Annotated in this window: 98 protein-coding genes and 1 pseudogene (1 of these 99 running past the window's edge); 81 read left to right on the forward strand and 18 right to left on the reverse strand. The window is 30.2% G+C overall.

The window, feature by feature from the left end; all coding sequences use genetic code 11:
• Positions 1-123 precede the first annotated feature (123 nt).
• Entirely contained in the window at positions 124-4650 is a 4527-nt protein-coding gene (locus tag OC535_RS10725) for a GH92 family glycosyl hydrolase (RefSeq protein WP_498823812.1), read from the forward strand.
• Between the two features lie 632 nt (positions 4651-5282).
• Here the strand turns inward: OC535_RS10725 and OC535_RS10730 are convergent.
• From OC535_RS10730 to OC535_RS10745, 4 genes are all read right to left on the reverse strand, one after another.
• The gene (locus tag OC535_RS10730; protein WP_498823813.1) at positions 5283-5975 is read right to left on the reverse strand and encodes an LrgB family protein; all 693 of its coding nucleotides are present in this window, start codon (positions 5973-5975) and stop codon (positions 5283-5285) included.
• Complete coding sequence (locus tag OC535_RS10735) at positions 5968-6330, reverse strand: CidA/LrgA family protein (protein WP_024722051.1); 363 nt, start codon at positions 6328-6330, stop codon at positions 5968-5970. The genes OC535_RS10730 and OC535_RS10735 overlap by 8 nt, the downstream gene beginning before the upstream one ends.
• 87 nt (positions 6331-6417) lie before the next feature.
• Positions 6418-7746: a coiled-coil domain-containing protein gene (locus OC535_RS10740; protein WP_227052508.1), complete on the reverse strand. Its 1329-nt coding sequence runs from the start codon at positions 7744-7746 to the stop codon at positions 6418-6420.
• 121 nt (positions 7747-7867) lie between these two features.
• Positions 7868-9070 carry a C40 family peptidase gene (locus tag OC535_RS10745; protein WP_227052507.1) on the reverse strand — a complete coding sequence of 401 codons (1203 nt, stop codon included), beginning with the start codon at positions 9068-9070 and terminating at the stop codon, positions 7868-7870.
• Between the two features lie 186 nt (positions 9071-9256).
• Here OC535_RS10745 and OC535_RS10750 point away from each other — a divergent pair, with 186 nt between their 5' ends.
• On the forward strand, positions 9257-10285 hold the full coding sequence (locus tag OC535_RS10750) for a glycoside hydrolase family 25 protein (RefSeq protein WP_227052506.1): 1029 nt from the start codon (positions 9257-9259) through the stop codon (positions 10283-10285).
• A gap of 1 nt (position 10286) precedes the next feature.
• Here the strand turns inward: OC535_RS10750 and OC535_RS10755 are convergent, their stop codons facing one another.
• Positions 10287-10787: a ferritin-like domain-containing protein gene (locus OC535_RS10755; protein ID WP_227052505.1), complete on the reverse strand. Its 501-nt coding sequence runs from the start codon at positions 10785-10787 to the stop codon at positions 10287-10289.
• Positions 10788-10887: 100 nt separating this feature from the next.
• Complete coding sequence (locus OC535_RS10760) at positions 10888-11382, reverse strand: GNAT family N-acetyltransferase (RefSeq protein WP_498823814.1); 495 nt, start codon at positions 11380-11382, stop codon at positions 10888-10890.
• A gap of 143 nt (positions 11383-11525) precedes the next feature.
• Here OC535_RS10760 and OC535_RS10765 point away from each other — a divergent pair, with 143 nt between their 5' ends.
• From OC535_RS10765 to OC535_RS10895, 27 genes are all read left to right on the forward strand, one after another.
• Positions 11526-12299 carry an HD domain-containing protein gene (locus tag OC535_RS10765; protein ID WP_227052503.1) on the forward strand — a complete coding sequence of 258 codons (774 nt, stop codon included), beginning with the start codon at positions 11526-11528 and terminating at the stop codon, positions 12297-12299.
• Positions 12300-12907: 608 nt separating this feature from the next.
• Positions 12908-21805, forward strand: a complete 8898-nt coding sequence (locus OC535_RS10770) for a ZmpA/ZmpB/ZmpC family metallo-endopeptidase (protein ID WP_498823815.1) — start codon at positions 12908-12910, stop codon at positions 21803-21805.
• 261 nt (positions 21806-22066) lie between these two features.
• Positions 22067-22294: an acyl carrier protein gene (acpP, locus tag OC535_RS10775; protein ID WP_024722045.1), complete on the forward strand. Its 228-nt coding sequence runs from the start codon at positions 22067-22069 to the stop codon at positions 22292-22294.
• A gap of 118 nt (positions 22295-22412) precedes the next feature.
• On the forward strand, positions 22413-22868 hold the full coding sequence (gene accB, locus OC535_RS10780; RefSeq protein ID WP_024722044.1) for an acetyl-CoA carboxylase biotin carboxyl carrier protein: 456 nt from the start codon (positions 22413-22415) through the stop codon (positions 22866-22868).
• Between the two features lie 5 nt (positions 22869-22873).
• Complete coding sequence (locus OC535_RS10785) at positions 22874-24226, forward strand: acetyl-CoA carboxylase biotin carboxylase subunit (RefSeq protein WP_024722043.1); 1353 nt, start codon at positions 22874-22876, stop codon at positions 24224-24226.
• A gap of 3 nt (positions 24227-24229) precedes the next feature.
• A complete protein-coding gene (accD, locus tag OC535_RS10790; protein ID WP_024722042.1) occupies positions 24230-25102 on the forward strand; it encodes an acetyl-CoA carboxylase, carboxyltransferase subunit beta in 873 nt (290 codons plus the stop codon).
• A complete protein-coding gene (locus tag OC535_RS10795) occupies positions 25102-26052 on the forward strand; it encodes an acetyl-CoA carboxylase carboxyltransferase subunit alpha (protein ID WP_498823816.1) in 951 nt (316 codons plus the stop codon). Before accD ends, OC535_RS10795 begins: the two co-directional genes overlap by 1 nt.
• Positions 26045-26506, forward strand: coding sequence for a MarR family winged helix-turn-helix transcriptional regulator (locus tag OC535_RS10800; protein WP_024722041.1), 462 nt, complete (start codon positions 26045-26047; stop codon positions 26504-26506). The genes OC535_RS10795 and OC535_RS10800 overlap by 8 nt, the downstream gene beginning before the upstream one ends.
• 8 nt (positions 26507-26514) lie before the next feature.
• Positions 26515-27456: a beta-ketoacyl-ACP synthase III gene (locus OC535_RS10805; protein ID WP_227052498.1), complete on the forward strand. Its 942-nt coding sequence runs from the start codon at positions 26515-26517 to the stop codon at positions 27454-27456.
• A 3-nt stretch (positions 27457-27459) separates the two neighbouring features.
• Complete coding sequence (locus tag OC535_RS10810; RefSeq protein ID WP_498823817.1) at positions 27460-28392, forward strand: DUF561 domain-containing protein; 933 nt, start codon at positions 27460-27462, stop codon at positions 28390-28392.
• A 2-nt stretch (positions 28393-28394) separates the two neighbouring features.
• Entirely contained in the window at positions 28395-29459 is a 1065-nt protein-coding gene (locus OC535_RS10815; RefSeq protein ID WP_227052496.1) for an NAD(P)H-dependent flavin oxidoreductase, read from the forward strand.
• A complete protein-coding gene (fabD, locus tag OC535_RS10820; protein WP_498823818.1) occupies positions 29459-30391 on the forward strand; it encodes an ACP S-malonyltransferase in 933 nt (310 codons plus the stop codon). Before OC535_RS10815 ends, fabD begins: the two co-directional genes overlap by 1 nt.
• Before the next feature lies 1 nt (position 30392).
• Positions 30393-31145, forward strand: coding sequence for a 3-oxoacyl-[acyl-carrier-protein] reductase (gene fabG / locus OC535_RS10825; protein ID WP_227052494.1), 753 nt, complete (start codon positions 30393-30395; stop codon positions 31143-31145).
• A gap of 11 nt (positions 31146-31156) precedes the next feature.
• Complete coding sequence (gene fabF, locus OC535_RS10830; protein WP_498823819.1) at positions 31157-32398, forward strand: beta-ketoacyl-ACP synthase II; 1242 nt, start codon at positions 31157-31159, stop codon at positions 32396-32398.
• 4 nt (positions 32399-32402) lie between these two features.
• Positions 32403-32828, forward strand: a complete 426-nt coding sequence (gene fabZ, locus OC535_RS10835) for a 3-hydroxyacyl-ACP dehydratase FabZ (RefSeq protein WP_027090190.1) — start codon at positions 32403-32405, stop codon at positions 32826-32828.
• A 204-nt stretch (positions 32829-33032) separates the two neighbouring features.
• Complete coding sequence (locus OC535_RS10840) at positions 33033-33425, forward strand: MerR family transcriptional regulator (protein ID WP_498823820.1); 393 nt, start codon at positions 33033-33035, stop codon at positions 33423-33425.
• The gene (locus tag OC535_RS10845; RefSeq protein WP_024722032.1) at positions 33422-33934 is read left to right on the forward strand and encodes a flavodoxin; all 513 of its coding nucleotides are present in this window, start codon (positions 33422-33424) and stop codon (positions 33932-33934) included. The genes OC535_RS10840 and OC535_RS10845 overlap by 4 nt, the downstream gene beginning before the upstream one ends.
• A complete protein-coding gene (locus OC535_RS10850) occupies positions 33924-34508 on the forward strand; it encodes a DapH/DapD/GlmU-related protein (RefSeq protein ID WP_498823821.1) in 585 nt (194 codons plus the stop codon). Before OC535_RS10845 ends, OC535_RS10850 begins: the two co-directional genes overlap by 11 nt.
• Before the next feature lie 655 nt (positions 34509-35163).
• Positions 35164-36333 (forward strand): PucR family transcriptional regulator, encoded by a 1170-nt coding sequence (locus OC535_RS10855; RefSeq protein WP_498823822.1) that lies wholly within the window; start codon positions 35164-35166, stop codon positions 36331-36333.
• Between the two features lie 19 nt (positions 36334-36352).
• The gene (locus OC535_RS10860) at positions 36353-39004 is read left to right on the forward strand and encodes a DEAD/DEAH box helicase family protein (RefSeq protein ID WP_498823823.1); all 2652 of its coding nucleotides are present in this window, start codon (positions 36353-36355) and stop codon (positions 39002-39004) included.
• Positions 39005-39038: 34 nt separating this feature from the next.
• On the forward strand, positions 39039-40181 hold the full coding sequence (gene rlmD / locus OC535_RS10865; RefSeq protein WP_498823824.1) for a 23S rRNA (uracil(1939)-C(5))-methyltransferase RlmD: 1143 nt from the start codon (positions 39039-39041) through the stop codon (positions 40179-40181).
• Between the two features lie 256 nt (positions 40182-40437).
• Positions 40438-42084, forward strand: a complete 1647-nt coding sequence (locus OC535_RS10870; RefSeq protein ID WP_227052487.1) for an ATP-dependent nuclease — start codon at positions 40438-40440, stop codon at positions 42082-42084.
• Positions 42081-43190: a UvrD-helicase domain-containing protein gene (locus tag OC535_RS10875; RefSeq protein WP_227052486.1), complete on the forward strand. Its 1110-nt coding sequence runs from the start codon at positions 42081-42083 to the stop codon at positions 43188-43190. Before OC535_RS10870 ends, OC535_RS10875 begins: the two co-directional genes overlap by 4 nt.
• 209 nt (positions 43191-43399) lie before the next feature.
• Positions 43400-43711 (forward strand): class I SAM-dependent methyltransferase, encoded by a 312-nt coding sequence (locus tag OC535_RS10880; RefSeq protein WP_498823825.1) that lies wholly within the window; start codon positions 43400-43402, stop codon positions 43709-43711.
• 39 nt (positions 43712-43750) lie between these two features.
• A complete protein-coding gene (locus OC535_RS10885; RefSeq protein WP_498823826.1) occupies positions 43751-44062 on the forward strand; it encodes a hypothetical protein in 312 nt (103 codons plus the stop codon).
• A gap of 340 nt (positions 44063-44402) precedes the next feature.
• Positions 44403-44945: a dihydrofolate reductase family protein gene (locus OC535_RS10890; protein ID WP_498823827.1), complete on the forward strand. Its 543-nt coding sequence runs from the start codon at positions 44403-44405 to the stop codon at positions 44943-44945.
• 146 nt (positions 44946-45091) lie between these two features.
• A complete protein-coding gene (locus tag OC535_RS10895) occupies positions 45092-46333 on the forward strand; it encodes an IS256 family transposase (RefSeq protein ID WP_498822983.1) in 1242 nt (413 codons plus the stop codon).
• 91 nt (positions 46334-46424) lie between these two features.
• Here OC535_RS10895 and OC535_RS10900 read toward each other — a convergent pair whose 3' ends face one another.
• Entirely contained in the window at positions 46425-48137 is a 1713-nt protein-coding gene (locus tag OC535_RS10900) for an IS1634 family transposase (protein ID WP_498823828.1), read from the reverse strand.
• Positions 48138-48289: 152 nt separating this feature from the next.
• Between OC535_RS10900 and OC535_RS10905 the strand changes: the two are divergent.
• From OC535_RS10905 to OC535_RS10920, 4 genes and pseudogenes are all read left to right on the forward strand, one after another.
• Positions 48290-48508 (forward strand): annotated as a pseudogene (locus tag OC535_RS10905) (dihydrofolate reductase family protein); the annotation flags it as partial.
• Positions 48509-49069: 561 nt separating this feature from the next.
• Positions 49070-49210 (forward strand): hypothetical protein, encoded by a 141-nt coding sequence (locus OC535_RS10910; RefSeq protein ID WP_498823829.1) that lies wholly within the window; start codon positions 49070-49072, stop codon positions 49208-49210.
• Positions 49211-49563: 353 nt separating this feature from the next.
• Positions 49564-50124 carry an RNA polymerase sigma factor gene (locus OC535_RS10915; protein WP_498823830.1) on the forward strand — a complete coding sequence of 187 codons (561 nt, stop codon included), beginning with the start codon at positions 49564-49566 and terminating at the stop codon, positions 50122-50124.
• Complete coding sequence (locus OC535_RS10920) at positions 50121-51140, forward strand: hypothetical protein (RefSeq protein WP_498823831.1); 1020 nt, start codon at positions 50121-50123, stop codon at positions 51138-51140. The genes OC535_RS10915 and OC535_RS10920 overlap by 4 nt, the downstream gene beginning before the upstream one ends.
• A 51-nt stretch (positions 51141-51191) precedes the next feature.
• Here OC535_RS10920 and OC535_RS10925 read toward each other — a convergent pair whose 3' ends face one another.
• The 3 genes from OC535_RS10925 to OC535_RS10935 form a co-directional block, all read right to left on the reverse strand.
• Positions 51192-51974, reverse strand: a complete 783-nt coding sequence (locus OC535_RS10925; protein WP_498823832.1) for an HAD family hydrolase — start codon at positions 51972-51974, stop codon at positions 51192-51194.
• A 127-nt stretch (positions 51975-52101) separates the two neighbouring features.
• Positions 52102-53043, reverse strand: coding sequence for a TIGR03943 family putative permease subunit (locus tag OC535_RS10930; protein ID WP_498823833.1), 942 nt, complete (start codon positions 53041-53043; stop codon positions 52102-52104).
• Complete coding sequence (locus tag OC535_RS10935) at positions 53043-54080, reverse strand: CobW family GTP-binding protein (protein WP_498823834.1); 1038 nt, start codon at positions 54078-54080, stop codon at positions 53043-53045. The genes OC535_RS10930 and OC535_RS10935 overlap by 1 nt, the downstream gene beginning before the upstream one ends.
• Before the next feature lie 213 nt (positions 54081-54293).
• On the opposite strand from OC535_RS10935, the gene OC535_RS10940 reads away from it, so the two are divergent.
• From OC535_RS10940 to OC535_RS10995, 12 genes are all read left to right on the forward strand, one after another.
• Positions 54294-54887, forward strand: a complete 594-nt coding sequence (locus OC535_RS10940) for a cytidylate kinase-like family protein (RefSeq protein WP_024722016.1) — start codon at positions 54294-54296, stop codon at positions 54885-54887.
• A 67-nt stretch (positions 54888-54954) separates the two neighbouring features.
• The gene (locus OC535_RS10945; RefSeq protein ID WP_498823836.1) at positions 54955-56337 is read left to right on the forward strand and encodes an MATE family efflux transporter; all 1383 of its coding nucleotides are present in this window, start codon (positions 54955-54957) and stop codon (positions 56335-56337) included.
• A 127-nt stretch (positions 56338-56464) separates the two neighbouring features.
• The gene (locus OC535_RS10950) at positions 56465-57052 is read left to right on the forward strand and encodes a cytidylate kinase-like family protein (RefSeq protein ID WP_024722015.1); all 588 of its coding nucleotides are present in this window, start codon (positions 56465-56467) and stop codon (positions 57050-57052) included.
• Positions 57052-58392 (forward strand): MATE family efflux transporter, encoded by a 1341-nt coding sequence (locus tag OC535_RS10955; RefSeq protein ID WP_024722014.1) that lies wholly within the window; start codon positions 57052-57054, stop codon positions 58390-58392. The genes OC535_RS10950 and OC535_RS10955 overlap by 1 nt, the downstream gene beginning before the upstream one ends.
• A gap of 103 nt (positions 58393-58495) precedes the next feature.
• Positions 58496-59191 carry a biotin--[acetyl-CoA-carboxylase] ligase gene (locus tag OC535_RS10960; protein ID WP_024722013.1) on the forward strand — a complete coding sequence of 232 codons (696 nt, stop codon included), beginning with the start codon at positions 58496-58498 and terminating at the stop codon, positions 59189-59191.
• A gap of 103 nt (positions 59192-59294) precedes the next feature.
• Positions 59295-59498 (forward strand): hypothetical protein, encoded by a 204-nt coding sequence (locus tag OC535_RS10965; protein ID WP_024722012.1) that lies wholly within the window; start codon positions 59295-59297, stop codon positions 59496-59498.
• On the forward strand, positions 59491-59799 hold the full coding sequence (locus tag OC535_RS10970) for a spore coat protein (RefSeq protein ID WP_227052474.1): 309 nt from the start codon (positions 59491-59493) through the stop codon (positions 59797-59799). The genes OC535_RS10965 and OC535_RS10970 overlap by 8 nt, the downstream gene beginning before the upstream one ends.
• 246 nt (positions 59800-60045) lie before the next feature.
• Complete coding sequence (locus OC535_RS10975) at positions 60046-60264, forward strand: hypothetical protein (RefSeq protein ID WP_024722010.1); 219 nt, start codon at positions 60046-60048, stop codon at positions 60262-60264.
• Between the two features lie 136 nt (positions 60265-60400).
• Positions 60401-60553 (forward strand): LPXTG cell wall anchor domain-containing protein, encoded by a 153-nt coding sequence (locus OC535_RS10980; RefSeq protein ID WP_081721157.1) that lies wholly within the window; start codon positions 60401-60403, stop codon positions 60551-60553.
• A gap of 132 nt (positions 60554-60685) precedes the next feature.
• Positions 60686-61522 (forward strand): S66 family peptidase, encoded by an 837-nt coding sequence (locus OC535_RS10985; protein ID WP_498823837.1) that lies wholly within the window; start codon positions 60686-60688, stop codon positions 61520-61522.
• Positions 61523-61628: 106 nt separating this feature from the next.
• Positions 61629-63398 (forward strand): DUF885 domain-containing protein, encoded by a 1770-nt coding sequence (locus OC535_RS10990; protein ID WP_498823838.1) that lies wholly within the window; start codon positions 61629-61631, stop codon positions 63396-63398.
• Between the two features lie 504 nt (positions 63399-63902).
• Positions 63903-65507, forward strand: coding sequence for a discoidin domain-containing protein (locus OC535_RS10995; RefSeq protein WP_498823839.1), 1605 nt, complete (start codon positions 63903-63905; stop codon positions 65505-65507).
• Here OC535_RS10995 and OC535_RS11000 read toward each other — a convergent pair.
• Both OC535_RS11000 and OC535_RS11005 read right to left on the reverse strand, forming a co-directional pair.
• Entirely contained in the window at positions 65452-66291 is an 840-nt protein-coding gene (locus OC535_RS11000; protein WP_498823495.1) for a transposase, read from the reverse strand. The genes OC535_RS10995 and OC535_RS11000 overlap by 56 nt on opposite strands.
• Positions 66288-67271: an ISL3 family transposase gene (locus OC535_RS11005; protein ID WP_498823494.1), complete on the reverse strand. Its 984-nt coding sequence runs from the start codon at positions 67269-67271 to the stop codon at positions 66288-66290. Before OC535_RS11005 ends, OC535_RS11000 begins: the two co-directional genes overlap by 4 nt.
• 80 nt (positions 67272-67351) lie before the next feature.
• Between OC535_RS11005 and OC535_RS11010 the strand changes: the two genes are divergently transcribed.
• From OC535_RS11010 to OC535_RS11145, 28 genes are all read left to right on the forward strand, one after another.
• Positions 67352-70960: a family 20 glycosylhydrolase gene (locus tag OC535_RS11010; RefSeq protein WP_498823840.1), complete on the forward strand. Its 3609-nt coding sequence runs from the start codon at positions 67352-67354 to the stop codon at positions 70958-70960.
• Between the two features lie 185 nt (positions 70961-71145).
• Entirely contained in the window at positions 71146-72474 is a 1329-nt protein-coding gene (locus OC535_RS11015) for an MATE family efflux transporter (RefSeq protein WP_498823841.1), read from the forward strand.
• 147 nt (positions 72475-72621) lie between these two features.
• Positions 72622-73071 carry a LytTR family DNA-binding domain-containing protein gene (locus OC535_RS11020; protein WP_024722818.1) on the forward strand — a complete coding sequence of 150 codons (450 nt, stop codon included), beginning with the start codon at positions 72622-72624 and terminating at the stop codon, positions 73069-73071.
• Positions 73064-73486: a hypothetical protein gene (locus tag OC535_RS11025; RefSeq protein ID WP_498823842.1), complete on the forward strand. Its 423-nt coding sequence runs from the start codon at positions 73064-73066 to the stop codon at positions 73484-73486. Before OC535_RS11020 ends, OC535_RS11025 begins: the two co-directional genes overlap by 8 nt.
• Positions 73476-74075 (forward strand): methyltransferase family protein, encoded by a 600-nt coding sequence (locus OC535_RS11030; protein ID WP_498823843.1) that lies wholly within the window; start codon positions 73476-73478, stop codon positions 74073-74075. The genes OC535_RS11025 and OC535_RS11030 overlap by 11 nt, the downstream gene beginning before the upstream one ends.
• Before the next feature lie 92 nt (positions 74076-74167).
• A complete protein-coding gene (locus OC535_RS11035; protein ID WP_498823844.1) occupies positions 74168-75178 on the forward strand; it encodes a PD-(D/E)XK nuclease family transposase in 1011 nt (336 codons plus the stop codon).
• 144 nt (positions 75179-75322) lie between these two features.
• Positions 75323-76378 carry a D-alanine--D-serine ligase VanG gene (gene vanG / locus OC535_RS11040; protein WP_498823845.1) on the forward strand — a complete coding sequence of 352 codons (1056 nt, stop codon included), beginning with the start codon at positions 75323-75325 and terminating at the stop codon, positions 76376-76378.
• Positions 76356-76976: a hypothetical protein gene (locus OC535_RS11045; protein WP_498823846.1), complete on the forward strand. Its 621-nt coding sequence runs from the start codon at positions 76356-76358 to the stop codon at positions 76974-76976. Before vanG ends, OC535_RS11045 begins: the two co-directional genes overlap by 23 nt.
• Before the next feature lie 47 nt (positions 76977-77023).
• A complete protein-coding gene (gene vanT, locus OC535_RS11050; protein ID WP_498823847.1) occupies positions 77024-78163 on the forward strand; it encodes a serine racemase VanT catalytic subunit in 1140 nt (379 codons plus the stop codon).
• Entirely contained in the window at positions 78160-79362 is a 1203-nt protein-coding gene (locus tag OC535_RS11055; protein ID WP_498823848.1) for a M15 family metallopeptidase, read from the forward strand. Before vanT ends, OC535_RS11055 begins: the two co-directional genes overlap by 4 nt.
• Positions 79363-79543: 181 nt before the next feature.
• Complete coding sequence (locus OC535_RS11060; protein WP_024721227.1) at positions 79544-79957, forward strand: peptide deformylase; 414 nt, start codon at positions 79544-79546, stop codon at positions 79955-79957.
• Positions 79958-80060: 103 nt separating this feature from the next.
• Positions 80061-80732, forward strand: a complete 672-nt coding sequence (locus OC535_RS11065; protein WP_024721226.1) for a CatB-related O-acetyltransferase — start codon at positions 80061-80063, stop codon at positions 80730-80732.
• Between the two features lie 121 nt (positions 80733-80853).
• Positions 80854-81528, forward strand: coding sequence for a PAQR family membrane homeostasis protein TrhA (gene trhA / locus OC535_RS11070; protein ID WP_024721225.1), 675 nt, complete (start codon positions 80854-80856; stop codon positions 81526-81528).
• Between the two features lie 93 nt (positions 81529-81621).
• Positions 81622-82467: a DMT family transporter gene (locus OC535_RS11075; RefSeq protein ID WP_024721224.1), complete on the forward strand. Its 846-nt coding sequence runs from the start codon at positions 81622-81624 to the stop codon at positions 82465-82467.
• 80 nt (positions 82468-82547) lie between these two features.
• The gene (locus OC535_RS11080) at positions 82548-83378 is read left to right on the forward strand and encodes a YwqG family protein (protein WP_024721223.1); all 831 of its coding nucleotides are present in this window, start codon (positions 82548-82550) and stop codon (positions 83376-83378) included.
• Positions 83379-83400: 22 nt separating this feature from the next.
• The gene (locus OC535_RS11085) at positions 83401-84954 is read left to right on the forward strand and encodes an ABC-F family ATP-binding cassette domain-containing protein (RefSeq protein ID WP_024721222.1); all 1554 of its coding nucleotides are present in this window, start codon (positions 83401-83403) and stop codon (positions 84952-84954) included.
• A gap of 110 nt (positions 84955-85064) precedes the next feature.
• Entirely contained in the window at positions 85065-86240 is a 1176-nt protein-coding gene (locus OC535_RS11090) for a hypothetical protein (protein ID WP_498823849.1), read from the forward strand.
• A 21-nt stretch (positions 86241-86261) separates the two neighbouring features.
• Positions 86262-86813 (forward strand): DNA-3-methyladenine glycosylase I, encoded by a 552-nt coding sequence (locus OC535_RS11095; RefSeq protein ID WP_227053251.1) that lies wholly within the window; start codon positions 86262-86264, stop codon positions 86811-86813.
• A 26-nt stretch (positions 86814-86839) separates the two neighbouring features.
• Positions 86840-87412, forward strand: coding sequence for an SOS response-associated peptidase family protein (locus OC535_RS11100; protein WP_498823850.1), 573 nt, complete (start codon positions 86840-86842; stop codon positions 87410-87412).
• Positions 87413-87569: 157 nt separating this feature from the next.
• On the forward strand, positions 87570-88046 hold the full coding sequence (locus OC535_RS11105) for a PTS sugar transporter subunit IIB (RefSeq protein WP_024721218.1): 477 nt from the start codon (positions 87570-87572) through the stop codon (positions 88044-88046).
• Positions 88047-88064: 18 nt separating this feature from the next.
• Positions 88065-88856, forward strand: a complete 792-nt coding sequence (locus OC535_RS11110) for a PTS mannose/fructose/sorbose/N-acetylgalactosamine transporter subunit IIC (RefSeq protein ID WP_498823851.1) — start codon at positions 88065-88067, stop codon at positions 88854-88856.
• On the forward strand, positions 88849-89649 hold the full coding sequence (locus OC535_RS11115) for a PTS system mannose/fructose/sorbose family transporter subunit IID (RefSeq protein ID WP_498823852.1): 801 nt from the start codon (positions 88849-88851) through the stop codon (positions 89647-89649). Before OC535_RS11110 ends, OC535_RS11115 begins: the two co-directional genes overlap by 8 nt.
• Positions 89650-89663: 14 nt before the next feature.
• On the forward strand, positions 89664-90086 hold the full coding sequence (locus tag OC535_RS11120; RefSeq protein WP_227053248.1) for a PTS sugar transporter subunit IIA: 423 nt from the start codon (positions 89664-89666) through the stop codon (positions 90084-90086).
• Positions 90079-91755 (forward strand): glycoside hydrolase family 13 protein, encoded by a 1677-nt coding sequence (locus tag OC535_RS11125; protein WP_227053247.1) that lies wholly within the window; start codon positions 90079-90081, stop codon positions 91753-91755. The genes OC535_RS11120 and OC535_RS11125 overlap by 8 nt, the downstream gene beginning before the upstream one ends.
• A gap of 5 nt (positions 91756-91760) precedes the next feature.
• Positions 91761-91934 (forward strand): hypothetical protein, encoded by a 174-nt coding sequence (locus OC535_RS11130; protein ID WP_498823853.1) that lies wholly within the window; start codon positions 91761-91763, stop codon positions 91932-91934.
• 155 nt (positions 91935-92089) lie between these two features.
• The gene (locus OC535_RS11135) at positions 92090-92512 is read left to right on the forward strand and encodes an SIS domain-containing protein (protein WP_498823893.1); all 423 of its coding nucleotides are present in this window, start codon (positions 92090-92092) and stop codon (positions 92510-92512) included.
• Positions 92513-92617: 105 nt separating this feature from the next.
• Positions 92618-93265, forward strand: coding sequence for an HAD family hydrolase (locus OC535_RS11140; protein WP_498823854.1), 648 nt, complete (start codon positions 92618-92620; stop codon positions 93263-93265).
• Positions 93266-93267: 2 nt separating this feature from the next.
• Complete coding sequence (locus OC535_RS11145; RefSeq protein ID WP_227053244.1) at positions 93268-93825, forward strand: GNAT family N-acetyltransferase; 558 nt, start codon at positions 93268-93270, stop codon at positions 93823-93825.
• A 381-nt stretch (positions 93826-94206) separates the two neighbouring features.
• Here the strand turns inward: OC535_RS11145 and queF are convergent, their stop codons facing one another.
• The 5 genes from queF to queD are packed head-to-tail and all read right to left on the reverse strand — an operon-like array spanning position 94207 to position 97033.
• A complete protein-coding gene (gene queF, locus OC535_RS11150; RefSeq protein WP_024721210.1) occupies positions 94207-94683 on the reverse strand; it encodes a preQ(1) synthase in 477 nt (158 codons plus the stop codon).
• Positions 94684-94687: 4 nt separating this feature from the next.
• The gene (gene queC, locus OC535_RS11155; protein ID WP_264467777.1) at positions 94688-95371 is read right to left on the reverse strand and encodes a 7-cyano-7-deazaguanine synthase QueC; all 684 of its coding nucleotides are present in this window, start codon (positions 95369-95371) and stop codon (positions 94688-94690) included.
• Positions 95372-95381: 10 nt separating this feature from the next.
• Positions 95382-95948 carry a GTP cyclohydrolase I FolE gene (gene folE / locus OC535_RS11160; protein WP_227053242.1) on the reverse strand — a complete coding sequence of 189 codons (567 nt, stop codon included), beginning with the start codon at positions 95946-95948 and terminating at the stop codon, positions 95382-95384.
• A 1-nt stretch (position 95949) separates the two neighbouring features.
• Positions 95950-96615, reverse strand: coding sequence for a putative 7-carboxy-7-deazaguanine synthase QueE (gene queE, locus OC535_RS11165; protein WP_227053241.1), 666 nt, complete (start codon positions 96613-96615; stop codon positions 95950-95952).
• Entirely contained in the window at positions 96608-97033 is a 426-nt protein-coding gene (gene queD / locus OC535_RS11170; RefSeq protein ID WP_227053240.1) for a 6-carboxytetrahydropterin synthase QueD, read from the reverse strand. Before queD ends, queE begins: the two co-directional genes overlap by 8 nt.
• 304 nt (positions 97034-97337) lie before the next feature.
• Here queD and OC535_RS11175 point away from each other — a divergent pair, with 304 nt between their 5' ends.
• From OC535_RS11175 to OC535_RS11185, 3 genes are all read left to right on the forward strand, one after another.
• The gene (locus OC535_RS11175; RefSeq protein ID WP_498823855.1) at positions 97338-98990 is read left to right on the forward strand and encodes a Na/Pi cotransporter family protein; all 1653 of its coding nucleotides are present in this window, start codon (positions 97338-97340) and stop codon (positions 98988-98990) included.
• Between the two features lie 127 nt (positions 98991-99117).
• Entirely contained in the window at positions 99118-99882 is a 765-nt protein-coding gene (locus OC535_RS11180) for a 4Fe-4S binding protein (RefSeq protein WP_227053238.1), read from the forward strand.
• Between the two features lie 280 nt (positions 99883-100162).
• Positions 100163-100507, forward strand: a complete 345-nt coding sequence (locus OC535_RS11185; protein WP_227053265.1) for an FIVAR domain-containing protein — start codon at positions 100163-100165, stop codon at positions 100505-100507.
• Positions 100508-100750: 243 nt separating this feature from the next.
• Here OC535_RS11185 and OC535_RS11190 read toward each other — a convergent pair whose 3' ends face one another.
• A complete protein-coding gene (locus OC535_RS11190) occupies positions 100751-102013 on the reverse strand; it encodes an ISNCY family transposase (RefSeq protein WP_498823036.1) in 1263 nt (420 codons plus the stop codon).
• 326 nt (positions 102014-102339) lie between these two features.
• Between OC535_RS11190 and OC535_RS11195 the strand changes: the two genes are divergently transcribed.
• From OC535_RS11195 to OC535_RS11215, 5 genes are all read left to right on the forward strand, one after another.
• On the forward strand, positions 102340-106434 hold the full coding sequence (locus OC535_RS11195) for a beta-N-acetylglucosaminidase domain-containing protein (protein ID WP_227053025.1): 4095 nt from the start codon (positions 102340-102342) through the stop codon (positions 106432-106434).
• A 92-nt stretch (positions 106435-106526) separates the two neighbouring features.
• Positions 106527-110459 carry a family 20 glycosylhydrolase gene (locus tag OC535_RS11200; protein ID WP_498823856.1) on the forward strand — a complete coding sequence of 1311 codons (3933 nt, stop codon included), beginning with the start codon at positions 106527-106529 and terminating at the stop codon, positions 110457-110459.
• A gap of 89 nt (positions 110460-110548) precedes the next feature.
• Positions 110549-114124: a beta-N-acetylglucosaminidase domain-containing protein gene (locus OC535_RS11205; protein ID WP_498823857.1), complete on the forward strand. Its 3576-nt coding sequence runs from the start codon at positions 110549-110551 to the stop codon at positions 114122-114124.
• A gap of 211 nt (positions 114125-114335) precedes the next feature.
• On the forward strand, positions 114336-114722 hold the full coding sequence (locus tag OC535_RS11210; RefSeq protein ID WP_024721201.1) for a hypothetical protein: 387 nt from the start codon (positions 114336-114338) through the stop codon (positions 114720-114722).
• A 238-nt stretch (positions 114723-114960) separates the two neighbouring features.
• Positions 114961-115343, forward strand: partial view of an amidophosphoribosyltransferase gene (locus OC535_RS11215; protein ID WP_498823858.1) — the 5' portion only. 1027 nt of this gene lie beyond the right edge of the window; only the first 383 of its 1410 coding nucleotides appear in the window; it begins with the start codon at positions 114961-114963; its stop codon lies off the right edge, out of view.

Genomic DNA, 115343 nt, shown 5'->3' on the forward strand with positions numbered 1-115343 from the left:
AATTTATAATTAAAATGTAAATAAGTCTTTTTAATGATCTAAGGAGGTGAAATTAATAGAATTTTAGATTATGTATAATATTTTAATTAATGATTTTAATTTTGAGAAAGGAAAAATGAGATTATGAATATTCGTGGAAAAAAAGTTGTTGCTGTTTTATTATCAGCGTTTATGATTATGTCGATTTTTTCGATAAATAGTATAAATGTTGATGCAGCACGTGAAACTGATGAAAGTTATGTTGAATATACGAATACATTATTTGGAACTAATGTCGATGAAGGATCAACATCAGCCGGTCCATCACTACCTAATGGATCTATTCATCCAAGCCCTGAAACAACACCACCTGATAATGGAGGGTATCATCGTGGGAATCCTGTAGTTGGTTTTGGTCAGTTATATACACAGGGTTCTGGAGGAACAAAATCATATGGTAATTTTTTATTATCACCTCAAACTGGTGAAATAAAAACAAGTGATCGGGATCATGCCTCAAGTATAAGTGAAGAAAAAGGGCAAGCAAATTATTATACAGTTAAGCTTGATAAATATGGTATTAAAGCTGAAGTAACACCTAATTATCATTCAGCAATTTATCGTTTCACTTATCCAGAAAATGCTGATTCATCATCATTATTAATTGATGTAAGTAGAAAAATTGGCGGAGAAGTAGCTTTAAAATCTGGATCAGTTAATATTGATAAAGAAAATAAAATGATCACTGGTGGGGGTACATTTAGTAAAAACTGGAACCCTAGTGATTGGAATATGTATTTTGCTTTAAAATTTGATCAAGATATTGAAGAAATTGGAACATGGGATAATGGTGGATTAAAAAATGATATTTTAAGTTTAGAAAAAACATCTAATAATGAACATTTTGGAGCCTATGTAAAATTTGATACTTCAAGTAATCAAGAAGTTAATGTTAAAATTGCAATTTCTTTTGTAAGTGTAGATAAAGCAAAAGAATTTTTAAATAATGAAATTAGTGAATTTGATTTTGAAAAAGAAAAAGAAGAAGCTCAAGATATATGGAATGAAATTCTTGGGGAAGTAGAATTAGGTAGTCAAGTTGACGAAGAAACAAAAGGTAAATTCTATACTGCTTTATATCATACTAATGTTCAACCAAGAGATCGTACAGAAGATCATGGTACTTGGGATGATTATTATACATTGTGGGATTCTTGGCGAACAGTATTTCCATTTTTACAATTAACTCGTCCAGAAATGGTTGTAGCAAATATTAATTCATTTATTAAACGTTATAAAGAGACTGGAAAAATATCAGATGCCTATATTCAAGGAAAAGAATATGTTTGTGGACAAGGTGGAAATGATATTGAAAATATCATTGCTGATGCATATTTAAAAGGAATTGAAGGTGTAGATTGGCAAGAAGCTTATCAGGTTGTTAAAAGTGAAGCAGAAAATTATCGTTCAAAAAATTATGCAACACTAGGATGGAATACTGGTGAAACCGAAGCGATTAATGGTGATAAGTATTCGTGGCGTTTGAAACCAAGTTCAGCAACAGTAGGTTTTGCTTATAATGATTATGCTGTAGCTATGATGGCAAATGGGTTAGGTTATCAAGAAGATTATGAAAAATATCTTCAATCTTCTAAAAAATGGTTAAATAACTGGGATGAAAATCTTGTGTCATCAGATGGTTATAAAGGATTTATTCATAAAAGAGCGGCAAATGGAAGTTATGCAACTGTGGATCCAAGTCATTTTGTAGGAAATGATGGAACTGAAAAATTATGGCAAGGTTATAATGATGACTTTTATGAAGCAGGAATTTGGGAAGGAAGTTATGCTCCTACGTTTGATTTACCAACATTAGTAGAAAAAATGGGTGGTAAATATGAATATGCTGATCGTTTAGATTATGCTTTAGGACAAGGTTATATCAATTTTGCAAATGAACCTGCATTCCAAACAATTTGGACTTTAGCAAGTGATGAAGTTCAACGTCCTGATCTAGCAAGTAAATGGGTTGATGTGTATTTAAGTGAATATACTGATGTTGGTTATCCAGGTGATGAAGATAATGGTGCAATGAGTTCAATGTATTTGTTTATGATGAGTGGATTCTTCCCAATGTCAGGAACTAATAATTATTATTTACATGGAACCCGTTTACCAGAAGTTACTTATCATTTAGGAACAGGAAATGATTTTGTTATTAAAGGAATCAATGTTAGTGATGAAAATATCTATGTTCAATCAGCAACATGGAATGGACAACCATTAACATCTTCTAAATTAACTTGGAATCAAATCAAAGAAGGTGGAATTTTAGAATATGTAATGGGTAGTCAACCAAGTGATTGGGTAAGAGAAGTAGATAATGAAAATCCAAGTGATGTAACAGGATTAATATTAGATGATTCAAAATTAAATGAAGGTACATTAGCATTAAATTGGGATGAAGCTACAGATAATACACAAATCAAACAATATAATATTTATAGCTCAACTCAAGAAGATTTTGAATTAAATGATGAAACATTAGTTACATCAACTAAAAATACAACTTATACATTTGATGTATCAAATGTAGTTAAATATTTTAAAGTAGAAGCAGAGGATTATTTTGGGAATAGATCATTAAATTTATCTGTTATAAAAGTAGATGTTTCTGATTTCGAAAAACCTATACTTAATGGTGAAATTAAGTTAGATGAAAGATATCTTGATGTTGGTCTAGTTAAATTTAGTTGGCCTGAAGCAACCGATAATATAAAGATTAAAGAGTATCGAGTATATAGTGGTGATGAAGAAAATTATGATTTAGATGAAGTAAGTCTTTTAACATCTACAAATGATTTAAGTTATAGTGAAACAAAACAAGCAGGAACTTTCTATTATACTGTAGTAGCAGTTGATCTTTTTGGAAATGTTTCAGATTCATTAAAATTAAAAGTAGAAAATAGTAGTGGTTTAACAGGTAAAAAATTAAATTCTACAGAAAATATAGCTAAAAATAAAAATGTAACAGCTAGTGGTAGACATAGTGAAGCCGAAGATGGAAAATATGCTGTTGATGGCAATATTAAAACTAAATGGTGTAGTAAAGATAATGAGTCATCAGCAAATCCAGATTTCTGGTTAGAAATAGATTTAGGAGATGTTTATCAATTAAATAAATGGGTTGTAAAACATGCTCAAGCTGGTGGAGAACAAGCATCATATAATACAAGAGATTTCAAACTTCAAGTAAAATCAGGTGAGGAATGGTTAGATGTTGATAGTGTTGTAGGAAACACTGATTCAACAACTTCAAGAACTTTACCTATGTTTGAAGGACGTTATATTCGTTTGTATGTAACAAACCCAACTCAAGCAAATCAAGCTAGAACAACGAGAATTTATGAAGTTGAGCTTTATGGTGATAAGGACTATTCAACATTTACTGGAAGTATTATGAAAACGCCTGGTATTGAAGTATCAGTAAATCATGCTGTTAATGAAAATGAAGAAGCTATTAAAGCAATTGATTTTGATACAAATACAAAATGGAGTTGTCGTAATAGCAATGATGATAATGGCTATTACTGGCTAGAAGTAAAATTACCACAAAAATACCGTGTATATGCTTTAGAATTATTGAGTGCAGAAAAAGAAAATTCAAGTTATATTACAAGAGATTTCCAATTACAAGTTAAAGAAAATGATGAATGGAAAGATGTTCATAATGTAACTGGTAACCAAGAAAATCTTTATTATGCAAAATTAAATACACCAGTTATAGGTGATGATTTTAGATTATTAATTAAAAAATTAGGTAGCGCTAATGAAGATAACGCTAGAGTATATGAATTCCATTTATATGGAGATAAAATAGTTGATAGTGATAAAACTGCATTAAAGATTGCAATTGATTTAGCTAATGCAATTACTGATAAAGATTTAGAAAAAGTAATTCCAGTAGTAGCTGATGAATTCAAAACAGCGAGAGATGAAGCTAATGCAGTTTACAATGATATAGGTGCCATTCAAGAAGAAGTGAATAATGCTTTTACTCGACTAGCAAGTGTAATGCAGATGTTGGAATTCTTTAAAGGAGATAAAACAGCATTACAAAAACAAGTAGATCAAATCAATGGCTTAGATGAAAGTAAATACATTGAATCATCATGGTCTAATATGTTAGCTGTATTGGAAAAAGCTAAAGATGTATTAGCTAATGAAAATGCAATGCAGGATGAAGTAGATGAAGCCTATACAGAATTAGTAAAAGCCTTCTTGAACTTGAGACTAAAACCAAATAAAGATTTATTAAATGACCTAATTAATAAGGTCCAAGGTTTAAATGCGGCAAGTTACAGTGCAGAATCATGGAATGTATTGCAAGAAACATTAAATGGTGTCCAAGCAGTATTAGATGATCCAGAAGCTACAGAAGCAGAAGTAGAAGCAGCTGTAGCAGCATTGAACAGTGCAATTGAAGGATTAGCAGTTAATTCAGAAATACCTGTAGTAAATGAAAATGTAACAAGCAAGACAGTAAAATCAGGGGATACAACTGTAAGTATCAGAACTGGAGATAGTGCAAGTTTAAAATACTCAGTAGTAGGATTAGCATTAGTTTCAATGGTATTAGCAGTAAATAAAAAAAGAAGAGCTCATAAATAGTATGTGGTAAAGTCTTTCTTGAAATTGTAACAAAATAAGATTCTCTCTTAAATTTAAAACAGTTTTCAGTTATAAAACGTAATTGAAGACTGTTTTTTATAGTTTTTGGATCCAGTATATGGAAATTTAATGAAATATTATGGATAAATGGTATTATGCTAAAATGTTGAATAATTATATAAAAATTTAATTTATTGTTGTTAACATTTTATTATATTTATTCTTAAATTGCGTTAATAATAGATAACTTTATGCTGGTTATGAAATGCCTTTTATAAGACAGTAAATCTTAATAATGGAGAAAATTTATTAAGAAAGCTTTATTTACGAATAAAAAATCATCAATAAAGAAGATAGGAATCAGAAATTAATTATTTTATAAGTTGGTATGAATTTAATGAGGAATAGGATTTTACAAGTTTATATTAAGTTATACTATAAATTATTTTATTGTAATATATTTGATAAAATAAATAATTTGTGTTTAATAATAAACTTGTTGATATCAGCAAAGGAAAATATATGGTGAATAATGAAAAATCAATCGTGAACGATTATTTATATGCTAACTTAAAAACCGTTAAAAAAATATTTTAACGGTTTGAAATTTATACTTTATTTGTGTAATAAGATCAAAGTAATGTAGCCATTAATGGAGCAATGATTACCATCAGTAATCCAGCTATTACAATAGATAAACTACTCATGGCACCTTCAATTTCACCAAATTCAAGAGCTTTTGCTGTACCGATTGCATGAGCGCTGTTTCCAAGTGCTAAACCAATTGCAACAGGATGCTTAATATTACATAGTTTACAGATACTTTTAGCGATAATAGCACCTAAGATACCTGTAACAATAACAACTCCTACAGTAATAGTAGAATTACCGCCTATTTTATCAGAAACACCGATAGCAATCGCAGTAGTAATTGATTTTGGTAAAAGTGAATAATAAATAATAGGTTCAACTTTCATAAAAAAACATAAGATAAATATTGATGCAATACCAGCTACACACCCACTTAAAAGACTGATTATAATAGCATCAAAATGTTTAATTAAAATTTTTATCTGTTTATATAAAGGAATAGCGAGACATACAGTTGATGGTGTTAACAACATAGTAATAAATTGTGCACCTTTATTATAGGTATCAAAATCAATATCAAAAATAACTAAGATACTAATAATAAAAATAGCACTAATTAAAAGTGGATTAAAGATTGGATAGGGTAACTTTTTTCTAATTTGCATCGCTACCCAATAACATAAAAAACTCATAACCAGTCCAAAATAAACAGTATCAACTAAAATATCATTCACTTTCATGATGCTCCTTTCTTTCAATTATAGATTGAGCAACTTTTCCTGTAACAACCATAACAACTATAGTACTAATCAAAGTAATGACACTAATAATTAAAATATCTTTCATTATTGTTTCTCCTACATTGATCAGACTAACTGCAGAAGGTACAAATAATACTGGCATGATTAATATTAACCAATCGGCAACATCTTCAATTTGTTTAATCTTAATAATACCTGTAAATAAACATATTAACATAATTCCTAAACCATATACACTTGCAGGAATAGGCAATGGTAAAATTAGTCCGAGCAGTTCCCCAATAAAAGAAATTGTTAAAATAATTAAAAATTGATGTATGTATTTCATAATAACCCCCATTCTTTGAATGATTATAGCACATGTTGAAGATATTTAAATATATAAATAAAAAAAACACTGATTAGTTTATCAGTGTTAATTAACATGTCGTATTGTTGAAATTCTAGAATAATAATATGAACCTGGTTCTATTGAAGAAATCTTAACATATGCATTAGGATCATCACCATGCGTAGAGCTGTCGCCCCCTCCTGCATGAATCATTGATCTTGAACCATCAGAGTTAACGATTACAATTCCAATATGGTAAGCAGGACTTCCAAAACATACTAGATCACCAGTTTGAGAATTGTTAAAGCTGACACCTGTCCATTTTTGTGAATATGATGATGCAGTACCACGTCCTCCAGAAACACCAGCTTGTTTTAAACTCCAATATACTAAACCAGAGCAATCATAGTAATCAGGACCAGAAGCTCCCCACCAATAACGTTTTCCAAGCTGACTATATGCAGCAGCATAAATCTTTTCTCCCAAATTACTGATATTTGAAGAATTGTTGCCACTGTTATTATTACTATTGCTATTATTATTGTTATTATTACTTGAATTGTTATTTGAATTATTGTTGTTATTGCTTGAATTGTTACTTGAGTTATTGTTTGAATTATTTGGTTTTGGTGGTGTAGGAGCAGGAGTTTCATATGCATTTTTGTTGAATTCTTCAATTGCTGCATTTAAACTTTCTGTCATTTCACCATAATCATAGATAGCGTTTTGAGTAGAAGCAATATTTTTATTTTGTTCTTCTAATAATGCTGTATATTTATTTTGTAAAGTTTTTTGAGCTTCCTGTTGACTTAATAATGCTGTTTTAGCATCTTCAAGTGTTTTTTGCTGTTCTTCAACTTGAATTTTTTGATTGCTTAATTCAGCGATCAATTCTTTATCACTTCTAGTTAATTCATTAAAACCTTCGATTCTAGCAAACATATCAGAAAAATTAGAAGCACCAAAAATAAAGTTGATGAATGTATTATCATTACTATAAGATTGCATTGAATACATTCGATCTTTTAATAATTGAGTATTTTTTTCGATACTTGCTTGAAGATTAGAAATCGTTGTTGTTAAATAATTAATCTCAGCTTCTTTATCACTAATTTGTTTATTAATTTCATCTAATTGCTTTTGAACACTTTCAAGTGTTGCTTTAGTATCATTAGCAGCCTCTTTTTGAGAAGCTAACTGAGCAGTTAAATCTTTATTTTTTTCCTTTAAATATTTATTAAATTGTTCACATGTCGATTTATTACTGTTAGATATATTAGAAGATGAACATAAATTCATATATTTACTTTCATTACCTTCAAAATCCACAGCTTTTACTGGTGAGACATTAGAATATGTAGTTGTTAAGAGTGACAATACAACTATTGCCGGTATAATTTTTTTAATTTTCATTTAATCACCTCGATACAGGGTAATTATCCTACAAAATTCGCCATAAGTAAATAGATGTTTATAAATTTTCTAAGTTAAAAGCCTATTTTTAATAAATAAAAAGATAAGCAATTTGCTTATCTTAATATAATCTTCTAACATCATACCAGTGAGCCTGATAATAAGAACTGCTTAAAGAAGCAATTTTTACTACATCACCAGTTTGTGGAGCGTGAACCATATTTCCGCCACCAATATAAATCCCAACATGATGAATACCACTAGCACTGCCGTTACTACTAAATAAAATAATATCTCCAGCCTGCATACTACTACGTGATACTGATACACCCTTATTTGCTAATGTTTTAGTACTATTGCTGCCAATGTTGACACCGGCTTGATAGAAGGCCCAGCTAACTAAACCAGAACAATCAAAAGTTGATTGATTAGGATTAGCGATTTCGGACATACTATGACAGGCCCCATATACATAAACACTTCCTTGTTTACTTAATGCTTTGTTTGCAATAGCATTACCAATTTCTGAATTACCAGAAACTACACTGCCACTTGGAACCTCAGATTCTTTTACAGCAGCGGCAAAGGCAGCTAAATTATCGTCGATTGTTTGACTGCTGTTTTGAGCTTGTAAAGCTGCTTTTTCTTGAGCAATCACCTCAGCATTTTGCTTAATATACAATGCTTCAAATTGCTCTTGTAGTGTTTTTTTAGCTTCACGTTGAGCTTCAATATTAGCTTTTGCACTAACTACTGTAGCTTTTTGTGATTCAACTTGTTTTTTCTCATCAGCTAATTCAGATACTAATTCTTTATCGTAAGATGTTAATTCATTAATGCTTTGGATCCTAGAAAACATATCAGAAAAATCTGATGCACCAAAGATAAAATCAATATATGAATTATCATTCATATAGGTTTGCATTGAATACATGCGATCTTTAAGTTCTGTTTCTTTTTTTTCAATACTTGCTTCTAAATTAGAAATAGATGTTTGTAAATAATTGATTTCAGCTTCTTTTTGAGCAATATCATCATTTAATGAAGTGATTTCTGCTGTGATACTATCAATATTAGCTTTAGTATTAGAAGCTTCATTTTTAGTATCATTAACTTGATTTTTTAATTTTTGATTTTTGTTTTTAAGATATGTATTAAATTCTTTGCACGTATTTAAATTGCTATTTGACAGATTGGAAGAAGAACAAATTTTCATATACTTATCTTCTTGCCCTTCAAAATCAGTCGCCTTAATGGTTGTAGGAAAGACAAATAATGATAGTGCCGTACATACACCTAAGGTTGAAATGAATAGCTTTTTCATTTAATTACCTCCTATTTTTTTAATATATTATAAAATTTTATATTCAATTTAAGTCATATGGATAGTGACTCCATATCAATGTGATTATATCACATTATTTTTATTTTAACACCAAAATGATGAAAATGTTGTCAAAGTCACACATTTTCATAAAATCTTCATATATTAAAATTGGGAGGAAAAATAATGGAATTGAGAACAGATGTATTGACACATGGAATTGATGTTTCACAATATCAAGGCTTGATTGATTGGGAAACAGCAAAAAAACATATTGATTTTGCAATTATTAGATGTGGTTATGGACAGGATCTTCCTGGTCAGGATGATAAATTATTTAAACGAAATGCTGATGAGTGTACAAGATTAGGTATTCCTTTTGGCGTATACTTATATTCTTATGCGAAAAACAGCAGTGATGCTAAAGGTGAAGCGCAGCATGTAATGCGTTTAGTCAAAGATTATAAAATGGCTTATCCTGTATATTATGATTTAGAAGATGAAAATACTACAGGGAAACAATCAAATGCGGTAATTGCAAATATTGCAAAGACTTTTGCTGATGAATTAGAAGCAAATGGTTATTTTGTTGGAATGTATGCCTCTTTATACTGGTGGAAAACAAAATTAACGAGCAATGTTTTTGATAATTATACGCGCTGGGTTGCTAACTACGCTTCAGAATTGAATTTTGATAAGCCATATGATATGTGGCAGTATTCGTCAACTGGCTGGGTAGAGGGTGTACCAACGATAGTAGACTTAAATTACTGCTACAAAGACTTTCCGACAATAATTAAACAAGCAGGAAAAAATAATTTTGATAAGAATACGCCTGTAGAACAATATAAAATAGGTGATACAGTTAGATTTAATTATGTGTTTTTGACAAGTGAATCTACTAATCCATTGCGACCATATCGTAATGTAGGAAGAATAAGCAGAATCGTGCGAAATGCTCGAAATCCATACTTGATAGGTGAAGATCAGGGTTGGGTAAATGACCAGGTAATTGAAGGGAAAGTAAATTATTTATCTAATCCTAATTATGTTGGTGATAGTTTCGTAAATGCTTTAAATGAGATTGGTGAAGATATCAGTTTTGAAAACAGAAGGCGGCTAGCTAATCTAAATGGAATAAATAATTATGTAGGCAGCGCAGCACAAAATTTAGAAATGTTGCAGCTATTAAAAGAAGGCAAGCTAATTAGTTAGTTTATCTAACTAATTTAGCCTGCCATTCTTTTAAAATCTTAATGTGTAATTCTTCATCTTCAATGATCCGCTTTAAAATTGCAACAATAAAAGGATCTTTAATGATTTTAATTTGATACATATACTTATTGATTGCCTGATACTCGTTATCGATGGCGGTTTGTAACATTTCATCAATTTGTTGAGGATAGTTTAAATATGAAGGTGACCAATAACAGCACTGGTCATTTAAACAGGTCCACCAGCGGGGATCCATTTCTAATTTTAGTGCTAATTCCATAAATATATTTAAATGATGTATTTCAACCATTGAAATATCTAAAAATATTTGTTTTAATTCAAGAAATTCTTTATTAGTAATAGCATGATCATAAATATATTGACTAATGGCAGAAATTTTAGAATTCATACCGCCAACATTATCTAAGATCATTAGTCCATATGTTTCATTTGGTGCCTCAATCGCTACTTTAGGATAAGGTCTATCTATCTTACAGTTCATTTTTTCACCTCATTTTAAGATATGTAAAATGACTATAAATATGAATAATTATTTTGCTTTTAATAATCAGAATAAAATAAAACCTGCAAAATGTTGCAGGTTAAAGAAGTTTTTCATAAGCTCGGCGTTTCTCTTTGTTTTCTAAATAAATAGTACCACAATAATTAAAGCCATATTTAGTTAAAAAACGCTGCATAGAAAGATTATCATCATGCGTATCCATTCGAATACTTGATATGTTAGGAAATAATTTTAAAGTTTCATCTAGAATTATTTTTGCTAGTCCCTGTCCTTTATAATTATCGCGGATAGCAATTCTATGTATTACAAGATATTTACCGTCTTGTAACCATTTCCCTTCGATATAGTTATAATTAGGTTCTATAGCTTTGGAAATCATTGCTGTGGCAATAATTTTACCATCATCTTCTAAAACATAAGCCTCACGTTGTCCAATATCATTAATAATCGAAATTTCGTTTGGATAACCATCTTGCCATTGATTGATGCCTTGGGCTTTAAAATAAGATTTAGCTTGATTAATAATTTCCATAACTGCATTTAAATCACTAGTCTTTGTTAGTCTTAATTTCATCTGATCACATCCTATTTATAAATATAACATAACTATAGAAAAATTGGTATTTATTAGAATAAATAGTTTTTAAAATTATTTCTTTTATAGAAAAAAATAGGTTAAACAAGAAATTCATTGTATACTAATAATGAGGTGATAGGATGTTTAAAATAGAAGAAGCGTATAAAGTATTTAATGATTATGTTAAGGATTACGATACAAAAAATCCTAAAGTTGAACTAAAAATAAAACATACTTATAGCGTTGTAAATAAAGCTAGAGCGATTGCTGAGAGTTTAAATATCGAACAATCAGAAATTGATTTAGCGTGTTTAATTGCGTTATTGCATGATATTGGACGTTTTGAGCAATTACGGATATATAATAGTTTTTATGATAATCTAACTGTAGATCATGCTGATTTTGGTGTGAAGTTATTATTTGAAGATAAATTGATTGAAAAATTTAGTGATGATCGAGATAATGATACTATTATCTATAAAGCAATAAAAAATCATAATAAGTTTGTTATAGAATCAGGTTTGAATGAGCGAGAGTTAATGCATGCTAAGATTATTCGTGATGCTGATAAAATTGATAATTTAGAAATTAAATGTACTCTTCCACTAGAACCAATTTTTGATAAAACTAAAGAAGAGATTGAAAATCAGACAATTACAGATGAAGTTTACCAATCTTTTTTAAAGCATCAAACGGTCTTAAGTACGATGCGTAAGACGGATCTGGATGTTTGGTTATCGCATTTTGCTTTTGTATTTGATTTGAATTTTAAATATTGTTTTTTAGAGATTTTGAATAATAAATATATTGATATTTTATATAATCGTTTAGATTATCGAAATGATGAGACAAAAAATAGAATGCAGGTCATTTATCGTGAGGTAATGAATTATATAAATGAGCAGGTAAAATAATAGAATCTATTTTTAGAAATTGATATATAAGCAAATGAGTTGTTTAGAGGATTCATATCCTATATAATTGAATCGTTATCATTTTTTATCAAAATTATATTTATTATGGCAAAATGATTTGATAAAATCATTTGCAAATGGCTAAATAAATGTATTAATGATAATTAGCCTAGTGTTAAAGGACACTATAATAATTTATAAAGGCTAGAGATTTTTATCTCTAACCTTTTTGTGGTGTGCTTATATGACATTTATATAAGCAATGCGTACTAAAAGATTTTTTGGAAGAGTATCTTTGGTTAAGATCAACGATTTTGAAAAAAGGTACGTATATGTAGTTTCGCTGATTCTGATTTAAATAGCTACAAAAATAAAATTGAATAATGACTTGAAATATAATTGATGTTTAATAAAATCTTTTAACCACTTTTCCAGACAGAATCACAAAATATGATAAAGATGATATCATTATTTATCATATCACAATTAAATAAATGGACTTAGTAAAAGGTTCAGAAAAAAAATAAAAACGGGAGTAAAGGGAGGTAAATTAAATAAAACGATTGTTTACAAGAAAAATAGGGATGATTTAGAGAGGAAAATATAATATGAAAAAAGTTGTAATATCATGTGTTTTGATAATGCTGATGTTTTTTACATTTTGCGGAAATGTAGAGGCGCAATCAAATTACCAAACTGATTTAACAGCGAATATTCAAGAAGTAAAAACTAGTCAAGAAGTGATAGTAACTATTGGTTTAAAAAATATACCAGTCATGCAAAAGGGATTAAATGCTTATCATACTAAAATTGACTATGATACAAATGTTTTTGAAGAAATTAAAATAAGTGATTTTGAGAGTTTGAATAACTGGACTAATTTACAATATAATAAAGCAAATCATGAATTAGTTGCGATCAATAAACACGGGGTCTATACTGATGGAGCAATTACCAAACTTAGATTGCGAGTAAAAAGTAATGCTATGGTTGGGGAAACTAAAATCAAAATACGTCAATTTATTTCTTCACAGGGAATAGAAGATATTTATGTTGAAGATGATGAAATATCTTTAACGATTATAAAAAGCATGGATGATAATACTATGTCAAACAATCAGCCTTTGATCGATGATCAAAAAAATCAAATCGATTCAATCCAATCTGGAACAGTACCTAAAACTGGAGATGAATTTAATTTTTTATTAATTCTTTTTTTAGTTGAAGGAAGCATTATTTTTATCATTTATAAAAAAAGAAAAAATATAATATCTAAATTAATTAAAAGAAAGAATTTATTTATCATATTTGCGATAAGTGCTTTATTTGTTTTACAAATTGGAAGAATAGTTTATGCCGCTTCAGTTACGTTTTTTAATAAAGGTGATGTTAATAACGATGGAAGTGTAGATGAGATAGATATTGTTTTATTAGAAAAACATCTTATTGGCTTAGAACTTTTACCTGAAGAAAACTGGTTAGCTGGAGATATCAATGCAGATGGGAAGATTACTGTAACCGACTTATCTTGTTTAGTATGGAATATAGAAGATAAAGAAGATTTAACTTGTGAAATCAAAGCTATTACACCAGAAAACTATTATCCAAAACAAGGTGAAGATGTTGACTTACATTTTGAAGCGATTTGTAATAAAGATGTTAAAATAAAGGAAGTACAAATTAATGGGACAAATTATCCAGTTGAAACAAGTGATAATATAGATCATGTAGTAAAAGTTCCTGCGGGAAATTCAGCTGGTATTAAAACGTTGACATTTGAAAAAGTGATTTTTACAAATGGGATAGGATTAAATGTTAGTAAAGAAATAAAAGTAGATGTATTAAAAACGATGCCTTTAATAACTGACTATGTAGTAGAAGAAGATATTGATAATGCTAAGGTTTTTGTGAAAATAAATATAGAAGATGTAGATAAGGCACTTACAACAGGAAGTTTTGTAGTAGAAGAATTGAATATTTCAAAGACGTTATCTATTGGTGAAAATAATATTGAAATGTCTATTGAAGAAGGAAAAAAATATTTAGCCAGAATCAATTTAGAATATGATCTAGATTCTAATGAGCTAAATGATATAACAGGACAACAAAATACGGGTAATCAAACTATTTCAAAAGAGATACAATTGAATGTTGATTATCAATTGAATATTTCACATCTAAAAGCTTATAAAGAAGATGTAGAAAGTATGGTTTTTAGTAAACAGGATAATATTATTTTGAAATTTATAAGTACTAATAGTACGATTCATATTCCTGAAAAAGTAAAGGTCAATGGGACGTTTTATGAAGTAGAAAAAGAATTGGAAAATAGTTATTTAGTTAATCTAAAGACGATAACTAAGTTTGGGAAAAAGATACTGAAATTAGAAGAAGTTATTTTAAGTAATGGAAAAGTGTTATCAGTCGATAATTTGCAGATAGAAATAGAAATAGAAAAAAACGCTCCAGGAATTACAAATTTTAAAGCTCAGGAAAAAGAAAATACGCTCGATTTTACATTTCAAGTATTAGATGAAGATCAAGCTCTAGAAAATGCTTATCTTGTTTTACTGGACGGTAAGGGCAAAGAAATTGAAAGACAAGATATAACAAGGGATACTACTAAAGTAACAATGAATACAATTTCAACAGATAAATACACTGTAAAAATAATTGCAGATTATAACTTATCTGAAGCAAATCAAAAATTAAAACAAACTATTTATACTGAAGAAATAACGGCAAATTTAAAAATAACCGTCACAGATGTTAATATCAGTCAATATTATGTTATAAAAAACGGGAAAATAGAACTTACATATATATTTGATAGTAATAGAGCAGTTGATATTAAAGGATTACAAATTAATTATATTGAGTATCCTGTAGTTAAAGTTAATGATCATACATATAAAGTAACGATTTTAGCCGCAAACGAAGCTGGAATACAGGATATTATGTTAAGAAAAGTTATTACTGATGATCAAACAGAAGAAACGGCAGTAGAAAAAAATGTTCAAATAGAAGTATTAAAAGATAAGCCATATATTACAAATTATAGTGTGATAGATGACTTTTCAAATAATACAATTACAGTAGAATTTGAATTGATCGACCAAGATAATGCTTTTATTAATGGTTATACGATTTTAGATGATTACGATGGGATTAAACAAAGTATCCAGAAAGGGAAAAATACATTTATCTATACAGTAACGCCAAATCAAATTTATTCAATAAATCATTATATAAGTTATGATTTAGATACTAATGTTTTAAATGAAATTACTGGAGAGCAAAATAAAATTGAAAACGAATTATTAGAGACTAGACAAATCCAGTTAGTAGGGAATTATCAAGTAGTAATCAATAATTTAAAAACTGTAACTATGAGTAATAAAGATTCTATTTATTTTACAAAGAATGAAAATTTGAAATTATATTTTATTGCAATAAGTAATACGATCTATCAACCAGAGAAAGTAAAAATTAATGAAAAAGAATATGCAGTAAAGAAAGAAAATGATACTTGTGTTGTAGAATTGGAAGGTTTTACTAATAGTGGCATAAAAGAAATTGTTATTAATAGTGTTATTTTAGATAATGGATATGAAGTAGAACAGGAAGATTGTAAAGTACAAGTCGAGATTTTAAAAGAGGTACCAGAAGTAACAAGTTTAACTCATGAAATTAATGATGTTGAAAATAAAATGAAGGTACATTTACAAATCAAGGATAATGATCAAACAATCACAGCTTTAAAAGGCGTTGTAATTAATGGAAATAGTGTGTTAGAAAATGATTTATTAGAAAAATATCTTAATAGTGAGGAATTAACTTTTGAGATACCGATTGATAACACACATAATGAAGTTTATCAAGTACAGATCATTGCTGCTTATGATTTAGATAGCAATGGATTAGAGACAGGGAAAAATGAATTTATTAATCAAATATTATTTGAACAAACTCTAGAAACAGGTTACCGATTTTATGAATTGAAAGATATTCAAGATATCATATTGTATGAGAAAAAAGGTGATTCAGTAGCAGCTGTAAGTGAATTGGATGTTCAAAATTTAGTTTTGGATCATTATTTAATCAAAGTGATAATGCAAGAACAAACAGATTATTATGCTAAGATAAAGGATTATGAAATAAAAGATGACAAGTTATATTTTAAACTTGATACTTTGAATATGATCCAATATCAAGATAATATTAAAAGTTCAAATGTCATTGTTGAATATGGGACAGTAGATGAAAACAAGATAGCTAGACATATGACATTAGAAACCCTGATAGAGAAAATAAAAGCAGACCCATCAGGTACTTATGAATTAACTGGTAATTTAGATGCTGGAACGTTGCTTTCTTTAGAGTCCTCATTATTCCCAATCGATTTTACAGGAACCTTAAATGGTAATGGTTATACGATCAAGAATTTGAAAACGCCATTATTTAATACTTTAAATGGCGCAACAATTCAAAATTTAGTTATTCAAGCTGCACAAGTAAATGGAAAAGGCGGGATTTTAGCGACTAGTGCTGAAGCTACGACCCTTAAAAATGTTCATTTAACAGATAGTACTTTAAGTGGGAATATATCTCCAGCAGGCGGGATGATTGGTCGAACAATAGGAACGCTGAAGATAGAAAATAGTTCTGTTACTAATTCAACGATTACAGGCGGAAAAAGAACAGGAGGCTTTATTGGCTGGGCAAATACATCTGCCAATGTCACTATTTCTAATTCATATATCCAAGGGGATGTAACCGGATCTAGTGATGCTGTGGGTGGCATTATTGGAGAAGTTAGTGGTAACATAACAATTGAAAACTGTTATTCTGCCACGATAATAAAATCAAATGGTAGAGCAACTGGTGGGATCATTGGATATTATGCCAGTGGAATAATGCGTTTAAATAATAATTTAAGCTTGGCAGATGGAACAACTGGCGGAAATAGAGTGCATGGTAATGGAAATTCCAATTCTTCAAATAATAACTATGAATTAAAAGAATCTCAATTAGCTTCAAATGTTTCTGGTGATAAAATAAAGGTTTTAGAAAAAGCAAATATAAATAAAGTTTTTTTTGAAACGACTCTTGGCTGGGATCCAGATATTTGGAATCTTGAAACAGTTATGGAATCTGATTATCCAACGTTAAAAAATGCTGATCCTAAAGATTTTAATAATCAAAATATATTAAAACCACAAAATAGTAATATTTATATTCCTGAATATCAAAGGTTACGGAATCTAGTTAATTATGATATGCGTAAAGAAATATTATACGCTAATTTATATAAGTTGATGCCATTTTACGATGCTGCGTATTTAGTATCGGATGGAAGTAAAATAAATGTTGATAGTAGTTTGAATCAAAAGCTTATTGATAAGATTATTCCTTATGATAAAGATGGAAATATGGTAACAGTTTTAACTGATAAAGAGTATGATATTATTGATCATCTTAAAATTGTTTTTAAAGATGATACAACTGAAATTTATCAACTTATTGATGGAACTAAAAATGGTATAGTAATGAATTATGTCATTGCTGAATTAAAGATCGGATATAATTTTCCAGCTTATATAGTTGATAGTACCAATCCAATTATTGTTGAATTAGTGGAGCAGATGGAATCATATGATTACATGATGGATCTAGATCCATTAACATCAGAGATAGACAGCCGATTATATAAGGATTTTTATAGTGAAACAACAAAAGAACAACTAACAGATTTTATATTAAAGTTAATTGCTAATACAAAGAATTATTATTTATGTATCAATGATGATGTTATGAATACTAAAGTAAAAAATGATATATTAGTTAATTTGAAACAATTGTTGTATGCCTATAATTATTATAATAAGTGGTATAGCATTGATGTAGAAGGTGTTAATTTAAAAGATATTGTCTATTATGGGATGTTATATGATAATATTGATGCAATAATAATGACCAATGAAGTATTAGCAACAAATGCTAATCGTAATACTAATGCAGCGCATACTTTTTATAGTAGTAAAATAGCTAATTATACGAATAAAACAAATATTGGCAGCTTTATTGATTACTTTATAAAAACTGTTGGTGGTTATGAAGATGTAAATGACTGGTTTTCACAAAATTATCAAGGACTTGTATTAGAGGTACAGGCAAAAGGATATGAAAATTCCAATATCGAATATCGGGCATGGAAACATTTAAAACAAAGGGAAAACTATTTATTGCCATTACTGACTTTACCTGATAACGCTGCATATGTTATCGCTTGTCCGTCACAAATCATGGTAGGAGCACAGCGAGTTTATATTTCTGATCCAGATGATGAAAGTCAAAGAGCAAGTTTATATGAAAGAATGGTATCAATGGGAAATTTGATTATCGAATTTTATGGAACAGCAGCAGGCTTAGTACCGCATGAAAGATTTAACATGTATTCTGATATTCAGATAGATACATATAACACACTTGAGGGTTCTCAAGTTACTGGAGAAACTGAAGAACCATTCCATAAATATTTTAATGATGCTGGAAACTGGTGGGGGACTGCACTTAAAGGTGTTGGCGCTTATGCTTATGGCGATCGTATTTATTGGGTTGTTTATAAAGCTCTGGGTGATACATCTTTTAATACTTGGAGTCATGAAACCGGACATGATCAAGATAGTAAAATTTTTCTATATGGAAACGGGAGACGCCCAGGTTCAGGTGCAGAGGATTATGCTGATGGAAATACTTCACAAAGTGTAGCTGATGGTGCATATAATTTTAATTTAGCCTACAATAATGATAATGCAGCAGATAAGGCAAATAATCTTACGACAGATAGAATCAATTCAATTGATAAAATTGAAAGTTATTATAAAAATATGATCGATACTTTAGATTTTTTAGATTATATAGAAGCTTTGGCCTTTTTAGATTTATCACCTGAAAAACAATCTAAAATTGGTGTACAAGTATTTTATCCTCAAAAAGATGATACTGAGCAGGAAGCCGGAGATTCGACAACGGGATATAAAGTGATAACGGCTGATGAATTTGCAACTATGAATTTAAAGACAGTAGAAGATCTATGGGATAATCGAATCATTATTTATCCTGGGATAACGAAAACAACAACTATTGGGACTAATAGATATGGTTACAAAACGACAGATGCTAGACGCTGGTATCAGCCACATAATGATAATGGGGTACCAGATTCTTATTCGCTTAAACAGTTAGCGTGGGAAATGTTAGGTATTGGTGGATATGAAGGTGGATATATTACTTATTATAGTGGAATCAGTCAAAATGATTTAGAAGCAATCAGAAAAGTAACTGGTGATGCTACTATGACTTGGAAAAAATATAAAATGATTCGTTATGAAATGATGAAAGAAAATTGGAGTAAATTAGATGCTTTTATAAATGCTGATAAACTATTAGAAGAATATAAAGAAGCTTTATTAATAGATAGTCAAAATGATGATAGAAATGTATCTTATACTACCAATATAAGAAAGATTACATATCACTATATCAAAAGGGCGACAGATGATTTTAGAAGTGATGTATTTGCAAAAGGTGCTACGAAAATAACTCACGTAACTACAGCAGCTGAATTAAAACAGGCATTAGAAATTAATTCTTGTGGCATGATCGTGTTAGATAATGATATAGATGTATCTAGTATTGAAATAGAAAATGAGGCAGCGGCAATTTTTGATAATGTGACTTTTACAGGAAGTCTTAATGGAAATGGGCATACTATTACTGGCTTAAAACAGCCGTTATTTAAAGCAATTAAATTTTCTTATATATATGATTTAAAAATAGTCGGAGCACAAATAAATCTTTCAAACGTTGATAATGTTGGAGCATTGGCACAAACGATTGAAAAAAGTAGAGTCGAAAATGTACATGTTACTAATAGTACTATTGAAGGGAAAAGTTATGTTGGTGGATTAACAGGAAGATTAATATCTACTAATGTTAAAAATTGTTCTATAAATGCTGATGTATCAGCTGTATCTGCTTATGCTGGTGGCTTAGCGGCTTATGGTTATTCAAACGGAATTATTGCAAACTGTTATACATCAGGAAGTTTAACAGCAAATGGAAATAGAACAGGGGGGTTAATTGGGTATCTTGATACTTATACTGTAAAGAATTGTTTTAGTAATAGTTATGTAAGTTCTTCAACGACAACATTAGCTGGTGGGATGTTTGGTTTTACTAATAATGCAAGAGTTGAAAATAATTTATCATCCTCAGTGGGAATGAAAGCTTATTTATTTGATTCGCAAACAGCCAATAATGGTTATAGTAAATATAAAAATAACTATGAAAACGCTGATTCTAATTTAATAAGTACAACAACTAAAAGTGATCTTGATTTTGCGGGAAAAATTATAAATATTGATTCAAAAGAAATGAATAATAAAGAATTTTATACTTCGACATTAGGCTGGAGTGAAGAAATTTGGGATTTCAAAAATGTTTTGGCTGGCGGCTTACCAAAATTAAAAAGTTCTTTAGATACAAATGATATAACAAGTATGATTGATAAAATTGAAATCAGCACGATCGAAGATTTACAAAAATTAAACGCAGATCCTGACAAGATTTATGTCTTAACTAATGATCTGGATGCTCGAGAGATTACAAGCAGCTCAGCTCTTATAACAACGAATTTTTATGGAAAATTAGATGGAAATGGTCATAAGATTACAAATTTAAACACAGCGATATTTGAGACGTTATATGGACAGCTTACTAATTTGAAAATTGAAAATGTTAATATTGATAAAGGACGTAGCGATTATGCTAATGTAGTTGCAAAATATGCATATGGAGCATACGTTTCTAATATTAAGATCAATCAAGTAAGTTTGTCAGGAAATAACTATATCGCATTATTATTTGGATATGATAGAAATAATTCGATAATTGAAAAAGTACAGATTACTGATGCTGTTGTAAATGGAGCCAGGGGAAGTAGTGGTTGTTATAATTCTATGCTGATTGGACGTAAAAATGGTGGAAGGATTTCAAATGTTTTAGTACAAGGGGAGATGACGGTTCAATATACTGATAATGGTCCGGTGGCTGGAGAAGCGGTCAATGTAACAATTGATAATGTTATATCAAAAGTAGATGTTATTAGAACAGGCGAAGTAAGATCAAATCAAAATGCAGGTTTTGTTGGTTCGAGTCGTGGAACAACTAAATTTGTAAATTGTCTTGTTTTAGGAAATGTAGCGGATGACTGCTATAAATTTTCCACAAAATTAGAAACGAATGTAACTCTAGTAAATTGTTATGAAGCAAGAGAGACAACAGGACTAACTAATGTAGTAGAAAATAGTAATAAAACAACAATGGCGATTTCATTAGAACAAGTGAAGTTGGCAGATTTTTATGAACTAACATTACAATTGAGTCAGGATGTTTGGGATTTTAATGATGTTGAAACAACCGGATTACCGAAGTTAAAATAAAAAATATTACTTTTTGGTTATTGATAAAGATTAAAAATAGGAAGCTTAAAATTATTGAATACAACAATAATTTTAACTTCCTTTTAAATTATTATTTGAAATTAAAAAAAGAAATTATAAAAAATATGGTTGAAAAGTGTTGATATTAGTGGGTTTTGAGTAAATAAACAAAATTTGATAAAAATTTTGAACATCAAACTATTTACAAATAATTTCTTTTTGTTATAATGTACGCGTAATATACACGAGGAGGAATAAAACGTGGAATTTGAAAAAGTAAAAGAAATAATCGTTGATTCATTAAGTTGCGATGAAGATGCAGTAACTTTAGAAGCTAATTTAAAAGAAGATTTAGATGCAGATTCATTAGATGCAGTTGAATTAATCATGGCTGTAGAAGAAGAATTTGATATTGAAATTCCTGATGAAAAAGCAGCTGAAATCAAAACAGTACAAGATATCGTAGATTATATCAAAGCAAACGCTTAATTTTATTACCCAGTTTGACTGGGTAATAATTTTGCAAAAAAAATATTTTGATGTTCAAAGTATGAGCATTATTTTTTTAAGAAAATTTACTTTGATATTCAAAACAAAGGAGAAGATTATGAAAATTGATTTAGTAAAACAACTTATCAATGAATTTGAAAACTCAGAAGTTTTCAAAATGAAAGTAGAAATAGATGATATTAAATTAGAATTAGAAAAAGCACCAGCAGCACCTGTAAATGTAGTTAATAGTGAAGCAGCTGTACTTCCTGTTTCTTCAACACCGGTTTCTTCGACATCAGCCCCTTTAGAAGCGGTTAAAGAACCGGCAATAACAGGGACTCCAATCAAATCACCGATCGTAGGTGTATACTATGCTGCAAGCTCACCAACTGCTAAGCCATATGTTGAAGTTGGTAGTAAAGTAAAAGCGGGTCAGGTACTATGTATTGTTGAGGCGATGAAAGTAATGAATGAAATCAAATCACCAATTGATGGAACAGTTAGTGCAATCATGGCTGAAACAGAAGACCTGGTAGAATATGATCAAGTATTGATGGTAATTGAAGGGTAATAGATATGTTTAAACGAATTTTAATTGCTAACCGTGGCGAAATAGCGGTAAGAATTATAAGAACATGTCAAGAGTTAGGAATTGAAGCGGTAGCTGTTTATTCTGATGTTGATAGTACTTCATTACATGTGCAGTTAGCAGATCATGCAGTATGCATTGGACCGGCAAAGGCGGCAGATAGTTATTTAAATATGAAAAATATTTTAAGTGCTGCAACAGCTCTAGGTTGTGATGCAATTCATCCAGGCTTTGGCTTTTTATCTGAAAACTCGACTTTTGCGCGTTTAGTTGAAGAATGTGGAATGACATTTATTGGACCAAGTGGTGATGTTATTGACATGATGGGAAATAAAAGTATGGCTCGTCAAAAGATGATCGAAGCTGGAGTTCCGGTTGTACCTGGAAGTGATGGCAGCGTCAATGATCTTGAAGATGCTAAAAAGATAGCTACTCAAATCGGTTATCCAGTTTTGATTAAAGCTTCAGCTGGAGGCGGAGGTCGTGGAATGCGAAAAGCTTTTAGCGAAGAAGAATTTGATGATGCATATTTAACAGCTAAAGCAGAAGCTAAAGCATGCTTTGGTGATGATGATATGTATCTGGAAAAATTGATTTTAAACCCTAAGCATATCGAGTTCCAGATCTTGGCTGATAATTATGGTAATGTTATTCATTTAGGGGAACGTGATTGCTCGATTCAGCGACGTAATCAAAAAATGATCGAAGAAGCACCTAGCAAAGCTTTAACACCTTTATTACGACAAAAGATGGGAGAAGATGCTGTTAAAGCAGCTGTTGGAGCTGGTTATCGTAATGCGGGGACAATTGAATATGTTCTTGATCAAGATGGAAATTATTATTTTATTGAGATGAATACACGAATTCAAGTAGAACATCCAATTACCGAAATGATTACCGGAATAGACTTGATCAGAGAACAAATTAGAATCGCAGCTAATCAAAAATTAACATATAAGCAAAGTGATATTCATTTGAATGGTCATGCAATTGAGTGTCGAATCAATGCAGAAAATCCCCGTGAAGGTTTTAGACCTTGTCCTGGAACTGTCAAAAGTGTGCACTTACCAGGCGGACTAGGAGTCAGAATCGACACAACTTTGTATCAAGGTTATAAAGTATCATCACACTATGATTCAATGATTGCGAAAGTTATTGTTCATGGTTCTAATCGTTTAGAGGCAATTAGAAGGATGCGAAGGGTTTTAGCTGAGCTGGTTATTGATGGTATTGATACTAATCAAGAATTACAGTATTTGATTTTGCATACAGGGGAATATGTAAAAGGAAATTTTGATACAAGTTTTATTGAAAATAACTTAGATAAGTTGGTGAGATAGTAAATGGAAGAATTATTTAGAGCGCGAAAAGAAAAATTAAATTTATTCAAATCAATTCGTCATAAGTTACAAGATAAAAAAAGAATTGATATACCAGATGGTTTATACACTAAGTGTGAAAATTGTGGGGAATCGATTTTAAGTGAAGACTTAAAAGAAAATTATTATGTTTGTCCTAAATGTAAAGCTCATTTAAAAATGCGTGCTTATACACGATTAAATCTTTTATATGATGGAGCTAGATATAAAGAGTTATATAAAAATATTAAATCTAATGATCCATTAATGTTTCCTGGTTATAAAGAAAAATTAAAAAAATTAGAAGAAGCGACTAATCTTGACGAAGCGGTTGTCTGTGCTACAGGAAAAATTGGTGGAAAAAAAGTTGTTGTTTGTGTAATGGATTCACGCTTTTTGATGGGGAGTATGTCAGGTGCTGTTGGAGAGAAAATAACAAGAGCAATTGAACATGCTACAAAGCGTAAGTGTCCAATTATTATCTTTACAACTTCAGGGGGAGCCAGAATGCAGGAAGGGATTATTTCTTTGATGCAGATGGCTAAGACAAGTGCAGCTTTAGCTAAACATCATGAAGCGGGATTGTTGTATATTTCTTATATTACGCATCCAACTACGGGTGGAGTAACGGCTTCGTTTGCAATGTTAGGTGATATTATTATTGGAGAGCCAAAAGCTTTAATTGGTTTTGCTGGTCCTCGAGTAATTGAATCAACGATCAAACAAAAATTACCAGAGGGATTCCAAAGAACGGAATTTATGCAAGATCAAGGATTTATTGATTTGATAGTGGAACGTTCAAAAATGCGAGAAACAATTATTAAATTATTAAAAATGCATAGCAGGGGGGCGCAATAATGTCACTGCAGGAAAAAGAAATAAAAATTAAAGAAATTGAATTAGAATTATTAAAATTAAAAGATGATCAGGAAATTGATCATACTTTACAAATTCAAGATTTAGAAAATACGAAAGCTCGTTTGGAAAATGAAGCTTATCAAAATATTAGTGCTTATGATCGTGTTTATCTAGCAAGAAAATCTGATCGACCAAACGTGTATGAATATATTGAAAATCTTTTTGATGATTTTATTGAATTACATGGCGATCGTTTTTATAAAGATGATGGTTCTATTGTCGGGGGATTGGCAATGTTTGAAAATATTCCTTGTACAGTAGTTGGGCATTTAAAAGGGCGAACTTTAGATGAAAATCTAAAATGCAATTTTGGAATGTCTTCACCAGAAGGATATCGAAAAGCAATGCGTTTGATGAAACAGGCTGAAAAGTTTAATCGACCTATTATCACTTTTGTTGATACACCTGGTGCTTATCCAGGACTTAAAGCTGAAAAACATGGCATTGGTGAAGCCATTGCTCGTAATTTGATGGAAATGTCACAATTAACAGTACCAATTATTGTTGTTGTAATTGGTGAAGGCGGAAGTGGTGGAGCTCTTGCACTAAGTATCGGAGATCGCATGGTGATGTTGGAAAATAGTGTTTATTCAGTTTTATCACCGGAAGGATTTGCATCAATATTGTGGAAAGATAAGGATGGTACACGTGTTCATGAAGCGGCAGAGTTAATGAAATTAACAGCTGATGATTTATATGAAATGAAAATAATTGATAAAATTATCAAAGAACCTCGCGGAGGAATTACAAAAAATCGTGAATATGTGTATAAGCGTTTAAGAATATATCTTCGTAATAATTTAGAAGAATTAATGAAATTATCAAAAACAGCATTGATAACTAAACGCTATAATAAATTTAGAGAAATGGGCCGAGTGACGAATGACTAATCGCGATATTTTAAATCGAGAATTGATCAACCATTTGTTTGTTAGATTATTTAACCAGATAATGGATATTGAAACGCAATATATGGTAGGACATGGAGTTGAAGATTTAAGTTTGTCAGAATTGCATATTATTGATGCAATCAGTTCTTTATCAAATCCGACGATGTCGACGATTGCTTCAAAAGCGACTTTAACGAATGGAACGATTACGACAGCAATAAAAAAGCTGGAAGCTAAAGGATATGTAAAACGTCATAAAGATGAAAATGATCGTCGTGTTATTCGAGTAGAATTAACAATTAAAGGTAATCGTGTTTGTAAGGTTCATCGTGATTTCCATGAAGAAATGGTTAGTCGAGTATGTGAAGATAGTCATGTTCTTGATGATGAATTATTGATTAAATCATTACAGCAGCTGGTTTATTTCTTTGAAGATATCAAAGAAAAATATTAGGAGATTATATGAATGGATTAAAAATACTGTCAACTGGTTACTATGCACCACAACAAGTTCTTGATAATTTCGATCTTGAAAAAATGGTTGAAACTTCAGATGAGTGGATTGTCTCTAGAACTGGAATAAAAAGAAGACATATTGCAAAGGAAGAAAGTTGTGTTGATTTGGGATATCAAGCAGCTTTAAAAGCAATAAAAAATATAGATAAAAGTAAAATTGGTTTAATAATTTGTGCAACTATGACACCAGACTATTTCACACCTAGTAATGCTTGTTTAATTCAAGAAAAATTAGGATTAAACGATCAAGAAGTAATGTGTTTTGATTTAAATGCAGCTTGTAGTGGTTTTGTTTATGCTTTAACAGTAGCTCAGGCGTTATTACAAAATTTAGGTGATAAATATGCTTTAGTAATTGGAAGTGAAAAAATATCCAAAATGATCGACTTCAACGATCGTAATACTTGTGTGTTATTTGGTGATGGCGCGGGAGCACTAGTTATTAGTAATGGGGAAGGAATTTTTGCTAGCTACAGCAATTCTGCTGGTAATTTAGATGCTTTGAATGCACCAGCAATTAATGAAGTAAGTGAAAATCATTTCCTTACGATGGCAGGACAGGAAGTATTTAAATTTGCTGTTAAAGTAATTCCTGAAAGCATAAATGCGGTTTTAAAGAAAAGCAATCTGACTCTTGATGATGTTGCATATGTTGTATGTCATCAAGCTAATTATCGAATTATTAAAAATGTATATAAGAAGTTAAAATCTTCTGAAGATAAGTTTTATATGAATTTACAAGAATATGGAAATACCTCTGCTGCTAGTATTCCTTTAGCATTAGCAGAGATGGATGAAAAACAGATGTTAAAACCAGGCGATAAAATTATTTGTGTTGGTTTTGGCGGGGGCCTTACTTGGGGCGCTACATTAATAGAATGGAGTTAAAAAATGAAATTAAATGAATTATTAAACATAAAGTATCCTTTAATTCAAGGAGGAATGGCCAATATTGCAACTGGTGAGTTTGCGGCAAGTGTATCTAATGCCGGAGCGCTTGGATTAATCGGAGCTGGTGGTATGGATACAGAAACTTTAAAAAAGAATATTGAAATTTGTCGCAGCTTAACTGACAAACCATTTGGAGTCAATATCATGTTAATGAATCCATGTGCTGATGAAATGGCACAATTAGTAATTGATGAAAAAGTTCCCGTTGTAACAACAGGAGCAGGAAATCCTGGTAAATATGTTGAATCATGGAAAGCAGCAGGAATTAAAGTGTTACCAGTTGTACCAAGTGTTGCCTTAGCAAAACGTTTAGAAAAATATGATGTTGATGCGATTATTGTTGAGGGTACTGAAGCTGGTGGTCATATCGGCGAATTAACGACAATGGCTTTAGTTCCTCAAGTTGTTGAAGCAGTCAAAGTACCTGTAATTGCAGCTGGTGGGATCGCTAGTGGAAAACAAGTTTTAGCAGCTTATGCTCTAGGTGCTAGTGGAGTACAAGTAGGAACTTGTTTATTAGCTAGTGAAGAATGTCCAATTCATGAAAATTATAAACAAGCAATCATCAGTGCTAAAGATACAAGTACAACAGTAACCGGAAGAATCGCCGGAACGCCAGTAAGAATTATAAAAAACAAAATGGCTAAAGAATATATCAAGCGTGAAAAAGAAGGTGCTGATATGATGGAACTTGAAAAGTATACATTAGGTTCATTAAAAAGAGCAGTATTAGAAGGGGATGTAGAAACAGGTTCTTTAATGGCTGGACAAGTAGCCGGAATGGTAAATGAAATAAAACCAGTAGCAGCAATTATTGAAGAATTGTTCGATGAGTGTAAACAAGAGTTTAAAAAGTTAGAAAGCGAGTTTTAAAGATGAAAAAAGTACACATAGGTGAGATCTGCCTTGAGGTTCCAATTATTCAAGGAGGAATGGGCGTAGGAATTTCATTAGGAAACTTAGCTGGAAATGTTGCTTTAAATGGCGGGATGGGAGTTATTTCAACTGCTCATCCTGGTTATCGAGCAGCAGACTTTGAGAAAAATCCGCTTGAAGCTAATAAACGTGAATTAGCTAATGAAATAAAAAAAGCTAAAGAGATTGCAAAAGGTAAAGGAATGGTTGCAATCAACGCTATGGTTGCGATTACTGATTATGCAGCTTTGGTTGAAGTAGCTGTAAAAAATAAAATTGATGCCATCATTTCTGGAGCTGGCTTACCAATGAATTTACCTAGTTTTGTAAAAGATACAAAGGTCAAGATCGCACCAATCGTATCAAGTGGTAAAGCGATAAAATTGATTTGTAAGACATGGGATCGTAAATTTAAAGTAGCACCGGATTTTGTAGTTATCGAAGGTAGCGAAGCTGGGGGCCATTTAGGTTTTCATAAAGAAGATGTATTAAATAAGACAACGGCTAAGTTGGCAGATATCTTTAAAGAAGTAAAAGAAGCAATTCAACCATTTGTAGAGAAGTATAAAAAAGAAATTCCGATTTTTGTAGCCGGAGGAATTTATGATAGTAAAGATATCCAAGAGTTTTTAGACTTAGGAGCAGATGGTGTTCAAATGGCAACCCGTTTTATTTGTACTGATGAATGCGATGCCGATATTAAATATAAGCAGGCTTTTATCAATGCTAAAAAAGAAGATATTGAAATCGTAAAATCACCGGTAGGAATGCCAGGTAGAGCAATCATGACAAAACTTACGGAAAAGTTGAAAAATGATGAAAGAATACCTGTAAAAAGATGTTATAATTGTTTGATTCCCTGCGACGTAAAGACGACACCTTATTGTATAAGTGGAGCCTTGATCAATGCTGCTAAAGGGAATCTTGATGAAGGGTTAGTATTTAGTGGCAGCAATGGATATCGTAATGATAAGATAATTTCAGTCAAAGAATTGATGGATGAATTGAAGGAAGGACTAAAGTAATGGGGAAGATAGGATTTGTATATGCTGGTCAAGGCAGTCAAGTTGTTGGAATGGGTAAATCATTCTATGATAATTATCAAATCGCAAAAGATATTTTTGATAATATTGATTTAGATATTGATGTAAAAAAATTGTGTTTTGAAGGACCGATAGAAGAACTTTCAAAGACAAGCAATACACAACCATGTATGGTAACTGTTGCTGTAATTGCAACTAAGTTATTAAAAGAAAACGGAATTGATCCTGATTTTGTAGCAGGACTTAGTTTAGGTGAATATTCAGCATTAAATGCTGCTGGAGTATTAGATGATCAAACAGCAATCAGCCTAGTTCGTTTTAGAGGACAAGCAATGGAACGAGCAGTAATGGAAATGGAAAGTAAAATGGTTGCAATTATTGGTTTGAATCGTGAATTGTTGGATGAAGCTGTTGCAGAAGCAAGTGATTTAGGGGTAGTATCAATAGCTAATTATAATTGTCCGGGACAATTAGTTATTGGTGGTGAGGCTAATGCGGTTACTAAAGCAAGTGAATTAGCTTTACAAAAAGGTGCTCGTCGAGCAATTCCGTTGAATACAAGTGGTCCATTTCATACCAGATTATTAGCACCAGCTAGTCAAGAACTTAAAGAAAAATTTACAGATATAACTTTTAATGAAATGCAAATACCGGTTATTTTTAATAGTTCAGCAAAAGAATTAGAAGCAAATGTAAGTGTTGCTGAAATGTTAGAAAAACAAGTAATGTCACCAGTATATTTTGAAGATAGTATTCGTTATATGTTGGAAAATGGTGTAGATACAATTATTGAAATTGGTCCTGGTAAGGTATTGAGTGGTTTTATTCGTAAAATCGATAAAAAAATTAAGACTTATCAAGTTGAAGATCAAGAATCATTAAATAAAACAATTTCTGGATTAAAAGGAGAATAAAATGAAATTAAAAGATAAAGTAGTTTTAGTAACTGGTGGAGCTCAGGGAATTGGCAAAGAAATTTGTTTAGCTTGTGCTCGTGAAGGTGCTAAAGTGGTTGTTAATTATGTTGATTTCGGTAATAATAAAGAAATTGCTGAGGCAACAAAAAAAGAACTTGAAGATCTTGGGACTACAGTTATGTTAGTTCAAGCCAACGTTGCATCTTTTACAGAAACAGAAGCAATGTTTAAAGAAATCATGAAAGAATTTGGTCGCGTTGATGTATTAGTTAATAACGCTGGAATTACTAAAGATGGTTTATTGATGAGAATGAAAGAAAGTGATTTCGATGCTGTTATCGATGTTAATTTAAAAGGAACATGGAATTGTATGAAACATGTTACTAAGATCATGATGAAACAGCGCTATGGAAGAATCATTTCAATGTCTTCAGTAGTAGGTGTAGCTGGAAATGCTGGACAGGTTAACTATTCTGCTAGTAAAGCTGGAATAATTGGGATGACAATGTCTTTAGCGCGTGAAGTAGGTAGTCGTGGGATTACAGTTAACGCTGTAGCACCAGGTTTTATTAAAACAGCAATGACAGATATTTTACCAGAAGATGTTAAAGATAGTATGGCTAAACAAATTCCTTTAGGTGTTTTTGGAGAAGTAAGCGATATTGCTAATACAGTTGTTTTCTTAGCAAGTGATGATGCTAGATATATTACTGGTCAAACTATTCATGTTGACGGCGGAATGGCAATGTAAGGAGAAAGATGATGGAAAGAAGAAGAGTAGTAGTAACTGGACTTGGGGCAATTAATGCTATTGGTCATAATGTTGATGAGACATGGAAAAGTATTAAAGATGGAGTTTGTGGAATTGATGAAATTACTAACTATGACACAGAATTAACAAGAGTTAAAATTGCTGCGGAAGTTAAAGATTTCAATCCTGCAGATTATTTAGATAAAAAAGCAGTTCGTAAAATGGATCGTTTTACTCAATTTGGGGTAATTGCTGCAAAAGAAGCGTTTAAAGATGCTGCTTTAAATATTGAAGAAATTGATGCTGATCGTTTTGGGGTAGTAGTATCAAGTGGAATTGGGGGACTTGCAACAATTGAAAAAGATCATACTAAAGGATTAGAAAAAGGATATGATCGAGTTTCGCCATTCTTTGTACCAATGTCAATTACGAATTTAGCAGCTGGAAATATTGCTATTGAGTTAGGAGCTAAAGGATTATGTACATGCCCAGTCACTGCTTGTGCTGGTGGTACTAATGCTATTGGTGATGCTTTTAGAAATATTCGTGATGGATATCAAGATATAATGATAGCTGGTGGAGCTGAAGCAAGTATTACTCCGCTTGGAATTGGTGGCTTTTCATCAATGAAAGCTCTTTGTGATAATAATGATCCTAAACGTGCTTCTATTCCTTTTGATGCTGATCGTTGTGGCTTTGTTATGGGAGAAGGAGCTGGAATTATTGTACTTGAAGAATTAGAACACGCTAAAGCTCGTGGTGCTCATATTTATTGTGAGATGGTTGGCTATGGTGTAAGTTGTGATGCGCATCATATTACAGCGCCATTAGAAGATGGTTCAGGTGGTGCTAAAGCAATGATCAATGCCCTTAATGATGCTAATTTAAAACCTGAAGATGTAACTTATATTAATGCTCATGGTACTAGTACGCCATTAAATGACAAAGGGGAAACTATGGCAATTAAAACAGCTTTAGGTGAAGCTGCTAGAAGTGTTGCGGTATCTTCAACTAAAGGAAATACGGGACATTGTTTAGGTGCTGCAGGTGGAATTGAAGGTGTTATTTGTGTAAAAGCAATAGAAGAAGGTTTTATTCCTGCTACAATTAATTACCAAACACCTGATCCACTATGTGATTTAGATATTGTACCAAATACTGGTAGAGATCAAGAAGTAAATGTAGCTATGTCAAATTCATTAGGATTTGGTGGACATAATGCTACGATCGTATTTAAGAAATATGGAGAATAAGAAAATGGAATTAAATAGTAATCAAATTCAAGAAATCAATCCACATCGTTATCCTTTTGCTTTGGTTGATCGTATTATTGATTATAAACCGGGTCAGTGGGCTAAAGGAATAAAATGTGTTAGTGTAAATGAGATGCATTTTTGTGGACATTTTCCACAGCATCATGTTATGCCAGGGGTTTTGATTGTTGAAGCATTAGCTCAAGTAGGATGTATTGCAATTCTTTCAAAGGAAGAAAATAAAGGTAAGATTGCTTTTTTTGGGGGAATTAATAAATGTAAATTTAAAGGGCAAGTAACACCTGGTGATGTTTTAGAAATGGAATGTGTTTTAACAAAACAAAAAGGACCAATTGGAATTGGTGATGCGGTTGCTAAAGTAAATGGCAAGGTTGTTTGTAAAGCTGAGTTAACTTTTGCAGTTCAGTAAGATAAAATTGCACGAATCAAAGAATATTTTATCATATATATGTAATAAATAGTGAGTCATGGACAGAGATACCAACTAATGTTGATATCTCTGTTTTTTTGAAAGAAAGTTGATAAACTATTTATATATTATTTATATAAATAGTCTTGACTTAGAGTAAACTCCAAGTTGTATAGTATGGTTACGATAAAAGGAGATGATATAGTGACAATTAAAGAAGTAGCAGAAAAGTATCATATCAGCCAAGATACACTGCGCTATTATGAGCGAGTAAAAATGATTCCGAAAGTTACTAGAACATCTGGAGGAATACGAGATTATCAAGAAGAAGATTTGAAATGGGTAGAATTAGCAATTTGTATGAGAAATGCTGGATTGCCGATAGAAGTTATGATTGAGTATGTAAAACTATTTCAACAGGGTGATAATACTATTCCTGCAAGATTAGAACTTCTTAATAATCAAATGGATGTTTTGAGATTTCAAAAAAAGCAAATTGAAGAAACGATGGATAGACTTTCATACAAAATTTCTCGTTATGAAAAAGCATTAAAAACTGGTAAATTAATTTGGGACAAAGGAGAAAATAATGAATGAAAAAACTTGTAGCATTTTATTCGAGAGCTGATGAAAATTATTTTGGTGGCTCTATAAAGTACGTAACTATTGGTAATACTGAAAAAGCAGCAAAGATGATTTCAAAAATCACGGGTGCTGATTTATTTAAGATTGAACAAAAGAAACCTTATGCAAAAGATTATAATACTTGTATTAAAGAAGCAAAAAAAGATTTGCAAACAAATGCCAGACCAGAACTTGTGGGCTTGTTAGATAACTTGGAACAATATGATGAAATATATCTTGGATATCCTAATTATTGGCAAACTATGCCAATGGCAGTATATACATTTTTAGAAGAATTTAATTTTACGGGAAAAATAATACATCCTTTTTGTACCCATGAAGGTAGTGGACTTTCATCAACAGAAAAAGATATTAGAAATGCAGCTCAAGGTGCAAAAGTTACAAAAGGACTGGCAATAACCGGAAGCGCTGTAGATAATGCACAAAAAATAATTGAAAGGTGGATATCAAATGAAGTATAAGAAAGGCTATGTTTATCATTTAATGGATCAAGGCGGACCAACAGATGCACGTGAAGAATATTTCAAGGATGCAAGTGACGAGATGCTTCGTGCTAGGACTCTTTGTGCAAAGGCAAATGCTATATTACCTAATGATTCATCTTATCTTAAATACTTAGAGGAATTATTTGGAAGAGAACTTAAAGATATAAGAATACTTACACCATTTATTTGCGACTTTGGAAATAGGGTGAAATTTGGTAAAAACGTATTTATTAATCACTCTGCTATTTTATCTGCTTCAGGTGGAATTGAATTTGAAGATGGGGTAATGATTGCACCAGGGGTTCGTATTGCTACGATCAATCATGATATGAATGCTAGGCATTATATTTATACTTATGGAAAAGTAACAATAAAAAAGAATGCGTGGATCGGCATGAATGTAACTATTTGTCCAGGGGTAACGATTGGAAAATATGCTGTTGTTGGAGCTGGGGCAGTTGTTACAAAAGATGTACCAGACTATGCAGTAGTTGGAGGCGTTCCAGCAAAAGTGCTTCGTTATCAAGAACCTGCCAAACAAAAAGAATAAAGAAAATAATATGTCTATAAAAACTGCATATGAAGAAATTAAGAATATCATGTATAAAATTTTTCTTGCTTAGTATTTAGTGAAGATGATTATACTGTTTGTAAAAAGTTATACATTACAGCAAATTATATAATCAGTTAGAAAAATAAGGAATTAGGATTTTTAATTTTAAATATTAAGATGATTTAAGAAATGTTGAATATTTAAAAAGTTATGTGTGTTCTAAAATATCTTTTATTTATAAGTGTAAAGAAGATTAAATCCAGGATTACTGATTTAATAATCATGTTTTTTGAAACTTTCAAAGGCAAGGATAATCTGTCTATAAAAATAAAACAAAACAGAATCTCTGTTTTGTTTTTGCTTATAATGAAATATATTATCTTTTTTTAAAAAATCTGAAAAACCTAGAAAAATTTTCGCAATTGAAATAATTTTCACTTTGAACCCAAGCAGGGCAAGTTTCAAAATTATCAGTTATTACAAAATATCCGTAAATGTCCATTTAATGTCCCTCCTGAATGTTCTTTTTTTTTACAATAATATTATATAATAAACTTTTAATAATTCTAGGGACATAGATTATAAAAAAACAATCATTATTTGTGCATAGTGCACAAATAATGGTAAAATAAAAAAAGAGGAGGAAAAACAAATGGGATTTACAATAGAAGATGCATTGATTCAAACTCAAAAACAATACCGTTTAAAACTATTAGCCGGTAAAGAAGGCTGTGGAAATGCAATGAGTTGGGTTCATATGATTGAGGATACTAAAATAATTCAACAATTATGGGGAAAAGAGTTAGCAGTAACGACAGGATTAGGGTTTCAAAGTCATGATGCACTTTTTGATTTTATTAAATGTTTAGTTAAATATCATAGTGTCGGGCTGATCATTAATACAGGTAAGTATATTTTTGAGGTTTCTCAAGATATTATAGATTATTGTAATGAGCAAGAATTCCCGTTATTAACAACACCTTGGGAAGTTCATATGGCTGATTTGATCAAAGATTTTAGTATGCGCTGTTTATTTTCAGAAAGAGAAGATCAACAAATATCAAAATTATTTCAAGAAGTATTTACGACTGTCCAAACAGTTGAGGAAGTGCGACCACAGTTAATGAGTTCATTTGATGTTGATGGTTATTTTCAAGTAGTGTTAATTGAAATCGAGGATTCTGATCAGTTTGATGCTATTGAAAGAAGAAAGATTGCTTTTCAATTAGAATTATGTTTTGAAAAAATTGAAAGTCCCTATACTTTTTTCTGGTTTGATGGATGTTTTGTTTTAGTTGTAAATAATCTTGAACCTGATAATCTAGAAAGAATTATTGATAAAATGTATAAAAGAACTAAAAAAAGAATGGAAGGCAAATATATTCATTTAGGTATTGGCAGTCAAATGCTGGATTTTAGACAGGTGATTTTAAGTTATAAGCGAGCTCGTGCTGCAGTTTCAATGGCTACACAGTTTCAATTACCTATCGTTTCTTTTGAAGAAATGGGGATATATCAAATTCTTTTTTCAATCGAAGATAAACAAATACTTAGTGAAATGTATCACAGTTTATTACAGCCTATTATTGAGTATGATCAAAAACATCATGGGGAATTAGAAAAAACACTTTTTTATTATTTGTTTTATAATGAAAGTCAAATTGAAATGGCTAAGAATCTTTATCTGCATCGAAATACTATTAATTACCGAATGCTTAAAATTAAAGAGCTGCTGGGATGTCAGTTAGATACTTTTGAAGAAAAAATGTTATATATGTTAGCGATGTATATTAAAAAGATTTTAAATGAGGATGATATTTAATAGTTATGGAGGATAGCTTATGTACGATGATATTTTGGAGTTTAAAGGAACTTGGCGAATATATCAACAAAGAGTTCTTGATAAATTTGCTGGGTATAGTCAAGATCACAAAATTCATGTAGTTGCAGCTCCGGGTTCGGGAAAGACAACACTGGGGATTGAACTTATTAAACGTACTAATCGTATCACTTTGATTTTAACACCTACAATTACAATTAGAGAACAATGGATAGATAGAATTAATAAAGCTTTTTTATGTAATGAAGCTATTAGTGATAAATATATATCTCGAGATTTAAAATATCCTAAATTAATTACAGTAGCTACTTATCAAGCACTTTTTAGTGCAATGAGTAGATATCAGGGAAAATTAATTGAAGAAAATGATGAGTTTGAGATGATTGAGGAAGTTGATTATGATGATTTTGATCTAATAGAAACTTTTAAAAGTCTGCAATTAGGAACATTATGTCTTGACGAGTGTCATCATTTAAGAAATGAATGGTGGAAATCATTGGAAAAATTTAAAAAAGCTTTTGATGATATTTTTACAATTGCTTTAACAGCTACACCGCCATATGATGCAAATATAAATATGTGGACCCGTTATATGGATATGTGTGGTGAGATAGATGAAGAGATAACAGTACCAGAATTAGTTAAAGATGGAACATTGTGTCCGCATCAGGATTATGTTTATTTTAATTATCCAACTAATCAAGAAAAGCAGGAAGTAAATGTTTTTAAGGAAAATGCCCAAAGCATTTTAAATAATTTATGTAATGATCAGCAATTTTTACAGGTGATTCAAGCTCATCGTTTTTTTACAAGTACTGTAAGTGATGAGGAGTTATTAGAAAATCCAGCGTATTTGTCGGCACTATTAATTTTTTTAAATGAGGGTAAAATTCCTGTATCTAAACGATTTCAAAAATTATTAGGTTTTAAGAAATTGGAACCAGTAACTTTGAAATGGCTGGAAATATTATTACAGGGATTTATTTATGATGATACTGATTCATATTTAGTTGATGAAAATTATCGCCAGCAGATGATAAAGGAGTTAAAGGCAAAAGGTTTGATTGAAAAGCGAAAAGTTACTTTACAAGTTAATCAGGCTCTTGAAAAGATATTGATTAATTCAAAAGGAAAATGTGAAAGTATTAAACAAATCATTTTTCATGAATACCAAAATTTAAAGGATGATTTAAGATTATTGATTCTTACAGATTATATTCGAAAAGAGTACGAAAGTTCTTTAGGAGATGAAACTAAAGATGTTAATAATTTAGGTGTGATACCTTTTTTTGAACAATTAAGAAGAGAAAATAAATCGCTAAAGTTAGGTGTTTTATGTGGCAGTATAGTTATTATTCCAATTGAAGCAAAAGAAGTACTGCTTAAAAAGATAAATGATGCTAATAAAATTAAATTTATTAAAATTGGTAAATTAGAAGATTATGTTAAAGTAGAGCTTAAAGGAAATCAGCATTTTTTAATTGATATAATTAGTGAATTATTTACTCAAGGATATATCCAGGTATTAATTGGAACTAAATCATTATTGGGAGAGGGTTGGGATTGTCCATGTGTTAATACTTTGATTTTAGCAAGTTTTGTAGGCTCTTATATGTTGAGTAACCAAATGCGGGGCAGAGCAATCAGGGTATTTAAGGATGATCCTAATAAAACTAGTAATATTTGGCATTTGGTTTGTGTAAAACCAAGAGATAATTTACAAGTTGATAATAGTAGTGAAGATTTTGAAATGTTGACACGACGGATGGAACATTTTTTAGGATTGCACTATCGACATGATACGATTGAAAATGGAATCGAACGATTATCAGCAATTAAATTTCCATTTAATCAAAGCAATGTTAAAAAGATCAATCAGGAAATGTTAAGTTTATCTAAGCAGCGACAATCATTAAAAGATAGATGGGAACGTTCTCTAGCTGTATATGAAAAAATTGAAATTGTTGATGAAGCTAAAGTAAAAGATAAATATATATCAGTAGTATTATTTAATGATGCTTTACGAATCTTGGTCGTAATGATCATAGCCGGAATAATTGGAGTAATCTTAGGATTACCTTTATTAAAAGATCTATCGTTATCATCAATTCAAAAATATCTTTTTGCAGCAGGATATATCGCGATATTTTCTTTAGGAATATTATTATCTTTAAAAAAAGTTCTTACTTTAAAAAATCCGCTGGCACGTTTAAATATATTTGGCAAAGGAATTAGAGAAGCTTTAGAAAAAACTAATCAGCTTGACAGTTATAATAGTCGTATTGAAGTAGAATCTTATGGAGTAAGACATGCGGTTTACCTACTTGGTGGAACTGGACATGATAAAGCTTTATTTGCAAAATGTGTTAGTGAATTTTTTGCTTCGATCGATAATCAGCGATATATTCTTTATAATCCAAAACGTAGGAATAAATTAGACGGTTATTTTGCTATACCTGATTGTTTTTCTAAAAGGAAAGAAGATGCAACTATTTTTGCACAATATATGAAACCATTTATTGGCAAATATGAGGTTGTTTATACGAGAAATGAAAATGGTAGAAAAATTCTTTTAGATGCTCGGATCAAGGCTTTAGCCAATCGTGAAGAACGTTGTTTTACTAGAAAAAAAGTAAAAGGAGCTTTAGAATAGTAACAGTTATGTTATACTGTTTTTAGGTGATAAGATGAAATGTTTAATAGAAAAGAAATGTGGCAGTTGTAAATATATTAATAGTAGTTATCAAAAACAATTAGATATCAAAAAAGAGTATTGTAAAAAACTCTTAAAAGATAATCATTTAGATATGTATCATGTAGAAGATGTGTTAGGGATGGAACATCCCTATGAGTATCGTAATAAAATAATTATTGCTTTTAATCAAAAGTATGAATTTGGTTTTTATGAAGAAGATAGTCATAAAATTATTCCCTATGATCGTTGTTTATTACATGAAGAAGTAAGTGATTTAATTATAAAGAAAATTCAAAGTTTATTAAAAAGATATCGAGTTAGTATTTATGATGAGAATCGAAATAAAGGCTTGTTAAGACATGTTTTAATTCGTAGAGCAATCGTTAGTGATCAAACAATGGTAGTTTTGGTTTGTAATGATAATGTGTTTAAAGGGTCTAAGAATTTTTGTAATGAGTTAATAAAGAGTTTTCCTAGTATTAAAACAGTTGTTTTAAATGTTAATAAGAGAAAGACAAGTATTGTTTTAGGTAATGATGAAAAGGTACTTTATGGTAAGGGGTTTATTGTTGATGAATTATGTGGTTTGAAGTTTAAGATTTCACCGAAATCTTTTTATCAGATCAATCATCATCAGTGTGAAATACTTTATCATAAAGCTTTGGAGCTATTGAATTTAAAAGGAAATGAAATTGTTATTGATGCTTATTGTGGAATTGGAACGATTGGAATGATTGCTTCAAGTAAAGTAAAAGAGGTAATTGGAGTAGAGGTAAATAAAGATGCTGTTAAAGATGCCATCAATAATGCTAAGATGAATAAAATTAGTAATATCAAGTTTGTTAATGATGATGCCACTGCTTTTATGATTAAACTGGCTAAGCAAAAACAAAAAGTTGATTGCATCATTATGGATCCCCCTCGAAGCGGGAGCACTAAAGAATTTATGGATGCAATAAAGATTTTAAGTCCTCAAAAAGTTGTCTATATTTCATGTGATCCAAGTACTCAGGTTCGAGATATCAAGTATCTTGCAAAACTAGGATATCGTAGTAATGTCATGTATCCAGTTGATATGTTTCCCCATACTACACATATAGAGACTATAGTGTCGATACAAAGAAAAGATATGTAGAAATCCTTAATTCTCGCGAAGGCAATGAGGAGAATGAAACATATGATAGGACTTGTAAAGCCTGAAAATACGAGACATTCGACAACTGCCCGTAGGCTGAGAATTTCATTGAAATTCTCAGATTTAGGCACTTTCATAAGCATATCGTGTTTACAGACGAGGGTGAGAAAATGAGGAATAAAGAGATTAAGGATTATATCAATGTGTCGGTGATGGTTGATATAGAGTGGGGAGATACAAAGGAGAAGTAGTGGAAATGATAAAGAGAATAAGAATTGAAAACTTCAAATGTATTAAAGGTAGTTTTACTTTAGATTTTAAAAAGGGAATCAACATCTTAGTTGGAAATAATGAAGCAGGAAAATCTACAATACTAGAAGCTGTTCATTTAGCATTAAGTGGTATTTTCAGAGGAAAAACTATAAGAGGTAATTTAACTCAATATTTATTTAATTATGATGTTGTGACTCAATATTTAAAAGATGTTAATAGTGGAAAAGCATCAGAAGCACCCTATATTCTAATTGAATTGTATATGAATGAAAACTTTCCTATATTGGAAGGAGATAAATTTTCAGACAAATCTATGCCGGGAAAAAATAGTGGTATTGCAATGAAAATTGCTTTAGATGATAAATATTATGAAGAATATAATGCTTTAATTAACGCTGGTAACTTAGCGAGTTTACCAATAGAATATTATGATGTTGAATGGTATGCTTTTTCTCGAAAACCTTTGACTTCAAGAAGCGTTCCTATTAAATCATCATTTATTGATGTTGGGGTAAGCAAATTTCAAAATGGTTCAGATATTTATATTTCAAGAATTGTTCAAAACATACTTGAAACAGAAGAAAAAACGAAAGTAGCGCAGTCATACAGAAAATTAAAAGAAATATTTGCTAAAGATCCAGCAATAGAAAATATTAATTCAAAAATTTCGGGTATTTCAAAATTGAGTGATAAGGAAATAGAGTTAACGGTAGATTTGGGAGCGCGTTCTACATGGGATGGGAGTCTCATTACACAACTTGACAATATTCCTTTTGACTTTATTGGAAAAGGCGAGCAGGCTATAGTAAAGACCGATTTAGCATTATCTAATAAGAAAGCGGAAAATGCTTCTATCATTCTTATTGAAGAGCCGGAATGCCACATAAGCCATGCTCGTTTAAATCAATTATTAAAGAGTATTAAAGAAAACTATGGAGATAAACAAATAATTATTTCCACGCATAGTAGTTTTGTTTCTAATAAATTGGGGCTTGATAATTTAATATTACTTAATCAACAAAACACTGTTCGGTTTTCTGATTTGAAATCTAAAACATTAACATTTTTTGAAAAAGTATCAGGTTATGATACCTTGCGAATGATACTTTGTAAGAAAGCTATATTGGTAGAGGGAGATTCTGATGAACTGGTAATTCAAAGAGCATATATGGATACTCACAATGGAAAACTGCCTATTGAAGATGGAGTTGAAATAATATCAGTGGGAACATCATTTTTACGGTTTTTAGAGATAGCTGAGCGTTTAAGTATTCCAGTAAAAGTTGTAACTGATAATGATGGAAGTGTAGCTTCTTTGGAAGAGAAATATAAAAAGTATATTGGCAAAAATAAAAAATCAAATATAGTAATTTGCTATGATAGTAATGAGTATACGGGGTCATTAACGATAGGAAAAGCTAAAAAGCCTTTTAATTATAATACATTGGAACCTCTTTTGTTAAAAGCAAATGATTTAGATACGCTTAATCGGATATTAGATACTAATTATTCTACAGAAGATGATCTGCACAAATATATGAAGGAGAACAAAACAGAATGTGCTTTGAAAATTTTTTCGGCAAAGGATAATATAGAATATCCTGAGTATATTAAGAGGGCAATACTATGAAAAATAAATTGCTGATTGCATCTGCTGGAGCAGGTAAAACAACAATGTTTGTTAAAGAAGCTTTATCATGTACGGAGTCTGTTCTTATAACTACGTTTACTGAAGAGAATGAAAAGGAAATAAAGAAAAAATTTATAAAACTGAATAATGGTATAATTCCCCCTAATATCACAATACAGACATGGTTTTCTTTTTTGATTGAACATGGTGCAAAGCCATATCAAGGTAAGCTTACAGAGAAAAAAATAAACGGTTTATTTTTAGTAAATGAAAAATCCGGCTTAAAATACAAAGGGAAATATCCTGTATACTTTAAAGAAGATGAAATAGATAAACATTATTTTACAGCAGACTATCAAATTTATTCTGATAAACTATCAAAATTTTGTGTTAAATGTAATGAGAAAAGTAATGGATATGTAGTTGAGCGCATTTCTGCATTGTTTCATCGTATTTATATTGATGAAGTACAAGATATGGCTGGTTATGATTTGGAATTTATAAAACTTTTATTGCAAACGAATTCGATGGTTAAAATGGCTGGAGACCCGAGACAGGTAACTTACCATACACATTTTTCTGATAAATATAAAAAATATTCTAGTGGGAAAATCCAAGAATTTATACAAAATGAGTGTAAAAAAATTAATTGTGATGTAGATACTGAAACATTGAAGGGGAGCTGGCGTAATAATAAAATAATATGTGAATTTGCAAATAGTATATTTCCAGAATATCCTAAATGTGAGTCTTTGCAGACAGAAGTAACAGGGCATGATGGAATATTTCTTGTAAAAGAAAAAGATGTTGAACAATATTTAAAAGAGTACTGTCCTTTACAATTAAGGTATTCAAGAACTAAAAAGGTAAATCTCAATTATCAAACAAAAAATTTTGGTGAGTCGAAAGGAGCTACCCATGATCGTGTGCTAATTTATCCAACACAGAAGATATTGGATTGGTTATTTGATAATAAAGATATTAATAGTTTTGAAGTTAAATGTAAATTTTATGTAGCCGTTACCAGAGCTAAATATAGTGTGGCAATAGTGTGTAAAAACGATGTGAATACGGAAGTTTTGCCTATATATCAAAGTAATGTCTGATATGATGAAAGCACGTAGACATAAGTATAATAAATAATTATTTACAGGCGGTCTGTCCAGTGGCATGCGAAGTGTAAGCCGCTGGATCGGACTAGCCTGTGTTGGATTAGCGTAAGCCAATCCAACTTGTAACCCTAGTTATCTAACAGTGAGGTACAAATACAATAGGAAACAGGAATCAAATTACTCAAAGCGCTGATTACATAGATGTGAGTAATCGTAAGGCGGCTTTTTCAGCGGAAAGCTATAGTAGAGATATTTTAAATACCATACCGTATTATGATGAAGTTTATAATCAGATAGCAGATGTGGTTTCCGTTGCATTTTTAAATAAGGTAGTATCATGGTTGGATGTAGGCTGTGGGACTTGTAAAATGGCAGAAGTGGCATTGGAACAATGCAATGTGGGAAAGATGATTTGTACTGATAATTCGTCTGCCATACTAGAGGTAGCAAGACAAAAAATCAGTTCTTCCTATGTATGGAAGTGTTACAGAGTTGCGAAAAACGTTGGATTATGACTTTTCTAAGGAGAGGGAGTTTTCCTACACAATCTTCTATTGAATGAGAACCATCCGCTTTATAACCAAACATTGCATATCAGTGAAGCATTTAAGAAAACAGAAAAACCGGACATTGATATTTTAAAAGCGGATATTGAAAAAGTTTTCCAGCCCAAAACGGTAAGTAATATTTTGCAGCTTTATGAAAAATTTTCAGATCAATCAATTTTTGGACGTTCAGATGTGATGAAAGTGATTGGTATTAGGACATCTAGAGCTTCTGAGTTTTTGAGAGAATTGACAAAACATGGCATTATTGAGCCAGTATCTGGTCATGGAAAAGGAAAGTACCGGTTTCGTCTTCAGTAAGATTGAGGCAATGTTTTTTGGGATAAAGCATAGGAACTATAAATAGATCAGATGGTTTCTGACCTATTTAAAAATCTAATATAATAATTTTTCTGGACAAATTATTTTGGAAATTGTGTTGTATGGTAATGGTAAGACTGATAAAATACATACTCAATACCAGAGAAACCGAATATATCCTCTTGTGCCATGTAGAGGCAGTCTGTCTGCTAACGAGAAATGATCAATAAATCAAAGTTTTTTGCAGAATGGTAATACAGGAACTGAATTATCTCAGAATTAATATATAAATGTTGATATCCCTTTTTGGTAAACACATAAGATTGTAGGTGATTAGAAAATGAGAAAAGTTATTTTATACATTGCCATGAGCCTTGATGGTTACATCGCAGATCAAAATGGAAACGTAGATTGGCTAAATGAATATGATAGTGATGAGGATGTGGAAGGGACAGACAGCTATTCCCTGTTTCTTGATAAGGTGGATACAGTCATAATAGGTTATAATACTTATCATCAGATTGTGACGGAATTATCTCCGGAACAATGGGTATACAAAGGTTTGAAGAGCTATGTTATTACTCATAACAAAATACTATCAAATTCGGAAATCGTGTTTGTAAATAACAGTCCGAGTAATCTGATAAAAAATTTGAAGAAAGAATCTGGAAAAGATATTTGGATATGTGGTGGAGCAAGTATTATCAAGCAGCTTATGCAGGAAGATTTGATTGATAGGTACTATATTTCTGTTATTCCAATAATTCTCGGAAATGGTATTAAGCTTTTTGATGAGATTGACAATGAAATAAAATTAGATTTAGTTCAAACAATAAGGAGTAACAGTGGTATAGTAGAGTTAGTATATGAACATAGAACCTGACTTTGGCAGTTGAATAGAAAAAAATGGTGCTAACTCGTATAAATCATGGGAGTGTAAAATAAAGTGTGTAAGTAAGTAATATGTGTTATATTACTGCTACACACTTTTCTTATTATCAAAATTAAAAATATGGAGGTTAATGAAATATGGCAAGAATAAAAAGAGATCCAAAAACAGTAGCTTTGGCTCAACAAATTATTGATACTTATAATCCACAATCAGCACAGGATATGGATGAAGCTTTAAAAGATATTTTTGGACCATTATTTGAATCAATGCTTCAGGGAGAAATGAACAACCATCTTGGTTATGCATCTAACAGTAAAGAAGAAAAAAAGACATTAAACAGAAGAAATGGTTATTCTCCTAAAAAAATAAAAACATCAAGAGGAGAATTAGATATTAATATACCTAGAGACAGGGAGGCATCTTTTGAACCGCAAATTATTCCTAAGAGAACGAGAGATGTTTCGGACATTGAAAATAAAGTCATCTCAATGTATGCAAAAGGAATGTCTCAAAGAGATATATCAACCACAATTGAAGATATCTATGGATTTTCGGTTTCTCATGAAATGATTTCCGATATAACCGATGCTATCATTCCTGAACTGGAAAACTGGCAAAACCGACCACTATCTCAATGTTATGCATTCTTGTTTGTTGACTGTTTATATGTGACAGTAAGAAATGATTATGAGGTAAAGGAATATGCTGTATATGCTGTTTTAGGCTATGACATCAATGGAAACAAGGAAATACTGGGGTTATGGTTAAACGAGACAGAAAGCAAGCATAAATGGATGCAGATTTTTGATGAAATCAAAGCGAGAGGTGTGGAAGATGTTTTCTTTATATCTATGGATGGTGTTAGTGGACTTGAAGATGGTGCGAAAGCAATATTTCCCAATGTTGTGGTACAAAGATGTATTGTCCACCTTATAAGGAATTCTATTAAATATGTCCCAAGCAAGGATTATAAGCGATTTACACAATCATTGAAAAAAGTTTATGGAGCTCCTAGTTTAAAGGCGGCCAAAAACGCATTTGAAACATTCAAGAATGAGTGGAAACAATATCCGGGAGCAGTTGATGTATGGGAAAGGAACATTCATCATGTAGAACAGCTGTTTGATTATGGATCAGCCATCAGAAAAGTTATGTATACAACCAATGCAATTGAAAGTGTCAATTCAAGTTTTAGAAAGGTCATAAAAAAAGGAGCATTTCCAAATGAGACAGCGGTATTAAAAGTGTTATATTTAAGAGTTCTTGAATTATCGAAAAAATGGTCAGGTGGGCGTGTATCAAATTGGGCAATGGTTATGAATCAATTAATGATGGATGATAGATTTTCAACAAGAATCCAAAAATATTTAGAAAAATAAAATGACCTATATATACTCGATATAAGTCATTTCTATAGTTCTTTGACAATTTAATAAAATTACTTACACAAATTTCTTGACATTCCCTAAATCATCGAGTCAGCATCATTTTTATTTGTCTGTCAGTTAGATAATAATTTGTAATTGGTTGATTCAATATGCCGGCCAGTTCTACTATGAATCGCGTGGATCTTGTGATGTTTATGTATCTATGCTCATTTATCTGAATAACTTTAAATGTTTTAATGAATTCACATATTTCACTCGTTGCGTATTTGTTTTCCAATACCTTAAACTGGAATATGCGTATTAACAGTACCGCTATATAACATATCAGAAAATGTCCTTTGATGCTGTTTTCCTTTTGCAGATATACCGGTCTTGCATCCAGTTCGCTTTTCATGATTCTGAATGATTCTTCTATCCTCCACAGGTTGTGATAGGCATAATATATTTCACAATCGTCCATTTTATATTCTGATGTCACCAGTAGATTATACCCGGCAGCTGCTTTATCCTGCTCTATCGCCTTTTCATTCAACTGCACTTCTGCTTTGCTTCCATCTTTCCCCTGAAAAATAATATATTTTGAACTTTCTCCATATTCTTCCTTCTTTGCCTGGCTTGCTTTCAGCTTCCTGGCTTTTTCTATCATGCGGTTTATTTCAAATATCTTTTTTTTATACAATTTAGGATTGAAAGTAGCAACTCTTTTTTCCCTGACTTTTTTGACATATTCCCTTCCGTTTTCATCAGTATAGGAATAGGTGTATTCTTCAATGCATGACTTGTATTTGAATAATATATTATTTTTTTCATCTTTTACTTCTGTATAATCGTTATCCAGTAACACCCATGTTTTTTCGACTTTAGCCAGTTTCTTGACTGATTTGGAAAAAATATATCCGTCTCTGTTGTTGATTGCAGTTATAATGTTTCTGGCACTGTTTAATCCTTTATCGGCTATCCGGATAGTTCTACCCTTAATATTATTCCTATCCTTCAGACTTTTGATTACATTTCTGAATACCGGCTGTTCAGATTCATTTCCAGGATACATCTCCATTCCAATAGGTATCATATTGGCATCCAGCAGCAATCCCAGTCCTACTATGGGATCTTTTCGGTTTTCTTTGCTGGGTCCTTTTTTTTGAAATGAATTTTCCCTATCTATTTCAAAATAGAAGTTAGTGCAGTCGAAGTAGGTATGTTTTGTATCGATGCCATAGTTTTCGCTGGTAGCCACTGTAAATATCTCTACTATTTTTTGATATTCTTCCCCCAGGAATTCCACTGCATCCAGTATCTGATAGTAGCTGTCATGGCTGCTGTTGAACATAGAGGGGAGGACATCATGAAATGTTCTGTGTTTAGACAGTGGAGAGACAAGTCTAGCATATACCAGAGATGAAAAGACATCAAAGACATTGAAATGAAATTGTCTATTGGATTGTAAATAATCAAAATGTTCCCTGACATCAAGATTAGTCATTATGTTAGCCAAGGGGAAATATCCCAGATATCTTTCAGGAGAGATTTCAGAAATCAACCTTTGATTGATCTTTCTGTTGGCACATTCAGCTTTTCTCTGTGCGTTCAATCGATCAACTTCCTTTTGATAGTAGGAGATAGGGTCATCGATGCCGCTGTCAATGAGCTTTTGAATATTGCCTAAGGAACGATAGCTGCGATGTCTGGTACCTTTGACATCAGGGGAGTAGAAACTTTCATAGATGGAAAGATAAGTACGAGATTGGTGTTTAGAAACCTTTAAAAAGAAAGCCAAAATATCACCTCCAAACAATACACCATGACACCATTATTATAACACAAACAAAAAATTTTTTAAATAATTTTCAAATAAAAAAAGCCCATAAAATGGACTAAATTTAAATACATGATTAATTATTCCCAAATAAACATGGTGCTAACTGCTAAAGACGGGAATCTGGAAAAGATATTTGGATATGTGGTGGAGCAAGTATTATCAAGCAGCTTATGCAGGAAGATTTGATTGATAGGTACTATATTTCTGTTATTCCAATAATTCTCGGAAATGGTATTAAGCTTTTTGATGAGATTGACAATGAAATAAAATTAGATTTAGTTCAAACAATAAGGAGTAACAGTGGTATAGTAGAGTTAGTATATGAACATAGAAGTAATGGAAGATAAAAGTGAAAATTTGTATTCACCTTATATGTTCATGGCTTAGTTTTGTTAATAAAAATTCAGGGAAATATTGAAACTGTTTGCCTTTTATCAAGAAAAAGCCAGTAATTCAAAGGTTGTCACCAGTTTGGAGCGAATGTTTTTATTGAAGTATAGAATGTAGATATGTTTTCGAAAAGGTTAAAATAACAGAGTTGTAGGAAATTGTATGAATATGGGACTATAAAATAAACCGCTGGAGCGTGGAAATTTTCCATGTACCAGCGGTTTTTAAATCAATCTTAACAAGGGATACTGCCTTTGATGGAGATGGATATGAACTTCATGCTGAAAAAACTAGATCACATTAAGGTCTTTGTGGATAAAATATTACTGGTGGTGTTCTTGGAAGGGACTGAAATTGGATGTAAAAAAGAAAAAGAGTAAGAAAAGTGGTCGATTGGTAGTTTTAGCGATTCTGATCAGTCTTTTTTTGCTATCGTGAAATCTAGCGTATGTAATAAAATATCAATACTTGAATAGTTTGAACATTTAGAGATTACCCTATGAAAAAGAGGAAATATGATGTATAGAGAATATGATAAATTTATTGCAGGTACAGAGATTTTTGATAATACAAATAAATTATTTAATAAAACTCAAAAGGAATTGTTAGAACTTATAACGAATGATATAAATGAAGATAGGAAATATTTATTAACATAGGAAAGACAATTATTTAAATCGGTGTCAGTAAATCAGGGGCTTATTTTGATATGTATAGAAATGAGATAAAAGTACAAATATTAAATAAATCATATCAACATATATTCTTAGATAAACAGTAATTTTAGAAATATTGATTTTAATATTGATATTCATCAACTTCTTTCATAGATGATAATGTTTACCGGTTATATAACTATTTTATTATTTTTAAATAATCATTCTGATACATTTTAGTATTTATAAAAGTGTAAAATATTTTTTGTAATAAATGATAAAAATGAAAGAAAAACTAATTTTTGTTGTCTATATAGATGAAGGGATATTAAATAATAGGGAAAGGAGGTTAAGCAATGAAGGATGATGAAATCATTGAATTATATTGGAAACGCTTAGAAGCAGCTATTTTTGAAACTGATCGAAAATACGGGCACTACTGTTATACTATTTCTCATAATATTTTACATAACCATGAAGATGTAGAAGAGTGTGTTGATGATACCTATGTAAAGGCATGGGAATCAATCCCGCCCCAACGACCTAAATGTTTATCAGCATTTTTAGGGAAAATCACACGTAATATTTCTTTAAATAAATATAAGCATTACAATACAAAAAAGCGTGGATTAGGACAAGTAGAACTTGTTTTTACAGAACTGGAAGATTGTATCTCTTCACCGGATAGTGTTGAACAGGTCATTGATGAAAGATTTTTGATTCAATGTATTAATCATTTTCTTTATAATTTGCCGGAGTTAAAAAGAAATATCTTTATTTGTCGTTATTGGTATTTATATCCAATTTCAAAAATTGCTGAAAAATATGATATGAGTGAAAACAAAATTAATTTAATGCTATTTAGAATGAGAAAAAAATTAAAGTTATATCTTAAAAAGGAGGGCATAATTTTATGAAAAGTGAAAAGCTGCTTTATGCAATTGGAGAGATTGATGATGATTTGGTGAAAAACGCACTATCAATGAAAAAAAGAAAAGTATATCAGCCAAGAAGAAAATGGGTAATTGTTACAACCTGTGTATCTATGGGATTAATAATAATTAGTATATTAAGTATAAACAAGTTCAGATTTTTAAATAATGAACAATCTACAGTGCAAACACAAATAATAATAGATTATCACACAAATGTGTCTGATCTTTTAATGAATGAAAAGACTAGTTCTAGTGAAATATTAAATGTTCAAGTATTTCCCGTAAAGGGACGAATTGCAACATATCATCAAGTAATTGTTAGTACTAAAGGGATGGAACTATTACCAGATAGTCTTGGCAAACCTTTAGAGGGGGTAGATAATTGTTATCGACTTTTAGGGCATAATGAATTACAGTATCTTATTGTCCAAAATGGTGATGATTTTACATTATGGGAGTTTGCATCATTTCTGGTTTGGGATGATGAGACATTTGATCAAGTAAAAAATGATTTTTTAAAGGGAAAATCTGAGTGGTCTAATTATCCATGGTTTAGCTTAGAAATGGATTTTACAGCATATAGTTATGATATGGTATTAAAAGAAATTTATGGCTTAACTTCAGCAGATGCTATTTCAAGTATTGTTGTAGGGGTGGCTGATATGGACAATACTGAAGCAGGATTAGCTTTACAAAAGGAAATAGGTGAGATTACGATTACTGATAAAAATGATATTGAAGATATATACAAAATTATATCTACAATGAATTGTTTGGATGATGATAATTGGGAGAAAATAGGAATTGGTAGTGATACAAGCACTTTAGAAAAAGTTCGGCAAGGACGATATCTTACCATTAATTTTAATGATAATATGCAAATTGACAGTTTAAAATATACAGGAATTTCAAAACAATTTTATGAATACGGAGGAGTTGCTTATAATGTGTTAGATAATAATGATGCTAAAAAAATTGAAAAAATTTTAAAAATATAAATTACAGGCAAAAAAACGTTGTAGAGATTTTTCTACAACGTTTAATAATTTTTAAACTAATTCTCTAAGAACTTGAATAACGCCATCTTCTTCATTGGATTTAGCGATATGTTTAGCAATCGCTTTTAATTTTTCAATTCCATTACTCATCGCATATGATTCTTCACTGTTTAATAATAATTCATAGTCATTCATTTGATCACCAAAAGCCATACATTCTTCTTTACTAATATGAAAATAATTTTGAATAAATTTTAACCCTGTCCCTTTATTAACACTTTTATTGAAAATATCAAACCAGATTGTCCCAGTTGTAACAGCTTGTAAATGATCAGGTAGATGATCTTTTATCATATCAACATATTTATCAGATTCTTCATTAAAATCAGCTATAGAAAATTTCATGATTTGATCATCAATAGCTTTATAATCATCAATAAAAACATAATTATGAAGAAATAATTTCAAAAAATCTTCTTTATCTCGAAATTTATTAGAGATATAAGAATGCTTTAACCCACAATAAACAATCATTAGATCTTCAAATCCTAATAACAAATTTAAAATATTTTCTTTATCATCTTGTTTTAATATACTTGTATATAATACTTTGTTTTGATATACGATTTTATTACCATTTTCAACAAGATACACAAGATCATCTTTTATTAGATCAAATCTATTTTTAACAAGTTCATATTGATTTCCAGTAGCAATAACAAACTTAATATTTTTTTCTTTTAACTTATAAAATATATCATAAAATTCTTTATTAAAACTCTTATCCTCTCTTAATAAAGTACCATCTAGATCAGTTGCAATCAATTTAATCATAATCCTAACTCCTTTATTCTAATAACAGTATTTATTGTATACTAAAAATAATTATGAGTAAATTTAATATTTTGAAAATAATATAAAGAAAAGATTTTTCCAAATTAAAAAAGCGTTATCCGCTTTTTTAATCAAAAGTTACATATTGATTTTCTAATGGTGGAACAACTTCCAATTGACCAACAGTTAAGATTGGGATATTTACCTGATATTCTGGATCATAATTTATAGAAATTTTTCCTTCAACAACGATCCATTCTTCAGGAATAAGTTTTTTAGCTAAAGGACTAATACAGATCAATCCAATTAATGAAGTATCTTCTTCACAGCATACCATTGCCTGGCGTCCTAAAACGAAACCGTTTTCAACCAAACGATCTAAACCAATAAATTTACCTTTTATCCTAATTGTTTTATCGACATATTTATCAGGATGATCCAGCGCATCCATACAAAAAATCCCAAAATCATGATCTTTTATTTCTAAATAATCTTTATTGATATCAAAAGGCAATTCTTCTCCGGTATTCATCGTATCAATCGTCCCATTAGGGAATTCATAAATAATTTGTGCATTACTATTAATTGCTTTAATATTATTTCTAAGCATTGATTTTTTAATATTAGCATCATAACGATTAAAAATAACTAAATCACTAAATAATACTTGGCCATACACTAAAGAACGCATGTTATTTAAATACATAGGAAAGGTAGTTGTATCAATAGTAGTTAGTACTTGAGCAACGAACCAGTTTTTAGGAATTATCTCTTTAACAAAGATATTTAAGTCCATCATACCATTTGCTTCAATTATAATTTGCGTTGGTCGAAATTCTAATTCTAAATGTATTAAATCATTTGTAGTGAAATTTTCATGATCTAAAGTAACTAAAGAAGTGTGAGATTTTTTTAAATAAGTTTCATCATAAGCAATTTCACCTTCTTCAAAGCTAATTAATAAAGTGTCTTCATTACTATAAAAATCAGGATTCATTAAAGTATCATTGATAAATGAAGTTTTACCACTATCAAGAAATCCTGTAAAAATATAAACGCGGATATCCATTAGACTACCTCATCAAATAGAGTTTCTAATTTTGATTGATCAAGATTTTCACCAATAACACAAATTCTACCAGTAAAATCAGCTTTACCTGTACGGATTTCATATTCTCCAGGAACTAGATCAAAATACCACCAGTTCTCTTCATCACTATCAACATAACCTTTTGCTCTTAAAATATTACCATATGTAAGATCAGTACTTAATTTTTTAAGAATATTGTCTAATTGTATTTTTGAATATTTTTTTGGTGTCTGTTTACCCCAGCTTGTAAAGACTTCATCAGCATGATGATGTTCATGGTGACAACAACAATCGTGGTGATGTTCATGGTCGTGATCGTGGTGATGGTGTTTGTGTTCATGATGATGTTCGTGGTCATGATCATGGTGATGACCACATTCAGGACAAATATCTAATTGCTCTAATAGTTCATTTTGAAGATCATCACTATTACTAAACGCGTTAATTATATTTTCCTTAGTTAATTGATCCCATGGTGTAGTAACGATATTGACTTTAGGATTAAAGTTTCTAATAATTTTTAAACATTCATCAAGCTGAAATTCAGTAATATCTTGAGTTCTGCTCAAGATAATCAATGAAGCATACTGAATTTGATTATTGAAAAACTCACCAAAATTTTTAGTATATAAACGACATTTTTTAGCATCGATAACAGCAAGATAATTATCTAGAACAAGTTTATCGCTATGAACGTCATTAACTGCTTTAATTACATCAGATAACTTACCTACTCCAGAAGGTTCAATGATGATTCGATCAGGCTCATAAGTTTCTAAGACTTCTTTTAATGAAGCTTCAAAATCACCTACAAGACTGCAGCAAATACAACCAGAATTAATTTCAGTGACTTCAACTCCGGCATTATTCATAAATGTTCCATCAATACCTATTTCTCCAAATTCATTTTCAATTAAAACTATTTTTTCTCCTTGATATACTTCATTAACTAATTTCTTTATAAGAGTTGTTTTACCAGCTCCTAGAAAACCAGATATAATATCTACTTTTGTCATTTGTTTCATCTCCTATCTGCCAGTATTATAACACTATGATTTTTAGGGTTCAAATATTGTAATCGATAGAATTATAACCAAAATTGAAATATCTAAAAATAAAAACTTACAAAATCTTTTTAAATGTGTTATATTATTTAGGCAATGAGTATTCTTTTATGGATGTAATTCCGATTGTAAAGGAATACTTTTTTGTATTTTGAGGAGGTTAAAATGAAATATCAAGTAATTACAATTGGCCATGAATATGGTAGTGGTGGCCGTAAGATTGGAAAATTATTAGCAAAAAAATTAGGCTATAAGTATTATGATAGTAAAATCACAGCACAGCTAGCTAAAGAAAGTGGTTATGCTTCAGAATTTGTAAAAGAAAATAGTGAGTATGGCGATACAAATACTATTTTATTTGGATTTAATAATTGGTCTAGCGGGGGGATTACGCCAATTGATCAATTATATGTATTACAGCGCAATTTAATAATTAAATTGGCTGATCAAGAGCCTTGTGTAATCGTTGGACACTGTAGTGATTATATTTTAAGAAAAAGAAATGATTGTCTTAATGTTTTTATTCATAGTGATATTGAAGTTAGAGCTAAAAGAGTAACGGATGAATATCATGAGGATTTAAAAAATCCAATCAAGGAATTGGATAAACGTGATAAAAAGAGAAAGACATATTATCGTTATTATACTAATGGTAAATTAAATGATTTGTCTAATTATCATTTATGTATTGATAGCAGTAATCTATCATTAGATGATTGTGCTGATATTATTTATGATATGGTTATGAAAACTAAATAGTGATTCAATGAGTAGCTAAGGCGTAAATCCAATTGAGATTTACGTTTTTATTTTAAGGAGTGATTATATGGAAATGAAAAATAAGATGGGCTATGTTCCAATTAATAAGTTAATGTTTACAATGGGAGTGCCAATGATTTTATCAATGGTTGTCCAGGCGTTCTATAACATTGTTGATACTTTTTTTATCTCAAATATTACTTCGTCATCAATTGCTGATTTAGCTGATTATGCAATTAATGCTTTAACATTAGCATTCCCAATTCAAATGCTGATGGTTGCTATTGGTGTAGGTACTGGAGTGGGAGTTAATTCATTATTATCAAAATATTTAGGTGAAAAGAACTATGAAAAAGCTAGTTTAGTAGCCGGAAATGCAATTTTTACTGCTATTTGTATGTATATTTTGTTTTTAGTTTTTGGTTTCTTTGGAGTTGATATATTTTTAAAGAGTCAAACATCTAATGAGTTAGTGTTATCTTTAGGTTCATCATATTTAAAACTTTGCTGTATTTTATCTTTTGGATCAATTGGTTCAATGATCTATGAAAAACTATTACAAAGTACAGGAAAAACACATTTATCAACTATTGCTCAATTAGTAGGAGCAGTAACAAATATTATTTTAGATCCAATTTTAATCTTTGGGTTATTTGGTTTACCTAAAATGGATATTGTAGGAGCAGCTTTAGCAACAGTTATTGGACAAATTTTAACACTAGTTTTAGATATGATCTTCCATTATTATTTTAATAGAGAAATTGATGGTAAATTAGTTTATTTAAAACCTAATAAAAAGACTATTATTGGGATATACAGAGTTGGAATTCCAGCAATTATCATGCAATCATTAATGTCTGTTATGTCATATGGAATAAATATAATTTATGGTTTAGTTAGCGAAACAGCGGTTACTGCATTTGGTATTTACTACAAGATTCAACAATTTGTTTTCTTTGCCGCTTTTGGAATAAATAATGCAATGATTCCAATAATTGCATTTAACTATGGAAAACAAGATAAAAAACGGGTTAAAGATGGAATCAAATATGGGATTATTTATACTCTTGTTTTAATGGCGATAGGATTGTTATTTTTAGAAATATTCGCTGAGCCTCTAGCTAAAGTTTTCTCTTTAAATCAGGATTCAACAAAAATGACAGTTTTAGCTTTACAAATAGTACCTTTAGGATATTTGTTTGCAGGTGCTAATATCGCTTTCCAAGGAATTTATCAAGCTTTAGGTTTTGGAATAAAATCATTAATATTATCATTAGTCAGATTGATCATCGTGACATTACCGGTAGCATGGATCTTTACATTATTTAGTAATGCTGATATGATGATCTGGTGGGCTTTTCCGCTTGGTGAGCTGATAGCATTTATTTTAGGATTATATTTCCAAAGAAAAATCAATCAAAATTGTATTAATAAGATAAAAGATAATTAAGGATATATACTGCGGTTATATCCTTTTTTATTTAATAGTTAAATAATCTTTTCTTTTTATAAAATGAGAAAATTAGTAACATAAGTTAAATTATGTTAGAATATAAAATATAGAGGAGGTAATACTTATGGGTAAGAAAGTTATAACTATTGCTAGGGAATATGGTTCAGGGGGCCGGCTTATTGCTCAAAAAGTAGCTGAAAAATTAGGGCTGGTTTATTATGATAATGAAGTTATTGATTTAGCAGCGAAAGAAATGGGATTTAATGTTGATGTAATAAGAAGAGTATCAGAAGAAAAAGCATCGGGATTTATGTATAGTTTATCATCAAGTGCTTTTACATTACCGTTAAATGATCAAGTATTTACAATGCAGTCAAAAATAATTCGTCATCTTGCAGATTGTGATGATTGTATTATTGTTAGCGGATGTGCTGATTATATTTTAGAAGATTATGATAATGTATTGAAAGTTTTTATTCATGCACCATTAGAATCAAGAATTCGTCGTGTTAAAGAGAGTTATAAAGAAAAGCATGATGATTATAAAAAATATGTAATTAAAAAAGATAAAACGAGAAGTAATTATTATAATTATTATACGACCAAAAAATGGGGACAATTAAAAAACTTTGATTTAACAATAAATAGTGATTTAGGAATTGATAAAGTGGCTGAGATAATTGCAAAAATATATCTAGAGGGTAATTTCTAATGGCAGCGGAAAATAAAATGGGGGTAATGCCGGTAAATAAATTATTAATTTCAATGTCTTTACCAATGATTATTTCAATGCTTGTCCAGGCTATGTATAATATTGTTGATAGTGTATTTGTAGCCCAAGTTAGTGAAAATGCATTAACTGCTGTTTCTTTGGCTTTTCCATTACAAAATTTAATGATTGCTTTTGCAAGTGGAACGGCAGTTGGTGTAAATGCGTTGTTATCTAGGAGCTTAGGAGAGAAAAATCAAGATCAGGTAAATAATACCGCAACAAATTCAATTTTTGTCTATATTATTACAGCTTTAATTTTTATGATCATTGGTTTATTAATGTCAAATTTATTTTTTAGAATTCAGACATCAAATCAAGAAATAGTTGATTATGGAACAGCGTATGCAATGATCGTTGTTGGATTATCGGTTGGTTTATTTGGACAATTTTTGTTTGAACGCTTATTACAGGCGACAGGAAGAACTTTATTTACAATGCTAACACAAAGTGTTGGCGCAATTATTAACATTATTTTAGACCCGATTTTTATCTTTGGAATGTTTGGAATGCCAAAAATGGAAGTTGCTGGAGCGGCACTTGCTACAGTGACTGGGCAAATAGTTGCCTTTACGTTAGCATTGATTTTTAATATCAAATATAATCATGATATTACTTTTCAGTTTAAAAGATTTAAACCTAATTTACATATTATTAAACAAATTTATTCTGTAGGCATTCCTTCAATCATTATGTTATCTATTGGTAGTATAATGACCTTTGGAATGAACACTATTTTAATTACTTTTTCAACTACTGCAACAGCAGTATTTGGGGTTTATTTTAAATTACAAAGTTTTGTCTTCATGCCAATCTATGGTTTAAATAATGGGATGATTCCAATTATTGCTTATAATCTAGGGGCTAGAAAGAAAGATAGGATGTTTAAAACGATCAACCTAGCAATAGTTTATGCCATTGGAATTATGATTATTGGCGTAATTATTTTTGAATTTATTCCTCAAACTTTATTAGCTTTTTTTAATGCTTCGCCAGATATGATTAAAATTGGAACAACTGCCCTTAGAATAATAGCACTTCATTTTGTTTTAGCAGGATATTCAGTTGTATGCAGTGCTGTATTTCAAGCAGTTGGTAAAGGTACCTATAGTTTATTAACATCATTAATTAGACAATTATTTGTTTTATTGCCAACAGCCTATATTTTATCTTTATTTGGAAATATAGATCTAATTTGGTTATCTTTTCCAATTGCTGAAGTAGTGGCCGTAATTATTTCTGCATTTTTATTTGCAAGGATAAAGAAGCATTTAAGTTTTTAAAATACTGATGTTATTATACTGTAAAATATGATTATATTATGGTAGTTATAATTGTAGAAAGATTTTTTCTGTAGTATAATAGATATAGATTAGAGGTGTCAGTATGAATTATATTGAGTTGGATGAGGTTGATTCAACCAATGAATACGTTAAAAGAAATATCGATAAATTACCTGATTTTAGCGTAGTGAGATGCAATCATCAAACTGCTGGACATGGACGAAATGGACATATTTGGGAAAGCCAAAAAGGACAAGATCTCTTAATGAGTATCCTTATCAAAGAATTTAAAAATCCTCAAGATTTGTATAAATTAGCACAAATAGCATCTTGTAGTGTAGTTGAATTATTGGATAGATACGGAATCGAAGGAAAGATAAAATGGCCAAATGATATTTATGTTGATGATTTGAAGATTTGTGGAATTTTGGTTGAAGCTTTGCATCAGGATGAATCAGATGCAGTAGTTATTGGAATTGGTTTGAATGTAAATTCAATAAGTGGTGAATATGCATCAATGAAAATGAAAATGGGACAAAATTATTTAATTAAACCAATTATGATTACGATATTAACTTATTTTAAAATTTATTATAATCTTTATCAACAGGATTGTTATGATCAAATCTTAGATCATGCTAATGATATTTCTTATTTAAAAAATAAAAGAGTTCAGTTTCAGGATTATGGATTAGTAACTTTTACTAAATTGAATGAAGATGGAACGGTAGATTTTGTTGATAGTAATTATCAAAAATATAAAATTTCTGTTAATGATATTTCTTTACATAGAAAATAAAATAATAAGAATTATAAACTATTCTAGTTTGTGATTCTTTTTTATTTTTAAACATGCATAGTATAAGTAAAATTGCTCAACCTAATTATGAAGGAGGAATTTTATGAATAAACCACCAAAAATGATTTCAACTAAAGATAGTGGTTCATTTAACGATCAGTTAAATAGTATTGATGTTTTATGCAAAAAGTTAAATTCATATGAAGAAAGTGTAGAAGATAGTGATATTAAGATGACACTAAGCAGGGTAAATAGTACTCTTAAAAATCATTATAGTGAATTGTTGGGGTGTTTGAATAATGGATAATAATCCACCAAAACAGCCGATCCTTCCGAATGAAAATTCATTTAATGATTATGATAAAATAAATGATATTTTATTATGTTTAAAATCATTATTAAGTGACTATACGACCTTCATTATTGAAAGTTCAAATCAAGAACTTGCAAATAAACTTATTAGCATTCAAAAAGAAGTTTATCAAATTCAACGTGAAGTATTTGATGTAATGTATTCAAAAGGCTGGTATCCACTAAAACAAGAAACACCAGAAAAAATTCAAAAAATTGTTCAAGAATACACTACTAAAGAAGCACAGTTAGCATAATTATTGTTAAAATGACAGATTAATAATTTATACAACGAAAGGGACCTAAAGTTTAGGCCCTTTTGTTGTATAGAGATATTTTTTATTTAAATTAACTCTATTTATAAATACAAGTAGGATTTTTTGTTCTAAATTTATATTTTTTCGTTATCTATCAATATAATTTATGTAAAATATCGCTAAAAAATCATAAAACTTTATAATAAAAGCAATTATATTTTTTTTAATTAGACGGGAAATAAAAAAATGATACAAATAGTAAAAAGGATGGAGGAATCAAGTAATTTGTATATTATTTATTTAAGAAGAGTAAAATTTTATTTTTTAAAAATAGAGAAAGGAAGTAATATAATAAAGGTTAAAAAAGCAGGAGCGTTATTGTTAACTATTGCTGTTGCAGGTTCTACAGTTGCTACTGGGTACCTTTACCAACATTTACTTCTGAAACTTTTAGTGAACAATTAACTAAAGTTGAAAGTGCTGTAGAAGGTCGGATTACATTTTTGGAAGATAGGCTTTTCCGTTATAATGTAGATTCTACAGGAAATTTTAGCGAATACGTAACACGCAAGTAGAAGTAGATGCAGCCTATGAAAACCTAATGGCTAATATCAATGGATTAGAAGTAGTTAAATCAGGAGACACAACTGCTGCAATAGATACAGGCGATACAACAAACTTATTATATCCACTTGCAGGACTTGCAATTGCAACTCTAGCGTTCTATGGAAATAGAAAAAGAAGATATAGATAAAAAATAATTTAAAACAAGACTTACAGTGTAGGTCTTGTTTTTGATTAGATATAAAAATGTTTATTAATTATAATTTTAATTGTAAGATATAATTATAGAGAAGAGGTGATTTAAATAAAAGTTAACGATAAAGTGGGAATAGTTTGTTGTTCAAATAGTTTATATAATACTATTCGAGATAAAATAGAGTTGTTAAGAGATGTTTTAATTCAATTGGGATTGAAACCCGTTTTTAGCCAATATATATATGAAAACGAGATAGATTTTAAAGATTATGGAAAATATCGAGCCAAGGTATTGATGGATTTTTATCAAGATGAAGAAATTAAAGCTATTTTTGACATATCTGGAGGAGATATCGCGAATGAAATTCTACCTTATTTAGATTTTGAAATTATTAAAAAAAGTAATAAGTTATTTTGGGGATATAGTGATTTAACGACGATTATAAATGCTATTTATGCTAAGACAGAAAATAAGTCGGTTTTGTATCAGATACGGAATTTAGTATCAAAGGAAAATGTAATTCAAGTAAATAATTTTTCAAAGACGCTTTTTCAAAGTAAAAGAGATTTATATGCTTTTGAGTATGAATTTATTCAAGGAAATCATATGCAGGGAATTGTTGTAGGTGGAAATATTAGATGTCTATTGAAATTAGCGGGAACTATGTATTGGCCTGATATGGATAAAAAAATATTATTACTTGAAGCTCGAAGTGGCAATGTTAATAAAATGATAACTTATTTAAGTCAATTAAAACAGATGGGAGTATTCGATAAAATTAATGGAATCATATTGGGTACTTTTATGGAAATGGAAAAATCGGAATGTCTTCCAACAATAACAGAATTAGTTAAAAATTATGTAAATGATGATTTAGCGATAATAAAAACAAATGAGATCGGTCATGGATGTGATTCTAAAGCTATAGTCATAGGAGAAATGGTCGAGTTTGTAAAATGTTAGATTTTGATTTAAGATTGTTATTTATAAATTAAATATCAATAGTGGAAATGCTTAATGGTTTTAGGTTATAATATAACTATATATTATATAAAGGAATGTTGATAAGATGAAAAAATTTAAAAAGATTGTATCAGTTGTTTTAGGCTTGTTAATTATCTTGAATGTAGCCGGATGTACTCAAGAAGAAACTAAGACAACAACAAAAGTAAAAGATTTTGATGCTTATATCGAAAAATTGCCAACTTTATTGATGGCAGATGACGATATGAATCTTGAATTCACGTTTGAAAATCCAAGTAACTATGGTTTTAAAGAAAAATTGTTAAATTTACCGTATAGTGATGAGGATGATTACAAAGAAAGTAAAAAAGAATGTGAAAAGATTCTTAAAGAATTAAAATCATTTGATTATGATAAGCTGTCTGATAGTCAGAAATTAACTTACGATATTTTAGTTGATTCTTTACAAAGAAGTGCTTATCAATATGATTATTATTATTTAGATAATAGCTATTTAGGAAGTTTTATTAGTTTTCAAGCACAATTACCATTATTATTAAGTGAATTCACATTTGAACGTCAAAATGATTTAGACAGCTATTTTCATATTTTAGAAACTGCTGAAGAAACATTTTTAAAGTATGCAGAAGTTGAAAAGAAACGCCAAGAAAATAATTCTGGATTAGCTAAAAACATATTAGAAAAAACGATTGAACAGTGCCAAAATTACACTAGTGGAAGTGATGATTATTTAATTGAGCGAATCAATCAAAGAATAGATCAAGTAGAATTTTTAAATGATGAAGAAAAGGCAGCTGCTAAACAAAAAAATCAAGAATTAGTATCGGTTAATTTAAAAAATGCATATACAAGTTTAGGAGAAGAGCTAAAGACAATTACACCAACTAATCAAGATAATAAAGGATTATATTTTAGTCCTGATGGTAAGGAATATTATGAAGCAATGCTTCAAGGTAGAGTTGGAACAGATATGACAGTTGATGAAGTAAAAGAATATTTACAAAATAAGCAGATTGAATTGATCATGGAAGCTAGAACTCTATTAACTGATAATCCTGAATTACAAAATGTAACAGGTTTTTCAGATCTTGTTTATTCTGATTTCACTTCTGTAGAAGAAACCTTAGATTATTTAAAGACAGTTATTTTTCAAGATTTTCCAGAAATAGATAATTTAAATTATGAGATTATTACAGTTCCTGATGCTTGGAAAGATAACTTTTCTCCAGCTGCATATTTACAAGGGAAAATTGATGCTCCAATTGATACGCCAGAGTTGATTTATATTAATGGTGAATATTCACAAACTTTATTTGACACAATTGAACATGAAGGATATCCTGGACATATGTATCAACATACGTATTTTAAACAACAAGAAAATATACCAACAGTCCGTTATTTAATTGATTACAATGGTTATAGTGAAGGATGGGCTACTTATGTTGAATGGAATGGCTATAAATATGCTCCTGTAGAAGATAAAACACTTTTAGAATATAAAAGTTTAAATGATCGTTTAACATCTGTATTTATTTGTTTAATGGATATTGGCATTCATTATGATGGCTGGGATTATGATGATTATGTAGATTATTGGAAAAATAATTTTGGTGAAGTAAGTGAAGATACAATGCTTGAACAATATAATTTGTTTATTGAGACACCTACAAATTATTTACAATATTATTTATCAGGCTTTTTATTCCAAGACCTTTATAACAAAGCTGAAGAAGAATTAGGTGAAAAATTTTCATCAGTAGATTTTCATGATGTAATTCTATCTACTGGACCGTCTTCATTTGATATATTAGAAAAACAAGTTGATAGTTTTATTAGTAAAAAAAGTAAGTAAAGTTTAGTAAGCTAAAATGTTTAAATGACTCTAGTGTGTGCCTTTAATAGTTATAGTGAAGAGTAATAAAATAGACTGTGTAAGTTAAGAGATTTTTGATCTTAACTTCACAGTTTTTATTTACGTTATAATTAAATTAGGAATATGAAAATGATAAAAATTTATAAATTATGTAAATGATAAAATAAGAAGTAAATATAGGAGCTTTTTGATTACTTAGAAAATGAATGAGACATAACTAATTTGTATCAAAGCATAAAAAAGCAGAAAAAGGTTAAAAATTTTACTTTTATGATTGAAAATATTATTATTTTATGCTAATATTTGAATATAGATTAATCAGATTGTTACTTTAAGTAGGCAAGACTAAATACTAGATATTTTAGTCTTGCTTTTTTGTTTGTAATAAAATGATTTCTAAAAATGATAGAAGGGAAGGTGAAAAAATTAGATATTTATATTTTATAGATTGGAAAATTTTATAAATTAAAAGGGGAAACGTATATGGAAAAAATAATAAAAAAAGGATTATCAATTATTTTGCTCTTTTCAATGATGTTATCATGTTTTTCGCAAAAAATTGTTTTAGTCAATGCCGTTGAAGAATATGAAAATATTGCATTGAATAAACCAGTTATTACATCGAGTGTAAGACCTGCCCGTTCAGAATTAATAGGGGCATTGGCTGTTGATGGAATTGATGACAATGAAAGTTCTCGTTGGAGTTCTAAGATGGCTACTGGTTTAGGTGAAAATGAGGGGCCTTCAGAAGATGGAACAGTAGAACAATGGATTACTGTTGATTTGCAAAATGTATATGATTTATTGAGAGTTTATATTTCTTGGGAAAATGCATATGCAAAATCATATCAAATACAAACTTCATTAGATGGTAATAATTTTACTGATCTATATGTAAATACTGATGCAAAAGGGGGAAAACAAACAATTGAAAAGGATGCTTTCATTAGCGATACATCAGCAAGATATGTACGTATCAAATGTAATGAACCAGTGAAAGCTAGTTGGGGCTATTCAATTTATGAAATTAAGATAAATGGAGCCCAAAAAGACAATGTAAATTTAGCTCTATCCAAAGATGTATCATATTCGGGAGTCGAAGGGGGAAAAGTTGGCGAAAGTTGGAAATATCCTCAATTTGTAGGAGAAAAAGTAGTAGATGGTGACGAAACAACTAGATGGTCAGCTGATAAAACAGATGATCAATGGATTATAGTAGATTTAAAAGAAGTAGAGATATTATCTCAAGTAAATGTTAATTTTTTCAGAGAGCCTTTAGAGTATACTGTTGAAATTTCTAAAGATGGTAATGATTATACAACAATTTTAGATGTAAAAGATAACCCAATGATCAATGTTGAAAATATGCGTGAGATTGTTTTTGATTCTCAAGAAGTAAGATATATAAAAGTTAATCAAACAAAAATGTTTACGAATCCTAGCAATAATAATAAATATGGTGGAAGCATATTTGAAATTGAAGCATATAGATATGCAATGTTAGAACCAGAGATTGAAACTGCTAAGATGGCACTTACAAAATTAGAATCTGAGGGATTTGAATTACCGGAAAATTCTAATGAAAAAATTATTTTTTCAGAAGCAATTACTAAGAATTTTGATGTAGAGATTTATGGTTCAGATTATCAATCAATCATTAGTTTAGATGGAATTTATTATCAGCCTTTAGTTGATAAAGATGTTCATATCATGTATAAAGTTACTAATAAAAATGATGAAAATGATATTGCAATAAGTAGTAATGACAATAAGATTCATATTTCTGGTAAATATGAAGATAGTGGTAAAAATGAATTTCCAAATGTAATTCCTTCAATTCAAGAATGGCATGGTGATAGTGGAAATTATTCTATTTCTAAAAATTCAAAAATTATTTACGATGATGAAAGTTTAGAAGTGCAGGCAAATATTTTATCAGGATATTTGAATAAATTAGTAGGATTAGATGTTGATGTAAAAAAAGGAACTGATCCTGAAAAGGTTCTTACTCGCTTATGGGTAAATGAACTTATTAGACAGCACAAGAAATTGTGCTGTTTTTGTGTTCTAAAATATCAATTAGCTTAAAATCTTTATTATTCATTAAAAATGGTATGTAACATTTCCTAAAAAGATTGACTATTTTACTTCTTCCATATAAAATACGTTTGATGAGTTTGAATTTGTTGTTGTTTCCTTCAACAAATCCCGAACTATATGGATAAGATATTGCGTTCTTGATCGGGGCAATATCTTTTTCTATACCTTCTATAAATCCTTTTAATACTGATTCTCTATAATTATCAATAAACTTATCTAGCTGATCAGTATCTGCCTCCTTGATCGTGCTGTAAAACGAATCATATATTTTTTCTAGTTCAGTTATAATTGGATATCTTTCCTTGATTATTTGAATGTTTTTTTCAACTGTTTTATTTTTCTTTGTTTTCTCATTTTTAGTTGTTATGTATTTTAATATTTCATTTCTTTTTATGATGATGATATTATCTGGATATTTATACTTAATATACCACCCCATTGAAAGAGAAATACTAAAATTATTTTTTAATAAGTATACAATTCTGTTATCCAATGACTTCCACGTACCTTTATATCCTTTCATAATGACATAGCTAAAGATTATTTCTGGCTTTATTCCATCCAGGATCATTTTATAGATCATATTGATATAGTCATCTGTAGCTGTTTTTCTTTGTTTGTATTTCTTTGGACTGTCCAACAATTGAATATCCTCTTCACTCATATTTACATATTTTTTAGCTACAATATTTGATATTGAAAATTCTTTAGCTATTGTTGTGTATTTCTTTTTTTCGAGTTCCTCCCATCTTTTTTGAATGTCAATGATCATTTTCTGTTTTTTTTACGGCTTTCAGCCTGCTGTCTGTGTTGTTTATCGTTTTTATCATAACATACCGCATCAAAATCAATCATATTTCCTTCTTTATCAACTGGCATACTGTTGTCATAGTCATATTTTTCAAGTTCCTTTGAATTTGGATCGATTTTTAATGCTGGAACCTTTTGAGGTTCCTCTTCCAGTACCTTTCCATCTTTTATGAATACTGTTTCCGGTATTTCCGTTTTAAAAATATCTTTTATTCTGTCAATTAAATTTTGAAGAAGATGAAATCTGTCTGCAATCTGGATACATTCAGGTAAAACTTCACTGATTGCAGAAGCGTATGCACTTGCTCTGTCACGTGTGGCAATCTTTATTTTTTGATGATTTTTTAGCCATTCAACAACTGTTTCCTTATCTCTTCCATCTAAAAGCGCAATAAGATGATGATCTTCCATATCATATATGGCAGTTGCATAAGCCTTTCCTTTTCTCATCGCCACATCATCTATTCCAATAGACTCGACATCAGGGTCATCTTCAATAATGATCTTATCAGTCAGGCGTTTGATAGAGTCATTGCTTACATTGACCCCAAGAAGTTTCAGTACTTTACTGGCACCTTCATTGCTTAAAAAGAGAGAAACTGCAAGGATAAGACAGTTAAGCTCATATGTTCTTCTTTGAGAGGGAGAAACAAAAGGAAGATTCTGCATAATAACCTTTCTATTGCATTTGTCATTAGTACAGTCATATTTATAAGCAATCACATCAATAAAAGTTGTTTTATTTCTAACAGGATAAGCCTGAATCATTCTATGATAGGTATTATGTAAAGAACTTGTAGGAGAACCACATACAGGACATACATCATCATGAGAAGTCGCTTTCACATATATTATGATTTTATTATCTGATTCTTTCCAGTCATAGACAATGAAGTCATTACCAAAGATTTTTTCATTCAAACTGATTTCATTATATTTCATATGTATCACCATCCATACATATATTGTATCAAAATGCCCAAAAACAAGAAATACAAACTAAAGAAAAACAGCACAATTTCTTGTGCTGTCTAATAAGTTCATTTACCCATAAGCGAGTAAGAACCCCTGAAAATGGTGATATCTATCTTTCATTAACAGATGAAGATGATGTAGCAATTCTTGGTGATGAAGGATATATCATGACAGTTGATGATTATATCACTATTAATTCAACTACACTAAATGGTGTGTTTTATGGTGGTGTTACAATTGTACAGGCATTATATTTAAATTTGGATGAATTAACAATTCCTAAAGGGATAGCACATGATTATCCAAAATATGAAGTACGATCAATTGCTTTAGATATTGCACGTTCTGAAATTAAATTAGATTATATTAAAGAAATCACAGAGATGCTACCTTTATTTAAAGTAAATGAAATTGTTATGCATATTAATGATGATCGTGGTGATAAAATTACTAACTCAGAAATAGGATCAGAAGGAAATATTCAACAAGCAAAAGAATTATCATCATTTAGAATTGAAAATGACAAAAATATTGGTAGTCATTCATATCAAATTTCAAAAGAAGATTATATTGAATATCAATTAGATGCAGCAAAATATGGAGTTAGCGTAATTACAGAATTGGATGCACCAGCTCATAGTGCCGTATTTTCTCTACTTCCAGAAATGCATGATAATATGTATGATGTTCGTCATTTGAAAATATTAGATGATTCTTCAACTGATGTTAATAATGCTACTTTGCATCAGCCTACAATTGATTTTGTAGATGAATTAACTCAAGAGTTAATAGGAAACGCTCCTGGAGATGCCGTAATTCAAACACCAATTTTCCATTTTGGAACAGATGAATATAATTCTGCACCTATATATTCAGAAGCAATGCAGCAATATATTAATCATTATACTGAGTATATTCAAGATCGTGGTTATGAAGCAAGAGCATGGGCGTCTAGTGATGGAAGTTCTGGTTTTAAAGGCTATGTAACCCCACAAAATAAAGAAGTAACATATTATTTATGGGCTCCGTACTGGGCTGATGTTAAAAAAACAGTTGCTAATGGTAATCCAATTATTAATTGTTCTGGATCTTGGTTATATATTGTTCCTGGTGGAAATAACAACTATAATAATTATTTAAATATTGAAAAATTATATAATGAATGGAGTGTTAATGATATTACTACTACTCGTGGAAGTGGTGGTGCAGTATTACCGATTTCACATCCACAATTAAGAGGAGCATCAGTGGTACTATGGAATGATGATGGATTCTTATTAGATGGCGTTAGTGATTTTGATATTTTTGATCGGTTAAAATATGGTATTGCTTTAATTGGTGAGCGTACTTGGTATGGTGAAAAGACGGAAGGTCAGTCTTATGATGAATTTAAAACATCTTATGAATATTTATTAAAAACAGGACCAAGTGCTACAAGTAATCCTGCTAGATATGTTCAAAGTAAGACAGAGACAGTAGTTGATATTGATTTTGAGACAATTAGTGATAATAAAGCAGTAGATGTTAGTGGAAATGATTATAACGGTATATTGAATTCTACTACAGCAAAGGGAATATCTGGAAATGCTTTAGTATTAGATGGCGATTCTTATTTACAGATGCCATTTGATAGTATCGGTTTTCCAGCTACTGTATCATTTGATATTTATATTGATGAAAACACATCAAAAGATGCCACTTTATTTGAAGGAAACGATGGTAAGATCAGTCTTAATCAAAAAAATAAAGCTGGTGAATATACGGGTAAATTAGGATATGAACGAGATGGATATACATATGTTTTTGACTATGAAGTGGAAACAGAAAAATGGTTAAAAATTATGATAACTGCCGATAAAGATGGTACTAATCTTTATGTAAATGATAAATTAATTGGTGCTGGAAAAAGAACAGAATTTGGAAGTTATGTTACTAAGAATTTATCAACATCAATGATATTGCCAACAGAAAAAATAGGTAATGGTATTATTGGAAAACTTGATAATTTTAAAATCGCTAATGAAAAAATTGAAATTGCTGGTCCAGAAAATATTGTATCTACAGCAATTGATGCGGTAGCAAGCAATGTTTATAATGAAAACTTTACAGGAATTAAAGCAATCGACGGTTCTTTATCTACACGCTGGGCAACAACTAATGATATTACTAGTGCGACTTTAGAATTAACATTTGATGAAGAAGTATCAGTAAATCAAACGAGAATCGTAGAATATAAAGCAACATATAATTATATCACAAGTTATAATATAGAGTACTGGAATGGTGAAAACTGGGTTGTTGGACATAGTTATAATGTTGATAATTCTGAAAAAAAGGCTGTTGCTGGTGTAACGAATGGATATGAATTTGGCAGTCAGTTTGATACTATTACAGCTTCAAAAATTAGATTAAATATTATAAGTGCATCACGACCATCAATTTTTGAATTTGAATTATTTTATAATGAAGATACTGTGATAGATGTAGATAAGGATGATTTAGAAAAAGTAATCAATGATGCAAATGAGCGTAATAAAGATGATTATACTGTATCTACTTATAATTCAATGGTAGAAATATTAAAATATGCTAAAGAAATTTTTAATACCGATTATATTACTCAATCACAAATTGATGAAGCAGCAAATGCGCTTAATGAGGCATTAAATAATTTATTAAAAAGAGCTGATATTACAGAAGCTCAACATTTATTAGAAGGTTATGATGATTTAAATGGTGAATTATATAATGAAGCTAGCTGGTTAGTATTTGAAGAAGCAAGACAAAATGTAAATAATGCAATTCAAGATCCAAGTGAATTATCACAAGGGCAATTGGATGATTTATGCAATAAATTAATTGATGCATTTATGGCATTAGAATTAAAAAATAATGCTAATAAGTATGCCTTACAAATTGCTATTGAAATGGCTGAAAAAGCAAACTTAGAAAATGTTGTACCAGTTGTAGTAACTGAATTCAACGAAGCTTTGACAAATGCACAAGAAGTATATGCAAAAACTAATGCCACTCAAAGTGAAGTAGATAGTGCTTTTGCTCGACTAGCTAATGTAATGCAGATGTTGGAATTCTACAAAGGAGATAAAACAGCATTACAAAAACAAATAGATCAAATCAATTGCTTAGATGAAAGCAAATATATTGAAACTACATGGAATGCAATGTTACCAGCACTAGATAAAGCTAATGTTGTATTGGACAATGTTAATGCAATGCAGGATGAAGTTGATGAAGTATATACAGAATTAGTAAAAGCGTTCTTGAACTTAAGATTAAAACCAAATAAAGACTTATTACAAGAGTTGATCAATAAGGCAAATAACTTAAACGCTGCAAATTACAGTGCTAAAACATGGGCAGTAGTCGCAGATGCTTTAAATGAAGCAAAAGCGGTATTAGAAGATCCAGAAGCAACACAGGATCAAGTAGATACTATAAAAGATGTTTTAACAAAAGCAATTGCGGGATTACAAGTAGAAATAAAAGAAACTAGTAATCCAGTAAAAGCAGGTGATTCAACAGCAAGTGTCGCTACTGGTGATACTACTACAATTATGCCTATTGTTTCAATTGGTACGTTATCTGCTTTGATGGCTCTATATCAAATTAATAAAAAGAAGAAAGTTCAGTGTTAAGTATAAAAACTTAGTGAATATTAAATAACAAGGGTATCCAGTTTATTATTGGATACCCTTAAAAGTATTTAAATTAATTAACAAATATTTTATTTATTAAAATAATTTTTGTATTTCAAAAATAGAAATTGTTTACTATCCAAAATAGATAAGCGTATAATATGTTTGCATAGGGGGTGAAATATATGTTATTTAGTAATAAAGATTTAAAAAAATTAATTGGACCACTCGTTGTAGAACAGTTACTAATTATCATGGTTGGTTTTTTTGATACTGTGATGGTGGCCAGTGTTGGGGAGGCTGCTGTATCAGCAGTCTCACTAGTTGATGGTATAAATATTTTGCTGATCAATATTTTTTCGGCTTTAGGGACTGGGGGCGCTGTAGTAGCTGCTCAATTTATTGGACAGGGAGCAGTAGATAAGGCAAAACATTCAGCTAAGCAGCTAATTTTAATTACAGCTATAATTTCATTAGTGATAATGGCTATTGTAATCTTTTTTAATGCTGCTTTGTTACATTTAATTTTTGGTAATGTTGAAGTTGAAGTAATGAAAAATGCTGAAATCTATTTTTTGTTTTCAGCTATGTCATATCCTTTTATTGCTTTATATAATTCGGGTGCTGCTTTGTTTAGAGCAATTGGTAATTCAAAGATTTCAATGATCAATAGTGCAGTAATGAATGTAATTAATATCATTTTAAATGCAATATTTATTTTTGGATTAAACTGGGGTGTTTTTGGTGCGGTTTTAGCAACATTAATTGCAAGAGCTGTGGCATGCTGTGTTATTTTAAAAACATTAAGTCATAAAGATTTAGATATTTGTATAGATGATTATTTGCATTGGAAATTTGATTTTACGTATATAAAAAAGATTCTACAAATTGGAATTCCTTCGGGTTTAGAAAATGGGATGTTTCAATTTGGTAAGATTTTAGTGCAAAGTTTGATCGCTACCTTCGGTACTTATTCGATTGCAGCAAATGCAGTTTCTAATAATTTAGCTCAAATGCAAATCATCCCAGGAATGGCAATGTCTTTAGCCATGGTTACTGTAATAGGACAATGTGTTGGTGCTGATGATTATAAGCAGGCAAAATACTATGTAAAAAAATTAATGAAAATCACATATATTTCGATGGCAGTTTTAATTGGTGTTTTGGTTATAGCAACACCTACTATTTTAACTTTTTATTCTCTTTCATCTAAAACTACTGATCTTGCATATCAATGTATTTTTTTGCATGCAATCATCGGAGCCACTATTTGGCCTTTATCATTTACTTTTCCCAATGTTTTAAGAGCAGCTAATGACGCTAAATTTACAATGATAGTATCTGCAGCTTCCATGCTGATTTTTAGACTATGTTTTAGTTATATTTTAGGTCGCTATATGAATCTAGGGTTATTAGGTGTTTGGATTGCAATGTTTATCGATTGGGTAGTGCGCTGTATTTTCTTTGTTTGGCGATATAGAAGTGGTAAATGGATGAATCGAAAATTGGTATAGGATACGAGAAGTATCCTATTTTCATTTTTATATACTACGGAATTTTTGATGGTATTATAAACAACTATGGGGTATTTGCGACAAAAATTATTGCGAGAATTTATTTAAAAGCATATATTGTATTTTGGAAAAACAGGAGGTGTTTTGTTGAAAATACAGTTATATAAAAAAGATGGTTTATCTGAACCGGAAATTGATATACGTTATTCTAAATTAAGCAAACAATTAAATCGTATTATCCATTATATTAAACAACAGGAAAATGTTATAGAGGGGTTTATCCAAAGTAATATGTATCAAATACCTTTAAATGATATTTTGTACTTTGAAATAGTTGATAGAAAAACATTTATATATACTAGAACAGAAATTTATGAGTGTAAAAAAAATCTTTTGACACTTGAACACGAGTTAGCAGAAACTAATATTGTACGGATTAGCAAAAATGTATTACTAAATATATCTTCATTGTCATATGTGAAACCTTATCCTAATCATAGATTATTGGCTGAACTGAGCAATGGAGAGTCTTTGATTGTTTCAAGAAAATATATTTCTATTTTACAGAATAAGATAAGAGGTAGTTATTATGACTAAGTTTTTAAGAACATATCTTCCAGCAATTTCAATGGCATTTACTTTTATTGTATTATACGCTTCGGTTTGTAATATATTAAGCGGCTATACTAAAGATGGATTTTGTTTTTTTATTCTGGAAGTTATCGGTTATCTTGTTGTATCGATGCTTGTTGATTATTTTGTATCAATAATAGATTTTAAAAAATATATTTATCACTTTTTTGTTGAAACACTTTTGCTGTATCCATTGACCATAGGAGTAGCAATTATCGGAAAATGGTTTAGTATAAATATACATAATATCATTTTATATTCATGTGTATATGTGATAGCTATGATAGCAATACATTACTATTTTTATTATATTTCTAAAAAGCAAGCTGATGAAATAAATGAATTATTAAAAAAAACAAGGAGTGATTATGATGGGTGACCCAACAAAATTTAATGAGTTGTTTCAATATTATATGTTTAATCTAGCAATTCTAATGTTGCTGGTTTCAGAAATATTTATATTTTTCTATACTTATCAAAAATCATGTAATCAGAAAGTAAACAAAGCCGACAAAGGTACTAAATGGCTATTATATGCTAATTTTTTAGTTTGTATTATAGTGAGCTTTTATTTCGTCAGTCAAAAATCTCCTGTGGTAATTCAGAAAATCATATTTCCTAATACTTTTGCTTACATAGGTATTAGTCTTATTGTTATAGGTATTATTATTCGTTTAATATCAGTACTGACTTTAAAAAGAGCTTTTACATTGAATGTTCAAACATCAAGTCAACAACACTTAATTACGAAAGGAATATATAAATTTATCCGCCATCCCGCATATACAGGAAGTATAATAAGTCTAATAGGTGTGGCTTTATCATTAAGAAATATATTATCCACGGTATTAGTTCTAATATTTTGCCTATTCTGTTATCAAATTAGAATTACCATTGAAGAAAATGCTTTACAGGAGCATTTTGGGGATGAATACATTGATTACAAGAAAAAGACATATAAACTTTAACAACAAATAAATATTAATTAAAATTTATAATTTTGAATTAAAAAGAAGTAATTTCTCTAATTATCTTGTAAAAGATAATGAGGAGGAAAAATATGATTCATGAAAAAACTATTATCGATAATAATAATGTTCGTTTTAGTAATGACCTGTTTTTTAAATATCTGCTTTCCAGAGATACTTTAGAATCTATAAAATTGAGAAAGTTCATCGTTAAATCCGTCACTCATCTTGATTGTCAACAGATGATCGTTAAAAATCCTGAAATCAATCAAAATACTATCCTCGCTAAAAACATCATCCTCGATATCTGTGCTGTTGATGAAAAGGGTCGAATCATTGATATCGAAATGCAGATGGCCGGCAACAGTAATAGCGAAAGTACAAGATTTCAGTTCTATGGGGCCAGACTGTTAGTAGAACAGATCGATACTGGCGAAAAATATCATCAGCTAAGACCGGTATATCAAATCATCTTTATCAATGAAGATGATGATCGTTTGATCAAAGATTATGCGTTTCGAGATGATCAGGGAGAGCTGGAAAAAGAAAATCTTAATTACCGCTATTTTATCAAGATGAGACATATCGATAAGATCATCAAAGAAAAAGGAATCGCAGAATTAAATGATTTAGAAAGATTATGTTATTTGTTTATAAAAAATGAATACACTGCTATAATGAAGGAAAGAGAAGAAGATATAGTGGAGATGGTGATAAAGATGTATGACAAGTTTAGAAGTAATGAGCCGATATGGTCATTAGCGAACCAGTTAGCGTTAGCGAAGCTTAGAACTGAATCCTTAGAGATGGAGCGCGAGGAAAAGACAGCCAAAAGGATCGAAGAAGGAATCAAAAAAGGCATCGAGCAGGGTATCGAACAAGGGATTGAACAGGGTATTGAGATTGGACGGGAAGAAGGCGTTGAGATAGGGAAAAAAGAAACGCTTAAACAAACATGTATTAAATTGCTTGAAAAGCAGTATCATCAAGACTGCCAGGAATGGGTAGAAGGATTGAGTGAAAAGCAAATAGAATTGATATATGAATATATATTTGAAGAAGAGGATTTTGAAGTATTTAAACAAATAATAGATAGTAATTAATTGTTTCTAATATCAGAAAAAAGTAAGAAAATAATGGGAATTTTGTTATATTTTTATATGAAGATATTAAAAAATAGCACTTTTATTTTAGATATCATATAGATATCAAATAAAAGTGTTTTTCTTTTGAAGGGAGGATATAATATGGAGAAAAAAACAATAGCAGTTTTATTTGGCGGGAATTCAAGTGAGTACGAAGTTTCTTTACAATCAGCTAGTACAGTGATAAAACATTTTCCTTATCATAAATACGAATTATATATGATTGGTATCACTAAAGAGGGAAAATGGTATCATTATCAAGGCACTGTTGATAAGATTTTGGATGATACTTGGTATTTAGAAAATAATATTAGTGTGTGTATTTGCCTAAATCCAAAATGTCAGGCAGTAATGGAAATTAGTGTAAATAGAGTTAAGTATTGTCATCTTGATGCTGCTTTTCCTATCCTGCATGGTAAAAATGGTGAAGATGGAACAGTTCAAGGATTGATGCAATTAGCGAATATTCCGGTGATTGGATGTGGAATACTATCATCAGCATTATGTATGGATAAGCAAAGAGCTCATGAACTAGTCAAAAATCAGGGGATAAAAGTAGCTGATGCTATTGTCATAAAAAATACTAGTGATTATCGTAAGGCAATTAGTACTTTGCAATTTCCGTTATTTATAAAACCAGTTAAAGCAGGTTCGTCTTATGGTATTTCAAAAGTGCTGGATATACAGGATTTAAAACCAGCAATTGATAATGCTTTTAAATATGACAATGAAGTAATTATTGAAGAAGCAATATTAGGGAGGGAAGTAGGATGTGCGATTATAGGTAAAGATATTTTAGAAGTAGGTTTGGTAGATGAGATAGAATTGGCTGATGGGTTTTTTGATTATCATGAAAAGTATACACTTAAAACTTCAAAAATTCATTTGCCAGCAAGAATCGATGAGCTAACAACTAAAAAAATTCAAGATACAGCAATGCTCATTTATCGTACGTTAGGTTGTCAAGGGTTTGCACGAGTAGATATGTTTTTAACAAATAATAATGAAATCTATTTTAATGAAGTCAATACTATTCCCGGTTTTACTACACACAGTCGTTTTCCCCAAATGATGAAAGGAATAGGTTATGATTTTATTGAACTGATAGATAGGATTATTGAAATGGGACTTAAAGATGGAAACGATTGTACTGAATAAAGAGCAGATCTTTCAAGGGACACAAATTCTTGTAAATCAAGATTACCCTTTACCAAAAGAATATTGTATTGAAATAGATTCTTATCAAAAAATTGTTTTAGAAAAAAGGGTAATAACGAAGATAAATAAAATATTTAAAGAGCTTAATAATGATTCTAAAATTATCTTAATTAAAGGTTTAGAGGCTACTAGTAATATTAGTGAATATCAAACAGGATTATGCTGTGATATAGTTTGTAGTGATTTAAATACATATCTAGATTTAAAGCACAAAATGTACAATCATGGTTTTATTGAACGAAGTTTAAAAAATGTTTCAAATCATATTAAACAAGGATGTTTTCGTTATGTTGGAACTATTCCAGCGTATCTTATTAATCAAAAACAATGGAGTTTGGAAACATATCATGCCAAGATTAAAAAGTATTCTATTTATAACCCCTACATTTTTCAATATAAAAATAAAATTATTGAAGTCTTTTTTGTTTGTGCGTTGAGTAGCAAAACACGACTATATTTAAGCAATAAAAGAAAATACCAGATATCAGGTAATAATCAAGATGGATTCATTATTATTACCTGGCAGTCATATGTATAAAAAAGTTATTCATTAATTAAAGATTTTATTATGAAAGGGAAAAACTTATGATAGATACATTGACTAGTCGCAGCTGGGTAGAAATTGATTTAGATGCTCTTAGTTACAATCTTAATAAATTATTAGCACTGCTCCATAGAGAAACATCATTAATGGCGGTTGTTAAAGCTGATGGATATGGTCATGGTTTAGTAGCCGTAGCGAAGCAGTGTCAGAAATTAGGTGTTAAAGCATATGCAGTTGCGACAATAGACGAAGGAATAAAATTGCGTAAAGTAGGGATTCATGGTGAGATCTTGATTTTAGGTTATACTCATCCAATAAGAGCTAGAGAGCTAAGTAAGTATCATTTGATTCAAAGTATCGTAGATTATAATCATGCAAAAATGCTTAGTCGCTGCAATTGTACTATTGATGTTCATATAAAGATCGATAGCGGAATGCATCGTTTAGGCTTTGCTGTTGATGATTATCAAAAAATTATTAAACTTTATAAATACAAAAATATAAAAATAAAAGGATATTTTACACACTTATGTGTAAGCGACAGTAATAAGAAGGCTGATATATTATATACAAAAAATCAGATAAATCAATTTTATCAGTTAATTAGTAGATTAAAACAAGATCACTACTATATTGGTAAAATACATATTCAAAGTAGTTATGGATTAATCAATTACCCAAAAATTAAATGTGATTATGTCCGAATTGGTATTTTTATGTATGGTGTTAAATCAAGTATAAATGATTATTTAAAACAAGAGCTTGATTTAAAGCCGGTTTTGTCGATTAAATCTCGAATTGCAATGATTCATAATCTTTCTAAAGGTGAGAGTTTAGGGTATGGGTTAACCTATCAAGCAAAATATGATAGTGTTATAGCAACAATTCCAATTGGTTATGGGGATGGTATACCACGACAAATATCAACAAGGGGACATGTTTTAATTAAAGGAATAAAATGTCCAATCATTGGACGTATATGTATGGATCAAATGTTAGTAGACGTCAGTGAGGTAAATGATCTTGATAATAATGAGATAGTAATAATTGTTGGTAATGATGGTCATAATGAAATACGTATTGAAGAATTAGCACAAGCAGCAAAAACTATAAGTAATGAAATATTAAGTCAGATAGGGAATCGTTTACCAAAAGTGTATGTAGGAGGGAAAGGATTTTGAAAAAAAAGATGTTACATAAAAAGAAAAAAAGATTATCGTATGAAGTTATTATTGCAATATTAGCTGTCGTTGTTATTTTATCGATCATTGCAATTTTTAATTATGATCGAATTATATTAATGATAAAAGGCTATAATTTTAGTGAACAAAGTATTATTTTGAATCTTGATGAAGAAGATGTTAAGCGTATTTTAGAAACTGATGAATTAATAACTATTAGTGAATGGGATGAAATTTCTAATCATCATCATTACTTAGAATATCAAACTTATAAAAACTATAAAAAAGATTTGTCAAAAAAAGATATTATCAAGTATATTGATACTTTTTATCAAGATTGTTATCAACAATTAAAAAAACTTAAATATAGTTATGAAGAAATGATAGAGCTGATGAAAATTGCAGATATAGAAGATTTTAAAATGATTATTGATAATAAATATTCTTACGCAAAAATAAAACCATATTTGGATGTAAAAGGCATGTCTTTTAAAAATATTAATGAATACATAACATCTGGTAAAGAACCAGTTTCAGCAGTTTTATCAACGACTTATCCTTTTATTGATGCTAAAAACAAGGTAACTAAAGAATATGAGATATTAGAGCCTGAAAATACTTTAGCTTTAATAAAAAAAGGATTTGTTTTACCTAAAGATTATGAGCCTCAAGATTTAGTAGAACCTAATATTTCTATTGCTCCTGATACAGAAAATAAAAAATTAAGAAAAGATGCTGCAAAAGCACTAGAACAAATGTATCAAGACGCTTTGGCTGAAGATTATCACTTAGTTTTAAATAGTGGATATCGCTCATATGAAAGTCAAACTAAAATATATGATGAATATTTTAAAAAATATGATGCTATTACAGCATCTGGATTAGTTTCAAAGCCAGGGTCAAGTGAACATCAATTAGGATTAGGAGTAGATTTAACTAGTCAAAGTGTTATTGACAAAGAAAAATTAGTTTTTGGAGATACTGAAGAATATAAATGGGTTGTAAAAAATGCATATAAGTATGGTTTTATTTTGCGTTATCCTAAAAACAAAGCATCGCTTACAGGAATGGCTAATGAACCGTGGCATTTTCGTTATGTAGGTAAAAAAGTGGCAAAGATCATTTATGATAATGATTGGACTCTAGAAGATTATATTCTTAAATATGGTTTTAGTTATGAATTAGAGGCAGTAGATTAATAGAAGTGAGCAGTTTATCGAAAATTTCCTAGGAAATAGTCGAGACATGTATTAAAATGAATGATATTTAATAAAGGACTGGTGCTAAATGCTCCAGTCCTTTATAATAAGATGATAAAATGATAAAATAAAAAAGAGTTTGAATTATATAAAATATTTTAAAGATTAAATTGGAGGAAATATGATTAAAGAGATAGTTACAGATCAATTTAGTTTAAGTCAAAAATCAATTTTGGCAACACCAGAAGATTTACCAGTTGTTCAAGATTTGTTGGATACAATAAAAGCTCATGAACAAGAGTGCGTGGGGATGGCTGCCAATATGATTGGGGTAAACAAAAATATCATTGTTGTTAATGATAACGGTAAATATTTAGTAATGATCAATCCTATAGTATTAAAAACATCAGGACGACTTTATGAAACCGAGGAAGGTTGTTTATCACATCAGGGGGTTAAGAAAACTAAACGGTATGAAAAAATAAAAATTGCTTATTTTGACGAGAGTTTTAAAAAGAAAATAAAAACATTTCAAGATTATTTGGCACAAATAATTCAACATGAAATAGATCATTGTCAAGGAATCTTGATTTAAATGTAACTGGAGGTATGTGAATGAAAAAGATTCGAATAATTAGAGCAGTTGCTACGGTAATAACAGGTGAAAGGATGTGAGATAAGAAAAGGAGTGAATAAGAATGAATAATATCCCTAATCCTAATGATGTTTTTCCAAACGAATATAAGACATCATGTTATATAAAAAACGTAATTACAGCTCCCAATATTTTTATTGGTGATTATACATATTATGATGATCCAGTTGATCCAACGGGTTTTGAAAAAAATAATGTTCTTTTCAATTGGCCGGAATTTGGTGATAAATTGATAATTGGTAAGTTTTGTTCGATTGCTTGTGGAACTCAATTTATAATGGGTAGTGCTAATCATCGAATTAGCAGTGTTTCAACATATCCTTTTAATGTGTTTGGGGGAATTTGGGCTCAAAAAACACCACCTCATTTAAAACAATTACCATTTAAAGGAGATATAGTGATTGGAAATGATGTTTGGATCGGAAGAAAAAGTACAATTATGCCAGGTGTTAAGATTGGAAATGGTGCGATTATTGCAGCACACTCAATCGTGACTAAAGATGTTGCGCCATATTGTGTAGTAGGTGGCAATCCAGCTCGTTTTATAAAAAAACGTTTTGATGATGAATTAATTGAATTATTAGAAAAATTGAACTGGTGGGATTCTACACCTGAAGAGCTTGTTGAATTGTTACCATTATTATGTAATGAGGATTTAAATGAAGTAAGAAAAGAGATAAAAAAAATATTATTTGATAGGAATAAAAAATATTGATCAGCTTTTATATAATGAGCCAGTAATAATTATTCTTGGATATAATAGATTTTTGTTTTATTAATATATGAATTTATGATGGAATAGGAATATATACATAGTTATAGAGTGGAGGTATTTAATGAAGCGGATAAAATTAGATGATCGTGTTTTACCGGTTTATACTCGTGGTGAAGAAATATTTAATATGGTCAGCCATATCGTTGGTGGGGCGTTTGGGATAGCAGTATTAGTATTATGTATTGTCTTTGGTGCTGTCAGAGGTAATGGTTTTGGAATTGGATCAGGAATTATTTATGGTGTTTCAATGATTCTTTTGTATACGATGAGCAGCATTTATCATGGGTTGTCACCAAATACTAAGAGCAAAAAAGTTTTTCAAATTATGGATCATTGTTCGATTTTTGTTTTAATTGCCGGAACTTATACACCAGTATTATTATGTTCAATTAGACCAATCGATGAATTCTGGGCTTGGATAATTTTTGCAATTGTTTGGGGTTGTACAGTTTTAGGAATTGTTTTGAATGCTATTGATATTGAAAGTAATCAAAAATTTTCGATGATTTGTTATTTAGCAATGGGCTGGTGCATTATTTTTAAAATTAATCTTTTACCTGAAGCAATCGGATATAATGGTATATGGTTATTAGTATTGGGTGGTGTTGCATATACAATTGGAACAGTTTTTTACGGACTTCAAAACAAACATCGCTATATGCATAGTATTTGGCATTTATGGATTTTATTAGGTAGTGTATTACATTTTTTATGTATTATTTTATATGTTATCTAAATAATTTTGAAGATCTTAGTAAGTATTTATTAAGATCTTTTCTTGTCAAAAGTATTTTAAATAGTTATCATAAGTAATAACTGGAGTGATAAAATGAAAAACAAAGAAATTTTTTCATTACATGCAGCTGTAATGTTATTTGGTCTAGCTGGAGTAATTGGTAAATTTGTAGGACTACCTGCAATTTTCATTACGTTTGCACGGGCATTTTTTTCAGCCGTCTTTTTATTGATTGTCATGTTGATAAAAAGAGAAAATATTTTACTAAATAATAGAAATGACTATTATTTAATTGTTCTAGCAGGTGTGATAATGGCAATTCACTGGTTTACATTTCTTCAGGCTATTGATATGGCAACTGTGGCTGTTGGGACAATTACTTTTTCAACTTTTCCGCTTTTTGTAACTTTTTTAGAACCCTTTTTTTATAAAGAAAAATTAAAGCTAAAAAATATTATTGTCGCTATTGTAATGCTTTTAGGAATATTAATAACGATTCCCGAGTTTAGTTTAAAAAATCAAATGACATCAGCAATAGTAATTGGCATGATAGGATCACTGAGCTATGCTTTGCTCTGTTTAATAAATCGATATTTTTCTAAATCTTATGATGGTAAAATGATCTGTTTATATGAACAAGGTGTAGCAGCATTTGTATTATTACCATCTTTATTTATTGTAGAAATAAATTTAACAATAGTTGATTTTTTAGCACTTGTTTTTTTGGGGATTGTTTGTACAGCGATAGCTCATAGTATATATATTAGCAGTTTGAAAAAAATAAAAGTCCATACAGCAAGTATAATTTCGGGAATGGAAAGTGTCTATAGTATTGTTCTAGCACTGATTTTATTACATGAAATGCCTAGTATGAAAGAAATTTTTGGTGGAGCACTAGTCTTAATGACAGCTTTTTATGCATCATTGATTGATAAATAATAAAGTATTTAGATATGGGGCAAGATTCATGTTAAGATTAAAAGTGACAAGATTTATGATTAATTTAAAGGTGATAGTTTATGTTTAAAAGAAAAAATAAAATTACTAAAGAAATGGTTTTAAAAGTAATGACTAGTTTAAATCAGGAAACAGTTAAAGATGTTATTAAGATAAATTTAAGTATTGATGATTGTAGTATTTTTACTAGTAAGTTTGGTGGACTGCCATATTTAGGAAAAAAAGATTTAGTGCCAGTTAGTGATAATAATCAGCAATTAAAACTGATTGGACAAATAAATTTAGAGGAATTACCAAAAAATAAATATGATCTAGATAAAGGAATATTACAGTTTTGGGCTTTGGATAATGATCTATACGGTTTGGATTTTGATGATATGACTTCTCAAAAAGAGAGTCGTGTTATTTATTATCCAGAAATCGATTATCGTGTTAGCGAAGCAGAAATCATCGAAAAATATTTGCCTGATAAAGAAGGTTATTTTCCTATAGAAGATACTTTTAAATTAAATTTTGTTAGTAGTAAAGAAGGAATTTGTCAAGGTGATTATAAATTTGATCAATTGTTTACTAATAAGTGGAATCATTTTTATCCAAATAATTTAATTGAATCATATTACGATTTACCAGAGGAAATATTGTCAGAAGATGAGTTTAATGAAAATAGTGGATTCGGGCATAAATTATTTGGATACCCTGCTTTTACTCAAGTAGATCCACGAAGTATGGTTAGTTATAGTCAATATATTTTGTTATTGCAAATTGATAGTATTGGTGTTGCAGATAAAGAAATTATGTGGGGCGATAGTGGCATTTGTAATTTTTTTATCACAGAAGCTGATTTGAAAGATAAAGATTTTTCAAAAGTATTATATAATTGGGATTGTTATTAAATAATGTAAGTAGGAGAGAAAAATGAGCATATTAAATGTAGAAAATGTTAGTCATGATTTTGGCGGACGGACGATATTAGAAAATGCCAGTTTTAGGTTGTTAAATGGTGAACACATTGGCTTAGTTGGGGCTAATGGTGAAGGTAAGTCAACATTTCTTAATATTATTACTGGTAAAATCATTCCCGATTCGGGAAAGATAGAGTGGTGTAAACGGATTACAACTGGTTATTTGGACCAGCATACAGTTTTAAAACCAGGACAAACGATTTATCAAGTATTACAAGATGCTTTTAGATATTATTATGATCTAGAGCAGGAAATGCTGGCAATGTATGAACAGATGGCAGATTGTGATGATATAACGATGAATAAATTAATGGAAGAAGTTGGTGAGATTCAGGAAATTTTAGATCATGGTGGTTTTTATACCATTGATGTAAAGATCAAGGAGGTTGCAGGTGGTTTAGGTTTAAATGATATTGGTTTAGATAAACCAGTTGATGCTTTATCCGGAGGACAGCGTTCAAAAGTTTTACTAACAAAACTATTATTAGAAAATCCAATGATTCTAATTCTTGATGAGCCAACTAATTATCTAGATGAACAGCATGTTAACTGGTTAATTAATTTTTTAAGAAATTATGATAATGCTTTTATTTTAGTTAGTCATGATATTAGTTTTTTAAACCAGGTCATAAATGTTATTTATCATTTAGAAGATGGGGTATTGACACGATATAAGGGTGATTATGATTATTACTTAGAGCAGGCGGAACTAAAAAAGAGACAACAAGCAGCAAGTTATCAAAAACAACAAAAAGAAATAGCTGATCTTGAAGATTTTATCGCAAGAAATAAAGCGCGAGTAGCTACTCGAAATATGGCTAGTTCAAGACAAAAGAAATTGGATAAAATGGATTTGATTTCTAAGCCAAAAGAAAAAATAAAACCGGAATTTTCATTTATGGAAGCGAGGACTCCAGGCAAAGTATTATTTGAATGTAAAGATTTAGTAATTGGCTATGATAGTCCTTTAACTATACCACTAAATCTTGTTTTTGAAAGAAATAAAAAGATTGCTGTTAAAGGTGTCAACGGTTTAGGAAAAACAACATTATTAAAAACATTGGTTGGGATGCAAGAGCCTTATAGTGGCACAGTAGAAAAAGATCCTTTTGTTGAAATTGGTTTTTTTAAACAGGAAGAGGCTATCGTTTCGATGACAGCATTAGATTATTTATGGGAAGAATTTCCAGATCGTAATAATGGTGAAATTAGATCGATGCTAGCTAAATGCGCTTTAACGAGGGAACATATTGAATCATTAATGAAAGTATTGTCTGGTGGAGAGAATGCTAAAGTTCGTCTTTGTAAGATCATGAATCGAGAGGCTAATGTTTTGGTGCTCGATGAACCGACTAATCATTTAGATGTTGATGCTAAAGAAGCATTACAAAGGGCAATTAAAGCTTTTAAAGGGGCGGTTATTCTAGTTAGTCATGAACCAGAGTTTTATTTACCGATTGTTGATGAAGTGATTAATTTAGAAGAATGTTCGACAAAAATAATTTAAAAAAGATCATATTCAAGTAAATATGATTTTTTGATTTGCGCATCTTTAAATGTTGTATCGATGTATATTTAAATGATAAGATATAGTTAGTAAGTTAGGGAGGGAAAATTATGGAAGTAGTTAATAAAAGGGATAAAGATATTAGTTGGATTTTTAGATGGGTTATAGCCGGATTTATTTTATCGTTTATTGATATTAAGTTTGAGATAATTTCTAGTATTACATCATTGATATCAGGCTTGTTTTTTTATTTAGCGATCAGAATGATCAAAGATATTAATAGATCGTTTAGATTTGCATATTATTTTGCTTTGGTTTTTATAATTGTTAATATGCTTGATTTAGTTTTAAAGGCAACGCCATATCAAGTGTTTGCTCTTAAATATATTTTGATATTTATTGGTATAATCAGAATATTATTTATGATTAGGGGTTTTTATGATTTTTTAGTAGACAAACATCATATAAAAAGGATCTTGATATATTATTTAATTAGTTTATTGATAGCATTTTTAGCTTATTTACTAGGGATAAAAGCATCATGGTTGTTAGTAGTAATAATTATGGGCTGTTTTATTTTGATGATCTATCATTTTGAAAAAATGAAGAAAACGATTATTGAAAATAATAATATCAGTGTTTCTGAGGTTAGAATAACTTCAGTTAAATTAGGTTTAGGATATTTTGTAGTTACAATAGCCTTATGTTTAGTCATGACATTTATAAGTGTTACAACTTATTATCATTATGAAACTAATAAAGAGTGGCTAAGATTTGATCCAGATACAGCGTTAGATTATCAAGAAGCTGTTCGATATGATAAAAAAGGTAATAAAGTAGCGAATGTTCAAGCCTATTTATTTAAAGATGATAATAAGTATTATAATTATCTAGTAATCGATGATTTAAAAGATGAAATTTATTGCCAGCAGTTAAATATAGGTTTAGCTAATATTAATGGGATGTACAGTTATAAAATCGCGTATCAAGATTCTGAAAATGATAAAATATATCAAACTACTTCATCGCAAAAGAAAGAAACAGATTTTTTTAAATCTGAAGATATTACCGTTTATGAAACATATTTTGGACGTAATAATTCTAAGAAATGTTTTATTTTAGTTGAATACGATGCATCAGAAGAAAATAATGTGTTACATAATATATATGTTTCGATGAATAGTAAGATCATTCCTTCATATCCATTTAAAAATAATGATTTTGATGATAGTGATGCTTTTTGGGTTACGATACTTGATGATAAATTAGAAATATCTAATGAATAATATAAACAAGGAGAAAGTAAAATGGTTAAAAGATGTACTTGGGTAGATGAAAAATCAGAGATATATAAAGATTATCATGATCATGAATGGGGAAGACCTGTTTATGATGATGAAAAATTATATGAAATGTTTTTATTAGAGACTTTCCAAGCTGGTTTATCTTGGATAACGATCTTAAAAAAGCGTGAAGCGTTTAAAGAGGCATTCGATCAATTTGATGTAAAAAAGATTGCCCAATATGATGAAATAAAGGTAACTGCGTTATTAAATAATGAAAAAATAATTAGGAGTAAAAGAAAAATTGCTGCAGCAATTAAAAATGCTAAAATTTTTATGGATATTCAAAATGAATTTGGTAGTTTTTCTAAATATATTTGGGGTTTTAGTAATAATCAAATCATCAAAAATATTGACGATAATTTCAAAACTACATCAAAATTATCGGATGAGATCTCTAATGATTTGAAAAAAAGAGGTATGAGTTTTGTAGGATCGATAACGATCTACTCATATTTGCAGGCCGTGGGAATTGTTAATGATCATGAATTAAATTGTTTTTGTTACAATAAATAGATATTTTAAAGGAAGTGTTAATTGCGATGTGCAGTAGATATTTTTTAGAATTAAAAGCGTTAATGGAACTAGAGGATAAAATTGATTATCCTTTCGAACCGGCATTAAAAGATAAGATAGATTACTATCCCAGCAATAATATTTTTATAATTGAAAATAACAACGATAAATTAATTGGATGCAAAGCAAGATGGGGATACAAGATATTTGATAATAAGCTAGTTATCAATGCTCGTCAAGAAACGATCCAAGAAAAATCTTTATTTAAAAAAGATATTATCAATCACCGCTGTATCATTCCTGCTAATGGTTTTTATGAGTGGGATATTCACAAACATAAATTTACTTTTGAAAATGAAAATGGCCAGCTAATGATGATGGCAGGAGTATATCGCATTGTTAATGGTCAAAAAGAAGTTGCGATCATTACTACAGATGCTAATGAAAGTATGGAAGGAATTCATCAGCGAATGCCCTTGATCTTTAATTATCAACAAAAAAATATCTGGCTCAAGAGTAATGATTATAAACATTTATTAAAAGTAAAACCTTTACCACTAAAAATAATATCTGGATCATTACAGACTAGTTTATTTTAAGCATATTTTATATGCTTATTTTTTTTGAGAAAATTCCCGTATTTATGACACTATTTTCATTTTTTTAGAACCAGTTCCATAAACGTCCCAACCTATTGAAAGTGTTTACAAAAATAGATAAACTAAGTTACGTCAAAGGACAAGGAGGATATAAAAAATGAGTTTAGTATTAGCAAGAGTAGATCAAAGATTAATTCATGGAATCGTAGTTACCCAATGGGCAGGAGCTACAAAAGCGAAAAGATTAATGGTTGTTGATGATGAGGTGAGTAAAGATGACATTCAAAAAGCTGCAATGAGAATGTCCAAACCAGCAGGAACAGGAATGTCAATTATCGATACGGAGACCGCAATCAAAAACTTTAAGGCTGGAAAGTATGATAATCATAATGTCTTTATGATCGTACGGGAACCTTCAACATTAGTTAAATTAGCAGAAAATGGGGTTGTTATTCCTAAAGTTAATATTGGGATCATGTTTGATGGTGAAGGAAAGAAGACAGTTAAAAAAATGGTATCTGTTGATGAAGCAGAGGTTAATGATTTTAAGAAATTAGTGTCAATGAATATTCCGGTTACATTTCACTATGTGCCAAGTGAAACTGAAGAGACATTAGAAACATACATTAAATAAGAAAGCAGGACAAAAAATATGGAAATAATACAGGGTATTTTGATCATCCTATTATCGATGTGGATGGTTATTGATCAACAAGGTTTAGTTATAACGACATGGTTTCCAATCATGGTAGCTTTTTTTGCAGGATTAATTATGCAGGATATGCAAACAGCAATGGTTATCGGGGGAACATTTCAATTAATGAATTTAGGTGTTGCCAATATTGGCGGTTCATCAGTTCCTAACTGGGGACTTGCATCTTTAGTGGGCGTATATGTTGCTTGTAAAACAACAAATGATATTGAACAAGCAAAGGCAGTAGCTTTGGCAGTAGGGGTGCCAGTTGGAATGCTAGGAATTCAGTTAGACGTATTTGCTAAATTATTGAATACATATGTAACTCATGCAGCACAAAGAGCATGCAATGAAATGAAATTTAAGAAAATGAATCATATTTTATGGATAGGACCAGCTATTTTTGCATTATCTACAGGTATTCCAACGGCGTTATGTGTATTGTTTGGTGATACGATCGTCAATACAATTTTAACAGCAGTACCCGAATGGTTTACAAATGGCTTATCAATTGCTGGTAATATGTTACCTGTTGTTGGGATTGCATTATTATTACAAGTTATGCCAGCTAAAAAGTATTTATCAATGCTTATGATTGGATTTGTCTTTTCCGCATATTTAAATGTTCCAATGTTTGGGGTTTCAATTATTGGTTTAGCACTAGCATATTACTTTTTCACAACTGAAAGTAAAAAGTTATCAACAAATGAAAATGTTACATTTGAAGAAGGAGATGATTGGGATGAGTAATAAAGTAGAAAAGAAAGATTTAACTAAAGCAGCTATTCGTTATATGTTTATGGCATGTAACGTATTTAATTATGAAAATCAGCAGGGACCAGCAATCGTATTTGGTTTAGAGAAAGTACTTAGAAAAATTTATCAAAATGATGAAGAGTACGTCGCTTCATTAAATAACCATTATAAATATTTTAATACAACGACCTGGATGGGAAATATTTTATTAGGGGCCAGTGTAGCGATGGAAGAAGAGGATGGCATAAAAGCAATCGATACAGTACAAAATTTTAAAACTGGGATGATGGGACCACTAGCAGGGATTGGTGATACTCTTATCTGGGTCTTATATCCAACGATCATGGGGTCAATTGCAGCTTATATGGGATTGGAAGGTAATCCGACAGGTGCTGTTATTTGGTTATTATTGAATTTGGTATTCTTTGTTTTTAGGATCAAATTATTTCATTTAGGATATGATTCTGGATTAAAGCTGATTACTAAATTAGGTGATAAATTATCAGTTTTTACAGAAGCAGCATCAATCATGGGCTTAACAGTTATCGGGGCTTTAATTCCTTCAGTTGTTAAAGTTACAGTAGGACTTGTTTATCAATCAGGAGAAGTAGAACTAGCTATTCAATCAGGCATCTTAGATCAAATAATGCCAGCGTTATTACCAGTAGGATTGACATTTTTAGTTTACAAATTATTAGCTTCTAAAAAATTATCAGTAATCCAGGTTATTTTCTTAATCATTATAATAGCTTTAATTTGTTCATTTTTTGGAATTTTATCAGTTTAGTTGGAGATATGGATATGAGAAAAATTATTTTAGCGAGCCATCATTTGATGGCTGAGGGATTAAAAGATACCCTTCAATATATTGGATCAAGCTTAGATCATATAGAAGCCGTTTGTGCATATATGGATAATATACCCGTAGAGCAGCAATTAAAAAATGCAATTGGCAAAATCGATAAAAATGATGAATATATTATTTTTACTGATATGTTAGGTGGCAGTGTTAATCAAGAAGCAATAAAATATTTGCAATATCCTAATGTTTATATTATTACGGGAATGAGTTTACCTATTGTTTTAAGTATCGTGCTATCTTTATCTAGCTATGATAAAGTTGATGAAACAGTTATTCGTAGTGCAATCGAAGATGCCAAACAGCAAACGGTTTTTGTAAATGATGTTGTAAGAAATTTGGAGGCAGATGACGAAGATGAGTAAAGATTGGTGGAAAAGTAGTGTTGTTTATCAAATATATCCGCAAAGTTTTAAAGATTCTAATGATGATGGTATCGGTGATTTGAGAGGAATCATTGAGAAATTATCATATTTATCAAAATTAGGTATTGATGTTGTTTGGTTGAATCCAATTTATAAATCACCATTGGTTGATAATGGATATGATATTGAAAATTATCGAGAAATTAATCCTATTTATGGAACAATGGCAGATTTCGAGGAATTATTAGAAAAAGCTCATCAAATGAATATTAAAATAATCATGGATCTAGTTGTCAATCATACAAGTGATCAGCATCAATGGTTTAAAGAATCAAAGCTTTCGAAGGACAATAAATATGCTGACTTTTATATTTGGAAAGATGCTAAAGAAGATGGCAGTTTACCTAATAATTGGGGTGCTACGTTTGGGGGTTCAGCATGGAGTTATGTACCAGAGAGAAATCAGTATTATTTACATTGCTTTGCACCAGAACAGCCTGATTTAAATTGGGAAAATCCGGAAGTAAGAAAAGCAGTTTATAATGAAATGCGTTTTTGGCTAGATAAAGGAATAGATGGCTTTAGAATGGATGTTATTTCATTGATTAGTAAAAGACAAGATTTTCCAGATGCTGCAGATGGTGAATATGATTATTCTAAATCATATTATAAGGGGGCTTCAAATGGACCAAGAGTTCATGAGTTTTTACAAGAAATGAATCAGGAAGTACTTTCTCATTATGATGTAATGACAGTTGGTGAAACGGCTAATACTACGGTAGAACAGGCAAAGTTGTATACTGATCCTAATAATAAAGAATTGAATATGGTCTTTCAATTTGATCATATGCATTTGGATTATGGAAAATATGGTAAGTTTTCAGATATCAAATTTAAATTAAGTGATTTAAAGAAAAGTTTAACTTTATGGGCTAAAGAACTAGATAAAGGTTGGAATTCTCTTTATTGGAATAATCATGATCAGCCTCGGGCGGTTTCTAGATTTGGTGATGATGGAAAGTATCGTGAGGAATCGGCTAAAATGTTAGGAACTCTTTTGCATATGATGAAAGGAACGCCTTATATTTTTCAAGGTGAAGAACTAGGAATGAAAAATGTTCCTTTTAAATCATTGGAGCAATATAAAGATATAGAAACAATTTTTGTATGCGAAAAGATGAAGGAAAATGGTGAAGATGAAGAATATATAAAAAAATGTGCTTATTTACGATCAAGAGATAATGCTCGTACACCATTTCCATGGAATGGTCAGGATGATGCTGGTTTTTCAAAAGGAAAGCCATGGATCGATCATTCACCTGATAATAAAGAAATTAATTTAGAAAATGAGTTGAAAGATAAAAATTCGGTATTTTATTATTATCAAAAACTTATTCAAATTAGAAAAGAAAATCCCATTGTTGTAGAGGGAACATTTGAATTAATTGATGAAAACGATTCAGACATTTTTGCTTATGAAAGAAAATATAAAGATCAGATATTACTTTGTATTTGTTCATTTTCATCACAAAGAGTAAATTATACATTACCAAAAAATTGCCAAAATAGAAAATTAATTATTTCAAATTACGATAATATTTTGACAAAAGACGATAAAACAATTATGCTAGAACCATACCAGGCAATAGTTTATATGATAGAGAGGTAATAATAATGGATTTTGACACACAAGCAGAATTGTTATATGCTGATTTAAATGATAGTGAAAAAGAAATGATACAATATATAAAAAGTCATAAACAAGAAGTTATAAATATGACGATCAATGAATTAGCAAAAATTTTGCTGTCGTCAAAAAGTTCAGTTTTAAGATTAGCAAAAAATTAGGATTTACCGGTTATTCAGAACTAAAATATGCATTAAAAAAAGAAATAGTAAAAAAAGCAATCATCCCAACAGATTTAGTAGAAACATATAAAAAGGAAATCAATAAAACGTTTGAATACGCTACCCAGGTCAATTACGTTCCTTTAGTATATGATATCCATCATGCTCGACAAGTTATCATATATGCTACGGGTTTTGTCCAAAATAATTATGCAAAACAATTTTCAAGTGAGCTGTTTTTAGCGGGACGTTCTAATTATATTGTCTCTGGTGAATCAAATTTTGAAGTTATTTCACACTCGCTTACAAGTGAAGATTTTGTCATTATTATTTCCTTTTCAGGTAATACTTCAGGAATTGTTAAAACTGTTAATGGTTTAAATATGAAAAGTATTCCTATTTTATCTGTTACGGAATTAGGAAAAAATTTTTTAACTAAAAGTTCTACTTATCAACTTTATTATGATGTTACTGAATTTTCGTTAGAAAGTGAAAAAATTGTTTCGATGAATTGTCTAGGTGTTGCTTTAACGATATTAGTTAGAAAATATCAAGAGTTTGTTTTTTATGATGAATAATGTAATAGTAAAATGAATCTAATTGATTTATTTTACTATTTTTTTGGTAATAAAACTTTAATAGATAGGATGAATGATGTTAGAATTGGGTTAGTGTATAGGAGGATGATTATGAAACAAAAATATATATTGTTTGATCTTGATGGAACATTAACTGATCCTATGATGGGAATTACTAAATCAGTGCGTTATGCTTTAAATTATTATGGAATTGAAGTAAATGATCTAAATGATCTATTACCTTTTATTGGACCACCGCTTAGAGATTCATTTAGAGATTTTTATGGTTTTGATGAAGTTAAGGCTAATGAGGCTGTAATTAAGTATCGTGAGTATTTTTCTACTAAAGGAATTTTTGATAATAAGGTATATGATGGTATAGTTGATTGTTTAACAGCTTTAAAGGAAAATGGTAAAGTATTGCTGGTTGCAACATCAAAACCTGAAAAGTTTGCAAAGCAGATCATTGATCATTTTGATTTAGCACAATATTTTGATTTTGTTGGTGGCAGTGAATTTAATAGTCGTGAAAAAAAAGCGGAAGTAATTAATTATGTATTAGAAAAAAATAAAATTTTGGCAGCTGATGCAATTATGGTCGGTGATCGAAAACATGATATAATTGGGGCTCATGAAAATAATTTACCTTGTGTGGGGGTCATATATGGTTATGGTAGTTTGGAAGAATTGATGGAAAATCAAGCTGATTATCTTGTTGATACAGTCGCTAAATTAACTGATCTATTATTATAACTATGATTAAAGTTGAAAATATTTCGTATCAGCAAGCCTCATTAAAAATAAAAAATCAAATTAATGAGTTATTACAAGTCGTTTGGCCAACTACAAGTGATTCAGATGAACATGATAGTGATTTAATAGAGCAATGTTTTTATATCATGGTTGATAATAGAATTGTTAGTTATGCTGCAGTTGTTCAGTTAAAAGTGATTATCAACGAAAAATCATATCAAATAGGCGGATTAAGCTGCGTGGCAACTTTGCCGGTATTTCGTAGACAAGGATTTAGTTCTAAAATTGTTGCAAGAGCGACAAAATGGATGGAGGATAATCTTGATTTTGGAGTATTTACATGTGCACCTGACTTAAAAGAATTTTATCAACAGGCTGGGAATTGGAAATCAATGTCTAATGTCGTATTAGTAGCAAATAATGATAAAGATGCTTTATCAAGCAGCAATTTAGATGTTATTGTTATGATGAGAGTTTTTTCTAAAAAAGCTATGGATAATTTTAGGGAAATAAGCAATAGCACAATTTATTTAGGATTCTCTAAAGGACGATTCATTTAAAAAAGCGTTATTTATATGTAAATTTTTTTGAGATAAATTTGAGACGTTTTTGAATATTAAAGATGATATAATAAATAAGGATGGCCGTCCCTATTTAGGGAGGTATAGATAAATGGTTTTATGTTTATCCCCACGGGCGTGTCATTTGATAATAGAAAGATATACCATACATGGAATATCTAATTCTTTTATTATTGATCTTAGTTTATTTAGATCGTTTAAAATCTAAATAGACTATAAAAAAGCACGCCCAAAATAGTGAAAACGAAGGACCAACCTCCTTCGTTTTCTTATGGAATATCTAATTAATTAGCGAACGCGTTTCACTAATTTCAACTATATTATAATAGTTTCAAATAATAAATCAAGTTAAAAATTTATTTAACGATTATCAATTTTTTCTGGATAAAGATCATGATTAACTAAACGGTTAAAAGCAATTGTTTCCCATCTAGTATTAGGCTTTCCATAATTACAATAGGGATCAATAGAAATCCCTCCACGGGGTGTGAATTTTCCCCACACCTCAATATATTTAGGGTCCATTAACTTAATCAAATCTTTCATAATAATATTTATACAGTCTTCATGAAAATCACCATGATTTCTAAAACTAAATAAATACAGTTTTAAAGACTTACTTTCAACCATTTTTTGATCAGGGACATAACTGATATAAATGGTAGCAAAATCTGGTTGTCCAGTAATCGGACAAAGACTTGTAAATTCAGGACAATTAAATTTCACAAAATAATCATTTTCAGGATGTTTATTGTCAAAAGTTTCTAATACTTCTGGAGCATAATCATCTTTATAAATAGTATTTTTATTTCCTAATAAAGTTAAATTTTCACTCATTATTTTATTCTCCTAATAATGGATCGATAATTCCATTTTTTAAAAAAGCATTTTGACGATCGCGACAAGTTCCGCAGGTTCCACAAGGCTTATCATTTCCTTCATAACATGACCAGGTTAATTCATAAGGAACTTTTAACTCTAGGCCAATTTTAACGATTTGAGCTTTTGTCATTTTCACAAAAGGAGCTCTGATTTCTAATTGATGACCGCTTCCTTCATAAATTGCCTGATTCATAGCATTGTTGAAAACATCACTGCAGTCAGGATAAGCATTACCAGCAGCATCATCGCTATGAGCACCGTAGTAGATAACACTACAATTTTTAGATAAAGCAATACTAGCAGCAGTAGATAGAAATAAACCATTTCTAAAAGGAACATATGTAGAAACCGGATTTCCTTCAGTTTTAGCTAATTGTTTAGCGTATGATTCATGAGGAATATCACGGTTGGAATGTTGTAACAAAGAACAATCACTATAAGCAAAGATTTCAGTTAAATCAAGATAAATATGTTCGACTTGATAATAACTTATAATATTATTTGCTGCTTCAATTTCTTTTTGATGTTTTTGACCATAACTAATTGATAAGGCAATGACATTATCTTTACCATAATTATCAATAGCCATGGCTAGAGCAGTAGTAGAATCCACACCACCGCTAAATAATACTAATGCTTTCATTTTTATCTCCTTAATATAAATATATCTGTAATTTATCTTCTGTTTCAAAACGGCCTGACAAAGTACAAGTCGTTGTCAAACTATTGACTTTTTTTATTCCTCGTGAGGACATACAGCTATGTTTTCCTTTAATGATAACAGCAATATCTTCAGAGTTAGTTATCAGTTTCATGATTTCAACGATGTCACTTCCAATTCTTTCTTGAAGCTGAAGGCGACGGGCTGCCATATCGGCAATTCGGGCAATCTTACTAAGACCGATTACTTTATCATTAGGAATATAAGCAACAGTAACTTTCATATCATACATTAAAGCTAGATGATGTTCACAATAGCTAAAAATATCAATATCTTTAACGACAATAACTTCTTGATTGGCAAAATCGAGGTCATCATCGAATGTTTTGTTAAACATCTCAGCGATTTGCTTGTTTGTATAATTCATGCCGGCAAAAACTTCTGCATACATTTTAGCGACTCGTTGAGGTGTTTCTTTTAAACCCTCACGATTTGGATCATCACCTAGGGCTTCAATAATTCCATAAATATGTTTTTCAATTTTTTTAGTATCGATCATTTTAAACACCTCGTTTATTCACATCCCAAATATATTTATGTAATTGTAATTGCATAAATATATTGTTTAAGTGATGTTCAATCATATAATCAACAATTGTACGAGGTTTAATCATATCAAAGACAGGGCTAAAATAAACTTTGACACGGTTTGTAAGATCGTACGTTTCAATTATTTCTTTTGCTTTATTCAAATCAGCGAGATCACCAATTACAAATTTAACAACATCATTTTTAGTTAGATATTGATAATTATCCAATAGCATGTATTCTTCCATCTTACTGCTAGGCGTTTTATAGTCTAAAGTAAAAAGTGGGCGGAGATCATCTGTAATGAATGGCTTAATATCAATACTGCCATTGGTCTCTATTTCGACACGATAATTATTTTTTAATAATAATGTAATTAATGAATCGATATTTTTTTGTAATAACGGTTCACCACCAGTTAAAGTCACATTAATAACTTTATTCTTATTTAAATAATCTAAAATATCTTGATCAGTTAAGATTTCATATTTAGCATTTTTACCATTAGCATATTTAGTATCACAATAACTGCAATTTAAATTACAGTTATAAAAACGAATAAAAGCAGCTAGTTGACCAGCTCTACTTCCTTCGCCATTAATACTAATAAATTTTTCAACGACACGATAATTATTCATCTTTTCCTCGATAGCTGGCACAGTTATTTGGGGTTTCATAAACATCGATACAATCAACATCATAACTTTTGGCTAGCAGCTCATAAATATATTTAGCGAGATTTTCTGCCGTTGGTCGAAATGGTAAATCAATAATTTTAAAATTTTCATCATTTAATGCCTGGTATAGTTTTTTTGATAAACTGCCTTTTTCAATAATCAAAGCATGGTCTAAATCATTGGTAATTTTTTTTAAATCATTTTTAAGATCTTTGAAATCAATGATCATGCCATTATTTTGCTGGTTATTAAGCAGTTCTTTACTTTTGATAGTTGCAACGATTTTCCAGCGATGACCATGAATATTGGCACATTTACCATGATAGCCATGTAAAAAATGAGCGCTATCAAAGCATTGTTCAGTTTTTAAATAATACATTCTTCCTCCTTCTATACCATCAAATAAAAAAGCAGGCTCACTAAAAAGCCTGCTTCAAAACAATATAAAAAAGCATAGCCCTAGTTTTGTTTATAGACAGGATGGTACAAATGAACTGTCTAGTAATAATGGTAATTGTTTTTTATTAATTGTCAAGATAATTGTATAATAAAAGATAAAAAATCCAAAATAAAGATAGAAAAGTTAAGAATTTGTTAATATTTGTTAATAGTATTTGCATATTGTAAATTTTATGTTAAATTTACTTTGGATATAAAATAAACTGTGTAACAGGGGGATAAAAATGAAACTTACAGATTTATTTGCCATGTTTGGTGGACTAGCACTATTTTTATATGGGATGACAATGATGTCTAACGGTTTAGAATTAGCTGCTGGAAATAAAATGAAAAGTATTTTAGAAAAACTTACTACTAATCGCTTTTTAGGCGTTGGTGTTGGAGCGGTTATTACAGCAGTTATTCAATCATCATCGGCTACAACGGTGATGACTGTTGGATTTGTTAATGCTGGATTGATGAAATTAGAAAATGCAGTTTGGGTAATCATGGGAGCTAATATCGGGACGACTATTACTGGACAATTGATTGCAATCGATATTACGGCTTTAGCACCAGTATTTGCCTTTGCAGGTGTGGCACTAATTGTTTTTTTTAAGAGTAAAAAGTTAGATGCTTTTGGTAGTATTTTGGCAGGTCTAGGAATTTTGTTTATGGGAATGGATATGATGTCAAAAGCAATGGTACCACTAAGAAGTTCGCCTGAATTTGTTAATATTGTTAGTACTTTTGAAAATCCATTAATAGGGATTTTAGTTGGGGCTATATTTACAGCTATTATTCAGAGTTCTTCGGCATCGGTTGGGATTTTACAGGCTCTTGCTAAAAGTGGTGTAATTACATTACCCTCAGCAATTTATGTATTATTTGGACAAAATATCGGAACATGTATTACGGCTGTATTAGCCAGTATTGGAACGGGAAGAAATGCTAAAAGAACAACGATCATTCACTTATCTTTTAATATAATTGGAACAATTATCTTTGTTGCTATTAGTATGCTGTTCCCATTTGCACAGTTGATGCAATCATTGACTCCAACAAATATTCCAGCACAAATTGCCAATGTGCATACAGTATTTAATGTTGTGACAACGATTCTTTTATTACCATTTGGTAATAAATTAGTTAATTTAGCATATATGATCCTTCCTGAAAAAGATGGGTTTGAAGATAAACTATCAACAAAGTATTTAGATGCCTCTATTTTTACTAATGATTATCATATTGGTACAAGTGCGATTGTTAATACTCAATTATTTAATGAAACTCAAAATATGTTAAATATAGTTCAAAAAAATGTTCAAAGATCTTTTGAATTAATTGCTAATTACGATGAAGGAAAACATGAAAGATTATTGAAAGATGAAAAATACATTGATTATTTAAATAAAGAAATTATTCAATTTACAACTAATGCAATTTCTTCTGAATTTCCAATTGATGAATCAAAATCTATTGGCTTATTTTTAAAGACTTCTGGGGATTTAGAACGGGTTGGAGATCATGCAATGAATATTGCAAAGAGAGCTAAAAAGCTTCATGATGATGGTGAGAGTTTTTCAGATGAAGCAATAAAAGAAATTTCAATCATGAATGATTTAACAAGAAATATTTTAGAAGAATTAAATGCGTTAAATCGTGAAGAATTACATAATATTGTAGAAAAAGTAGATATTATTGAAGATAGTATTGATAATACTACACATGAGTTCTCTGTTAATCAGTTAAAACGTTTACGTAATAAAAAATGTACTGTTGAGCATAGTGCTCTATATACTGAAACACTAATTGATTTTGAAAGAATTGGAGATCATGGATTAAATATTGCAATTGCTTTTAATGAAATTAAAGATGATTTAACATCAATGGCATAGTTAAAATAATCTTGATACTAAATTAGTATTAAGGTTTTTATTTATTCAAGTGATAATCTATTCTTAATTATTTGTAGATAAATAATAAGGTGATATAATTATTGGATAGAAAAGAGAGAGTGATATAATGAAAATTGATAAGACATATGCAGTTTACTTTTCACCAACATATAATTCAAAGAAATCTGCTGTAACTATAGCAAGAGGACTAGAAGGCGAACTTACAGAAATAGATTTAACTTTAAAAGAAGAAATTTCTAATATCCAATTTACACGACATGATGTAGTTGTATTTGGTTTTCCTGTATATGGCGGTAGAATATTAAAGGAAGCATTAAAACGTTTAAAGTTAATTCAAGGGGAACATACCTCATGCATAATAACTGTTACTTATGGTAATCGTCATTATGATGATGCTCTACTTGAATTATTTAATGTGGTCAAAAGTCAGGGTTTTATCCCGATTGCTGGAGCAGCATTAGTTGGGGAACATACTTATGGAAGAATTCAAGTTGGCAGACCAGATCGCAATGATTTATATCGTGATGAATTATTTGGTAGTTTAGTACGTTTGAAACTTAGAGATGATAACTTTTCTTTTGTTTCAGTTCCTGGTAAATATCCATATAAAAAAGGAGGGCAAGGTGGAAGCTTTAGACCAGATACAAGTAGTAAATGTAATAAATGTGGTCAATGTGTGAAAATGTGTCCTGTTAATGCAATCAATGATGATTGTAGAAATATTGATGAAAAGTGTATATCTTGCTTTAGGTGCATTCGTATATGTCTGATTAAAGCTAAAAATATGGATCATGATGAAAAATATCAGGCGTTTGCTAAAGAGTTTAGTGAAAAGCTGATTTCACCACGTGAAAATGAATATTTTATTTAAATGTTTGAATTGAAGTTTAGATTGACAGCTAAACTTCTTTTTTAATTTCATTAAATAATATTAAGATAATTGTTATTTTTTTAATATAATATGAAATAGATTGTAATGTAAACGTTTTTGAAATAAAGTATAATAAATTTAGGGGTTATATTTTTATAACAGAAAGTATGAAAAATGGGAAAAACTTATGTAAGCTATTATTAGCATTAATAACAGTATTGACAACAATAGTAGTACCTTTAAATATTAATGGTACTTTTGCAATTGTTGAAAATGCGTAATTAATAATAAAGCAAATGGGTTAAATGTAACAAGTTACACATCAGAATCATGGTCAGTTATGACAAATGTTTTAAAAAAAGCAACAAGAGCATTAGAAGATCCAGAAGCAACACAAGAGGAAGTAGACAATGCTAAGGATCTCTTAGCAAAAGCAATCGCAGAATTACAAATAAATTCTAGTATATCTATGAATACAGAAAAGATAGTATCTACAGTAAAATCAGGAAATCCAACAGCAAGTGTAAAAACTGGAGCTACAATTAGTTTAATATATCCACTTGTAGAATTAGCTGCAGCATCAATTGTTTTCTATGAAAATAAGAAAAGAAGAGGTATTAGATAAAAAAATATTGACTACCTAAAATTTTTCTAGATATTTGAGTTGAAATATTTGGAAATTTTTATGTTAAGATTATACTTTATAAATAATATAATTTAAAATGTGTTATTTAGAAGTAATAAATTTTGATAATAAAAACATTAAATTTTTGTCTTTTATTGTTGGGAAAATTTTGATATTTAAAAAAGAAAATATATCTGTGTTAACGTTCAGCGAAAATGTCACCAAAAATGAAGAAGGGTTCAACTAGTGAGAACCCTTTGTTTTATTGTCTAATTCTTGGATGAGATTATTTAAGTCTTTGTGATTGTTAATCACAACTTTTCTGTTTTTATGATTAGTACCAACTATTGCACAATCATAAATTCTACCTATATATTTCATTCTTACTTTGTTTTCCAACACAAAATATAAAACAGTAATTTCCGTTGATGATCTGATTTTTATGACTTCTCCATTATTATCATATGGAACATAATAATAACCTTCATAAGAAAACATATTACCTTCAACGATTTTTCTTTTATTTGAAATTGTAAATACTAAATTTAAATCATAATTTTCGGTTAATTCTACAAATTCATAGATTGGATCAATGGGTAAATGCGCAAATTTTTCATTTAGATATTTTATATAGAAGTCATTGAACCATAAGTTTAGCTGATCATAATCTTTTATTTTAAATCTAATAATATCATTCGGTAATCTTCGTTGTGCGGTTCCATTGTATCTTTCTATTAATCCTTTTGCTTGTGATGTATTAGCGAAAATCATTTCAATACCGAGCTTTTCCATCATTAATCCAAAAGATGTCGTATTACCTTCAGAACTTTTAAAAATAGTATGTTTGTCTGAATAAATCGCTATGGGAATTCCTTTTTTTCTAATAATCAGTTCCATTATTTTACAATATCCAAACATACATTCGTTTTTGGTAAACCATCCTGCAAGTATATCATTGGTTGCATCATCTACAGCCATATGTAATGTGTAGAGCTGACCATTACCAAACCAGTCAAAAGGAGTTCCATCAACTTGAATAAGCATACCAGCTCGAGGACTTCTTTTTCTTAATAAATGTAGAGGAGAAGCTCTTTTATGACTTCTATGTTTTACCGGAGATGACCACTTGAATTGTTTATAAAGGCGCTGAAAGAATGAAATACTTCTAGGTTTAAGCTGATATTTTAGAACATCAAGCTCTTTAGATGGATTGAAAATAACATCTTCAAGATAAATATCTCTAAATTGTGATATAGTGATATTAGGGTATAGTTTTTTGAAATTGACGATATAGTCAACTTCAGTATTTGAAGCACGGTTATTGGCGGCCAAACCTTTATTGCCGTGAATCAAAGTGGAATCTATACCTTTTTCTTTTAATGATTTAGAAATACGAATAAGTTGACGCCTAGAATAGCCAGTAAGAATAGATAATTGATCATAAGACATATTTAAATCACCATTTATTTTTTTAGACAACAGATCAACAATTTCTTTTTTGTCCAATAAAAAAACCTCCTTCATATAACATGATAGAGGATAATTTTAACAAAGAGAATACTGGTGACATTTTCGCTGAATTTTGCGGTGACATAATTGTTGAATTTTAACAAAGAAAATATATCTGTTGATGTTATTTTAAGAAGGTGATATAATTAATATAGATGGCAGATGTTAATAGGATTGTTACTTTAATTAGGCAAGACCGTAATAAATTATACCTTTGGTATAACTTTTTGCGGTCTTTTTAAATTTGCAATCTAAATTTATTAAAAAGGAGGGAATCATTTAAACCATCAGCCAAAAAGATAAAAAATAGGAGAGAAGTAGAAGTGAAGAATAAGACGGGAAAAGTATTAAAAAGTGCATTAGCTGCGTCATTTGCTTTTTCATTAGTGACCGCAAGTCCAATTCAAATAATGGCAGAGCAAAATACAGGTGATGTAACTGTAGATGTTTACCCTAAACCACAAGAAATCTCATATATTTCAAATGAAGGTATGAGTTTAGAAGGTGAAGTAAATGTTGTGGTTCATGGTGAACAAGATGAAGCAACATTAACCAAATTAGAAAAATTATTACAGGAAAATAACATTAGCTATGTTATTTCTGATGAAGTAGATGATCAAAAAGCAAATATTTTAATTTCTTCAAATAATGATCATTGTGATGAGTGTGCTGAAGACTTAGGAGGGAACAGCCAAGTTTTAAGTGAAGAGCAAGGGTATATTTTAAGTGCTAGTGATGATGTTAATGAAAAGGGCGAAATTAAGATCATTGGGGCAGATAGTGATGGAGCTTATTATGGAGTTGTAACATTATCACAAATGTTAGAACAGAAAACTGATGGAAAAATTGCTGAAACAGTTATTTCCGACTATCCAAGTGTTAAATTAAGAGGGTTTGTAGAAGGATTTTATGGGTATCCTTGGAGTTTTGAGGATCGTTTATCACTAATGAGTGAATCAAGCGAATTTAAAATGAATACATATATTTATGCCCCAAAAGATGATCCATATCATAAAGATCAATGGCGTGAGTTATATCCAGATGATAAAGCTGAAGAACTTCGTCAATTAGCTGCAGAGGGTAAAAAAGATAATATGAGTTTCTGTTGGAGTGTACATCCAGGAAGTGGATTTAACTATTATACAGATGATGATTATAATTCTTTAATTGCTAAATTTGAGCAATTATATAGTTTAGGAGTTCGTCAATTTGGTATTTCTTATGATGATTTAGGTGGTTCCGTAAGTGGGTCACAACATGCTGATATTATTAATCGTGTTAATAGAGAATTTGTTCAGGTAAAAGGTGATGTAAAACCATTAATTGTTGTTGGAACACGTTATTGTAATGGATGGGGACCTAGTATGTATTCATACTTTAAACCATTCTGGCAAAATTTAGATGACGATGTTGTGGTAATGTGGACAGGTGCTAATACTATGTCAGCTATTACTAAAGAAGCTTATGAATGGCCAAAAACTCAAACTGGTGTAACAGGCAAAAATCTTGCTGCATGGTGGAATTATCCAGTAAATGATTATTGTGATGGTAACTTAATGATGTCTCCATTAGAAAATCTTGATAACGATGTTGATAATTTAAGTGGATTCTTCTTAAATCCGATGTCACAAGCAGAGGCAAGTAAGGTTGCTATTTTCTCAGGAGCAGATTATTCATGGAATATTGGTGGTTTTGAAAGAACAAGCAGTTGGGTTAGAGCAATTGATGAATTAGTTCCAGAAGCAAGTGAAGCATTCCAACGTTTTGCTGATAATATCTCATATATTAAGGATGGATTTGAATTCGATGAATCAAGATATTTAGTAGATACAATTGATGCATTTAAAACTGCTCTTCAAAATAAAGATGGTGTAATAGAAGCAGCTTCAGCATTAAAAGCAGAGTTTACAACAATGAAAAATGATGTTGCGGCTTTAAGAAATGTTGAAGATAAAAACTTATATGAAGAAATTGAACAACACTTAAATGCTTATGAAGCAGTTGCTGAGGCAGGAATTGCAAGTATGTCAGCATTTATTGATGCCCAAAATGGTGATGTTGATGCTTGTTTATCAAATATTAATACAACTGAAATTAAGCTAAAGGAAGCTGAAACTTATGAAGTGGAAAGTTTTGAAACAAACGGTACAAAAATGAATGTTGTTAAAGTTTGTGAAAAACGTATTAAACCACTATTAAAAGATTCAGTGGATCAAATTAAATCTACTTTAATGGAAAATGTTTTCCCTGAAAGTGAAGCTTCTATAATCGGAACTATGTCAGGATTAACTGATAAAACAGTAGAAGTTAGTAAAGGAAATTATGAAGTAAATGCAATTAGTGGTGTAATGAATCCTAATGAAACGGTAGGTCTTGTTTTACCAAAGGCAATGAAAGTTGCTAATGTTTCAGTAACTGCTGATAATCTTGATAATTTAGAAATTCAATATTCTATAAACGGAGTTAACTGGATAAGTGCACAAGGTACTGTTGAAGACGGAACATTAAAAGCAACAATTGATACAACGGCTACATATGTAAGAGTTGTAAATAAAAATGATAGCAGTATTAATGTTACTATTGATAAAATCATTGTAGCACCAGTATATAATACAGGTACTAGAACAGTGGAAACTGATTTAGGAACTTATGGAAATTATGTTATTTCTAATGCGTTAGATGGAAATATTGCAACAAAATTCTATTCAAGTGCTGGAGCAACAGTTGGAAGCTATGTTCGTGTTGATTTAGGGAAAGAAATTCCTTTATATGATGTAGCGATATATTATGCAGGTAATCCAAAAGGTACTGAATATGGAATTGATGGATTTGCCGCTACAAAATTAGAAATCTCAACTGATGGTGTAACTTGGATACAAGTTGGTGACATTATCAAAGATGAAAACTACCAATCTAAAACAGTTAGCGGGCAATTGGTAAGTGAAGCAGCATACAATGCCCAAGGAGAAATGGCTCGTTATATTAAATTTAGTGCAACTGAATCTAGTGAAAACTGGGTACAAGTATTTGAAATTCCATATAATGAAACAGTTAATGTATTAGGTGATGATAGTATTGATATTGTTGATACAACTATTACAACTGGCAATGTTGGAAACTTATATGACCGTGATTTAACAACTGCATTTGCACCAGATAGTGTAAATGATGGTGATACATTAACTTATGCAATGACTTCAATCACTAATGTTGGAACATTGACAATTATGCAAAATCCAAGTGCAATTTGTAATGCAACTGTAAGTATAAAAGATGTTAATGGCAGCTGGAGTGAAATTGGTACTTTAGATAAAGGTACAAATACATTTGATGTAAATAAAACTATTTTAGAAGTTAAGTTGACTTTCCATGCAGGAAATCCAACACCAACTATTTATGAAATTATTGCAAGACAAAGAACAGAAGTTGTAGAAGCAAATAAAGTAGCTTTACAAATAGCGGTAGATACAGCTAATACTCTAAAAGATCAAGGAGCATTAAATAATGTTGTGCCTGCTGTAGTGGCTGAATTTGAAACTGCACTTGCTAATGCTAAAACAGTTTTAGCTGATGATTATGCTGATCAAACTACGGTTGACAGTGCCTTCTATCGCCTAGCTAACGCTATTCATATGTTAGACTTTACTAAAGGTGATAAGAGTGCTTTAGAAGCATTGATCAAAGAAGCTGAAAAATATGAAGAAGAAGACTATACAACTGATTCATGGCAAGCATTACAAGATGCCTTAGATGCAGCAAAAGAAGTAATAAATGATGAAAATGCTTTAGAAAGCGATGTTAAAGATGCTTTAAATAACCTAACAGATGCAATCGGAAACTTAGTTTTAAGAGCCGATAAATCAAGATTACAAGCATTATATGACATGGTAGAAGGATTAGATAAGAGTCTATATACAGAAGCAACTGTAGCTAACTTAACTGAACCAATGGCAAATGCTAAGGCCGTATTAGCAAACGTTGATGCAACACAAGAAGAAGTAGACAGTGCATATGAAGCATTGATTAGAGCATACTTAGACTTAAGATTAATTCCAAATAAGGATTTATTAGCAGAATTAATCAATAAAGCAAATAGTTTAAATGCAGCAAACTACAGTGCTAAATCATGGTCAGTAATGACAAATGCTTTAGAAGAAGCAAAAGCAGTATTAGCAAATGAAAATGCTGATGAAGCAGCAGTAAAAGCAGCAATTGAAGGATTACAAGCAGGTATTGATAATTTAGTAGCAAATTCTTCAACTTCAGTAAAACCTGGTGATACAACTAACTTAATTAATTCTGGAGATAAAACAGTAAGTGTGGATACAGGTGATACAACTAACATGATTAGTGTGCTAGGATTAATGGCATCATTAAGTACAATAGCTTATCTTAAGAAAAAGAGATTTAATAGATAAAATATTGATAATTGTTAGTCAGCTTATTAGTTGTTATTAGTAAGCTGACTTTTAGAGATTTAGTAAGAAGGGAAAAGCATATGAAAGGGAAAATGAATAGAATAAAAAAAGTACCTTTATCTTTACTATTAGTATCATCAATTATACTTTCTAATGGATCATATTTGGTTAAAGCAACAAATAATGCTCCAATAGAATATAATGAAGAAATTTCAGATTTAACTGATCAACAATTAGCAGCATTAACTAATCCAGTATTACAGCAATATAATGCTGATGAATCACATAAAATTTGGAAAATGACTAGTGATACTCGTTTTGTAATTTTGGCTGATCAAAAAAATCTTGATAATGAAAGATTAGCCGAGGTAGTTAAGTTAGTTAATAGTGAATTTATGGAAAAGAAAATTATTTCTAGTTCTCCATTGGCAATGGTATATGCACAAGAAAAAGATGCAGGGCATAGTGATATCTTAATTAATGTTGATAAGGAAAATCAAATTACTAATGAATCAACTAGCGAAGAGGCTTATAAAATAGATATTGATGAAAATGGAGTACGTTTAACAGGTGCTTCTGAAACTGCTGTATTGTACGGATTGCGAACGATTCAAAATTTAATGATAACAAATGAAGGACTTGTATATGGGACAATTATAGATTATCCTAATGTTGCTGAACGTCGCGTTCATGTTGATTGTGCAAGAAAATATATTTCTAAAGATTGGTTTATTCGTGAAATTAGGGAAATGTCATATTTAAAGATGAATGCAATACAAATGCATTTTTCTGAAAATTTAGGATTTAGAATTGAGTGTGAGACAGATCCAGCAATTGTTTCTGATCAATACCTTACTAAAGATGAAGTAAGAGAGATTTTAAAAGAAGCAAAGAAATATGGAATAAAGGTTATACCATCATTTGATAGTCCTGGACACGTTGATCAAATTTTGAAAGCTCATCCAGAATATGGACAGGTAAGCAGTACAGGAAGTCATTATGCATCAGGATTAGATATTACTAATCCCGAAGCTATTGAATATATTAGAAGTTTATATAGTGAGTATATGGATCTTTTTGAGGGGTGCACTGATTTTCATATTGGTGGCGATGAATATATGGAATTTGATAGAGCACCATTCACTACACAATATAAAAGTGTTCTAAATAATTATGCTAAAGCTAATATCGACTCAAATGCAATTTGGAAGGATGTAGTAGCTAATTATATTAATGAATTAGCTGAATTTGTACATGATCGAGGATTTACACCACGAATTTGGAATGATGGCATTTATTATGGTGAAAACTCATATTATGAAAATCCACAAATGATTGAAATGCACGATTATATTGGAATTGATTTTTGGTCACAAATGTCATGGAATAGAGATATTGCTAATTTAAATACTTTTATTCAAAAAGGACATGATACTATATATAACATCAATGCAAGTTTCTTCTACTATGTATTGCGTAATGACAAGCCTACTGATGGAAGAGAACAACATTCATTTGATAATTTAAATGCTGATCGTAAAATTTTTGAAGAGTGGACACCAGGTAAGTTCCAACAAAATACAGTAGCTGATAATTCTACTTTTATTAAAGGAGCATCACTTGCAATCTGGTGTGATAATCCAAATTTGGTTGATGAAGATGTTATAACTGAAGATATTAGTGATGAATTAAGAGCTCTTGCAAGTAAATCATGGAATACAAGTAGTAATTCAATTGTAACTTTTGATAAGTTCCAAGAAAATTATATGAAGCTAGGTAATGTTGCAGGGTTTGAAAAACAATCAGAATTACCAGATTCTGGAGAAATTTTACCTGCTGAGGATTTAGGAAAAGTAACTTTACGCTATGTAAGTAATGATGGTGAAATTTTAAAAAATGATGTTATTAAATATGGAACTATTGGTGAGGGTTATGAATTTAATGGTGATGATATTTATGGTTATCGTTTAATTTCTAATCAGCCAGTAACAGGTCAATATACTAAAGAAGGAATTGTCTATACTTTTGTATATGAGTTATACTGCGATAAAACAGAACTTGCAACTGAAATTAATAATCCATTAGTTGTTAATAATTATATTAAAGAAACAATCAATGATTATAAAACAGCATATGATTTAGCTAAAGATATTTATTTAAATGAAGCAAGTGGACAGTTAGCAGTTGATAATGCATTAGCAGATTTGATCAGTGCTAAAAATAAGGCTGTTGAATTAAAATATTATCCATTATATGTAGAAGCTAATTATCCGCTAGAAAATAATGGCTATGTATCAGGATACAGTCAATATCAAAGTGCTGTTACCAACGCTAAGAGTGTTTTATATGGCAGTGAGTTAACAGTTGAAAAAATGAATGAAGCTTTAGATGCAATTCAAAGTGCTAAAGAAAACTTAATGCTTCCAGATGACAATGTTCCAACTGTAAGCGCTACCGATAATTATTACTCTGCAGGAGTTTATCCAGCAACAAAATACAACTATGATAAAATGTTAGACAATGATATTTCAACAAAATGCTGGTTCAACCAAAATCAGGTGATTGATAAAGAAATTGTCTTTACATTTCCAAAAGAAGTAAATATGTCAGGTATACGTATTGTTCAGCCAAGTGATGTAGGAAATGATGTAATAGATGGAGCAGATGTTCAGATTTCTAGAGATCAGGTAGATTGGGTGACAGTAGGAAGTCTTGATAACAGTGAATTGGATACAAATGTTACATTTGAAAAAACACCAGTTAAATATGTAAGAATTTTATTAACAGCAAATAAACCAAACTGGTATCAAATATCAGAAATGTATTTTACATTTGAACAGGTACAAGAGGATAATACATTAAGAGATCTAATAAATGATGCAAAGAATTTAGATATCGAAGGTAAAACAACAGAGTCAGTTTCAAATTTAGTTGATGCTTTAATAGAGGCTCAAAAAGCCTATGCAGCAGGAAGAACTGATACTGAAACAGTAGAGATGAATCTACAAAATGCAATCGATAATTTAGAAGATGCAGTAATTGTTGAAGTAAACAAAACAGCATTATCAATTGCTGTGGAAATGGCAAATAACGTAACTAAAGAAGACTTGGATAAAGTCGTTCCAGCAGTAGTAACAGAATTTAATGCAGCTTTACAAGAAGCACAAACAGTATTAGCTGATGCTAATGCTAGTCAAGAGACTGTTGATGCTTCATTTGCTCGTTTATCTGTGGCAATGCATATGTTGGAATTCTATAAAGGTAATAAGAGTGAATTACAAGACTTAATTGCTCAAGTAGAACAATTAGATGAAAATAACTTTACTGCTGATTCATGGCAAACATTAGCTGATGCATTGCAGGCAGCAAAAGAAGTAAACGACAATGAAAACGCTTTGCAAACAGATGTCGATGAAGCATACGATAATTTACAGGCAGCAATAAATGGTTTAGAAGAAGCAGAAGTAGTAGATAAAACATTCTTAGAAGCAATGGTAAATAGAGTATCAGGATTAAATGAAAATGATTATATAGCATCTACATGGAATGCAATGTTACCAGTGTTACAGGAGGCTAAGGATGTTTTAGCAGATGAAGGAGCAACACAGGCACAGGTAGATGAAGCATTTGATGCTTTAACTAGAGCATACTTAGACTTAAGATTAAAACCAAATAAAGATTTATTAGCAGAATTGATCAATCAAGCCAATGGATTAAATGGAGCTAGTTATACAGCAAAGACATGGTCAGTGATGGCTGGTGCTTTAGAAAAAGCAACTACTGTATTAAATAATCCCGAAGCAACCCAAAAAGAAGTAGATAATGCTAAAGAAGCATTAGCCAAAGCAATTGAAGGATTAGCAGTAAATCCAGGAAAAACAGTAGATAGTTCTACTGCAGTAAAACCTGGAGATACTACAGCAAGTGTAAAAACTGGTGATGTAGTAAATGTTTTTGGAACTTTAGGTTTGGCATCAATTACAGGAACAATTGCTTATATAGCAAAAAAGAAGAAAAATGATTAAAGGGATAATAATAAATAAGTAGGTGAAATGAATTATTTGATTTCCCTACTTTCACAAACATTTGTAATAATATTGAAGGGAAAATGTGTATGAATAATAAATTAATAAAAAAAGTGCTAGTGGCAGCAATGATGACAACAGCATTTGCTTCTAGTATACCAATGACTAATGCAAATGCATTAGCAAATGAAAAGAGTGTTGAAAATCCAATCTTGGTACCAACACCAAAAAAAGTAACATATCAAGATAATATACTTTCAATAACTAGTACAGTAAATATTAAAGGACAAGATGTTGCAGATCCAGATGCAATAAGAGAATTAACAGAATACTTAGAAAATAACTCAATTACAATAAATGAAAATTATCAAGAAGGATCTACTACTTTCATTATTGGTGAAGAAGATGATGAAGTAGATAGCATGGATAATATTAGAAATAATTTAGGATTAGTGGATGCAGCTACTTTAAATGATGAAGGATATGTTTTAGGAATAGATAGTTCTAATAGTGGTACTGTATTAATTGAGGGTAAAGATGGTGATGGAACTTTCTATGGAGTTCAAACATTAACTCAATTAGCAGTTAATGAGGAAGGAACATTAAAAGCAAAAGAAGTAAAAATTGAAGATGAACCTACAATGACTACTCGTGGGTCTATTGAAGGATTTTATGGTACTCCATGGACTCACCAAAATAGACTAGATCAAATTGAATTTTATGGTAAATCAAAATTAAATACATATATTTATGCGCCAAAAGATGATGTATATCATCGTACAAAATGGAGAGAACCATATCCAGATGCTGAAATGGAGAAAATGAATGAATTAATTCAAAGTGCTAAAGATAATAAAGTTGATTTTGTTTTCTCACTTTCACCAGGGAACGATATTCAATTTACTGGTTCTAATGCTGAAACTGATTATCAGGCTTTAGTAACTAAGTGTGAATTAATGTATGAAATGGGGGTAAGAAGTTTCGCTATTTTCTTTGATGATATTTCAAATAAGCAGGGTACTGAACAGGCAGCTTTCTTAAACCGTTTCAATGAAGAATTTATTTTAGCTAAAGGTGATATTAAACCATTAGTTACAGTTCCAACTGAATATGATACAAATGCAATGAGTGATGGAACAAATTTAAAAACATATACTAAGAACTTTAGTGAAACTTTAAATTCTGGTATTAGAGTATTATGGACAGGAACCGCAGTAGTGCCTGAAGGTATTGATGTAAGTAATGCTCAATATGTAAAAGGTATATACGGTGACAATGTAGGTATCTGGTGGAATTATCCAGTAACTGATTATATTACAGATAAATTAGGATTAGGTCCAGTTTATGGATTAGATAAAGGATTAGCAAATGAACTAGATTTCTTAGTTATGAACCCAATGGAACATGCTGATTTATCTAAAATTACTTTATCAACTGGGGCTGATTATTCATGGAATACACCAGCATATGATTATAATAAATCATTTGAAAATAGTATTATTAATCTTTATGGTGATTTAGCTCCATATATGTATACATTTGCTAATCACTCTTCTAGATTAGTTGCAGGATGGGCTTCTACAGGTAGAGCAGATGCTCCTGAAGTAAGAGAATTAATGAATCAATTCATTAAGAAGAATGCAAAAGGAGAAGATGTAACTGCAGAAGTTGAAGCATTAACAGCAGAGTTTAATAATATGATTTTAGCTGCTGATAAATTACAAGAGTCTTTAACAAGTGAAGAATTGAGTCATTGTAATACTAACTTAAATAAATTAAGAAGTTTAGGTGAAGCAGATAAGATCGCATTAGATTTATTAATTGCAATTGGTGAAGGTAATAATGAACAAGTAAATAGTTTGAAAAGCACATTACAAACTAAACTATCTTCATTAACTAGTGGTAAAAAAGTATCTGAATTAACAGCATTACAATTTGTTAAAGATGCAATAGATTATAATCCAAATGCTGTTGCCGGATTTGAAGTTTCAAAAACGTTTGTTGTTCCTAATGAAAAAATTCAATTAACTAATACTAGTTCAGTTTCTTCAACTGATTTAGAATGGACTTTCGAGGGTGCAAATATTGAAACTAGTACAGAAGAAAACCCTGTAATTAGTTATGCTAAAGAAGGAGTTTATACTATTTCTTTAAAAGCAAAAAATAAATTAGGTGAAGACGAAGTTATCAAAGAAGGAATCATTACAGTTTCTAATGAAGCAGATGGTGAGATAGTAAATTTATCAGTTGGTAAATCTGCTTCAGCAACAAGTTATACAGGCTCTTCAGAATCACCAAGTAAAGCTATTGATGGTATTTCATCAACTAAATGGTGTGCAACAGGATGGAATCGCCCACATACTTTAACGATTGATCTTGGAAAAGAAGTAACTGTAAGCAGTGTTACTATTTCACATGCTGAAATAGGTGGCGAAGGTTCAGGATTAAATACTCGTGATTATCGTATTCAAGTAAGTAGTGATGGAACAAATTATACTGAAGTTGTTAAAGTAACAGGGAATACGGCAGGATCAACTACAGATACTTTCCAAGTAAGTTTAGCACGATATGTTAAATTAATCGTTGATACTCCTACTCAAGGTGGAGATTCAGCAGCAAGAATTTATGAAGTTGAAGTGATGGGATTAGACAAAGCTATTACAATTCCACCAGTTTATGTTCCAGTTGTTGACAAAACAGCATTATCAATTGCAGTAGATATGGCTAATACTTTAAAAGCTCAAGGAGCTTTAGATAATGTCGTACCAGCTGTAGTGGCAGAATTTGAAGTGGCATTACAAGAAGCAGCAGATGTTTTAGCTAATGATAGTGCAAGTCAAACAACAGTTGATAGTGCATTCTATCGTTTAGCTAATGCAATGCATATGTTGGATTTTGTTAAAGGTGATAAAACAGCATTAAATGCTTTGATTGAAGAAGCCGAAAAATATGAAGAAGATAAATATACTACAGATTCATGGGCTGCATTTAAAGAAGCATTAGAAGCTGCAAAAGAAGTAGCAACAGATGAAAATGCATTAGAAGATGAAGTAGTAAATGCTTTAAATAACTTGAAAGATGCAATGACAGACTTAGTTTTAAGAGCAGATAAAACAAGATTACAAGAAGCATATGAAATGGTAGAAGGATTAGATAAGACTAAATATACAGAAGCAAGTGTAGCTAACTTAACAGAACCAATGGTAGATGCTAAGGCAGTATTAGATAATCCAGATGCAACACAAGAAGAAGTAGATGGTGCATATAATGCATTGATCAAAGCATACTTAGATTTAAGATTAATTCCAAATAAGGATCTATTACAAGAATTGATCAATAAAGCACAAACATTAAGTGCTGCAAACTACACAGCAAAAACTTGGGGTGTAGTAGCAGAAGCATTAAATGAAGCAAAAGCAGTATTAGCAAATGAAAATGCTGATGAAGCAGCAGTAAAAGCAGCAGTAGAAGGATTGCAAGCAAGCATAGATAACCTAGTAGCAAATTCTGTAGGACCAGTAGCATCAGGAGATACAAGTGTAGTAACTTCAGGAGGAAAAACAGGAAGTATAAATACTGGAGATAGTATCAGTATGATAAGTGGTTTAGGTTTAATGGCATCATTAGGTATGATTGCTTATCTAAAGAAAAAGAAAGAGAGCTAATAATTATTAGTTGTGATTAAAAGAGACCGTCCGTCAAGATGGTCTCTTTTATATTATGGATAGATTTTTGAATAAAAAATGATTTTATATTTAACGTTTAAAAAAAAGGGGAATGGTCATAATAGTTATAATTATACATATATTGTTGTAAAAGTGGTCTGGTTGAGGTTATGTAAAGATACCTTAATTTGAATTATAAAGGAGGACTTGAATGTCTGGTCGTAAATTAATTTCTTTTTTGATTAAAATTAAAAATCAAGATCATATCATGGTTACATTATTGAAAGAGAAAAAGCAATATTTAATTAGAACAGAATACGAGCATGTCGGTGATAAAATAAAGGAAACTAATCATGAAATTGATCGTAATTTGGTTTCTCGTATTTATTATGATTTAGAAGCAGCAGAATTTGATGAAATTGAAAATGTTGATAATAGTGAAGAATTAGCTAATATGAAAGTATATTATAATGAACAAGAGTATTTAGAGTATAGTATTTCTCAAGGGTTATTAGAGAAAGTAGATGCTTTAAATGATATAATTAAATGCTTGATAGCTTATGTGGATGACAGTTTAAATAAAAGTGTATTTGTATAAAGATGATTTATTGGTAAGATTTATGTGCTTCAACCTAAAAAATCACTTGTTTTAGTATAAAAGAATTAATTTGAATTTTTTTGATTGTTGTAATGATTGGATTTTTATTGTTTTAAAATTAAAATAAAGTGTTGATCATATGCCTAAATTCTTTTTATGACAAAAATTATTTAATAAAATATAGGAAAATTATTCCAAATAATATACAATAGGAATGTAAAATTAGGAGGAATAAAAAATGAGTGGATTTTTTGGTGTAGCATCAAAAGAGAGTTGTGTATTAGATTTGTTTTTTGGCGTTGATTACCATTCTCATTTAGGGACTAGACGTGCTGGGATGACTGTACATGGAAAAAATGGGTTTAAAAGAGCAATTCATAATATTCAAAACTCACCATTTAGAACTAAGTTTGAAAAAGATATTGAAGAGTTTAAAGGGAATTTAGGTATTGGATGTATTTCAGATAATGAGGCACAACCTTTATTGGTTAAGTCACATGTAGGTTCGTTTGCTATTACGACAGTAGGGCGAATTAATAATTTAGAACAATTGAAAGAAGAGTGTTTTGCTAACGGGTCAACTCACTTTTTGGAAATGAGTTCAGGAGAAATTAATCCAAC

Source organism: Clostridium sp. Marseille-Q5894 (assembly GCF_946902305.1).
In the GTDB taxonomy this organism is placed as follows: domain Bacteria; phylum Bacillota_I; class Bacilli_A; order Erysipelotrichales; family Coprobacillaceae; genus Thomasclavelia.

Bases quoted from the DNA above. Each gene is read 5' to 3' on its own strand.
- queD (WP_227053240.1), bottom strand. From the start codon at position 97,033: ATGTATTATTTAAAAACTGAACAATGCTTTGATAGCGCTCATTTTTTA.
- OC535_RS10920 (WP_498823831.1), top strand. From the start codon at position 50,121: ATGAAAAGTGAAAAGCTGCTTTATGCAATTGGAGAGATTGATGATGAT.
- OC535_RS11110 (WP_498823851.1), top strand. From the start codon at position 88,065: ATGGAAATAATACAGGGTATTTTGATCATCCTATTATCGATGTGGATG.
- OC535_RS10940 (WP_024722016.1), top strand. From the start codon at position 54,294: ATGAAATATCAAGTAATTACAATTGGCCATGAATATGGTAGTGGTGGC.
- OC535_RS11100 (WP_498823850.1), top strand. From the start codon at position 86,840: ATGTGCAGTAGATATTTTTTAGAATTAAAAGCGTTAATGGAACTAGAG.
- OC535_RS11035 (WP_498823844.1), top strand. From the start codon at position 74,168: ATGATTCATGAAAAAACTATTATCGATAATAATAATGTTCGTTTTAGT.
- queF (WP_024721210.1), bottom strand. From the start codon at position 94,683: ATGAGTGAAAATTTAACTTTATTAGGAAATAAAAATACTATTTATAAA.
- OC535_RS10875 (WP_227052486.1), top strand. From the start codon at position 42,081: ATGAAAAATAAATTGCTGATTGCATCTGCTGGAGCAGGTAAAACAACA.
- OC535_RS10995 (WP_498823839.1), top strand. From the start codon at position 63,903: ATGGAAAAAATAATAAAAAAAGGATTATCAATTATTTTGCTCTTTTCA.
- OC535_RS11090 (WP_498823849.1), top strand. From the start codon at position 85,065: ATGGAAGTAGTTAATAAAAGGGATAAAGATATTAGTTGGATTTTTAGA.
- OC535_RS11065 (WP_024721226.1), top strand. From the start codon at position 80,061: ATGAATAATATCCCTAATCCTAATGATGTTTTTCCAAACGAATATAAG.
- OC535_RS11130 (WP_498823853.1), top strand. From the start codon at position 91,761: ATGGATTTTGACACACAAGCAGAATTGTTATATGCTGATTTAAATGAT.
- OC535_RS11200 (WP_498823856.1), top strand. From the start codon at position 106,527: ATGAATAGAATAAAAAAAGTACCTTTATCTTTACTATTAGTATCATCA.
- OC535_RS10765 (WP_227052503.1), top strand. From the start codon at position 11,526: ATGTTTAAAATAGAAGAAGCGTATAAAGTATTTAATGATTATGTTAAG.
- OC535_RS10860 (WP_498823823.1), top strand. From the start codon at position 36,353: ATGTACGATGATATTTTGGAGTTTAAAGGAACTTGGCGAATATATCAA.
- OC535_RS11085 (WP_024721222.1), top strand. From the start codon at position 83,401: ATGAGCATATTAAATGTAGAAAATGTTAGTCATGATTTTGGCGGACGG.
- OC535_RS10915 (WP_498823830.1), top strand. From the start codon at position 49,564: ATGAAGGATGATGAAATCATTGAATTATATTGGAAACGCTTAGAAGCA.
- OC535_RS10735 (WP_024722051.1), bottom strand. From the start codon at position 6,330: ATGAAATACATACATCAATTTTTAATTATTTTAACAATTTCTTTTATT.
- OC535_RS10870 (WP_227052487.1), top strand. From the start codon at position 40,438: ATGATAAAGAGAATAAGAATTGAAAACTTCAAATGTATTAAAGGTAGT.
- OC535_RS10970 (WP_227052474.1), top strand. From the start codon at position 59,491: ATGGATAATAATCCACCAAAACAGCCGATCCTTCCGAATGAAAATTCA.
- OC535_RS11045 (WP_498823846.1), top strand. From the start codon at position 76,356: ATGGAAACGATTGTACTGAATAAAGAGCAGATCTTTCAAGGGACACAA.
- OC535_RS10760 (WP_498823814.1), bottom strand. From the start codon at position 11,382: ATGAAATTAAGACTAACAAAGACTAGTGATTTAAATGCAGTTATGGAA.
- OC535_RS10935 (WP_498823834.1), bottom strand. From the start codon at position 54,080: ATGACAAAAGTAGATATTATATCTGGTTTTCTAGGAGCTGGTAAAACA.
- queE (WP_227053241.1), bottom strand. From the start codon at position 96,615: ATGAATAATTATCGTGTCGTTGAAAAATTTATTAGTATTAATGGCGAA.
- rlmD (WP_498823824.1), top strand. From the start codon at position 39,039: ATGAAATGTTTAATAGAAAAGAAATGTGGCAGTTGTAAATATATTAAT.
- OC535_RS11205 (WP_498823857.1), top strand. From the start codon at position 110,549: ATGAATAATAAATTAATAAAAAAAGTGCTAGTGGCAGCAATGATGACA.
- OC535_RS10770 (WP_498823815.1), top strand. From the start codon at position 12,908: ATGAAAAAAGTTGTAATATCATGTGTTTTGATAATGCTGATGTTTTTT.
- OC535_RS10910 (WP_498823829.1), top strand. From the start codon at position 49,070: ATGTATAGAGAATATGATAAATTTATTGCAGGTACAGAGATTTTTGAT.
- OC535_RS11095 (WP_227053251.1), top strand. From the start codon at position 86,262: ATGGTTAAAAGATGTACTTGGGTAGATGAAAAATCAGAGATATATAAA.
- OC535_RS10890 (WP_498823827.1), top strand. From the start codon at position 44,403: ATGAGAAAAGTTATTTTATACATTGCCATGAGCCTTGATGGTTACATC.
- OC535_RS10805 (WP_227052498.1), top strand. From the start codon at position 26,515: ATGAATGGATTAAAAATACTGTCAACTGGTTACTATGCACCACAACAA.
- OC535_RS11030 (WP_498823843.1), top strand. From the start codon at position 73,476: ATGATGGGTGACCCAACAAAATTTAATGAGTTGTTTCAATATTATATG.
- OC535_RS10785 (WP_024722043.1), top strand. From the start codon at position 22,874: ATGTTTAAACGAATTTTAATTGCTAACCGTGGCGAAATAGCGGTAAGA.
- OC535_RS11115 (WP_498823852.1), top strand. From the start codon at position 88,849: ATGAGTAATAAAGTAGAAAAGAAAGATTTAACTAAAGCAGCTATTCGT.
- OC535_RS10945 (WP_498823836.1), top strand. From the start codon at position 54,955: ATGGAAATGAAAAATAAGATGGGCTATGTTCCAATTAATAAGTTAATG.
- OC535_RS10745 (WP_227052507.1), bottom strand. From the start codon at position 9,070: ATGAAAAAGCTATTCATTTCAACCTTAGGTGTATGTACGGCACTATCA.
- folE (WP_227053242.1), bottom strand. From the start codon at position 95,948: ATGATCGATACTAAAAAAATTGAAAAACATATTTATGGAATTATTGAA.
- vanT (WP_498823847.1), top strand. From the start codon at position 77,024: ATGATAGATACATTGACTAGTCGCAGCTGGGTAGAAATTGATTTAGAT.
- OC535_RS10810 (WP_498823817.1), top strand. From the start codon at position 27,460: ATGAAATTAAATGAATTATTAAACATAAAGTATCCTTTAATTCAAGGA.
- OC535_RS10850 (WP_498823821.1), top strand. From the start codon at position 33,924: ATGAAGTATAAGAAAGGCTATGTTTATCATTTAATGGATCAAGGCGGA.
- fabD (WP_498823818.1), top strand. From the start codon at position 29,459: ATGGGGAAGATAGGATTTGTATATGCTGGTCAAGGCAGTCAAGTTGTT.
- OC535_RS10950 (WP_024722015.1), top strand. From the start codon at position 56,465: ATGGGTAAGAAAGTTATAACTATTGCTAGGGAATATGGTTCAGGGGGC.
- OC535_RS11125 (WP_227053247.1), top strand. From the start codon at position 90,079: ATGAGTAAAGATTGGTGGAAAAGTAGTGTTGTTTATCAAATATATCCG.
- OC535_RS10800 (WP_024722041.1), top strand. From the start codon at position 26,045: ATGACTAATCGCGATATTTTAAATCGAGAATTGATCAACCATTTGTTT.
- OC535_RS11080 (WP_024721223.1), top strand. From the start codon at position 82,548: ATGTTTAAAAGAAAAAATAAAATTACTAAAGAAATGGTTTTAAAAGTA.
- OC535_RS11000 (WP_498823495.1), bottom strand. From the start codon at position 66,291: ATGATCATTGACATTCAAAAAAGATGGGAGGAACTCGAAAAAAAGAAA.
- OC535_RS10855 (WP_498823822.1), top strand. From the start codon at position 35,164: ATGGGATTTACAATAGAAGATGCATTGATTCAAACTCAAAAACAATAC.
- OC535_RS11120 (WP_227053248.1), top strand. From the start codon at position 89,664: ATGAGAAAAATTATTTTAGCGAGCCATCATTTGATGGCTGAGGGATTA.
- OC535_RS11210 (WP_024721201.1), top strand. From the start codon at position 114,336: ATGTCTGGTCGTAAATTAATTTCTTTTTTGATTAAAATTAAAAATCAA.
- accD (WP_024722042.1), top strand. From the start codon at position 24,230: ATGGAAGAATTATTTAGAGCGCGAAAAGAAAAATTAAATTTATTCAAA.
- OC535_RS11140 (WP_498823854.1), top strand. From the start codon at position 92,618: ATGATTATGAAACAAAAATATATATTGTTTGATCTTGATGGAACATTA.
- trhA (WP_024721225.1), top strand. From the start codon at position 80,854: ATGAAGCGGATAAAATTAGATGATCGTGTTTTACCGGTTTATACTCGT.
- OC535_RS10925 (WP_498823832.1), bottom strand. From the start codon at position 51,974: ATGATTAAATTGATTGCAACTGATCTAGATGGTACTTTATTAAGAGAG.
- OC535_RS10750 (WP_227052506.1), top strand. From the start codon at position 9,257: ATGGAATTGAGAACAGATGTATTGACACATGGAATTGATGTTTCACAA.
- OC535_RS11015 (WP_498823841.1), top strand. From the start codon at position 71,146: ATGTTATTTAGTAATAAAGATTTAAAAAAATTAATTGGACCACTCGTT.
- fabG (WP_227052494.1), top strand. From the start codon at position 30,393: ATGAAATTAAAAGATAAAGTAGTTTTAGTAACTGGTGGAGCTCAGGGA.
- OC535_RS10990 (WP_498823838.1), top strand. From the start codon at position 61,629: ATGAAAAAATTTAAAAAGATTGTATCAGTTGTTTTAGGCTTGTTAATT.
- OC535_RS11075 (WP_024721224.1), top strand. From the start codon at position 81,622: ATGAAAAACAAAGAAATTTTTTCATTACATGCAGCTGTAATGTTATTT.
- vanG (WP_498823845.1), top strand. From the start codon at position 75,323: ATGGAGAAAAAAACAATAGCAGTTTTATTTGGCGGGAATTCAAGTGAG.
- OC535_RS11060 (WP_024721227.1), top strand. From the start codon at position 79,544: ATGATTAAAGAGATAGTTACAGATCAATTTAGTTTAAGTCAAAAATCA.
- fabZ (WP_027090190.1), top strand. From the start codon at position 32,403: ATGGAATTAAATAGTAATCAAATTCAAGAAATCAATCCACATCGTTAT.
- OC535_RS10845 (WP_024722032.1), top strand. From the start codon at position 33,422: ATGAAAAAACTTGTAGCATTTTATTCGAGAGCTGATGAAAATTATTTT.
- fabF (WP_498823819.1), top strand. From the start codon at position 31,157: ATGGAAAGAAGAAGAGTAGTAGTAACTGGACTTGGGGCAATTAATGCT.
- OC535_RS11025 (WP_498823842.1), top strand. From the start codon at position 73,064: ATGACTAAGTTTTTAAGAACATATCTTCCAGCAATTTCAATGGCATTT.
- OC535_RS10795 (WP_498823816.1), top strand. From the start codon at position 25,102: ATGTCACTGCAGGAAAAAGAAATAAAAATTAAAGAAATTGAATTAGAA.
- OC535_RS11180 (WP_227053238.1), top strand. From the start codon at position 99,118: ATGAAAATTGATAAGACATATGCAGTTTACTTTTCACCAACATATAAT.
- OC535_RS10930 (WP_498823833.1), bottom strand. From the start codon at position 53,043: ATGGATATCCGCGTTTATATTTTTACAGGATTTCTTGATAGTGGTAAA.
- OC535_RS11005 (WP_498823494.1), bottom strand. From the start codon at position 67,271: ATGAAATATAATGAAATCAGTTTGAATGAAAAAATCTTTGGTAATGAC.
- OC535_RS10815 (WP_227052496.1), top strand. From the start codon at position 28,395: ATGAAAAAAGTACACATAGGTGAGATCTGCCTTGAGGTTCCAATTATT.
- OC535_RS10965 (WP_024722012.1), top strand. From the start codon at position 59,295: ATGAATAAACCACCAAAAATGATTTCAACTAAAGATAGTGGTTCATTT.
- OC535_RS11175 (WP_498823855.1), top strand. From the start codon at position 97,338: ATGAAACTTACAGATTTATTTGCCATGTTTGGTGGACTAGCACTATTT.
- OC535_RS10895 (WP_498822983.1), top strand. From the start codon at position 45,092: ATGGCAAGAATAAAAAGAGATCCAAAAACAGTAGCTTTGGCTCAACAA.
- OC535_RS11105 (WP_024721218.1), top strand. From the start codon at position 87,570: ATGAGTTTAGTATTAGCAAGAGTAGATCAAAGATTAATTCATGGAATC.
- OC535_RS11145 (WP_227053244.1), top strand. From the start codon at position 93,268: ATGATTAAAGTTGAAAATATTTCGTATCAGCAAGCCTCATTAAAAATA.
- OC535_RS10725 (WP_498823812.1), top strand. From the start codon at position 124: ATGAATATTCGTGGAAAAAAAGTTGTTGCTGTTTTATTATCAGCGTTT.
- OC535_RS10975 (WP_024722010.1), top strand. From the start codon at position 60,046: ATGATACAAATAGTAAAAAGGATGGAGGAATCAAGTAATTTGTATATT.
- OC535_RS10740 (WP_227052508.1), bottom strand. From the start codon at position 7,746: ATGAAAATTAAAAAAATTATACCGGCAATAGTTGTATTGTCACTCTTA.
- accB (WP_024722044.1), top strand. From the start codon at position 22,413: ATGAAAATTGATTTAGTAAAACAACTTATCAATGAATTTGAAAACTCA.
- OC535_RS10960 (WP_024722013.1), top strand. From the start codon at position 58,496: ATGAATTATATTGAGTTGGATGAGGTTGATTCAACCAATGAATACGTT.
- OC535_RS10980 (WP_081721157.1), top strand. From the start codon at position 60,401: ATGGCTAATATCAATGGATTAGAAGTAGTTAAATCAGGAGACACAACT.
- OC535_RS10755 (WP_227052505.1), bottom strand. From the start codon at position 10,787: ATGAACTGTAAGATAGATAGACCTTATCCTAAAGTAGCGATTGAGGCA.
- queC (WP_264467777.1), bottom strand. From the start codon at position 95,371: ATGAAAGCATTAGTATTATTTAGCGGTGGTGTGGATTCTACTACTGCT.
- OC535_RS10955 (WP_024722014.1), top strand. From the start codon at position 57,052: ATGGCAGCGGAAAATAAAATGGGGGTAATGCCGGTAAATAAATTATTA.